At 68.4% G+C, this 112,315-nt stretch carries 102 protein-coding genes (2 of these 102 cut by a window edge); 43 read left to right on the plus strand and 59 right to left on the minus strand.

The genetic code is table 11. From position 1 onward, the window contains the following. Positions 1 to 1,734, plus strand: the 3' end of a protein-coding gene (locus tag GBZ48_RS09885) for a DUF3971 domain-containing protein (RefSeq protein WP_174470880.1). The gene continues 2,013 nt to the left of window position 1, outside the view; only the last 1,734 of its 3,747 coding nucleotides appear in the window; the start codon falls outside the window, past its left edge; the stop codon is at positions 1,732 to 1,734. Between the two features lie 48 nt (positions 1,735 to 1,782). On the opposite strand, the gene tyrS is transcribed toward GBZ48_RS09885, so the two are convergent. Further along, on the minus strand, positions 1,783 to 3,051 hold the full coding sequence (tyrS, locus tag GBZ48_RS09890) for a tyrosine--tRNA ligase (protein ID WP_174470881.1): 1,269 nt from the start codon (positions 3,049 to 3,051) through the stop codon (positions 1,783 to 1,785). Between the two features lie 388 nt (positions 3,052 to 3,439). On the opposite strand from tyrS, the gene bfr (GBZ48_RS09895) reads away from it, so the two are divergent. Then, positions 3,440 to 3,922, plus strand: coding sequence for a bacterioferritin (gene bfr / locus GBZ48_RS09895; protein WP_174470882.1), 483 nt, complete (start codon positions 3,440 to 3,442; stop codon positions 3,920 to 3,922). A gap of 14 nt (positions 3,923 to 3,936) precedes the next feature. Beyond that, the gene (gene bfr / locus GBZ48_RS09900; protein ID WP_174470883.1) at positions 3,937 to 4,416 is read left to right on the plus strand and encodes a bacterioferritin; all 480 of its coding nucleotides are present in this window, start codon (positions 3,937 to 3,939) and stop codon (positions 4,414 to 4,416) included. A 50-nt stretch (positions 4,417 to 4,466) separates the two neighbouring features. On the opposite strand, the gene parA is transcribed toward bfr (GBZ48_RS09900), so the two are convergent. Continuing rightward, entirely contained in the window at positions 4,467 to 5,111 is a 645-nt protein-coding gene (gene parA, locus GBZ48_RS09905) for a ParA family partition ATPase (RefSeq protein ID WP_174470884.1), read from the minus strand. Positions 5,112 to 5,225: 114 nt separating this feature from the next. Between parA and GBZ48_RS09910 the strand changes: the two genes are divergently transcribed. Beyond that, complete coding sequence (locus GBZ48_RS09910; RefSeq protein ID WP_174470885.1) at positions 5,226 to 6,221, plus strand: L-threonylcarbamoyladenylate synthase; 996 nt, start codon at positions 5,226 to 5,228, stop codon at positions 6,219 to 6,221. Here GBZ48_RS09910 and gcvA read toward each other — a convergent pair. Then, complete coding sequence (gene gcvA / locus GBZ48_RS09915; protein ID WP_174470886.1) at positions 6,181 to 7,131, minus strand: transcriptional regulator GcvA; 951 nt, start codon at positions 7,129 to 7,131, stop codon at positions 6,181 to 6,183. The two genes, GBZ48_RS09910 and gcvA, sit on opposite strands and share 41 nt — an antisense overlap. Before the next feature lie 298 nt (positions 7,132 to 7,429). Between gcvA and GBZ48_RS09920 the strand changes: the two genes are divergently transcribed. The 4 genes from GBZ48_RS09920 (at position 7,430) to GBZ48_RS09935 (ending at position 12,119) form a co-directional block, all read left to right on the plus strand. Beyond that, a complete protein-coding gene (locus tag GBZ48_RS09920) occupies positions 7,430 to 8,374 on the plus strand; it encodes a DMT family transporter (RefSeq protein ID WP_174470887.1) in 945 nt (314 codons plus the stop codon). 68 nt (positions 8,375 to 8,442) lie between these two features. Beyond that, positions 8,443 to 9,858 (plus strand): FAD-binding oxidoreductase, encoded by a 1,416-nt coding sequence (locus tag GBZ48_RS09925; protein ID WP_174470888.1) that lies wholly within the window; start codon positions 8,443 to 8,445, stop codon positions 9,856 to 9,858. A gap of 167 nt (positions 9,859 to 10,025) precedes the next feature. Beyond that, positions 10,026 to 11,432 (plus strand): 3-isopropylmalate dehydratase large subunit, encoded by a 1,407-nt coding sequence (leuC, locus tag GBZ48_RS09930; protein WP_174470889.1) that lies wholly within the window; start codon positions 10,026 to 10,028, stop codon positions 11,430 to 11,432. Between the two features lie 132 nt (positions 11,433 to 11,564). Beyond that, positions 11,565 to 12,119 (plus strand): NADPH-dependent FMN reductase, encoded by a 555-nt coding sequence (locus tag GBZ48_RS09935; RefSeq protein WP_174470890.1) that lies wholly within the window; start codon positions 11,565 to 11,567, stop codon positions 12,117 to 12,119. Positions 12,120 to 12,141: 22 nt separating this feature from the next. Here GBZ48_RS09935 and GBZ48_RS09940 read toward each other — a convergent pair whose 3' ends face one another. Together GBZ48_RS09940 and GBZ48_RS09945 are read right to left on the minus strand one after the other, a co-directional pair. Then, entirely contained in the window at positions 12,142 to 13,452 is a 1,311-nt protein-coding gene (locus tag GBZ48_RS09940; protein ID WP_343049515.1) for a branched-chain amino acid ABC transporter permease, read from the minus strand. A gap of 86 nt (positions 13,453 to 13,538) precedes the next feature. Further along, the gene (locus GBZ48_RS09945; protein ID WP_174470891.1) at positions 13,539 to 14,558 is read right to left on the minus strand and encodes an aspartate-semialdehyde dehydrogenase; all 1,020 of its coding nucleotides are present in this window, start codon (positions 14,556 to 14,558) and stop codon (positions 13,539 to 13,541) included. A 213-nt stretch (positions 14,559 to 14,771) separates the two neighbouring features. Here GBZ48_RS09945 and GBZ48_RS09950 point away from each other — a divergent pair, with 213 nt between their 5' ends. Next, entirely contained in the window at positions 14,772 to 16,382 is a 1,611-nt protein-coding gene (locus GBZ48_RS09950; RefSeq protein WP_174470892.1) for an ABC transporter substrate-binding protein, read from the plus strand. A gap of 45 nt (positions 16,383 to 16,427) precedes the next feature. Here GBZ48_RS09950 and GBZ48_RS09955 read toward each other — a convergent pair whose 3' ends face one another. Further along, positions 16,428 to 17,033, minus strand: coding sequence for a cysteine hydrolase family protein (locus GBZ48_RS09955; protein ID WP_174470893.1), 606 nt, complete (start codon positions 17,031 to 17,033; stop codon positions 16,428 to 16,430). A gap of 85 nt (positions 17,034 to 17,118) precedes the next feature. On the opposite strand from GBZ48_RS09955, the gene GBZ48_RS09960 reads away from it, so the two are divergent. Beyond that, complete coding sequence (locus GBZ48_RS09960; RefSeq protein WP_174470894.1) at positions 17,119 to 18,003, plus strand: LysR family transcriptional regulator; 885 nt, start codon at positions 17,119 to 17,121, stop codon at positions 18,001 to 18,003. Further along, positions 18,000 to 19,040, plus strand: a complete 1,041-nt coding sequence (locus GBZ48_RS09965; protein WP_246307110.1) for an alpha/beta hydrolase — start codon at positions 18,000 to 18,002, stop codon at positions 19,038 to 19,040. The genes GBZ48_RS09960 and GBZ48_RS09965 overlap by 4 nt, the downstream gene beginning before the upstream one ends. A 6-nt stretch (positions 19,041 to 19,046) precedes the next feature. Here the strand turns inward: GBZ48_RS09965 and truA are convergent, their stop codons facing one another. The 3 genes from truA to def are packed head-to-tail and all read right to left on the minus strand — an operon-like array spanning position 19,047 to position 21,297. Then, on the minus strand, positions 19,047 to 19,784 hold the full coding sequence (gene truA / locus GBZ48_RS09970) for a tRNA pseudouridine(38-40) synthase TruA (RefSeq protein WP_174470895.1): 738 nt from the start codon (positions 19,782 to 19,784) through the stop codon (positions 19,047 to 19,049). Positions 19,785 to 19,789: 5 nt separating this feature from the next. Then, the gene (fmt, locus tag GBZ48_RS09975; RefSeq protein WP_174470896.1) at positions 19,790 to 20,737 is read right to left on the minus strand and encodes a methionyl-tRNA formyltransferase; all 948 of its coding nucleotides are present in this window, start codon (positions 20,735 to 20,737) and stop codon (positions 19,790 to 19,792) included. 47 nt (positions 20,738 to 20,784) lie between these two features. Further along, a complete protein-coding gene (gene def / locus GBZ48_RS09980; protein ID WP_174470897.1) occupies positions 20,785 to 21,297 on the minus strand; it encodes a peptide deformylase in 513 nt (170 codons plus the stop codon). Between the two features lie 141 nt (positions 21,298 to 21,438). Here def and cobS point away from each other — a divergent pair, with 141 nt between their 5' ends. Genes cobS through GBZ48_RS09995 form a run of 3 tightly spaced genes read left to right on the plus strand, consistent with a single transcriptional unit; the run spans position 21,439 to position 23,499 of the window. Then, positions 21,439 to 22,275: an adenosylcobinamide-GDP ribazoletransferase gene (gene cobS / locus GBZ48_RS09985; RefSeq protein ID WP_174470898.1), complete on the plus strand. Its 837-nt coding sequence runs from the start codon at positions 21,439 to 21,441 to the stop codon at positions 22,273 to 22,275. After that, entirely contained in the window at positions 22,272 to 22,916 is a 645-nt protein-coding gene (locus tag GBZ48_RS09990) for a histidine phosphatase family protein (RefSeq protein ID WP_174470899.1), read from the plus strand. The genes cobS and GBZ48_RS09990 overlap by 4 nt, the downstream gene beginning before the upstream one ends. 52 nt (positions 22,917 to 22,968) lie before the next feature. Beyond that, the gene (locus GBZ48_RS09995; RefSeq protein ID WP_109047958.1) at positions 22,969 to 23,499 is read left to right on the plus strand and encodes a pyridoxamine 5'-phosphate oxidase family protein; all 531 of its coding nucleotides are present in this window, start codon (positions 22,969 to 22,971) and stop codon (positions 23,497 to 23,499) included. A gap of 137 nt (positions 23,500 to 23,636) precedes the next feature. Here GBZ48_RS09995 and GBZ48_RS10000 read toward each other — a convergent pair whose 3' ends face one another. The 3 genes from GBZ48_RS10000 to mtgA all read right to left on the minus strand — a co-directional run bounded on the left by GBZ48_RS10000 (position 23,637) and on the right by mtgA (position 26,584). Next, positions 23,637 to 25,007 carry a DEAD/DEAH box helicase gene (locus GBZ48_RS10000; RefSeq protein WP_174470900.1) on the minus strand — a complete coding sequence of 457 codons (1,371 nt, stop codon included), beginning with the start codon at positions 25,005 to 25,007 and terminating at the stop codon, positions 23,637 to 23,639. A gap of 293 nt (positions 25,008 to 25,300) precedes the next feature. Beyond that, complete coding sequence (locus GBZ48_RS10005) at positions 25,301 to 25,825, minus strand: flagellar basal body-associated FliL family protein (protein ID WP_174470901.1); 525 nt, start codon at positions 25,823 to 25,825, stop codon at positions 25,301 to 25,303. Between the two features lie 84 nt (positions 25,826 to 25,909). Further along, positions 25,910 to 26,584 carry a monofunctional biosynthetic peptidoglycan transglycosylase gene (gene mtgA / locus GBZ48_RS10010; RefSeq protein WP_174470902.1) on the minus strand — a complete coding sequence of 225 codons (675 nt, stop codon included), beginning with the start codon at positions 26,582 to 26,584 and terminating at the stop codon, positions 25,910 to 25,912. Between the two features lie 112 nt (positions 26,585 to 26,696). Between mtgA and GBZ48_RS10015 the strand changes: the two genes are divergently transcribed. Next, the gene (locus tag GBZ48_RS10015; protein ID WP_174470903.1) at positions 26,697 to 29,462 is read left to right on the plus strand and encodes an ATP-dependent DNA helicase; all 2,766 of its coding nucleotides are present in this window, start codon (positions 26,697 to 26,699) and stop codon (positions 29,460 to 29,462) included. Between the two features lie 40 nt (positions 29,463 to 29,502). Here the strand turns inward: GBZ48_RS10015 and GBZ48_RS10020 are convergent, their stop codons facing one another. Beyond that, positions 29,503 to 31,194, minus strand: a complete 1,692-nt coding sequence (locus GBZ48_RS10020) for a methyl-accepting chemotaxis protein (protein ID WP_174470904.1) — start codon at positions 31,192 to 31,194, stop codon at positions 29,503 to 29,505. Positions 31,195 to 31,398: 204 nt separating this feature from the next. Further along, entirely contained in the window at positions 31,399 to 32,346 is a 948-nt protein-coding gene (locus GBZ48_RS10025; protein WP_174470905.1) for an AEC family transporter, read from the minus strand. 140 nt (positions 32,347 to 32,486) lie between these two features. On the opposite strand from GBZ48_RS10025, the gene GBZ48_RS10030 reads away from it, so the two are divergent. The 4 genes from GBZ48_RS10030 (at position 32,487) to GBZ48_RS10045 (ending at position 36,271) form a co-directional block, all read left to right on the plus strand. Further along, a complete protein-coding gene (locus tag GBZ48_RS10030) occupies positions 32,487 to 32,912 on the plus strand; it encodes a tellurite resistance TerB family protein (RefSeq protein ID WP_174470906.1) in 426 nt (141 codons plus the stop codon). Between the two features lie 29 nt (positions 32,913 to 32,941). Next, positions 32,942 to 33,829 carry an NAD(P)-dependent oxidoreductase gene (locus GBZ48_RS10035; protein ID WP_174470907.1) on the plus strand — a complete coding sequence of 296 codons (888 nt, stop codon included), beginning with the start codon at positions 32,942 to 32,944 and terminating at the stop codon, positions 33,827 to 33,829. 222 nt (positions 33,830 to 34,051) lie between these two features. After that, positions 34,052 to 35,653, plus strand: coding sequence for a citramalate synthase (cimA, locus tag GBZ48_RS10040; protein ID WP_174470908.1), 1,602 nt, complete (start codon positions 34,052 to 34,054; stop codon positions 35,651 to 35,653). 150 nt (positions 35,654 to 35,803) lie between these two features. Continuing rightward, complete coding sequence (locus GBZ48_RS10045) at positions 35,804 to 36,271, plus strand: preQ0 transporter (protein ID WP_174470909.1); 468 nt, start codon at positions 35,804 to 35,806, stop codon at positions 36,269 to 36,271. Positions 36,272 to 36,362: 91 nt separating this feature from the next. On the opposite strand, the gene GBZ48_RS10050 is transcribed toward GBZ48_RS10045, so the two are convergent. From GBZ48_RS10050 to GBZ48_RS10075, 6 genes are all read right to left on the minus strand, one after another. After that, complete coding sequence (locus GBZ48_RS10050) at positions 36,363 to 37,037, minus strand: ChrR family anti-sigma-E factor (protein WP_174470910.1); 675 nt, start codon at positions 37,035 to 37,037, stop codon at positions 36,363 to 36,365. Between the two features lie 10 nt (positions 37,038 to 37,047). Beyond that, entirely contained in the window at positions 37,048 to 37,623 is a 576-nt protein-coding gene (locus tag GBZ48_RS10055) for a sigma-70 family RNA polymerase sigma factor (protein WP_174470911.1), read from the minus strand. A gap of 250 nt (positions 37,624 to 37,873) precedes the next feature. Then, a complete protein-coding gene (locus GBZ48_RS10060; RefSeq protein ID WP_174470912.1) occupies positions 37,874 to 39,874 on the minus strand; it encodes a molybdopterin biosynthesis protein in 2,001 nt (666 codons plus the stop codon). A 24-nt stretch (positions 39,875 to 39,898) separates the two neighbouring features. Further along, a complete protein-coding gene (locus GBZ48_RS10065; RefSeq protein WP_343049516.1) occupies positions 39,899 to 41,071 on the minus strand; it encodes a molybdopterin-binding protein in 1,173 nt (390 codons plus the stop codon). Continuing rightward, entirely contained in the window at positions 41,068 to 41,985 is a 918-nt protein-coding gene (locus GBZ48_RS10070) for a diguanylate cyclase (protein ID WP_174470913.1), read from the minus strand. The genes GBZ48_RS10065 and GBZ48_RS10070 overlap by 4 nt, the downstream gene beginning before the upstream one ends. A gap of 8 nt (positions 41,986 to 41,993) precedes the next feature. Beyond that, positions 41,994 to 45,821, minus strand: a complete 3,828-nt coding sequence (locus GBZ48_RS10075) for a response regulator (RefSeq protein ID WP_174470914.1) — start codon at positions 45,819 to 45,821, stop codon at positions 41,994 to 41,996. Positions 45,822 to 46,110: 289 nt separating this feature from the next. On the opposite strand from GBZ48_RS10075, the gene GBZ48_RS10080 reads away from it, so the two are divergent. Continuing rightward, complete coding sequence (locus GBZ48_RS10080) at positions 46,111 to 47,514, plus strand: PQQ-dependent sugar dehydrogenase (RefSeq protein ID WP_174470915.1); 1,404 nt, start codon at positions 46,111 to 46,113, stop codon at positions 47,512 to 47,514. Between the two features lie 4 nt (positions 47,515 to 47,518). On the opposite strand, the gene cowN is transcribed toward GBZ48_RS10080, so the two are convergent. Further along, the gene (gene cowN, locus GBZ48_RS10085) at positions 47,519 to 47,815 is read right to left on the minus strand and encodes a N(2)-fixation sustaining protein CowN (protein ID WP_174470916.1); all 297 of its coding nucleotides are present in this window, start codon (positions 47,813 to 47,815) and stop codon (positions 47,519 to 47,521) included. 235 nt (positions 47,816 to 48,050) lie between these two features. Here cowN and GBZ48_RS10090 point away from each other — a divergent pair, with 235 nt between their 5' ends. Continuing rightward, complete coding sequence (locus GBZ48_RS10090; RefSeq protein WP_174470917.1) at positions 48,051 to 49,535, plus strand: tetratricopeptide repeat protein; 1,485 nt, start codon at positions 48,051 to 48,053, stop codon at positions 49,533 to 49,535. Here the strand turns inward: GBZ48_RS10090 and GBZ48_RS10095 are convergent. The 5 genes from GBZ48_RS10095 to GBZ48_RS10115 all read right to left on the minus strand — a co-directional run bounded on the left by GBZ48_RS10095 (position 49,524) and on the right by GBZ48_RS10115 (position 53,662). Further along, complete coding sequence (locus GBZ48_RS10095; RefSeq protein ID WP_174470918.1) at positions 49,524 to 50,255, minus strand: LytTR family DNA-binding domain-containing protein; 732 nt, start codon at positions 50,253 to 50,255, stop codon at positions 49,524 to 49,526. The genes GBZ48_RS10090 and GBZ48_RS10095 overlap by 12 nt on opposite strands. Before the next feature lie 28 nt (positions 50,256 to 50,283). Next, complete coding sequence (locus GBZ48_RS10100; RefSeq protein ID WP_109047974.1) at positions 50,284 to 51,060, minus strand: RNA methyltransferase; 777 nt, start codon at positions 51,058 to 51,060, stop codon at positions 50,284 to 50,286. 51 nt (positions 51,061 to 51,111) lie between these two features. Beyond that, positions 51,112 to 52,242 (minus strand): UDP-3-O-(3-hydroxymyristoyl)glucosamine N-acyltransferase, encoded by a 1,131-nt coding sequence (gene lpxD / locus GBZ48_RS10105; RefSeq protein WP_174470919.1) that lies wholly within the window; start codon positions 52,240 to 52,242, stop codon positions 51,112 to 51,114. Positions 52,243 to 52,336: 94 nt separating this feature from the next. Continuing rightward, positions 52,337 to 52,816 (minus strand): cupin domain-containing protein, encoded by a 480-nt coding sequence (locus GBZ48_RS10110; protein ID WP_174470920.1) that lies wholly within the window; start codon positions 52,814 to 52,816, stop codon positions 52,337 to 52,339. Between the two features lie 114 nt (positions 52,817 to 52,930). Then, the gene (locus GBZ48_RS10115) at positions 52,931 to 53,662 is read right to left on the minus strand and encodes an OmpA family protein (RefSeq protein ID WP_174470921.1); all 732 of its coding nucleotides are present in this window, start codon (positions 53,660 to 53,662) and stop codon (positions 52,931 to 52,933) included. Positions 53,663 to 53,715: 53 nt separating this feature from the next. Between GBZ48_RS10115 and GBZ48_RS10120 the strand changes: the two genes are divergently transcribed. The 3 genes from GBZ48_RS10120 (at position 53,716) to GBZ48_RS10130 (ending at position 55,952) form a co-directional block, all read left to right on the plus strand. After that, on the plus strand, positions 53,716 to 54,753 hold the full coding sequence (locus GBZ48_RS10120; protein WP_174470922.1) for a DctP family TRAP transporter solute-binding subunit: 1,038 nt from the start codon (positions 53,716 to 53,718) through the stop codon (positions 54,751 to 54,753). 168 nt (positions 54,754 to 54,921) lie between these two features. Continuing rightward, entirely contained in the window at positions 54,922 to 55,461 is a 540-nt protein-coding gene (locus GBZ48_RS10125) for a hypothetical protein (RefSeq protein WP_174470923.1), read from the plus strand. Beyond that, positions 55,458 to 55,952 (plus strand): hypothetical protein, encoded by a 495-nt coding sequence (locus GBZ48_RS10130; protein WP_174470924.1) that lies wholly within the window; start codon positions 55,458 to 55,460, stop codon positions 55,950 to 55,952. Before GBZ48_RS10125 ends, GBZ48_RS10130 begins: the two co-directional genes overlap by 4 nt. Positions 55,953 to 56,041: 89 nt before the next feature. Here GBZ48_RS10130 and acs read toward each other — a convergent pair whose 3' ends face one another. After that, positions 56,042 to 57,982 (minus strand): acetate--CoA ligase, encoded by a 1,941-nt coding sequence (acs, locus tag GBZ48_RS10135; RefSeq protein ID WP_174470925.1) that lies wholly within the window; start codon positions 57,980 to 57,982, stop codon positions 56,042 to 56,044. A gap of 414 nt (positions 57,983 to 58,396) precedes the next feature. Here acs and GBZ48_RS10140 point away from each other — a divergent pair, with 414 nt between their 5' ends. Beyond that, complete coding sequence (locus GBZ48_RS10140) at positions 58,397 to 58,621, plus strand: hypothetical protein (protein ID WP_174470926.1); 225 nt, start codon at positions 58,397 to 58,399, stop codon at positions 58,619 to 58,621. 44 nt (positions 58,622 to 58,665) lie between these two features. On the opposite strand, the gene GBZ48_RS10145 is transcribed toward GBZ48_RS10140, so the two are convergent. The 4 genes from GBZ48_RS10145 to GBZ48_RS10160 all read right to left on the minus strand — a co-directional run bounded on the left by GBZ48_RS10145 (position 58,666) and on the right by GBZ48_RS10160 (position 60,791). Beyond that, complete coding sequence (locus GBZ48_RS10145; protein WP_174470927.1) at positions 58,666 to 59,085, minus strand: EVE domain-containing protein; 420 nt, start codon at positions 59,083 to 59,085, stop codon at positions 58,666 to 58,668. Positions 59,086 to 59,102: 17 nt separating this feature from the next. After that, positions 59,103 to 59,387, minus strand: a complete 285-nt coding sequence (locus GBZ48_RS10150) for a YciI family protein (RefSeq protein WP_174470928.1) — start codon at positions 59,385 to 59,387, stop codon at positions 59,103 to 59,105. A gap of 133 nt (positions 59,388 to 59,520) precedes the next feature. After that, positions 59,521 to 60,150, minus strand: a complete 630-nt coding sequence (locus tag GBZ48_RS10155) for a 3'-5' exonuclease (protein WP_174470929.1) — start codon at positions 60,148 to 60,150, stop codon at positions 59,521 to 59,523. A gap of 38 nt (positions 60,151 to 60,188) precedes the next feature. Continuing rightward, positions 60,189 to 60,791 (minus strand): NUDIX domain-containing protein, encoded by a 603-nt coding sequence (locus GBZ48_RS10160; protein WP_174470930.1) that lies wholly within the window; start codon positions 60,789 to 60,791, stop codon positions 60,189 to 60,191. A 262-nt stretch (positions 60,792 to 61,053) separates the two neighbouring features. Here GBZ48_RS10160 and GBZ48_RS10165 point away from each other — a divergent pair, with 262 nt between their 5' ends. Further along, the gene (locus GBZ48_RS10165; protein ID WP_343049517.1) at positions 61,054 to 62,097 is read left to right on the plus strand and encodes a class I SAM-dependent methyltransferase; all 1,044 of its coding nucleotides are present in this window, start codon (positions 61,054 to 61,056) and stop codon (positions 62,095 to 62,097) included. 48 nt (positions 62,098 to 62,145) lie between these two features. On the opposite strand, the gene lepB is transcribed toward GBZ48_RS10165, so the two are convergent. After that, the gene (gene lepB / locus GBZ48_RS10170) at positions 62,146 to 62,883 is read right to left on the minus strand and encodes a signal peptidase I (RefSeq protein WP_174470932.1); all 738 of its coding nucleotides are present in this window, start codon (positions 62,881 to 62,883) and stop codon (positions 62,146 to 62,148) included. 382 nt (positions 62,884 to 63,265) lie between these two features. Here lepB and acnA point away from each other — a divergent pair, with 382 nt between their 5' ends. After that, positions 63,266 to 65,956 carry an aconitate hydratase AcnA gene (acnA, locus tag GBZ48_RS10175; protein WP_174470933.1) on the plus strand — a complete coding sequence of 897 codons (2,691 nt, stop codon included), beginning with the start codon at positions 63,266 to 63,268 and terminating at the stop codon, positions 65,954 to 65,956. Positions 65,957 to 66,040: 84 nt separating this feature from the next. Here acnA and GBZ48_RS10180 read toward each other — a convergent pair whose 3' ends face one another. Further along, positions 66,041 to 69,154 (minus strand): PAS domain-containing protein, encoded by a 3,114-nt coding sequence (locus GBZ48_RS10180; protein ID WP_174470934.1) that lies wholly within the window; start codon positions 69,152 to 69,154, stop codon positions 66,041 to 66,043. A 363-nt stretch (positions 69,155 to 69,517) separates the two neighbouring features. Between GBZ48_RS10180 and GBZ48_RS10185 the strand changes: the two genes are divergently transcribed. Both GBZ48_RS10185 and GBZ48_RS10190 read left to right on the plus strand, forming a co-directional pair. Further along, positions 69,518 to 70,561 carry an amidoligase family protein gene (locus tag GBZ48_RS10185; protein ID WP_174470935.1) on the plus strand — a complete coding sequence of 348 codons (1,044 nt, stop codon included), beginning with the start codon at positions 69,518 to 69,520 and terminating at the stop codon, positions 70,559 to 70,561. Positions 70,562 to 70,572: 11 nt separating this feature from the next. Continuing rightward, positions 70,573 to 71,316, plus strand: coding sequence for a gamma-glutamyl-gamma-aminobutyrate hydrolase family protein (locus GBZ48_RS10190; protein ID WP_174470936.1), 744 nt, complete (start codon positions 70,573 to 70,575; stop codon positions 71,314 to 71,316). A gap of 174 nt (positions 71,317 to 71,490) precedes the next feature. Here the strand turns inward: GBZ48_RS10190 and GBZ48_RS10195 are convergent, their stop codons facing one another. After that, positions 71,491 to 71,898 carry a hypothetical protein gene (locus tag GBZ48_RS10195; RefSeq protein ID WP_174470937.1) on the minus strand — a complete coding sequence of 136 codons (408 nt, stop codon included), beginning with the start codon at positions 71,896 to 71,898 and terminating at the stop codon, positions 71,491 to 71,493. 424 nt (positions 71,899 to 72,322) lie between these two features. On the opposite strand from GBZ48_RS10195, the gene GBZ48_RS10200 reads away from it, so the two are divergent. After that, positions 72,323 to 73,882 carry a phospholipase D-like domain-containing protein gene (locus tag GBZ48_RS10200; RefSeq protein ID WP_343049518.1) on the plus strand — a complete coding sequence of 520 codons (1,560 nt, stop codon included), beginning with the start codon at positions 72,323 to 72,325 and terminating at the stop codon, positions 73,880 to 73,882. Positions 73,883 to 73,970: 88 nt separating this feature from the next. Here the strand turns inward: GBZ48_RS10200 and GBZ48_RS10205 are convergent, their stop codons facing one another. The 3 genes from GBZ48_RS10205 to GBZ48_RS10215 all read right to left on the minus strand — a co-directional run bounded on the left by GBZ48_RS10205 (position 73,971) and on the right by GBZ48_RS10215 (position 76,148). Continuing rightward, positions 73,971 to 74,756 carry an OmpA family protein gene (locus GBZ48_RS10205; RefSeq protein ID WP_174470938.1) on the minus strand — a complete coding sequence of 262 codons (786 nt, stop codon included), beginning with the start codon at positions 74,754 to 74,756 and terminating at the stop codon, positions 73,971 to 73,973. Beyond that, positions 74,753 to 75,346 carry a DUF4398 domain-containing protein gene (locus GBZ48_RS10210; protein WP_174470939.1) on the minus strand — a complete coding sequence of 198 codons (594 nt, stop codon included), beginning with the start codon at positions 75,344 to 75,346 and terminating at the stop codon, positions 74,753 to 74,755. The genes GBZ48_RS10205 and GBZ48_RS10210 overlap by 4 nt, the downstream gene beginning before the upstream one ends. 163 nt (positions 75,347 to 75,509) lie before the next feature. Next, on the minus strand, positions 75,510 to 76,148 hold the full coding sequence (locus GBZ48_RS10215; RefSeq protein WP_174470940.1) for a DedA family protein: 639 nt from the start codon (positions 76,146 to 76,148) through the stop codon (positions 75,510 to 75,512). 147 nt (positions 76,149 to 76,295) lie between these two features. On the opposite strand from GBZ48_RS10215, the gene GBZ48_RS10220 reads away from it, so the two are divergent. The 3 genes from GBZ48_RS10220 to GBZ48_RS10230 all read left to right on the plus strand — a co-directional run bounded on the left by GBZ48_RS10220 (position 76,296) and on the right by GBZ48_RS10230 (position 77,855). Further along, complete coding sequence (locus GBZ48_RS10220) at positions 76,296 to 76,967, plus strand: NnrU family protein (RefSeq protein WP_174470941.1); 672 nt, start codon at positions 76,296 to 76,298, stop codon at positions 76,965 to 76,967. Between the two features lie 126 nt (positions 76,968 to 77,093). Beyond that, entirely contained in the window at positions 77,094 to 77,528 is a 435-nt protein-coding gene (locus GBZ48_RS10225; RefSeq protein WP_174470942.1) for a CBS domain-containing protein, read from the plus strand. 60 nt (positions 77,529 to 77,588) lie between these two features. After that, entirely contained in the window at positions 77,589 to 77,855 is a 267-nt protein-coding gene (locus GBZ48_RS10230; protein ID WP_174470943.1) for a DUF2934 domain-containing protein, read from the plus strand. Positions 77,856 to 77,882: 27 nt separating this feature from the next. On the opposite strand, the gene GBZ48_RS10235 is transcribed toward GBZ48_RS10230, so the two are convergent. From GBZ48_RS10235 to GBZ48_RS10245, 3 genes are all read right to left on the minus strand, one after another. Further along, on the minus strand, positions 77,883 to 78,650 hold the full coding sequence (locus GBZ48_RS10235) for a cold-shock protein (RefSeq protein ID WP_174470944.1): 768 nt from the start codon (positions 78,648 to 78,650) through the stop codon (positions 77,883 to 77,885). Between the two features lie 173 nt (positions 78,651 to 78,823). Then, on the minus strand, positions 78,824 to 79,009 hold the full coding sequence (locus tag GBZ48_RS10240; protein ID WP_174470945.1) for a hypothetical protein: 186 nt from the start codon (positions 79,007 to 79,009) through the stop codon (positions 78,824 to 78,826). 40 nt (positions 79,010 to 79,049) lie between these two features. Continuing rightward, positions 79,050 to 79,634 carry a hypothetical protein gene (locus tag GBZ48_RS10245; protein WP_174470946.1) on the minus strand — a complete coding sequence of 195 codons (585 nt, stop codon included), beginning with the start codon at positions 79,632 to 79,634 and terminating at the stop codon, positions 79,050 to 79,052. Positions 79,635 to 79,867: 233 nt separating this feature from the next. Between GBZ48_RS10245 and GBZ48_RS10250 the strand changes: the two genes are divergently transcribed. Continuing rightward, positions 79,868 to 80,791: a solute carrier family 35 transporter gene (locus GBZ48_RS10250; protein ID WP_174470947.1), complete on the plus strand. Its 924-nt coding sequence runs from the start codon at positions 79,868 to 79,870 to the stop codon at positions 80,789 to 80,791. Between the two features lie 111 nt (positions 80,792 to 80,902). Here the strand turns inward: GBZ48_RS10250 and GBZ48_RS10255 are convergent, their stop codons facing one another. The 7 genes from GBZ48_RS10255 to GBZ48_RS10285 form a co-directional block, all read right to left on the minus strand. Next, positions 80,903 to 83,467, minus strand: a complete 2,565-nt coding sequence (locus GBZ48_RS10255; RefSeq protein WP_174470948.1) for an ATP-binding protein — start codon at positions 83,465 to 83,467, stop codon at positions 80,903 to 80,905. Positions 83,468 to 83,626: 159 nt separating this feature from the next. Next, entirely contained in the window at positions 83,627 to 84,277 is a 651-nt protein-coding gene (gene maiA / locus GBZ48_RS10260; protein ID WP_174470949.1) for a maleylacetoacetate isomerase, read from the minus strand. Between the two features lie 51 nt (positions 84,278 to 84,328). After that, positions 84,329 to 85,033 carry an ABC transporter ATP-binding protein gene (locus GBZ48_RS10265; RefSeq protein ID WP_109048004.1) on the minus strand — a complete coding sequence of 235 codons (705 nt, stop codon included), beginning with the start codon at positions 85,031 to 85,033 and terminating at the stop codon, positions 84,329 to 84,331. A 13-nt stretch (positions 85,034 to 85,046) separates the two neighbouring features. Beyond that, positions 85,047 to 85,871 carry an ABC transporter ATP-binding protein gene (locus tag GBZ48_RS10270; RefSeq protein WP_174470950.1) on the minus strand — a complete coding sequence of 275 codons (825 nt, stop codon included), beginning with the start codon at positions 85,869 to 85,871 and terminating at the stop codon, positions 85,047 to 85,049. Further along, positions 85,868 to 86,815 (minus strand): branched-chain amino acid ABC transporter permease, encoded by a 948-nt coding sequence (locus tag GBZ48_RS10275; protein WP_174470951.1) that lies wholly within the window; start codon positions 86,813 to 86,815, stop codon positions 85,868 to 85,870. Before GBZ48_RS10275 ends, GBZ48_RS10270 begins: the two co-directional genes overlap by 4 nt. Before the next feature lie 13 nt (positions 86,816 to 86,828). Then, positions 86,829 to 87,704: a branched-chain amino acid ABC transporter permease gene (locus tag GBZ48_RS10280; RefSeq protein ID WP_109048007.1), complete on the minus strand. Its 876-nt coding sequence runs from the start codon at positions 87,702 to 87,704 to the stop codon at positions 86,829 to 86,831. 252 nt (positions 87,705 to 87,956) lie between these two features. Continuing rightward, positions 87,957 to 89,114, minus strand: a complete 1,158-nt coding sequence (locus GBZ48_RS10285) for an ABC transporter substrate-binding protein (RefSeq protein WP_174470952.1) — start codon at positions 89,112 to 89,114, stop codon at positions 87,957 to 87,959. A gap of 443 nt (positions 89,115 to 89,557) precedes the next feature. Between GBZ48_RS10285 and paaX the strand changes: the two genes are divergently transcribed. The 4 genes from paaX to GBZ48_RS10305 all read left to right on the plus strand — a co-directional run bounded on the left by paaX (position 89,558) and on the right by GBZ48_RS10305 (position 93,573). Then, entirely contained in the window at positions 89,558 to 90,502 is a 945-nt protein-coding gene (paaX, locus tag GBZ48_RS10290) for a phenylacetic acid degradation operon negative regulatory protein PaaX (protein ID WP_109048008.1), read from the plus strand. Between the two features lie 131 nt (positions 90,503 to 90,633). Then, the gene (locus GBZ48_RS10295; RefSeq protein ID WP_174470953.1) at positions 90,634 to 91,119 is read left to right on the plus strand and encodes a BLUF domain-containing protein; all 486 of its coding nucleotides are present in this window, start codon (positions 90,634 to 90,636) and stop codon (positions 91,117 to 91,119) included. 252 nt (positions 91,120 to 91,371) lie between these two features. Then, complete coding sequence (locus tag GBZ48_RS10300; protein ID WP_174470954.1) at positions 91,372 to 92,400, plus strand: hypothetical protein; 1,029 nt, start codon at positions 91,372 to 91,374, stop codon at positions 92,398 to 92,400. 120 nt (positions 92,401 to 92,520) lie between these two features. Further along, positions 92,521 to 93,573, plus strand: coding sequence for a 2Fe-2S iron-sulfur cluster-binding protein (locus GBZ48_RS10305; protein WP_174470955.1), 1,053 nt, complete (start codon positions 92,521 to 92,523; stop codon positions 93,571 to 93,573). A gap of 15 nt (positions 93,574 to 93,588) precedes the next feature. Here the strand turns inward: GBZ48_RS10305 and GBZ48_RS10310 are convergent, their stop codons facing one another. The 3 genes from GBZ48_RS10310 to GBZ48_RS10320 form a co-directional block, all read right to left on the minus strand. Continuing rightward, complete coding sequence (locus tag GBZ48_RS10310) at positions 93,589 to 95,673, minus strand: methyl-accepting chemotaxis protein (RefSeq protein WP_174470956.1); 2,085 nt, start codon at positions 95,671 to 95,673, stop codon at positions 93,589 to 93,591. Positions 95,674 to 95,967: 294 nt separating this feature from the next. Next, positions 95,968 to 96,984, minus strand: a complete 1,017-nt coding sequence (locus tag GBZ48_RS10315) for a fumarylacetoacetate hydrolase family protein (RefSeq protein ID WP_174470957.1) — start codon at positions 96,982 to 96,984, stop codon at positions 95,968 to 95,970. Positions 96,985 to 97,033: 49 nt separating this feature from the next. Next, a complete protein-coding gene (locus tag GBZ48_RS10320; protein WP_174470958.1) occupies positions 97,034 to 98,158 on the minus strand; it encodes a homogentisate 1,2-dioxygenase in 1,125 nt (374 codons plus the stop codon). Positions 98,159 to 98,316: 158 nt separating this feature from the next. On the opposite strand from GBZ48_RS10320, the gene GBZ48_RS10325 reads away from it, so the two are divergent. Beyond that, the gene (locus GBZ48_RS10325) at positions 98,317 to 98,862 is read left to right on the plus strand and encodes a MarR family winged helix-turn-helix transcriptional regulator (protein WP_174470959.1); all 546 of its coding nucleotides are present in this window, start codon (positions 98,317 to 98,319) and stop codon (positions 98,860 to 98,862) included. A gap of 9 nt (positions 98,863 to 98,871) precedes the next feature. Here the strand turns inward: GBZ48_RS10325 and GBZ48_RS10330 are convergent, their stop codons facing one another. Next, on the minus strand, positions 98,872 to 99,510 hold the full coding sequence (locus GBZ48_RS10330) for an acyltransferase (protein WP_174470960.1): 639 nt from the start codon (positions 99,508 to 99,510) through the stop codon (positions 98,872 to 98,874). 258 nt (positions 99,511 to 99,768) lie between these two features. On the opposite strand from GBZ48_RS10330, the gene GBZ48_RS10335 reads away from it, so the two are divergent. The 3 genes from GBZ48_RS10335 (at position 99,769) to GBZ48_RS10345 (ending at position 103,185) form a co-directional block, all read left to right on the plus strand. After that, positions 99,769 to 101,436 (plus strand): FAD-dependent oxidoreductase, encoded by a 1,668-nt coding sequence (locus tag GBZ48_RS10335; protein ID WP_174470961.1) that lies wholly within the window; start codon positions 99,769 to 99,771, stop codon positions 101,434 to 101,436. 27 nt (positions 101,437 to 101,463) lie between these two features. Further along, positions 101,464 to 101,661, plus strand: coding sequence for a DUF2783 domain-containing protein (locus GBZ48_RS10340; RefSeq protein ID WP_098739082.1), 198 nt, complete (start codon positions 101,464 to 101,466; stop codon positions 101,659 to 101,661). A 117-nt stretch (positions 101,662 to 101,778) separates the two neighbouring features. Next, positions 101,779 to 103,185 carry a CocE/NonD family hydrolase gene (locus GBZ48_RS10345; protein WP_246307111.1) on the plus strand — a complete coding sequence of 469 codons (1,407 nt, stop codon included), beginning with the start codon at positions 101,779 to 101,781 and terminating at the stop codon, positions 103,183 to 103,185. Between the two features lie 77 nt (positions 103,186 to 103,262). Here GBZ48_RS10345 and infC read toward each other — a convergent pair whose 3' ends face one another. From infC to GBZ48_RS10370, 5 genes are all read right to left on the minus strand, one after another. After that, positions 103,263 to 103,790: a translation initiation factor IF-3 gene (gene infC / locus GBZ48_RS10350; RefSeq protein WP_042696225.1), complete on the minus strand. Its 528-nt coding sequence runs from the start codon at positions 103,788 to 103,790 to the stop codon at positions 103,263 to 103,265. A gap of 84 nt (positions 103,791 to 103,874) precedes the next feature. After that, positions 103,875 to 105,839, minus strand: coding sequence for a threonine--tRNA ligase (gene thrS, locus GBZ48_RS10355; protein WP_174470962.1), 1,965 nt, complete (start codon positions 105,837 to 105,839; stop codon positions 103,875 to 103,877). Positions 105,840 to 106,015: 176 nt separating this feature from the next. Further along, positions 106,016 to 107,278 (minus strand): EAL domain-containing protein, encoded by a 1,263-nt coding sequence (locus tag GBZ48_RS10360; protein ID WP_343049519.1) that lies wholly within the window; start codon positions 107,276 to 107,278, stop codon positions 106,016 to 106,018. A gap of 128 nt (positions 107,279 to 107,406) precedes the next feature. Further along, positions 107,407 to 108,480: a quinone-dependent dihydroorotate dehydrogenase gene (locus GBZ48_RS10365; protein WP_174470963.1), complete on the minus strand. Its 1,074-nt coding sequence runs from the start codon at positions 108,478 to 108,480 to the stop codon at positions 107,407 to 107,409. Next, on the minus strand, positions 108,477 to 108,851 hold the full coding sequence (locus tag GBZ48_RS10370; RefSeq protein ID WP_174470964.1) for a DUF952 domain-containing protein: 375 nt from the start codon (positions 108,849 to 108,851) through the stop codon (positions 108,477 to 108,479). The genes GBZ48_RS10365 and GBZ48_RS10370 overlap by 4 nt, the downstream gene beginning before the upstream one ends. Positions 108,852 to 109,194: 343 nt before the next feature. Between GBZ48_RS10370 and GBZ48_RS10375 the strand changes: the two genes are divergently transcribed. Further along, the gene (locus GBZ48_RS10375; RefSeq protein ID WP_109048021.1) at positions 109,195 to 109,413 is read left to right on the plus strand and encodes a hypothetical protein; all 219 of its coding nucleotides are present in this window, start codon (positions 109,195 to 109,197) and stop codon (positions 109,411 to 109,413) included. Between the two features lie 14 nt (positions 109,414 to 109,427). On the opposite strand, the gene GBZ48_RS10380 is transcribed toward GBZ48_RS10375, so the two are convergent. The 3 genes in view from GBZ48_RS10380 to GBZ48_RS10390 are tightly spaced (at most 34 nt apart) and all read right to left on the minus strand, a layout consistent with a single transcriptional unit that may run on beyond the window. Continuing rightward, positions 109,428 to 109,748, minus strand: coding sequence for a hypothetical protein (locus GBZ48_RS10380; protein WP_174470965.1), 321 nt, complete (start codon positions 109,746 to 109,748; stop codon positions 109,428 to 109,430). 34 nt (positions 109,749 to 109,782) lie between these two features. Beyond that, positions 109,783 to 111,309 carry a phage terminase large subunit gene (gene terL, locus GBZ48_RS10385; protein WP_174470966.1) on the minus strand — a complete coding sequence of 509 codons (1,527 nt, stop codon included), beginning with the start codon at positions 111,307 to 111,309 and terminating at the stop codon, positions 109,783 to 109,785. Continuing rightward, on the minus strand, positions 111,306 to 112,315 hold the final stretch of the coding sequence (locus GBZ48_RS10390; RefSeq protein WP_174470967.1) for a glycosyl hydrolase family 28-related protein. It continues 1,021 nt past the right edge of the window; 1,010 of the gene's 2,031 nt are visible here — the last part of the coding sequence; its start codon lies off the right edge, out of view; the stop codon is at positions 111,306 to 111,308. Before GBZ48_RS10390 ends, terL begins: the two co-directional genes overlap by 4 nt.

Below are 112,315 nucleotides of genomic sequence, written 5' to 3' on the forward strand. Positions count from 1 at the left end.
CGCTCGATCCTGACCCTGATCGACATGCCGCCGCTGGGCTATCCCACCAAGCTGGAGATGGATCCGGCGCGCACCCAGGGCACGGCCGAGGCGAAGCTGCATTTCGCCTTCCCGCTGCTGGCCGACCTGAAGGTGGAGCAGCTCGACCTCGACGTGACCGGCAAGCTGCGCAAGGTGGGGGTGGAGAAGGTGGCGGCCGGGATGAACGCCACCGACGGCGAGCTGTCACTAGCGCTCGACCTGAAGGCGATGCAGATCAAGGGCACCACCAAGCTGGACGGCATCCCGGTCGCCATCGACTGGAACGAATCCTTCGACAGTGCGGCCAAAGGCCCGCGCACCCGCATCGCGGTAAAGGGGGAGGCCACCGCCGACGACCTGCGCGCCCATGGCATCGACCTGGAAGACCGGGTGCAGGGTCCCTTCGGCGCCGACATCCTGTTCACGGTGGACCGCAAGCACAAGCTTCTGCTGACCGGCACCCTGAACCTGGAAAAGACCCGGCTGTCCATCGAGGAACTCGGCTGGGCCAAGCCCCCCGGCAAGCCCGGCACCGGCAAGCTGACGCTGGAGTTCGACAAGGACCGCCCGACCCGCATCAGTAACCTGACCGTCGACGCCGGCGGGTTGAAGGCCGTCACCAATCTGGAGCTGGCCGACGGCGGCAAGCGGGTGGCGCGGGTGCAGACCCCCAGCTTCAAGCTGGGCCAGACCGACCTGCGCGCCGACCTGACCGTGCTGCCCCCGCTGAAGCCCGGCGGGCCAGCTGGAGGCCCATCTTCCGGCGGCTATGCCGGGACCATCACCGGCGCCAGCCTGGACGCCCGCGGCCTGACCGGCAAGACGCCGTCCGGCGAGGGCGCGGTTACGCCGCCGCCCAAGAAGCCGCCGTCACCCACCGACGACGGCCGCAAGACCCCGCTGGACATCGCCATCAAGTTCGACTCGGTGGTGTTCGGCGACGGCCGGCGGCTGCGGCAGGTCGCGGGATCCATGAAACGGGACGCCAGCGCCTGGACTCTGCTGGACCTCACCGGCCGCAGCGAAGGCGGCGGGGTGTCGCTGAAATGGCGGCCGGGTCCGCAGGGTGTCTACGACCTCGCGATCAACGCCGAGGATCTGGGGTCGGCCCTGCAGGCGATGGATCTGAACGACCGCATGCGCGGCGGACGGCTGACCCTGACCGGCCGGTCGGCCGAACCGCGGGCCGATGCCGCCATCGTCGGCAAGGCGGAGATCCGCGACTACACCCTGATCGACGTGCCGGCCCTGGCGCGCATCCTGAACGCCATCTCGCCGTCCGGCTTCGCCGAGCTGCTGGGCGGCGGCAAGGGCGTCAATTTCGGCCGCATGTCGGCGGATTTCCGCAAGGAGGGCCGCCTGCTGACCCTGAAGGACCTGCGCACCTCCGGCTCGGCGCTCGGCCTGACGCTGGAGGGCCAGATCGATCTGGAGACGGAAACCGCCAACCTGCAGGGCACCATCGTCCCGGTCTATGGCCTGAACCGCCTGATCGGCCAGATCCCGCTGCTGGGCGACGTGCTGAGCGGCGGCGAGGGCCAGGGCATCTTCTCCGCCACCTGGCATGTCCAGGGCCCTCTGTCCGACCCGGACGTGTCGGTCAACCCGCTGGCGGTGCTGGCGCCGGGCTTCCTGCGCAACCTGTTCTTCCTGGGCGGCGACGGCACGCCGACGCCGGACACCAGACCGCCGCCGGAAGCGCATACACGGTGAAGGGGAGGAGCGCCGGCAACCCGGCGGCCCTCCTCCCCTGCAAAGCCTTCAGCCCACCTTCACCAGCGCGTGGCGCTTCTTGCCGGCGCTGAGCTTCACCACGCCGTCGCCGTTCAGGTCGGCAGCGGTCGCCTTCACCGTCTCGTCGGCAATCGGCCCGTCGTTCAGCTTGGCCCCGCCGCCCTTGATCAGGCGGCGCGCCTCGCCCTTCGACGCAGCCAGCCCGGCCGCCACAAGCAGGTCCACCACCGGCAGGCCGGCTTCCAGATCGGCGCGGGCGACTTCGATGCTGGGCAGCCCCTCGGCCGCGGCACCTTCCTCGAAGGCGCGGCGCGCGGTCTCGGCGGCCTCGAGTGCGGCCTCCTCGCCATGGGCAAGCTTCGTCACCTCGTTGGCGAGGATCTTCTTGGCTTCGTTGATCTCGGCGCCCTGCAGGCTCTCCAGCCGGGCGACCTCGTCCAGCGGCAGTTCGGTGTAGAGGCGCAGGAAGCGGCCGACGTCGGCATCTTCGGTGTTGCGCCAGTACTGCCAGAAATCATAGCTGCTGAGCTTGTCCGCGGTCAGCCACACCGCACCGGCCGCCGTCTTGCCCATCTTGGCGCCCGACGAGGTGGTCAGCAGCGGCGTGGTCAGGCCGAACAGGTCGGCGCCGTCGGTGCGGCGGCCAAGTTCGACGCCGTTGACGATGTTACCCCACTGGTCCGAACCGCCCATCTGCAAGGTGCAGTCGTAGCGGCGCTTCAGCTCCACGAAATCGTAGGCTTGCAGGATCATGTAGTTGAATTCGAGGAAGGTCAGCGGCTGCTCGCGGTCCAGCCGCAGCTTGACCGACTCGAAGCTCATCATCCGGTTGATGGTGAAATGGCGGCCGATGTCGCGCAGCAGCGGGATGTATTTCAGCTCGTCCAGCCAGTCGGCGTTGTTCGCCATCACCGCGTCGGTCGGACCGTCCCCGAAGGTCAGGTAGCGTCCGAAGATGCGCTTGATGCCCGCCATGTTGTTGGCGATGACCTCGTCGGTCAGCAGCTGGCGCGCCTCGTCCTTGCCCGACGGATCGCCGATCTTGGTGGTGCCGCCGCCCATCAGGACGATCGGCTTGTGACCGGTCTTCTGCAACCAGCGCAGCATCATGATCGGCAGCAGGCTGCCGACATGCAGGCTGTCGGCGGTGCAGTCGAAGCCGATATAGGCGACGATCGGCCCCTTCGTCGCACGCTCGTCCAGCGTGGCGAAGTCGGTGCACTGGTGGATGAACCCGCGATCCTGAAGGGTGCGCAGGAACTCCGAGACGGGAGCCGAGGGGGTGGTCGTCGTCATGGCCGCAATCCGGCTGTCGTTGGAATGAAGGGCGGAGAAATCCCGCGGTCTGTTAGCACGGAACGGCCCCTGCCTCAATGCGGCGGCCCCGATTGCCGCAGTTGGAACCGGCATGCCGGCCGGCCTGTTCTCCCGCCCAAGCATCGCTGCACCGCCGCAAGTCAAAGCCGGCAGTACGGGCCGGGAATTCGGCGGAAATCCTCCCTTATCGCAATTGACATTGATTCGCAAAACAGGAGTCCGGCCCTGACTGTATTTTGGGCAGGCCGCATCGCCCCAATTGATAGTGACTATCAACTACATCATTGTTTCAAATGGAGATTTTTATTGTGCGAGTCCTTCGGCTGTGCCAAGGTGCGACAAATCGTCTATTTCGGAGTATCGCATCATGCAAGGCGATCAAGGGGTCCTGGACCGTTTGAACAAGCTGCTTACCGGTGAGCTGAGCGCGGCCGACCAGTATCTGTCCCATGCCCGCACCATGGAGGACATGGGCCTCAAGGCGCTGAGCGAGCGCATTTCGCACGAGCGGGTGGAAGAGCTGGAGCATGCCGACAAGCTGATCCGCCGCATCCTGTTCCTGGAAGGCACGCCCGACGTCGCCAGCCGCGACCCGATTCACATCGGCAAGACCGTGCCGGAGATGATGCGCAACGACCTGACCCTCGAATATGAGGTGGTGGCCGCGCTCAAGGAGGCAATCGCCTATTGCGAGCAGGTGAAGGATTACGACACCCGACGCATTCTGCTGGAACTGCTGGTCGACACCGAAGAAGACCATGCCCACTGGCTGGAACAGCAGCTCGGCCTGATCGACATGCTCGGCCTGCAGAATTACCTGCAGTCGGCCATGGGCGGCTTCCCCACCTGAGCGGAGGACGGATCATGAAGGGCAACAGCGACGTCATCGTCCAGCTTCAGATCGTCCTGAAGGACCAGCTGACGCAGATCAACCAGTATTTCCTGCACGCCCGCATGCTTAAGAACTGGGGCGTCAGGGCACTGGGCAAGTGGGAGTATCACGCCTCCATCGAAGTGATGAAGAGCGCGGACGAGATCATCGAACGGATCCTGTTCATCGAGGCAATCCCCAACCTCCAGGATCTCGGCAAGCTGCGCATCGGCGAGGATGTGCCGGAGATCCTGTCCAGCGACCTCGCCGCCGAGCGCGAGGCCCGTGACCGCATCGCCCACGCCATCGCCGTGTGCGAGGAGAAGGCCGATTACGTGTCGCGCGACGAGCTGTCCGAACTGCTGGAAGAGTCGGAAGAGCGCATCGATTATCTGGAAACCCAGCTGAGCCTGATCGACGACATCGGTCTGCCCAACTACATCCAGTCGGCGATGGGCGAGTTCAAGGACTGAGGTTGAGCGGGGGCGGACTCTGCGAAGAGCGCCCCCTCAAACCCGCTCTCTCAAACCCGCTGCAGAATCTCTTCCGCCAGCGCCTGCATTTCGGCCGCCGCCTGGGTCTTGCGTGCGGCCTCCGTCACCGATAGCCCGGTCATCAGCGTGCCGGCATAGGCGGTGCGGTTGCCGACCTGCGCCGTCGCCAACTCCACCGCCGGCGGCGCGACCAGTTCATGCACCTTGCCGACCAGTTCGTCGGCGATGCGGGCGCGCGGCGGCACCCGGTTCAGAACCAGCAGCAGCCGGCGCTTCTCCTGCGCCGCCAGATCGATGGTTGGATGCACCGCCCACAGATCCATCGGGCTCGGCTGCACCGGGGCCACCACCAGCGTGGCGGCACGGACGGCGATGCGCGCTTCGGTCTGGGCGTGGGGCGGGCTGTCGATCACCACGATGTCGTGGGCGCGGGCCAGCTTCTCCACCTCGGCCTGGGTGCGCCAGCCGGTGATCTGCACATGGGTGAAACCGGGCTGGCCGCCGGTGGCCTCCGACCGCACGGCATGCCAGCGGGTCAGGCTACCCTGCGGGTCGATGTCCACGGTGGCGACCTTGTGGCCGAGCTGCGCCCAGGCGATGGCGAGGTGGGCCGCCAGCGTGGTCTTGCCGGCGCCGCCTTTCTGCTGCGCCACGGTGAAGACCTTGCCCGTCATGCCCGCACCCATCATGTTGTGTTGGTTGATTGCGCACTCCCCTCATAACCTTGGGCATGGCACCGGTGCAACCGCGCGAATTGACACCGCTGCTGCACGGGCTAGAAAGACGCCGTGACCGACCATTCCGCACCCGATACCGGTGAGAAGCGCCCGGCGCTGATCCCGGCCACCCCCGCCGGCATCGCCCGCGCGGCCGACCTGTTGCGCGCCGGCCGTCTGGTCGCCTTCCCGACCGAGACGGTCTATGGGCTGGGGGCCGACGCCACCGACGACCGCGCCGTTGCCGCGATCTTCGCCGCCAAGGGCCGGCCGCAGTTCAATCCGCTGATCGTCCATGTCCCCGATCTGGTCGCCGCCCACTCCTGGGGCCTGTTCGACGACCGCGCCCACGATCTGGCGACGCAGTTCTGGCCCGGCCCGCTGACCATGGTCGTGCCGCGCCCGGCCAACTCCGCCCTGTCGCTGCTGGTCAGCGCCGGGCTGGACAGCATCGCCATCCGCGTGCCCAACCATCCGGTGGCGCAGGCGATCCTGCGCGCCGCCGGCAAGCCGATTGCTGCCCCCAGCGCCAACCGCTCCGGCGCCGTCAGCCCGACCACGCCGCATCATGTGCTGGAAAGCCTGGGCGACCGGGTCGATGCCATCGTCACCGGCGGCAAATGCATGGTGGGGCTGGAGTCCACCGTCATCGACCTGACCGGTCCCGACGCGGCGCTTCTGCGCCCCGGCGCCGTGCTGCCCGACGAGATGGAGCGGCTGATCGGCCCGGTCCGCCTGTCGGCCGGCGATCCGACGGCGCCGAAATCGCCCGGCCAGTTGGAAAGCCACTATGCCCCCAACGCCGCGGTGCGCCTGAACGCGTCGTCGGCGGAAGAGGACGAGGCGTTCCTGACCTTCGGCCCCGACCGCTTCGTCTTCGGCGGCACCACGCGGCTGAACCTGAGCCTGGAAGGCGACCTCAACGAGGCCGCGGCCAACCTGTTCTCGCACCTGCGCAGCCTTGACCAGAGCGGCGCCCGCCGCATTGCGATCATGCCGATCCCCGACGTGGGTTTGGGTCTGGCGATCAACGACCGCCTGCGCCGGGCGGCGGCACCGCGGGGATAAGGGCGCTGCCGGCCTCTGCCCTGATCCAGCGGAGAAAGGCGGCCACCGCCGGCTTTTCCTCCGCCCCGCCAGGATAGACGAGGTGATAGGCGAGGCCGTTCGACAGGCGCTGGTCGAACAGGACGACAAGCCGCCCCGCTGCGAGATCGTCGGCGGCAAAACGGTCCCGGACCAGCGCTATACCCAATCCGGCCCTGGCAGCCTCCATCACCCCGTTGCCATCGGCGAAAACCGGCCCGCGATCGGCGCCCGCATCCGGCACGCCGGCGGCTCGGAACCAGAGCGCCCAATCCCCGCGGTGCTCGTCATGCAGAAGCCGGTGAGCCGCTGGCCCCCCTGCCGGATCGGCTGCCAGATCGGCCGGATGCCGAACCGGCGGTGCGGTGCGCAGATAGTCGGGGCTGCACACCGGAACCAGCTCGTCGTCGATCAACCGCTCGGCACATAGGCCTTCGTAGGCGCCCAACCCGTGACGCACGGCGACGTCGACACGGTCCTGAGCGAAATCGACAAGCCGGTTGGTGACCCCGATCCGTACATCGATCCCGGGCGCGGCCGCCTCGAACCGCGGCAGACGCGGAACCAGCCATTGAACGGCAAAGGCCGGGGTGCAGGACAGCGTCAGTTCCGGCCTGCGAAGCCCTGCCGTGAGTTCGGCGGTCGCGTCGCGAATCAGGCGGAAGGCGGTGCGGATGGCCGCATGATAGGCCGCCCCCTCGGCGGTCAAGGCGAGGCTGCGCGGCTTGCGTTCGAACAGCCGCAAGCCGAGCGCCGTTTCCAACTCTTTGACCTGGAGGCTGACCGCGCCGGGCGTGACGTTCAGCTCCCGCGCGGCAAGCGTCATACTGAGGTGACGCGCGGTCGCTTCGAAGGCGCGCAGGCCCGCAAGCGGGGGCAAGGAAAGCGTCATGATTTAGAAAATCTCAACTGCATGCGGAAAAAGGCTCGTTTGCACAATATTGGGGCTGGAGGCTAATTTTAGCTCAGCTCGATTGAGCAGGAAAGGCCGCCCAACGGCGGGGCGCGTGAGTCAAGCCCGATCATGGCACGGGCGCCTGAAACATCCGTTTCGACGGCGATGGCAATTCCACCGCAAGAAACGGATCGCGACCGGCCGACACCGCCGTGCAGGATGCCGGAACCCGGCATGTCCAGCCCCTGACACAGATACAAGCGAACACTCATAAGCCATCAATGGAGGCTGCCCGATGACTGCACCGAGCCACAAGCCGATGGACCTGACCGACTGGGGCCTTCTGATCGCGCTTTCGATCCTGTGGGGCGGCTCCTTCTTCTTCGTCGGCATCGCCGTGCGGGAATTGCCGCCGCTCACCATCGTTGCAATGCGGGTCGCGCTGGCGGCCCTGGCACTCGGCGGGCTGTTGCGGATCCTGGGACTGCCGATGCCGCGGGACCGCCGGACATGGGTCGCCTTCTTCGGCATGGGGGCATTGAACAACCTGCTTCCCTTCTGCCTGATCGTCTGGGGACAGACACAGATCGCCAGCGGCGTCGCTTCGGTCCTCAATGCCACCACCCCGCTGTTCGGCGTACTGGTTGCGCATGTCCTGACCAGAGATGAGAAGATGACCGGCAACCGGCTGGCCGGGGTGCTCATCGGCTTCGCCGGCGTGGCGGTCATGATCGGTCCGACGGCACTGGCCGGGCTGGGGAACGGGCTGCTGCCGCAGCTTGCGGTGCTGGGTGCCGCCCTGTCCTATTCCTTCGCCGGCATCTTCGGCCGCCGGTTCAAGGGCATGGGGGTGTCGCCTCTGGTCACCGCGACAGGGCAGGTCACCGCCTCCACCCTGATGCTGGTGCCGGTGGCCCTCCTGCTTGATCGTCCCTGGACCCTGCCGATGCCCAGTGCGACCGCCTGGGGCGCCGTCATGGGCATCGCCTTGCTGTCCACCGCTCTGGCCTACGTCATCTTCTTCCGCGTCCTGGCATCGGCAGGCGCAACCAACCTGATGCTGGTCACGTTCCTGATCCCGGTCAGTGCCATCCTGCTGGGCGGCCTGTTTCTCGGCGAACGGCTGGCGGTCAGGCATGGGGTCGGGATGGCACTGATCGCCGGCGGCCTCGCCGCCATCGATGGAAGGTTGTTCGCACGGCTGGGACAACACAGATCCGCATCGGCCGCCAAGGGATAGAAAATGGTCGGCGAAGACGTTAGAAGGGATCGATTGCAAGCCCTTTAACCTGCTTCGGACGCCTTGCCATGACCGTCGCCGCCGCCCTCGACCAGATCCGCGCCATCGTCGGCCCGTCCGGCATCCTCACCGACGCCGCCGACATGGCCCCCTACCTTGCGGAGTGGCGCGGGCGCTTCAAGGGCAACAGCCCGGCGGTGGTCCGCCCGGCCAACACCGCCGAGGTGGCGGCGGTCGTGAAGATCTGCGCCGAGGCCGGCATTCCCATCGTGCCCCAGGGCGGCAACACCAGCCTCGTCGGCGGTTCGATCCCCTATGAGGAAGGGCGCGAGATCGTTCTCAGCCTGTCGCGCCTGAACCGCATCCGCGACATCGACACGCTGAACTACACCATGACGGTCGAAGCCGGCGTGGTGCTGACCAGCATACAGGAGGCCGCGGCCGACGCCGACCGCCTGTTCCCGCTCAGCCTGGGGGCGGAGGGCACCGCGCAGATCGGCGGGCTGATCTCCACCAATGCCGGCGGCATCAACGTCCTGCGCTACGGCAACACCCGCGACCTCGTGCTGGGTCTTGAGGTGGTGCTGGCCGACGGCCGCGTCTGGGACGGCATGCGCCGCCTGCGCAAGAACAACACCGGCTACGACCTGAAGAACCTGTTCATCGGCGCCGAGGGCACGCTGGGCATCGTCACCGCCGCGGTGCTGAAGCTGTTCCCGCGCCCGCGCCAGTCGATCACCGCCTTCGTCGCCGTGCCAAGCCCGGCCGCCGCCATCGAGCTGCTGGCCCGCCTGCGTGCCGCCTCCGGCGACGCCGTGTCGGCCTTCGAACTGATGTCGCGCCGCTGCCTGGACTTCGCCCTCCGCCACGTCGCCGGCACCATCGACCCGCTGTCGGAGCCGTCGCCCTGGTATGTCCTGACCGAGCTGACTGCCGGCACCCAATCCGACGCCTTCCAGGAAACGGTGGAAACCGCGCTGGGCGAGGCGTTCGAGGCCGAACTGGCGACCGACGCCACGCTGGCCCAGTCGGACGCCCAGGCCAAGCAGCTGTGGTTCATCCGCGAGGCCATCGTCGAGGCGCAGAAGTTCGAGGGCGGCTCGATCAAGAACGACGTGTCGATCCCGGTGTCCCGCGTCGCCGAGTTCATCGAACTGGCGGAGGCGGCGGTGGCGGTGGCCTGCCCCGGCATCCGTCCGACCCCCTTCGGCCATGTCGGCGACGGCAACATCCACTTCAACCTCAGCCAGCCCGAAGGCGCCGACACCAAGGCCTATCTCGACCGCTGGGACGAGATCTGCCATGTCGTCAACGAGGTGATCTTCAAACTCGACGGCTCGATCTCCGCCGAGCATGGCGTCGGCCGCTTCAAGAAGGACGAGATGCCGGCGATCAAGGGCCCGGTGGAGTTCGACATGCTGCGCGCCATCAAGGCGACGCTCGACCCCAATGGTCTGCTGAACCCCGGCAAGATGCTGCCCTGAGCACCCTCTCACCGTCCGCCCCTCAACGGCCTCCAGTGTCATAATATTGCGGGGGACAGGCTTGCGACGACAGACGTAGCGCAATGCTTGTCCCCGGCACGACACAAGGCTATGGTGCGGCCTCCGTTTCTTCTGCGCCTGTCGTACCGCGAGAGAGAGTTTTTCCGATGTCCAAGCCGCGCACTCTGTTCGACAAGATCTGGGACAGCCACGTCGTGCATCGCCAGGACGACGGCACCTGCATCCTCTATATCGACCGCCATCTGGTCCATGAAGTGACCAGCCCGCAGGCGTTCGAAGGACTGCGCGTCGCCGGCCGCAAGGTGCGGCGTCCGGAAGCCACTCTCGCCGTACCCGACCACAACGTCCCCACCACCGACCGCTCCAAGGGCATCACCGAGGAGGAGAGCCGGATCCAGGTCGAGACGCTGGACAAGAACGCCCGCGACTTCGGCGTCCGCTACTTCCCGATGGACGACGTCCGCCAGGGCATCGTCCACATCGTCGGTCCGGAACAGGGCTTCACCCTGCCCGGCGCCACCATCGTCTGCGGCGACAGCCACACCGCCACGCACGGTGCCTTCGGCGCCCTGGCCTTCGGCATCGGCACGTCGGAGGTCGAGCATGTGCTGGCGACCCAGACCCTGCTGCAGAAGCCGGCCAAGAACATGCTGATCCGCGTGGACGGCAAGGTGAACCCGGGCGTCACCGCCAAGGACATCGTGCTGGCCATCATCGGCAGGATCGGCACCGCCGGCGGCACAGGCTACGTCATCGAGTTCGCGGGCGAAGCCATCCGCGACCTCTCGATGGAAGGCCGCATGACCGTCTGCAACATGGCTATCGAGGGCGGCGCCCGCGCCGGCCTGATCGCCCCGGACGAGAAGACCTTCGAGTATGTGCAGGGCCGCGCTCTGGCGCCGAAGGCCGGCGCCTTCGAGCAGGCCGTCCAGTACTGGAAGACGCTGCCGTCGGACGAGGGTGCGGTCTATGACGCCACCGTCGTGCTGAACGCCGCCGACATCGCGCCGCAGGTCACCTGGGGCACCAGCCCGGAAGACGTGCTGCCGATCACCGCGACCGTGCCGAACCCGGCCGACATCGCCGACGAGGGCAAGCGCGCCGCCGTCGAGCGCTCGCTGGCCTACATGGGCCTGACCCCCGGCCAGCCGCTGTCGAGCGTCAAGGTCGACACCGTGTTCATCGGCTCCTGCACCAACGGCCGCATCGAAGACCTGCGCGCCGCCGCCGACCTCGCCAAGGGCCGCAAGGTCGCCGAGGGTGTCCGCGCCCTGGTGGTTCCCGGTTCGGGCCTGGTCAAGGAGCAGGCCGAGGAAGAGGGTCTGGACAAGATCTTCACCGAGGCCGGCTTCGAGTGGCGCGAGCCGGGCTGCTCCATGTGCCTGGCGATGAACGCCGACCGTCTGGCTCCGGGTGAGCGCAGCGCCTCGACTTCGAACCGCAACTTCGAAGGCCGTCAGGGCCGCGGCGGCCGCACCCACCTTGTCAGCCCGGCGATGGCCGTGGCGGCGGCGGTAACCGGCCATCTGGCCGACGTGCGCGATCTGGCCTGAACAGGTTCGGTCTTCCGGACCGGATACTGTCGTGACGCGGGCGGGAGTGTAACCACTCCCGCCCGTTTTTCGTTCGGTCCCGACCCATCATCGAGACGGTGTATCGGGACGATCAAGGGAAAAGGGTCGATCATGCGGGTGCTCGCAATCTCCGGCAGCCTGCGTGCCGCTTCCACCAACAGCGCATTGCTGCGGGCGGCCGCAGCAGCAGCACCGGATGGCGTGACCGTCACGGTCTTTACCGGGCTGGACGGACGCGGTGTCGGCAGCCTTCCGCTGTTCAACCCGGATGAGGACGGCGACCCGCCCCCGCCGGCAGTGAAGGACCTTCGCGATTCGCTGGTCGCGGCGGATGCGGTGGTGATTGCCTGCCCGGAATATGCCCATGGCGTGCCCGGAGCCTTGAAGAACGCCTTGGATTGGGTGGTGGCGAGCAGCGAGATGGTGGACAAGCCGGTTGCGCTGATGCATGCCTCGCCGCGTTCGACCTACGCACGCGAGGCATTGACGGAGATTCTGACGGTCATTTCAGCCCGATTGATCGATGATGCCAGCATTACCATCCCTCTGATGGGAAAAACGCCGGAGGACGCGGCGGCAACTCTTGCACGGGCCGAGAGCGTTGCGGCATTGCGGAACGCCCTGACCGCCATTGAAACCGCTGTGACTGCCAGCGCGGCGCGATAAGGTTCATCCCTTTCGGAGCCGCTCAATCGCCCCTGCCCCTTGCCTGCCCCATCAGTCCCTGCGGCCGATAGATCAGGAACAGCGTCAGCAGCCCGAACGCCACGATGTCCTTGTAGGCCAGCGCGAAGTAAGCCGACCAGAAGGTCTCGACCAGCCCCAGCAGGGCACCGCCGAGCATCGCCCCCGGCACCGAGCCGATGCCGCCGACCACCGCGGCGGCCAGCGCCTTGAAGCCGATCAGGTAGCCGGTGAAGAAGTTCACCCCGCCGTAATAGAGCGCGATCACCGCCCCCGCCGCCGCGGCCAGCCCGCCGCCGATGGCGAAGGTCGCCGCCACCGTGCGGTTGACATCCACCCCGACCAACTCCGCCGCCGCAATGTCGTCGGTGCAGGCACGATGCGCCCGGCCGAAGGCGGTGCGCTGCATGATTCCCCAAAGCGCCGCGTAAAGCCCGCCGGTCAGCACCAGGATCGCCAGCTGCGCGGTCAGTGCGGTGACGGTGAAGGCACCGTCGCTCATCAGGTCGTAACGACCGGTCAGCACTGGTGCCGGCCACCAGTCGCGCGCGCCATGCAGCAGCCGCACCCCCTCCTGATAGGCGATGGACAGTCCGACCGCGACGATCAGCGGCGTGTGGCTGCGCACCCCGCGCAGGCGGCGGAAAACCAGCCGGTCCATTGTCCAGCCCTGCACCGCGGTGAAGCCGATCACCAGCACCAGCACGCCGAGCAGCGCCGGCGGCCATGTCGCCCAGCCCGCTATGCCCAACCCGGCCGCCGCCATCGCCGTCACCATGGCGCCGACCATGGTCAGTTCCCCCATCGCCAGATTGATCTGGCCGAGGATGGCATAGACCAGCGTGTAGCCGAGCGCGAGCAGCCCATAGACGCAGGCGACCGTGGCGGCGTTGATGATCTGCTGGGCCAGGAAGAGAGCGGGCGTCCAGCGCGTCGACTGCGGCCTTTCAGTCTCGACCACGCCGCCGATGGCATCGCGCGGCGGCCTGATGCGCAGCCATTGCTGAAGCATGGCGAAGCGGATTTCGGTCAGCCAGCCGCTGCGGTCGGTCGCCACCGCCACCAGGGTGCGACGCCCCTCCTCCATCGACGTGCCGGCGAAACGGCAGGCGATCCAATGGGACTGGCTGCCGCTGCGGTAATCGACACGCAGCACCCGCTTGTCTTCGGTATAGCTGCGGGTGGACAGGTCGGTGACGCGGCCGGGTTCGAAGGCCGGGATCAGCTTCCGGCACAGCACATCCTGGTCGGCATCGACGCCGCACCCGGTGAGCATCAGCAGGACAAGGCACAACAGCGGCAGGATGCGGAGCACGGAACCGCCCGGTGAGGTGGGACGGTTCAGCCTACCGACAATTTGAAAGGGTGGGAAGCGCCGGCAATGTGCCCCCACCCGTCCCTTCACTCCACCATGTAATCGCGCACCAGCAGCTCGGCGATCTGCACGGCGTTCAGCGCGGCGCCCTTGCGCAGATTGTCAGCGACGCACCAGAAGGACAGGCCGTTCTCGACTGTGATGTCCTCGCGAATGCGGCTGACAAAGACCGGGTTGTCGCCGGCGATCTCCACCGGGGTGACATAGCCGTCGCCGGTCTGCTGGTCGACCACCGAGATACCGGGGGCGGCGCGCAGGACGGTGCGGGCCTCCTCCGCGCTGATCGGCTCCTCCGTCTCGATGTTGATCGACAGGGCATGGCCGATGAAGGTCGGCACGCGGACGCAGGTGGCGGCGACCTTGATCTTCGGATCGAGGATCTTCTTGGTCTCCACCGTCATCTTCCACTCTTCCCTGGTGGAGCCGTCCTCCATGAAGGCGTCGATGTGGGGGATGACGTTGAAGGCGATCTGCTTGGGGAAGACGCTCTTGGCGACGGGATCGTTGACGAAGATGGCGCGGGTCTGGGTGAACAGCTCGTCCATCGCCTCCTTGCCGGCGCCCGACACCGACTGGTAGGTCGACACCACGACGCGGCGGATCTTGAAGCGGTCGTGCAAGGGCTTCAGCGCCACCGCCATCTGGATGGTGGAGCAGTTGGGATTGGCGATGATGCCGCGCTTGCGATAGCCGACCAGCGCCTCCGGATTCACCTCCGGCACCACCAGCGGCACGTCGGGATCCATACGGAACTGCGAGGTGTTGTCGATCACCATGGCCCCGGCGGCGGCGGCGCGCGGCACGTGGACGGCCGACACCTTGGCGCCGGGCGACGACAGCACGATGTCCACGCCATGGAAGTCGAACTTGTTGAGATCCTGGACCTTGAGGATCTCGTCCTCGCCATAGGACACCTCCTGGCCGATCGATTTTTCGGAGGCCAGGGCGATGACCTTGTCGGCCGGGAACTTCCGCTCGGCCAGCGTTTGCAGGATCTCGCGCCCGACATTGCCGGTGGCGCCGATGACCGCGACGGTATAGCCCATGACGGTGGTTTCCTTCTGCCGAATGTCCGCAAAGACAAGAATGGTGCCGGGGGGCGATAGGAGCTAGGCGCTTTCCCCACGAATTGCAACCCATCCGGCGGGAAACCTGCCCTCCGGCCGGCCCCATCAGCCGAGTTGACATGCCATGGAAGGCGGCGGGAAGATTCCATCCCTCAACAGTGCCCCGAACGGGCCTCCAGGGAGACTTCACGGATGACCAGCTTCAAGCGCGGCCTCATTGCACAGACTGTTCTTGGCGCCGCCGCTCTCGCCCTCGCCGGTTTAGCCGCCCCCGCCCTCGCCGACACGCCGAAAGACGCGCTGGTGATGGCATGGCAGTTCGACGACATCGTCAGCCTCGACCCCGGCGAGATCTTCGAGCTGTCGGGTGCGGAATACAGCGCCCAGGTCTATGACCGTCTGATCCATTTCGACGTCAACGACGTCAGCAAGATCGAGGGAGAGGCCGCCGAAAGCTGGACCGTGTCGCCCGACGGCAAGACCTTCACCTTCAAGATCCGCGATGGCATCGCCTTCCATTCCGGCAACCCGATGACGGCCGAGGATGTGGCGTGGTCCTTCTCCCGCGCGGTGAAGATGAACAAGGGTCCGGCCTTCATCCTGACCCAGTTCGGCCTGACGCCCGAGAATGTCGACCGGATGGTGCGCGCCACCGATCCGAAGACGCTGGTCTTCACCACCGACAAGGTCTATGCGCCGACCTTCGTGCTCTATTGCCTGACCGCCGACGTCGCCTCCATCGTCGATTCCAAGCTGGTGAAGGGCAAGGAGAAGGACGGCGATTTCGGCGCCGGCTGGCTGAAGACCAACTCCGCCGGCTCCGGCCCCTTCATCCTGAAGCAGTGGAAGGCGAGCGAGCTGCTGACCTTCGACGCCAACCCGAAATACTGGCGCGGTGCGCCGAAGCTGAAGCGTGTGCTGATCCGCCACATCCCGGAACCGGCGACCCAGCGCCTGCTGCTGGAGAAGGGCGACGTCGACGTCGCGCGCAACCTGAAGCCGGAACAGTTCGAGCCGCTGAAGTCGAGCGACGCCATCCGTCTGGTCCAGGCGCCGAAGGGCACGCTGTGGTATCTCAGCCTGAACCAGAAGAACGCCACCCTGGCGAAGCCCGAGGTGCGTGAGGCCTTCAAGTATCTGGTCGACTATGACGGCATGGCCGGAACCATCATGAACGGCATCGGCGCCGTCCATCAGGCCTTCCTGCCCAAGGGCTTCCTCGGGGCCGTCAACGACAACCCCTACAAGTACGATCCGGCCAAGGCGAAGGAGCTGCTGGCGAAGGCCGGCTATCCCGACGGCTTCACCGTCAGCATGGACGTCCGCAACACCAACCCGACCCAGGACATGGCCCAGGCGATCCAGGCCAGCGCCGCCAAGGCCGGCATCAAGATCGAGATCATCCCCGGCGACGGCAAGCAGGTGCTGACCAAGTACCGCGCCCGCAATCACGAACTGATGATCCAGCAGTGGGGTGCGGACTATCAGGACCCGAACTCCAACGCCGACACCTTCGCCTCCAACCCGGACAACAGCGACAACGCCAAGTCCAAGCCGCTCGCCTGGCGCAACGCCTGGGACATTCCGGAACTGACCAAGAAGACCGCCGCCGCCATCGAGGAGCGCGACGGCGCCAAGCGCGCCCAGATGTACGAGGAGCTCCAGCGCTCGGTTCTCGCCGACTCGCCCTTCGTCATCATGTTCCAGCAGACCGAGATGGTCGCCGAGCGCAAGAGCGTCAACGGTCTGGTCTGGGGCCCGAGCTTCGACACCAACTACTACTGGAAGGCCGAGAAGAAGTAAGGATGCGGGGGGCTCGTCGCCCCCCTCTCCCTTGCGTCTATGGGCTCACCCCCAGGCGCCCGCATCCTCGACCACCACGGCGAGGCTGTCGGACAGGCCGCTCAGCACGCCGCGCTGGATGTCGGCCGCCGGCACCACGCCGCCCTTGCCGTCGGGCAGGTCGCGGGTGGCGGTGGCCGATGCCACGACCGTCACCCGCCAGCCATGGTCCACCGCCGACCGCGCCGTGCTGCTGACGCAGTTGTGGGTCATGAAGCCGGCGACGATCATCTCCGTCCGCCCGCTGTCACGTGCCACCGTCTGCAACTCCGTCCCGGCGAAGGCGTTGGCGAGCTTCTTGACGATCACCGGTTCCCCATCGCGCGGGGCGACGGCCGGGACGATTTCCGCCAGCGGCCCGGTGGGGTCGAACACCGGGGCGCCCGCCGCGGTGTGGTGGACGATGTGGATCACAGGCACGCCGTTGGCACGGGCAAGCGCCAGCAGTTCCGCGGCCCGCTCCACCGCCGCATCGACGCCCGACAGCCGCAGCGCGCCGTCAGTGTATTCACGCTGAAGGTCGATCAGCACCAGCACCGCCTTGTCCAGGGGAGCAGGGGTGGCCGGCGCGCCGACGATCTGGCGCAGTGTCCGGGCAGGAAGAGTCGTCATCGGGAGATGCTCCGTGGTCGCTGGAAATCGATGACGGCGATGCTGCCCCGTTCACCTATGCACCGCCATACGCTATGCTTGCACGATGGCTGTTCAGAAATTCACAGGCCCGCTCGATTGGGACGATTTGCGCGTCTTCCTGGAACTGGCACGCGCCGGCAGCCTGTCGGCGGCGGCACGCAGCCTGCGGCTGAGCCACGCCACGGTCGGGCGCCGGCTGGCCGCGCTGGAGGCAACGCTCGGCCGCAGCCTGATGGAGCGCCGGCCCGACGGCTATGTCGTGACCGAAGACGGTGAAAGCGTCCGCGCCCTGGCCGAGGCGATGGACGAGCGGGCACAGGCGATCCGCCGCCGCGAAGGCGACGCGGCGGGGCTGACCGGCACCGTGCGGCTGACCATGACCCAGGCACTGGCCGACATTTTCCTGATCCCCCGGCTGGGAGCGCTGCGGGCGGCCAACCCCGCCCTGGACCTGGAAATCATCGTCGACAACCGCACCCTCAGCCTCGCCCGGCGGGAGGCCGATCTGGCGGTCCGGCTGGCCCGGCCGCAGCGCGGCGATCTGGTCGGGCGACGGCTGGCGACGCTGGGCTATGGGCTTTACGCGGCGCCGGACGCGCCCGACACGCTGATCGCCTATGACGAGTCGATGGCGGAATTGCCGGAGGCTTTGTGGCTGGACCGCCATGGCGGCGGCCGGCGCGTCGCCTTCCGCTCCAACAGCGTGCAGGGTCAGCTTGCGGCGGCGGTCGCCGGCTTTGGCACTGCCTTCCTGCCCTGCATGCTGGCCGATGGCGTGCCGGGGCTGGTGCGGCAGCCACTGCCCGGTCCGCCGCCCTGCTCACCATTAACCCGCGAGGTCTGGCTGCTGGTCCACCGCGACCGCCGCGAGGTGCCGCGGGTGCGCACGGTGATCGAGCATCTGGTGACCGTCTTCACGGCGGAGCGGGAACGGTTGGAGGGCTGTTGACGACGTTCTGCAACCAGCGTCACCTTCCCGCAGTCGTCACTGCAACGGGTCCGTCCAGAATGTCACTCCGTTCCCTGTGTCTGGTTGCCCTTGCAATGGCGGCGGCACTCCCCGTCCCGTTCCCCGCCCAAGCACAATCCCGCCCCAATGACGAACTTTTCTCCAACGCGGTGGTCGCCAGCGGAAAAACCATCACCCGCGACCAATGCGCCGCGCTGGAGGCGCGGGAAACCGCCAGTTGGGTGGAGGTGGGCGGTCGGGGCGAATGCCTGCGCTATTACGCGGCCGGCCTGAAGCCGGGCACCAATCCGGTCGTCGCGGCCTGGATGCATGGCGACATCATGGGTACGAGGCCGGAGCAGATCGGCCATCAGGAAGGGTTGAGTGTCGCCGGCATGATCAAACAGGAGCGGGCTTTGTCGGAGCGCTTTGGCGTGCCCTTCATTTTCCTGGCCCGCCCGGGAGCCTATGGCAGCTCCGGCAAATTCTGGACGATGCGCCATACCCCACGCGAAGCCGCGCTGATGAACGCTCATCTCGATCTGCTCAAGAAACGCTACGGGATCGGGGCATGGTCGCTCGGCGGCAGCAGTGCGGGCGGCACTTTGACGGCCGAATTCCTGGCCCGCCGCATCGACCTGACCTGCGCGGTCATCTCGTCGGGAGCCTCCGCTTATGAAGCCTATCTCAAGGCCCATGACGCCAAGGCCCGGCTGGCGAGGCCGGAGACATGGTTCGACCCCTACCGCTCGCTCGACCGGATTCCCAAGGACCCTGCCCGCCGCATCTTCGTCATCGGCGACCCCAGGGAAACGAACGTCCTGTTTCGGACCCAGCGTCTTTACTTCGACGGTCTGTTGGCAGGCGGACACAATGCCCGGCTGGTCGCGCTGGAACGGGCCCGGCCGCCCCGCTTCCACAGTCTGGTGGATTTCGGCGAAACCGCAACCGGCCTCTGCGCGCAGGGGATGGATACGGACAGGCTGCTGAAGACGCTCCACGCCATGCCCGAACAGACGGAGCGAATCAGCAACTGAGCCGGGTCAGTAACGCGCCGCCATGAAATAGAGCCCGTCCGGTGGACAGGTCGGCCCGGCCTTGGCCCGGTCGCGGGCGTCCAGTGCGCGGCGGACGTCGTCCACCGTCCATTTGCCGGCACCGACCAACTCCAGCGTGCCGACCATGTTGCGGACCTGATGGTGCAGGAACGAGCGCGCGGCGGCATGGACGCGGATCTCTTCGCCCTGCCGCTCCACGGCCAGCCGGTCCAACGTCTTCACCGGCGACTTGGCCTGACACAGCGCGGCGCGGAAGCTGGAGAAGTCATGCTGGCCGACCAGCACCTGTGCCGCTTCATGCATTGTCTCGGCGTTCAGCGGACGGGTGACGTGCCAGGCCCGGCCGGCATCGAGCGCCAGCGGGGCCCGGCGGTTGACGATGCGGTAGACATAGGCGCGGCCGGTCGAGGTCAGGCGGGCATGGAAATCTTCCGTCACCGCTTCCACCTCCAGCACCGCGATGGGGGCCGGCTTCAGGTGGAAGTTCAGGGCGTCGCGCAGCTTCAGGCCGGTGAAGGGCTTTTCCAGATCGAAATGGCAGACCTGCCCCAGCGCATGCACACCGGCATCGGTGCGTCCGGAGCCATGGGCCCGTACCACCTCGCCCGACAGGCGTTGCACCGCCTCCTCCAGGCTCTGCTGGACCGAGGGGCCGTTGTCCTGGCGCTGCCAGCCGACGAAGGGGCGGCCGTCATACTCGACGGTCAGTTTCCAGCGCTGCACGATGGTCAATCCGCGACGGGTTCGGGAGCGGAGACCGGCTGCCCGACCGCCAGCGCGAAGCCGCGCAGGAAAGCCGCACCATCCACCGGCGCCTTGCCCGGACGCTGGACCCTGGTCAGCCGTACGGCCCCGTCGGCGCAGGCGACCGTCAGCCGGTCGTCCAGCAGGGTGCCGGGCACGCCCTTGCCTGCCGCAGGCTCGGCGGCGAGCACCTTGATCCGCTCACCGTTCGCGGCGTCGAACCAGCAACCGGGCCAGGGGGTCAGGGCGCGAACCTGCCGCTCGACATAGGTGGCGGGCTGGCTCCAGTCGAGCCGGCCATCCTCGCGCGTCAGCTTGGCGGCGTAGGTGACGCCGTCTTCCGGCTGCGGTACGGCGGCCAGCGTGCCGGCGGCCAGCCCGTCCAGCGCCGGGGCGATCATGCGGGCGCCAAGTGCAGCCAGCTCGTCATGCAGGCTGCTGGCGGTGGTGGCGGGGGTGATCGCCACCGCTTCCCGAGACAGCATGGCGCCGGTGTCGAGCCCGATGTCCATCTGCATGATGGTGATCCCGGTTTCGGCATCGCCGGCCAGGATGGAACGCTGGATCGGCGCCGCCCCGCGCCAGCGCGGCAGCAGCGAGCCATGGACGTTGACACAACCCAGCCGCGGCGCGTCGAGGATCGGCTGCGGCAGGATCAGGCCATAGGCGGCGACCACGGCGGCATCGGCCTTGAGATCGGCGAACTCGGCCTGGGCCTCGGCATTGCGCAGGCTCTTGGGCGTGCGCACGGGAATGCCGTGCTCCTCGGCGAAGCGGTGAACGGGCGATTTCTGCACCTGCTGGCCGCGGCCGGCCGGGCGTGGCGGCTGGCTGTAGGCGCAGACGACCTGATGCCCCGCCTCGATCAGCGCGGCAAGGCTGTGCACGGCGAAATCCGGCGTGCCCATGAAGACGAGACGGAGCGGGATCATCGGATGTTTATCGCCGATCTATGTTGCGGCTGGTCTTTTGCGGCGGATCAGGCCGTCGCCTTCTGCATCTTCTGGACCTTCTTCAGCAGGATGTTCCGCTTCAGCATCGACAGATAGTCGACGAACAGAACGCCGTTCAGATGGTCGATCTCATGCTGGATGCAGGTGGCGAGCATCCCGTCGGCCTCGATCTCCTGCGGCTGGTTCTTTTCATCCAGATAGCGGACGCGGATGCGCACGGGCCGGGTGACGTCGGCGTACTGTTCCGGCACCGACAGGCAGCCTTCCTCGCACACCGCCTTCTCGTCCGACGACCAGACGATTTCCGGATTGGCGAGGCGGATCGGGTTCGGCGGCTCGCCCTTCTCATGGACGTCGACGACGATGACACGGTCGAGCACACCGACCTGCGGAGCGGCCAGACCGATGCCGCTGGCGTCGTACATGGTCTCCACCATGTCGTCCATCAGCTTGACGACGCGCGCATCCACTTCAGCGACGGGTTGCGCCTTGCGCTTCAGGATCGGATGCGGGGCGACGAGGATCGGAAGACGGGCCATGGGTGCTCGATGCTGGTAAGGGAAAGTTCAAACGGACAAAGTAGGCGGACCGAGCGTTTCGGTCAAGGAATCGAACCTATGCGAACGATGCAGAACCGCCTGCCGTGCGGGGTTGCGCCGGACGCCGGTTGGGCGTAGTCGATGCCGATCATGCCGGACGCCACCACCGCCCCATCCCCGCCGCCGCGCTGGACACAGGACGCCGCCCTGGCGCTGGTGTTCCTGACCCGGCTGCCCCTTCCCCCCATCGGCCCGCTCAATGGCCTGCTCAGCGGCCCCTTGGCCGAGGGCGCGTCGGCGCGGGCGATGGGCTGGTTTCCGCCAGTCGGCGCGCTGATCGGGCTGGCGGGCGGGGCGGTGTATGCCGCCGCCACCGCCCTGCACCTGCCGCCGCTGGCCGGTGCGCTGCTGGCCCTGGCGACGACAGTCCGGCTGACCGGCGGGCTGCACGAGGACGGGGCGGCCGACGTGGCCGACGGCTTCGGCGGTGGGCGCGATCCGGTGCGCAAGCTGGAGATCATGCGCGACAGCCGCGTCGGCAGCTATGGCGTGCTGGCCCTGGTCTTCTCGGTCGGTATCCGCGCCGCGGCCCTGGCCGCCCTGCCGGTGCCGGCGGCGGTCGCGGCTCTGGCGGCGGCCGGCGCCTTGTCGCGCTGCGGGCTGGCGGCGATGGCGCGCGTTTTGCCGGCGGCGCGGCGCGACGGGCTGGCGGCAGCGCAAGGCCGGCCGGCGATGGCGACGGTGCTGCTGGCCCTCCTCCTCGGCATCGCAATCGCCGCGATGGCGCTCGGCGGGCTGGCCCTTCCCGCGCTGGCCGCCTCGCTCCTGGCGGTGGCAGCGGTGGCGGCGCTTGCCCGGCGGCAGATCGGCGGGCACACCGGCGACGTTTTCGGCGCGGCGCAGCAGGCGGCGGAGGCCGCGGTGCTGCTGACCCTGTCGGCCCTCATTGGAGCAGCGGCCATCGGAGCAGCGGCATGACCGCCTTGAGCCTCACCCCCCTGACCGTCACCCGCTGGTGGCTGATCCGCCATGCGCCGGTCCGCAACCCGGACAACGTCATCTGCGGGTCGAGCGACCGCGAGGCCGACACCGGCAACCGCGCCGCGGCCACCGCGCTCGCGGCCGGCCTCCCCGCCGACGCCCTGTGGCTGACCAGCCCGCTGCGCCGCAGCCGCCAGACCGCACAGGCTCTGTGGAGCCGCAACCCCCGCCTTGCCGGCACCGCCGTGGTGGAGCCGGCGCTGGCCGAGCAGGATTTCGGCGATTGGGAGGGCATCAGCCACGACGCCGCGGCCCGGCGCGATGCCGAAGCGGCGGCGCGCTTCTGGGGCGACCCGGCCCGTCATGCCCCACCGGGCGGCGAGAGCTTCGCCACGGTGATGGACCGCACCGCGGGCGCGCTGCTGCGGCTGACCGACCTCCATGCCGGACGCGATCTGGTTGCGGTGATCCATGCCGGCACCATCCGCGGTGCGCTGGCACTGGCACTGGATCTGACGCCGGAGGCGGCTCTCAGGCTGCGGATCGACCCATGGTCGCTGACCCGGATCGACCACCACCACGCCGGGACGGGCTCCTGGTCTGTCGGGGGAGTGAATCAGCAGGTCGGAACTTTCTGACCGCGGCGGGCGTTCCCCAGTCTCAGTTGGGCTACCGAACGAGAGGCAGACCATGGTCCATAGCACCACCGCCGGCCACGGCCACAGCCCCGACCAGGGCGACGTCAAGAAGCTCTGGGAGATGATGAAGGGCGTCCAGGTCGCGATGATGACCACGCTGGACGACAACGGCCGGATGAACTCCCGTCCGATGGCGACGCTGTCCCATGCGGGGTTCGAAGACGGCACCCTGTGGTTCTTCACCCGCGCCCATTCCGAGAAGGTGGACGAGATCGACCGCCACTGGCGCGTCAACCTCGCCTATGCCAACCCCGACAAGCAGGATTACGTGTCCGCCTCCGGCGTCGCCGAAGTCGTGCGCGACCGCGACAAGATCCGCTTTCTGTGGCGCGACATCATGACCACCTGGTTCCCCCAGGGTCCGGACGATCCCGAGGTGGCGCTGCTGAAGGTGTCGGTCGATCAGGCCGAATATTGGGACAGCCCGTCGAGCACCATGGTCTACGCCTACGGCTATGTGAAGGCGAAGCTGACCGGCCAGTCGCCGGACCCGGGCGACCACGCCAAGATCGCGTTCCAGTAACCGCGTTTTGGTGAAAGCCGGCTGGAGATGCCGGCCTGACATGAAAAAAGCCCTCCCTGCGGACCGCAAGGCCAGCAGGGAGGGCTTTTTCATTCAACGATCCTTAAGCGGGGCTCAAGAAGCGCAGTAGACGCTGCTCACCAGCTCTTCGCACGGGCCGCCGGCTTGCCGTTGCCGTGGGCTTCACGACGGGCATGACCATGGTCCGGGCGGGCGTCGCCGCGATGGTTGTCATTGCGGGCATAGTCCGGACGCGGGCCGCGCGGGGCGTGCGGGCCCTTGGACTCGCCGTTGCGGTGCCACGGCTTGCCGGCGCCGCCACCCGGACGGCCGCTGCGACCGGCCGGACGGCCGGCGCCGCCGGTGGTGAAGGGACGCGTCGGCTCCAGGCCGGGCACCACATGCACCTCGAGCGTCGCCTTCGTGTAGCGCTCGATGCGGACCAGCGTCTCGCGGTCGGCGCGGGCGGCGAAGGAGATCGCAACGCCCGAGGCGCCGGCGCGGCCGGTGCGACCGATGCGGTGGACATAGTCCTCCGCCGAGCGCGGCAGGTCGAAGTTGATGACGTGGGTGATGTCGCGCACGTCGATGCCGCGGGCGGCGACGTCGGTGGCGACCAGCAGGCGGACCTGGCCGGTGCGCAGACGCTGGAGCGTGCGGTTGCGCTTGGTCTGGTCCATGTCGCCGTGCAGGGCGGCGGCGGCATGGCCGGCGGCGCTCAGCTCCTCGGCCAGCGTGTCGGCATCACGCTTGGTCGCAGCGAAGATGATCGCCTTGCCGACCTCTTCCTGGGCGGCGAAATGCTGCAGCAGACGGCGCTTGTGGTCGAGATCGTCGGCATGGTGTAGACGCTGCTCGACGTTGATCGCGGTCGCCTGGCTCTCGACGGCCACACGCTCCGGATTGCGCAGCAGGTTGCCGGCCAGCTGCGCCATGCGGCGGTCCAGCGTGGCGGTGAACAGCATGGTCTGGCGCGTCGGCGGGCAGCACTTGGCGATGGTCTCGACATCGTCGAGGAAGCCCATGTCCAGCATGCGGTCGGCCTCGTCGAGGATCAGCACCTCGACCTCGTCCAGCGCGATGCGGCGGCGGGCGACATGGTCCAGCAGGCGGCCCGGGGTGCAGACGAGAACGTCGACCGGACGCGACAGCAGGCGCAGCTGTTCGCGGTAGGGCATGCCGCCGACCACGTCCACGATGTTCAGCTTCATGAACTTCGCGTACTTGCGGGCGGCGTCGGTGACCTGCTTGGCCAGTTCGCGGGTCGGGGCCAGAACCAGCACGCGCGGGGTGGCGGCGCCGTTCAGCGGCAGCTCGGCGGTGCGGGTCAGCGCCGGCAGCATGAAGGCGGCGGTCTTGCCGGTGCCGGTCTCGGCAGTGGCGAGGATGTCGCGGCCCTGGAGCGCCGGCGGAATGGCGGCGAGCTGGACCGGGGTCGGGGTGGTGTATTCGAACGCCTCGAGGGCCTTCAGGACGAGCGGGTGCAGGCCGAGTTCGGAAAACGTCAAGTCGTAACAACCTTCTCAAAGCAACACGGCACGGCCCCGCGCGCCCCGATGGCGGGCGTGGGACATACCGGCGGACTCGCCGGGAGGAGGTCGATAGAGGGAGAGGCGTCTATCCGATGCAGCGGCCAGAGCGTCCCTAGAACCCTGGGACGTTTGTCCCCTAGGGGACTGCCGTTGCGCAATCACAGCGCGTCTCGCTCAAGAGACGCGCGAGCCTCCAGCGATCAAGACGCCCTAGATAGTCTATTGCGCCGCACAAAACAAGGCTCATCGCAGAACGAGCCCCGCGTGCCTTACTTGACGACCATGCGTTCGATGTAGATGTCGCGGAACAGGCCGGTGCCCGCCTCGCGGTTCACGGACTCCCTGATGCGCGCCTTCAGGAGGTCGGCGGAGCCCGGTCCGGTCAGGGTTTCGCTGTCGATCCGGCTGAGGGTCTGGAACAGCCGGTCGGCGATGCGGTCCTGATAGCGCAGGATGCGGTCGGGCTCTACCGTCGGCGCCAGCACCAGGGACACCTGCATTTCCACCGCCCGCACGCTGCCCAGCGGCACCTCGATGGCAGGCAGCCGCGCCAATTGCGGCTTCGGCCCCATCCGCGCCTCGATCCGCCGCTGTTCAAGGATGCGGTCCAACGCGATGCCGCCGCCATAGGCCAGCCCCGCCAGCGTGAACAGGGCGATCAGGACGACGATCAGCAGACGGGTGGGGTTTCCCGGCTCCGGCTGAGTTTCATGGTGCGGCGCCCGCTCGTCCCGCAACGGGTCGGGAGGCGGGGTAGAGAACAGGTTTCCTTGCAGTGTGCGGTGCGTGGCCATGATCGGCCTCCTGCGGGCCGGGCGGGAGCAGTGTGGAGCGTAGCGCGTCGGGTGTTAAGATTCGGTGGAGGGGCGCGCCCTGTCTCACCGCACGCACTCGGCCAGCCCGTCCCGCCGCACCACCGCCATCCGCCGCTCGATCACCCCGGCGCGGCGGGCGACATAGGCGCTGGGCCGGGTGGGCGACCAGTTGCGCGGGCTGGGCAGCACCACCGCCAGCAGCGCCGCCTCGCGCCGGGTCAGCGCTGCGGCGGATTTGTTGAAGTGGTGCCGCGCCGCGGCCTCGGCGCCATAGACGCCGTCATCCCACTCCACGATGTTCAGATAGACCTCCAGGATGCGGCGCTTGCTCCACAGGCTTTCGATCAGCAGGGTGAACCACGCCTCCGCCCCCTTGCGGATCCAGCTGCGGTCGGGCCAGAGGAAGGCATTCTTGGCGGTCTGCTGGCTGATCGTGCTGCCGCCGCGCAGCCGCCGGCCCTCCTCGTTCTCCTCGAAAGCGCCCTCGATGGCCGCCCAGTCGAAGCCGCCATGGCCGCAGAAGCCGGTGTCCTCCGAGGCGATCACCGCCTCGACCAGGGCGGGGGAGATGCGCTCCAGCGGTTCCCAGTCGCGCGACAGGCCGGAGCCGCCCAGCGCCCGGATCAGCATCAGCGGCGTCGCCGGCGGCGGCACGACCCGGTAGAGCGCCGCCCACAGGATGGTGAAGGCCATCAGCCCCGCGATCCCGATCAGCGCCCAGCGCAGCAGTTTCCGCATACAGCCCCGTCTCCGCTCGGCTCCTTCGGACTTCCCTCAATGGGGGTGAAGCGGTGCGCCGTCAACATGCGGCGCTCGCTTTGCGGCACGCCACCGCCATATAGTGCCGCCGATGGACCTGACCGCCGATCCCACCCCGCTCCACAGCCTCGACGACGCGCCCGCCATGGTGGCGGGCGCGCGCCGTGTCGTGTCGCTGACCCTCGACGGCGAGGTCGAAGAGCTGTCGCTGGCCGCCGCCGCGGCGAAGGTGCGCCGCCAGCCGCCCCTGGTCTGCCATGCCCGCGCCTTCGCCCGCCGGCTGGGGATCGACGCCTTCCCGGCCTTCGACGTGCTGGAGCTGTTCGCCTTCGTCCACCCGGCCCGCTTTTGCGTCCCCACCCCGCGCGGCATCGCCGAGGCGCTCGACCTGCCCACGCCTGAGGGTCACGAGGCGGAAGCGCTGGCCCTCCAGCGTGCCGTGCGCCGGCTGCTGGGCGACCTCGGGGCAGCCGGACGGGAGGAATCCTCCGACCCCGTCGCATTCGCCTGGGAGATGGGACGTGCCGGCTGGCCTTGGGCGCCGTCGGTACTGGCGGCGCTCGGCAAACCCGACGGGCCGGAGAAGGGTGCTGCCCGGTCAGGTCTGCGCGTCTGGACCCGCATCAAGGAGTGGGAGGAAGGCGCACCGCCGCCGCCGCCCGCCCAGAACCCGGTCGATCCGGACGAGGCGCGCCGCCGCCTCGCCGCCATGCTGTCGGCCAACGTGCTGGGCAAGATTGCCGAGCCGCGGCCGCAGCAGGCTGACTATTCCAGCGCGGTGTCCGCCGCCTTCGCCCCGCGCCAGCTTCCCGACACGCCGAATGTCGTGCTGGCGGAGGCCGGGACCGGCGTCGGCAAGACGCTGGGCTATCTGGCGCCGGCCACGGTCTGGGCGGAGAAGAATGGCGGGACGGTGTGGATCTCCACCTATACCCGCAATCTCCAGCACCAGATCGACGCCGAGCTCGACCGGCTCTATGCCGACCCGGCGACCAAGGCGCGCAAGGTGGTGCTGCGCAAGGGACGCGAGAACTACCTGTGCCTGCTGAACCTCGAAGACGCGGTGCGCGCCATGCCGTTTCAGCCGCACAACGCCATCGGCGTCGGGCTGATGGCGCGCTGGGCGGCGGCGACGCGCGACGGCGACATGACCGGCGGCGACTTCCCCGGCTGGCTGGTCGACATCGCCGGGCGCGGGCCGACCATGGGGCTGGCCGACCGCCGCGGCGAGTGCATCTATTCCGCCTGCGACCACTACGCCCGCTGCTACATCGAGAAGAGCGTGCGCCGCGCCCGCCGGGCCGACATCGTCATCGCCAACCACGCGCTGGTGATGGTGCAGGCGGCTCTCGGCGGCGGCGAGGAACCGACGCTGCCCAGCCGCTATGTCTTCGACGAGGGGCACCATGTCTTCGATGCCGCCGACAGCGCCTTCGCCGGCCATCTGACCTGCCGGGAGACGCAGGAGCTGCGCCGCTGGCTGCTGGGTGCCGAGGAGACCGGCCGCAGCCGCGCCCGCGGCCTGAAGCGCCGGTTGGAGGACATCGTTGCCGGCGACGAGGAGGCTCTGCGCCATCTCGACGACATCCTGATCGGCGCCCGCGTCCTGCCCGCCGACGGCTGGTCGGCGCGTCTGGCCGCCGACAACCCGCAGGGGCCGACCGAGCGCTTCCTGCTGCTGGCCCGCCAGCAGGTCTATGCCCGCACCGCCGGCCAGGGCGGCCCCTACAGCCTGGAGGCCGACAGGGCCTATCCGGTGGACGGCCTGCTGGAAGCGGCGGCGGAACTGGAGCAGTCCCTGGTCCGCCTGTCCGAACCGGTGGAGGCGCTGGCCCGCCGGCTGGCCCAGCGGCTGGAGGACGAGAGCGCCGAGCTCGACTCCGACCAGCGCCGCCGCATCGATGCGCTGTCGCGCAGCCTGCACCGCCGCGGCACCCTGACGGTCGAGGGGTGGCGCGCCATGCTGCGCACCCTGCCGACTGAGACGCCGTCGCACTTCGTCGACTGGTTCGCGGTGGAGCGGATCGACGGCCGCGACGTCGATGTCGGGCTGTACCGCCACTGGGTCGACCCGACGGTGCCCTTCGCCGAGGCACTGGCCGGCCCCGCCCATGGGCTGGTGGTGACCAGCGCCACGCTGACCGACGGCACCGGCGACATCGGCCAGGACTGGCGCGCGGCGGAGGACCGTTGCGGCGCCAGCCACCTGCCGGCCCCGGCGATCCGCGCCCAGGTCCCTTCCCCCTTCGACTACCCGAACCGCACCCGTGTCTTCGTCGTCAACGACGTGCGCAAGGACGATCTGGGACAGGTCTCGGCGGCATACAAATCGCTGTTCCTGGCGGCGGGTGGCGGCGGTCTCGGCCTGTTCACCGCGATCAGCCGGCTGCGCGCCGTGCGCGACCGCATCGCCGAACCGCTGGATCAGGCGAACATTCCGCTTTATGCCCAGCATGTCGATCCGCTGGACGTGTCGACCCTGATCGACATCTTCCGCAACGAGGAGCACGCCTGCCTGCTCGGCACCGACGCGGTGCGCGACGGGGTGGACGTGCCGGGGCGCAGCCTGCGTCTGATTGTCTTCGACCGCGTGCCCTGGCCCCGCCCCGACATTCTGCACCGTGCCCGCCGCGAGGCCTTCGGCCGCCGCCGCTACGAGGACATGATCACGCGGTTGCGCCTGAAGCAGGCCTTCGGCCGGCTGGTCCGCCGCGCCGACGACACCGGGGTCTTCGTCCTGCTCGACCCGATGATGCCGAGCCGGCTTGGCGGCGCCTTCCCCGAAGGCGTGGAGATGCGGCGGGTCGGGCTGAAGCAGGCGGTCGAGGAGACGGCGGAGTTCCTGCGGGGGTGGTGAGGGGCGGTCTACCCCTCGCCACCTCCCGCTCCGTGGCCTGTCAGGCGGCGCGCAGCTCGCTGAGGAAGCTGTCCATCGCCTGCTTCAGCATCGCAGCCTGCCGGGCGAGATCGTCCGACGCATGCTTGACGTTGTTGGTGGCAGCCCCCGTCTCGTTCTCCGCCTGCTGAATTCCCAGGACGTTGCGCGAAACCTCGGTCGTGCCGACCGCGGCCTGCTGGGCGTTGCGGCTGATTTCGGACGTGGCGCCGCTCTGCTGGTTCACCGATTGCGCCATGTCGGCCGTGGAATTGCTGATCTCCTCCACCTGACCGATGATGCTGCGCATGGCGCCGACCGTCCGGCCCGAGGCCGCCTTGACCGCGCCGATCTGGTTGGTGATCTGCTCGGTCATCGCGTGGGTCTGGTTGGCAAGGTTCTTCACCTCGCTGGCGACGACGGCAAAGCCTTTGCCGGCCTCCCCGGCGCGGGCCGCTTCGATGGTCGCGTTCAACGCCAGCAGATTGGTCTGGCTGGCCACCGCATTGATCGAAGCCACGATCTGATCGACCTGATCGATGGAGGCGGACAGCAGATCGAGCTGGCGCTGGGCTTCCCCAGCCCCCTCGGCCGCAAGGCGGGAGCGGTCGGCGGCACGCCCCACGCGGTCGGACAGCTCGCCGATCGAGGCGGATAGTTCCTCCGACGCGGCGGCGACCGTCTGGACATTGGCGCTCGCCTGCTCCGACGCGGCGGCGACGGCGGTGCACTGGGCGCCGACCTCTTCGACGGCGGCGGCCAGCTGCGACGAGGTGGCCTGCAACTCGGTTGCGGAACTGCCGACCGCATCGACGATGGAGCCGACCCGCTCCTCGAAGGACCGGGCCATGTCCAGCGTTCCCCGGCGTTTTTCCGCTGCCGCCTGGGCCTCGGCGTCCTTGGCGTCCTGTTCCAGCTGGCGCGTGCGGATCATGCTCTCCTTGAACACCTCCACCGTCCGCGCCATTTCGCCGACCTCGTCACCACGGCCGGCCCCAACCACCTCCGTCGTGGTGTCGCCGGTCGCCAGACGCACCATCGCCGCGTTCAGTGCGGCGACCGGACGGCGAATACCATAGACGACCAGCAGCACGGACCCGATGGCACCGATGACAAGCAGCGCGATCGCAATCGACAGGGAGTTGAACACCGTCTGGTTGGTCTTGTCGGTCAGATCGTCGGACGAACGGTACACTCCGGCCGACACCTCATCCGACAGCTTTGCCGCCATGTTGAAGGCCTCCACCACCTGCGGGCGTCCTTCCTTTCCATAGATGGCGGCAGCCCCGGCGTGATCGCCCTTCTCCTTCGCCGCGAAAAGCTTGGGCAACGACGACTTCACCATTGCCGTCAGTTCCGCGATCCGCGCCACCTTGTCCTTGTGCTCGGGCCTGACCAGACGGTTCATCACCGTGCTCGATTCGGCAATGGCCGCCTGGATGTCGTCCATCGCCTTGACCAGCGCGGGAAGTCCGGAGGGGTCCTGAAGCAACAGCACGTTGTTGGCCTGACGGCCGAGGTTGGCGAGGTCGCCGCGCATGCGTTCCAGCTTCAGCGAAAACGTGACGTCTCCATCGATCAGCCTGCTGTAGCGATCATCGATCTCACCGATCCGGTTGCTCATGTAGATCGACAGCCCGAGCGTGATCAGGCTGAGAATCGCCACCACTGCATAGATTTTCGTACCGATCCGGAGATTTTCGATAAGTTTCACAGCGACACCTCAGCTGATCCCTGAAAAGAGCGGTTTCCCTGCCGACTTCGGCCGACAGGGCAAAAGCAATTCCAGACTCACCTAAGTGCACGCGGTAAAGAATACCTTAAAGAATCGGCCGGAAAATGTTCGAAAGATAAATGAACCAAGCCACAAACAACAATCTCAATAAGATTACATCGCCGACTCAAGTCCAGAAACCAGTCATTGCCCTGGCGCATATACCGCCAGCAGCGCCGACAGCGTCACCACGCTCAGCACCGTCGACACCAGGATGGCCGAGGAGGTGCGCTCCACATAGGTCTGGTACTGGCTCGCCACCACGAAAGTCAGAGCCCCGGTCGGCAATGCAGCCAGGATCACCGCGCTGCCGGTCCAGAACGGGTCCATCGGGAACAGCGTCTGTGTCAGCACCCAGGCCAGCGCCGGGTGGACCAGCAGCTTCAGGGCACTGATCCAGCCCGCCTCCGCCAGCCCGGCGGTCAGGCGTTGCGAGGCCAGGAACAGGCCGATGGCGAACAGCGCGCAGGGGCCGGCGGGGGAGCCCATCAACTCGCAGAATGTCGCAATCGGCTTCGGCACCGCCACGCCGGGCAGCAGTGCCGACCAGGCGAGGCCGGCGGCGGTGGACAGGATCAGCGGGTTCTTCGCCAGCGCCCGGCCGACATCGCGCAGAGCCTTGCCCAGCCCGCTGCCCTGGCTGTTGGCGAACTCCATCCAGATCACGGCGATGCCGACCATGATGGCGCTCATGATGACGGTCGCCAGGATGGTGGGGGCGAGACGGTCCGGCCCGAAGGCGGCCAGGAACAGCGGAATGCCCATGTAGCCGGTGTTGGAGAAGGCCGAGTTCAGCCCCTGCATGCACTGGATCTGCGTGCGCTCGCGGTAGACGAGGCGGCCGATCACCGCGCCCAGCGCATAGACCAGCAGCATCGACCCCAGGAAGGCGCCGATGAACGGACCGTTGAAGATCTCCGGGATCGACCGCCGCGCCGTGCCCAGGAACAGCACCGGCGGCAGCGCCATCCAATAGACGAACTTGTTCAGCGCCTCCGACGAGGCGGCGCCGAGCAGCTTCGACTTCCCGGACAGGAAGCCGGCCAGGATGATAGCGAATACGGGAAATGCGACATTGAGGACGACGTTCATGGTGCGCGACAATAGGCAACGCCAACCGTCGCGTCGAGCGGCCGACCCCTCCACTCCCGGCATGGCACCCTTGACGGCGCGGAAGCGGCGTTCGAGATTGCCGACCTTACACGCGACCACTCCCCAAGGGAGACCGCCCCATGAGAAAGCCGACCGATTCCATGATCGACCACCACAGCGCACTCATCTATGTCATGGTCCTGGTGTCCGCCTGCGACGGCGACATGACCGACCTTGAACTGGAAGCCATCGGCGAGAATGTGCGCCACCTGCCGATCTTCAAGGACTACAGCGGCGATCAGGTGATGGCCGCCACCCGCGAATGCACCGCCATGCTGAGCGACAGCGACGGGCTCGACACCGTGCTAACCATCATCGAGCAGGCGCTGCCGTCCAAGCTGCGCGAGACCGCCTATGCGGTGGCCTGCGACATCGCCGCCGCCGATCCCAAGGCATCGCAGGAGGAACTGCGCATGCTGGAGCTGATCCGCCACCGGCTGGGGGTCGACCGGCTGTGCGCCGCCGCCATCGAGCGGGGCGCCCGTGCCCGCCACATGCGCCTGTGACCGTATCCACGTATAGTGAAAGCCTCGACATGACCGAAGAAACCATCCGCCCCGATCTCGCCGGCCAGCGCGTCGGCGTCATCGGGCTTGGCCTGATGGGCAAGCCGATGGCCCGTGCGCTCGCCCGTGCCGGCGCGGAGCTGGTGGTGACCAGCCGCAGCCCCGGCCCGGTCGCCGAGCTGGCGGCGGAGGGGATGATCGCCGCCACCGGCCCGGCCGCCGTCGCCGGACAGGCGGGGATCGTCATCCTGATGCTGACCGACACCACGGCGGTGGAGACGGTGGCCGAGGCGTTGCTGCCGGGCTTGCGTCCCGGCCATCTGGTGATCGACATGGGCACCACCGCCGTCGCCGCCACCCGCGCGCTGGCCCAGCGCGTCGCCACCGCCGGGGCGGAGTGGCTCGACGCGCCGGTTTCCGGCGGGACCGTGGCGGCCGAGGGCGCCATCCTCACCATCATGGCCGGCGGGTCCGAGGCTGCCTTCGCCCGCGCCCTGCCGGTGTTGCAGGCGATGGGCCGCCGCATCACCCATGTCGGGGACAGCGGCGCCGGCCAGATCGCCAAGTCGGCCAATCAGGTCATCGTTGCCTTGACCATCGGCGCGGTGGCTGAGGCGCTGGCGCTAGCCAGGGCGGCCGGCGCCGATCCGGCCAAGGTGCGCGACGCCATCCGCGGCGGCTTCGCCGAATCCCGCATCCTCGACCTGCATGGCGGCCGCATGGTCAGCGGCGACTTCACTCCCGGCGGCCGCGTCACCACCCAGGTCAAGGATCTGAAGCAGGCCGAGGAATTGGCGCAGCAGTCCGGCATCGACCTGCCGACGCTCGGCCTGTCGCTGGAGCTGTTCGAGATGCTGGTGGACCAGGGCGACGGCGCGCTGGACCATTCTGCGCTCTACCGCCTATTCGCCCGCTGATCCCGGCGGGTGGCCGGGGGTGGAGCGCACCGCTCCGCCCTCCGGTCGACATCCTCCGGCTTATTATTCTCTCCGTTGCGGCAAAGCCCCGCTTTCCGCAAGTTTCTTCTCAAAACGGTTGAGGATAAGCGCCGCATCGTCCATTCTCCCGGCTTTCCGCAGGGTGGCAAAGCACTGCCGGCCCCTTTGTCTTAACAGGGCATCTTCACAGGTCAGGCGGCGATGACGGGCGAGCGCATCTATCTGTACGACACCACGCTCCGCGATGGGGCGCAGACCCAGGATGTCGATTTCTCGGTCGCCGACAAGATCGCGATTGCCAAGGATCTCGACCGGCTGGGCATCGACTATGTCGAGGGCGGCTGGCCGGGCGCCAACCCGACCGACGACCAGTTCTTCGCCGAGGCGCCGGAGCTGACGCGCGCCACCTTCACCGCCTTCGGCATGACCCGCCGCCCCGGCCGCAGCGCCGCCAACGACCCGCAGCTGACGGCGCTGGCCCAGTCGCGCGCCAAAGCGGTCTGCATGGTCGGCAAGAGCTGGGACTTCCATGTCGACGTCGCGCTGAACATCCCGCGCGAGGAAAACCTCGACCTCATCCGCGACAGCATCGCAGCCCTGCACGCCGCCAAGGGCGAGGCGCTGTTCGACGCGGAGCATTTCTTCGACGGCTACAAGCGCAACCCGGCCTATGCCGTGTCCTGCATCAGGGCGGCCTTCGAGGCCGGCGCGCGCTGGATCGTGCTGTGCGACACCAATGGCGGCACGCTGCCGCACGAGGTCGACGCCATCGTCCGCGAGGTGGTGGAGACGCATGGCATCCCCGGCGACCGGCTCGGTATCCATTGCCACAACGACACCGAGAACGCGGTCGCCAACTCGCTGGCGGCGGTGCGGGCCGGCGCGCGGATGATCCAGGGCACCATCAACGGGCTGGGCGAGCGCTGCGGCAACGCCAACCTCGTCTCGCTGATCCCGACGCTGATGCTGAAGATGGGCTACGAGACCGGCATCCGGCGCGAGGATCTGCCGCTGCTGACCCAGCTGAGCCGCGCCTTCGACGACCGGCTGAACCGCGCGCCCAACCGCCACGCCCCTTATGTCGGCGCCAGCGCCTTCGCCCACAAGGGCGGGCTGCATGTCTCGGCGGTGGAGAAGGATCCGTCCTCCTACGAGCATGTGGCGCCCGAGGCCATCGGCAACCGCCGCCAGATCGTCATGTCGGATCAGGCCGGCCGCTCCAACCTGATCGTGCGGTTGCGCGACATCGGCATGGCGGTGGATGCGAAGGACGACCGCCTTGCCGGCCTGCTCGACCTGGTGAAGCAGCGCGACAGCGACGGCTACGCCTACGACACGGCGGAGGCCAGCTTCGAGCTGCTGGTCCGGCGCGAGCTGGGCGAGGTGCCGCGCTTCTTCGAACTGCTGCGCTTCCACGTCACCGACGAGCGCCGCTACAACGCGGTCGGCAAGCTTGTGGTGGAGTCGGAAGCGGTTGTGCGCGTGCGGGTCGGCGATGCCGTGCGGATGGAGGTTGCCGACGGCAACGGTCCGGTGCATGCGCTGGACGTCGCCATGCGCAAGGCGCTGGAGCCCGCCTATCCGGCGCTCGCCAGGGTCAGCCTGTCCGACTACCGGGTGCGAATCCTGGCCGCCAAGGAGGGCACCGGCGCCATGCCGCGCGTCCTGATCCGCAGCGCCCGCACCGACGGCAGCGAATGGTCGACGCTGGGCGTGTCCACCAACATCATCGAAGCCTCGATGGAGGCGCTGGTGGACAGCTACACCTACGCCCTGATGAAGGACGACGCGAAGCCGGTGTAAGGACCGGCGGTGCAAGGGCCACGCGGCACCTTCCCAGCATGGCGATGTTCTGTTAGCTAGAGCGGTTTCGGGGCGCTCGCATTCACGCGGGGCCGGCTCCGGTCATCAGCGCCCGTATTGCCGCGGGTCCGCTCTCGGAGGATCATCGCCATGCTCTGGCTCGCCGCCTATATCGGCAGCATTCTTGCCATCAACTTCGCCTTCAGCCTGTTTCCGCACCTGGATCTGGTCTGGTCCTGCTGGGCCGGCCTGATCTTCATCCTGCGCGACATGGTGCAGGTGCGCTTCGGTCACTGGGCGCTCGCCGCCATGCTGACCGGCACCGTGCTGTCCTATCTTCTGACCGACCCCTTCGTCGCCACCGCCAGCGTCGTCGCCTTCGCCGTGTCGGAGTTGATCGACTGGGCGGTCTTCACCGTCACCCGCCGCCCGCTGCGCGACCGGCTGTGGATCAGCGCCGCCCTGTCGGTGCCGGTCGACACCGCCATCTTCTTCGGCATGCTCGACGTCTGGGACCCCGCTGTCTGGGCTGCCAGCTTCGCGTCGAAGCTGCTGGGCGTCTCGGTGGTCTGGCTGCTGATGCGCGCCCGCGACGGGCGTGTGCCGGTCGCCGCATAAGGCTGCGCGGCGTAAGGCTGTCTCGAATGCCCTCTCCCAACCCTTGCCAAACGGGAAAGGGTTAGGGAGAAGGCTTTGCAGCCCGCATTCCTCAAAACCGCTTCACGAACCGGTTGAACAGCCGCCCCAGCGGTCCGGTCATCCGCAGCCCGCCGATGGTGGTGGCGAGGCACAGGCAACCTTCCGGGTCCGACACCGGGCGGTGGATCAGCGACGGGTCGCCGACGGCGATGTCGCCGGGCAGGAAGGCACCGAACTCGTCGGAGAAGCCACCCTCCAGCACCACGGTCAGTTCGATGCCGCCATGGGTGTGCATCGGCACGCCGACGCCGCCCTTCATGCGGATCAGCTTGGTGGTCCCATCCGGGCCGGACAGCAGCTCCATGCTGCGCATGCCCGGCTGCAGGAACCGCCAGCCGCCCTCCCCCAGCCGTCCCTCGCGGTCGAGCCGTCCGCGCAGGTAGCTGCGCAGGGGTTCCGGATAATGCGACTGCTGCGCCGACGGCTTGACGGCCGGGCGGCATGGCGCCGGCCGCTCATGGTCCAGGCGGGCCATCATCGCTTCCAGGCAGCCGTCGGACAGAGGTTCCGGTTCCAGATCGTCCAGCAGGGCGCCGCCGACCGCCTCCATCTCCGCCACGGCGTGGCGGCAGGCGGGACAGAAGGCCATGTGGGTGGCGACGGCCAGCGACGCGCCCTCGCACAGGGCGCCGCCGGCATAGTCGATCAGCAGGGTGTCGCCGGGGTGGTGGCTCGGCCGGTTCATCGGAAATGCCTCATCCGACATCCTTCAGCGACCGGCGCAGGCGTTCCATCGCCAGACGCAGGCGCGATTTGACGGTGCCGAGCGGGATGCCGTGCTCCGCGGAAATGACGCTGTGCGGCTTGTCCTCGAAATAAGCCATGCGCAGAAGCTCAGCCTGTTCCGGCGGCAAATCCTTCAGCGCGGCGCGCAGGCGCCCACTGCTCTCCTTCGCCTCGATCCGGCGGTCGGCGGCCTCATCGGGTTCGGGCACCAGGGCGGGATCGTCGGGGTCGATCTCCGGCCGCTGTTCGCGCCGCAACACATCGATTCGCTTGTTGCGGGCGATGGTGAACACCCAAGTGCCGGCCGAGGCATGGATCGGATCGTAGGTTTCGGCACGACGCCAGACCAACAGCATGACCTCCTGAACAAGCTCTTCCGCCGCGCCGGAATCGCATCCCAACCGGCGCAGATAGGTTTTCAGCCGTGGCGCAAAGTGGCCGAACAGAACCCCGAATGCTTGGCGGTCCTGCTCGCGCCCGACGGCGACGAGCAGGTCTTCCAGGCTGGGGGCCATGTCGGCCGCGGGGGTGTGCTGGTCCTGCATGGTCCCATTCAAGGGGAACATCGGCGTCCGCACAAGCCGGGGATGGCACCCATTCCCGGAATTCGCGGCAGCCGCCCCGTTTTCAAGACCTCTGCGTCAATCCTGCATCCCGCGGGCTTTCACGCCGGGCTGTATGTCGCATCGTGACCTTCGGTACGCAACCGTCCGGCCGCTGGATCACGAAAAAACCCGGCCTGCGGCATTTTGTTCGGTTTAGCCGGATGATTGGGCCAAACCTTATCTCCAGACCCTATCTGATGAACCCCATGGCGCGCAGGGCGTCGGCAACCTCCAGCATCTCCAGCGCCTCGACGAAGCGGCGGACGGCCGGGCGGTCGCGACGGGCGGCGGGGATGATGAAATCGTAATGCTCCTCCTGCAGCGGCAGGAAGCCCAGCCCATAGAGGTTCGCCGCGGTTTCGATGGCGACGCCCCAGTCGGCACGGTTCTGCTCCACCGCGACGGCGACGGCGTTGTGCGATTTGGCCTGCGTCCAGTAGCCGGTCGGCCGCGCCGGCCCCAGCAGCCGGTCGGTCAAGATGCGGGTGCCGCTGCCGGCATTGCGGTTGATCAGGATGCAGTCGGCCAGACCGGCGACCGCGGCCACCGCCTCCTGCGCCGTCCGCCCCTCGAACCGCGGATCGCCGCGGCGGAAGACGATGCCCTGCATGCGGCGGTAGCCGGTGACAAGGTCGAGACCCGGTGCCAGGAACGGCCTGTTGTAGGCGCCGGTGGCGGGGTCCATCAGATGGACGGGGGCGATATCGCACTCCCCGCGCCGCGCCGCCGCCAGCCCGCCCATCGAGCCGACATTCAGCGCCTTGACCGTCATCCCCCCACCGATCAGGCGGCCGAGCACGGCGTTCAGGCCAATGCACTGGCTGCCAACCACGATCAGGTCGGCGGGAGTCAGCGAACGGCCGAGCAGTTGGACCGACATCTTTGTGCCGGCCTCCACCGCTTCGGCCTGGGCGTCGATGGCGAGGAAGCCGTCGGCATGGCTGAAGGCGGTGACCGCCCCCGACCCCTTCGACAGCGGATAAGCCGCCAGCTCGTCCCCACCTGCGCCCCCATTGGCGCCCCCACCGGCGATATGGACCAGCGAGACCATGACATATTCGGTGCGCCCACGCTCCGACCCCAGCCGCACCGGCAGGGTGGCCGGCACCTCCTCCGCCAGTGTCGGCGGCTGGCCGGCCAGGGCACGGATCACCGGGGCGATGAAGCTGTGGAAGGTGAACATGGCCGAGGTCGGAAAGCCCGGCAGGATCACCACCGGCTTGCCGCCTGTCACCGCGAGGCACAGCGGCTTGCCCGGCTTCAGCGCGACGCCATGGGCGACGATGCCGGGGTCCGACAGCTGCGCCACGATGCGGTGGGAACGGTCGCCTGCCCCCTTCGACGTGCCGCCCGACAGCAGCAACGCGTCGCACTCCAGCCCCCGGGCGACCAGCCTTTCCAGCGCCTCGTCCTCGTCCGGGGCGATGCCCAGCGGCACCGGCTCCCCGCCCAGTTCGGCGACGGCCGCGGCCAGAATGGCGCCGTTGCTGTCATAGACCGCTCCGGTGCGGATCGGCTGGCCCGGCGCCACGATCTCGTCGCCGGTCGACAGGATGGCGACGCGCGGCCGGCGCACCACCGCGACCTCGCCGAGCCCGATGGCGGCGAGCACGCCGATCTCACGGGAGGTCAGCAACTGGCCCTTGCGCAGAACCACTTCGCCCCGGCCGATGTCGGAGCCGGCGGCGGCGACGAAGGCGCCGGGGGTGGCCGGGCGGGTCAGGGTGACGAACAGGCCGTCGGGCCGCTCCACCGCCTCGGTCGTCTCCACCATCACCACGGCGTCGGCGCCGCGGGGCAGCATGCCGCCGGTGGCGATCACCGTCGCGGTGCCGGGCTCCACCGTCAGTTCGGGGGCATGGCCGGCGGCCAGCACCTCGTCGTTCAGGCGCAGGGCGACCGGGCGGTCCTCGGCAGCACCCACCGTGTCGGCGGCGCGCACCGCGAAGCCGTCGACCACCGAGCGGTCGAAACCGGGGACATCCACATCGGCCGTCACATCGGCGGACAGCACGCGCCCCAGGGCGGCCGACAGCGGCACCCGCTCCTCCCCCCGTGGCGACAGGTCGAGATGACGGTGGAAGCGGGCGCGCGCCTCCTCACCGCTGACCACCTCCAGGAACTGGTCCTGGCGGGCGGCCTGGGCGACGAAACGGCGGATGTCCTCGCGGCTGCGGTCGGAACTGTGCACGCGGCAAACCCTTGCAGGATAAGATCAGTCGAACCTGTACATGGTGACGGGAACGCCGTCCGGCACGCCTTCGCTGTCCGCGCCGATCAGGACGAAACCGTCGGCCCGCGCCGCCGCCGCCAGTCCCGGCCAGCCGGGCGAGGCCACCGGCTCGATCCTGCCGTCCCTGTCCAGCCGGACCCGGTGCAGGTCGAGGCAACCGATTTCCGACACCAGCTTGCGCGCCGTCACCGCCCGGACCGTCGCATGGGGCAGATCGGCCGGCAAGCCGGCGGCGCGCCGCACCGCGCGGCCGGCCAGCAGTTCGTAAGCCGCCAGCGCCGCCATCGGCTCCCCCGGCAGCAGCAGCACGGGCACGGCGCCGGCGACGCCCAGCCCAGCGCTGCCGCCCGGCCGCATGGCGATGCCGTGCAGGTCGATGCTGCCGGCGCAGGCCAGGGCGGGCGCCGCCACATCGTCGGGGCCGGTGCCGGTTCGGCCGGCCGACAGGATCAGGTCGGCGCCCGGCCGGGCGAAGGCTTCAGCCAGGGCGTCCGGATCGGCCGCCACGACCTCGACCGCCTCGCCCCCCCCGCCGTCGCGCCCGACCAGCGCCGCCAGCATGGCCGCGACCTGCTCCGGCGCGCCGGCCTTGGGACCGCCGGCAATCAGAATCCGCACCCGCGGCGCCGGCAGGACCGATACGGTGTCATGCCCCGCGGCGGCGAGCAGGCCGAGATCGCCGGGGCGCAGGCGCCGCCCGGCCGGCAGCAGCGCGTTTCCGGCGGCGGTCCAGGCGCCCTGCCGCTCCACCCCGCTGCCGGGCGCCACCGCGTCGATGGCCTCGATGAAGGGACCGACGGCCTGCGCCGCCTCATAGGGGATCACCGCGTCGCAGCCTGCCGGAAGAGGATCGCCTGCGCTCACCGCAACCGCTGCTGTCAAGGGCACCGGGTTGTAGGAGCCGGCGCCGAGCGTGTCGGCCGCCGCGACGGCATAGCCGTTCACCGCCGCACGGTCGGCCGGGGGCCAGTCTCCCTGCGCAGCGACGGCGTCGGCCAGCCGCAGCCCGCCGCAGTCCGACACGGGCAGGACCCTTGCGGCAGGCGCAGCAACCCGGCGGTCGATCCAGTCCCAGCCATCGGCCAGCGGCGCACGGCGCGGGAAACCGCGGCCGCGGACATCGTAAAAGGATGTGTTAGGCAGCGGCGCCGTCACAACGCCGGCACCGTGGCGTCCTGCACGCGGTTGCGGCCGGTGCGCTTGGCGCGGTAGAGCAGCTGGTCGGCCATCTCCGCCAACTGTTCGGGGCTGCCGTCGGCCGACGGGATCACGGTGGCGACCCCCAGGCTGATTGTGACATGGGGGATGACCGGCGACTGCGCATGCGGGATGCGGCATTCGGCGACGCCGGTCCGGAAACCTTCCGCCACGCGGACGGCGCCGGGACCGTCGGTCTCCGGCAACAGGCAGACGAATTCCTCGCCGCCATAGCGGGCGACGAGGTCGCTCGGGCGCTTTGCCCGGTCCGACAGCAATTCGGCCACCACGCGCAGGCATTCGTCGCCGGCCTGATGGCCATAATGGTCGTTGTAGGCCTTGAAATGATCGACATCGAGGATGATGAGCGACAGCGGCAGGTTCGACCGGGCACAGCGCCGCCATTCGCGCGCCATCGTATCGTCGAAGCGGCGGCGGTTGGCGATGCCGGTCAGCCCGTCAAGGAAGGAAAGGCTGCGCAACAGGTCGGTCTGCCGTTTCAGCAGCAGATGGTTGCGCACCCGCGCCTTCACGATGGGCGGGCTGATCGGCTTGGTGATGAAATCGATGGCCCCCACCTCAAGCCCGCGGGTCTCGTCCTCCACCTCGCTCTTGGCGGAGATGAAGATGACGGGGATGTCGTGGATGGCGGGATCGGCCTTGATGCGCCGGCACACCTCAAACCCGTCCATCCCCGGCATCATGATGTCCAGCAGGACGAGATCCGGCATCCGCGCCTGGACCAGATCCAACGCCTTCTCGCCGTCGGTGGCGAAATAGATGTCGTAATCATCCTTCAGGATGCGGCTCAGCACATGGACGTTGGACGGAATATCGTCCACCACCAGGATTTTCGGGCGGAGGTCGGCCATGGGCGCGTTCAGACCGTCGCTAACGGGAGGCCGAGGTCTCGCGCGATCCGCCGCACGATCCCAAGCGCCTTGGTGAAGTCCAGACCGTCGATGGCGGTGGAAAGCCCCTTCATCGTCGAAGGCTCGACCCAGTCCGTCAGCAACGGCGCCAGCATAGCGAACTCCTCCGCCGCTGCGAAGTTACTCTCTTGCAACAAAGTTGCGAATTGGGGCAGGCGGTTCCCCAGCTGCGCGCGGCTCTCCGCCGACCGGCCTGGCATTGCCGGCCCTTCTGCCGGCCCCGTCTTTCCGCCGGGCGCCACACGCAGCCGCTGCGCGCTTTCCAGCACGAGCGCCAGTTCGCTGCGCAGCACCGGCACCTGGGCCGCAGCCGCAATGGCATCGTCTCTGTAGGCGGCGATCTGCAACGCGTCGGCGGCGACAGACAGGCGGCGCGCACCGAGGTTGCCGGCGACGCTTTTCAGTTCATGCGCGATGGACTTGGCGGTGGCCAGATCGTTGCCGTTCACCGCCGCGGCGATCCGTTCGGCGATGTTGCCATAGCCATCGGCGAACTGGCCGATGAAGCGGCGGAACAGGTCGGTGTCCCCGCCCAGCCGGTTGAGCGCATCGGCAAGGTCGATGCCCGGCAATCCATCGGGCAAATCGGCCAGCGGTCCGGCGGGACGGCCAACCGGCATCGGCGGAGCCGGGAGGCGCGTCAGCATGGCGTCGCCGTGCAGCGGGACGGGGCCGGCATCGCAGGGCGCGCAGGGCCGCACCGCCACCAGCGGCGGCCCGATCCAGCGGGCCAGCGTGGCGAACAGCTGCGGCAGGTCGAGCGGCTTCGGAACATGGGCGTCCATTCCGTTGTCGAGGCAGCGTTGCCGGTCTTCCGGCAAGGCGCTCGCCGTCATGGCGATGATCGGCATCTGCTGCCCGCCCGGCAGCGCGCGGATCGCGGCGGTCGCGGCGAAGCCGTCCATATCCGGCATATGCACGTCCAGCAGCACGGCGTCGAACGGCTGGCCGGCCGCGCGCACGCACTCCAACGCCTCCCGCCCCGTCGATGCCGTGGTGACCGACGCGCCGGCGCGCTCCAGGATCTCGAACGCCACCTGCCGGCTGATGTCGTTGTCGTCGGCCAGCAGCAGCCGGCGGCCATGCAGCGCCCGGCTGGCGTCCCAGGGCGGCCCGCTCAGCCCGCTGCCGCCGGACGGCGCCGGAACCGGAGATGCCAGGAGGGGCGCGCCATGCCCGGTTTGGGCATAGGCGACGGTCACGGCGTCGAGCAGGGTAGAGGCGGTGACCGGCTTCACCAGGAATCCGGAAATCCCAGCCTCCTCGAAGCGGGCGCCCAGCCGCTCGCGGCCATAGCCGCTGATGACGATGATCATCGGGGTGCCGGCATGGACATCGGCGCGGATACGGCGCGCCGCCTCGATGCCGTCCATCCCCGGCATCTTCCAGTCCATCAGCACCATGTCATAGGCATGCCCTGCCGCGGCGGCACGTTCCAGTTCGGCGATGGCGCTCTGGCCGTCGCAACAGGCGGTGACGGTCCAGCCGAAGGCGGTGGCGATGGCGCCCAGCACCTCGCGCGCGGTGGGGTTGTCGTCGACCACCAGCACCGTCAGGTCGCGCGGCACCGGGCGCGGGTGGGAGTCGAGCCGACCGGCCGCGGCCCCGCCGGGATGGCGGTCGAACTCCGCCTGGAAGCGGAAGACGCTGCCCTTGCCCGGCACGCTCTCCACATCCATCGCACCCTTCATCAGCCGGACGAGCCGGGCGCAGATCGCCAGCCCCAGCCCGGTGCCGCCGAACCGCCGGGTGGTGGAGCTGTCGCCCTGGCTGAATGCCTGGAAAAGCCGGTCACGCTGTTCCGGCGCGATGCCGATGCCGGTGTCGCGCACGGCGAAATCCAGCACCGCGCGCTCATCGCCCAGCGACCGCACCCCGACCGACACCACGACCTCTCCCGCCTCGGTGAACTTGATGGCGTTGCCGGCGAGGTTGATCAATACCTGCTGGAGCCGCAGCGGATCGCCGATCAAATCCAGCGGCACGTCCGGCGCAACGGAGAACAGGACGTCGATGTCCTTCTCCTGCGCGGCCGATCCGACGATCACCGCCAGCGTCTGCAACAGGTCGTCCAAACGGAAATCGACCCGCTCCAGCTCAAGCTTGCCGGCCTCCACCTTCGAGAAGTCGAGGATGTCGTTCAGGATGCCCAGCAGCGACTGCGCCGACACCCGCACCTTCTGCACGTAATCGGCCTGCCGGCCGTTCAGCGCGGTCTGCTGCAAAAGGTGGATCAGCCCGAGGATTGCGTTCATCGGCGTGCGGATCTCGTGGCTCATGTTGGCCAGGAACTCGCTCTTGGAACGGCTCGCCGCCTCCGCCGCCAGCCGGGCGCGCTGCATCGCCGCCTCCGCCCTCTTGCGCTCGGCGATCTCGTGGAAGACCACCACGGCACCCTCGACCTTGCCTTCGGCCAGCATCGGGGAAGCCGTATATTCTACCAGGAAGGGCTTTCCCGCCTTGCTCCAATAGGTGTCCTCCAGCCCGCGCCGGCTCTCCCCGCTCAGCAGCACCTCGGTCACCGGGCATTCCAGGGCCGGGAAGTGGCTGCCGTCGGCACGGAGGGAATGGATCAGCGCATGCAGGTTGCCGCCTAGCAGCTCCTCGTTGGAATAGCCCGTCAGCGCCGAGGTGGCGGGGTTGGCGAAGGTGATCATCCCGTCGCGGTCGATGCCGCAGATGCTGTCGGACGCCGAATGCAGGATCAGGTTCAAGCGGCGGTTGGCGCTGGCGAATGCCTCGTTGGCGGTTTCCAGCTCGCTCTTCTTGGTGTCCAGCTCGGCATTGGTGTCGGCCAGCATGCGGCGGCCGGCCACCTCGCGCTCCAGGCTGCGCAGCGCGGTATAGGCCAGACCGGCGCAGGCCAGCACCGCCAGCCCGACCAGGATGCTGCCCCGGAGCGTACGCTCCCGCCAGGGAGCCAGTTCCGTCCGCTCCGACAGGGCGACGAAGACGATCAGCGGCAGGGTCGGCACCCGCTGATAGGCAAGGATCCGCTTGCCGCTCCCGCCAGGTCCGTCGATCTGGAACACTTCGGTCGCCGCCTCCGCCGCATGGCGCAGCACCGTGGGCCCTTCCGGCCCGTCCAGCGGCTCGGTCGTGGGGAATCTCAGCACCGGCTTGCCGTCGGTGCGATAGAGTGCGATGGCCGAACCGGCACCGAGTTCGAGCCCCTCGTACAGCATCCGGTAATAGTCGAGCTCGATGTTGGTGTGGATGACGCTCAGCAGAGCGCCGTCCTGCCGCACCGCCCGGCTGACCGTGAAGAACTGCGCGCCGGTCAGCCGCCCGGTGATCCGCTCGCCGATGTGGAAATCCGCGCCGTCACGATGGGCGCGGAAGTAAAGCCGGTCGGCGATGTTGCCGGCCGGCGCCGGGAACTGTCGGCTGGTCAGCACATTGTCGCCGGTCGGGCCATGCACCCACAGCGCCGCGATCTCCGGCAGGCCGTCCACCATGTCGCGGACGGTGATCCAGGCGTCGCGGTTGGTGTCCAGGCCGGGCATGCCGTGATACCGGATCAGATCCTGCACGCGGCCGATGGCAAGGTCGGCGGTCGCAACCGTCCGCCGGACATGCTCCTGCAGCAGGCGGGCGGTGGACTGGGCCTGTTCCCGGCTGTTGCGCAGCGTCTCTTCCCGGTCGGCCCAGACGACATAGCCCCAGAAGCCGGCGCCGAGCAGCGCGATCAGCGCGAAGGCCGCGGCCAGCAGCAGACGGGTGCGCGTGGGGGAAAGCGTGAGTGCCGCAGCGTCGATCGGGTGTCTGTCCATCATTGCAGAGTTGTCGCCGCACCGCCGCCGGCAACCGGCGCCACCCGCCGGTCCTTCCGCCTACATCGGTCGGAGTATGGTCTGGCGCCGGCTGCGTCCGCAAGCAACTTGATGGGCGCAAGGGTGACGTTCGCGACACCCGGCGCTTGCGGGGGACCCCTCCGGTACAGCCCCCCTTGCACCGCCTGTGTTCGTACAACGGCTGGGGCATCGTCCCCATATTCACGTCCGATATTTGTCATGCCGGCCCTGCCCCCTTCGCCCTCGCCTCCGCCGTGAAAGCGCCCGTCCGATGGCCGACCGCCGCCCCCCGCCGCCCAAGCCTTTCCTGCTCGCCACTCTGCTGGCTTTGGCCGCCGGCCCGGCCCTGCTCCAGTCGCTCCTGGTCCAATCGGCCCTGGCGCAATCGGCCCTGACCGGCCCGGTGCGGTCGGATCCGATGCAGACGGTCGGCGCCGAGGTGCATGTACGGATCGAAACCCTGCCGAAGCCCTATGCCACGCCCGCGGTCGCCAACGAGGCGGAACTGGTGCCGCGTCCCGGCGAACAGCCCCTGCGCGCCCCGCGCGGCTTCACCGTCACCCTCTTCCGCGACCATGTGGAGAATGCCCGCAACCTGCTGGTCCTGCCCAACGGCGACGTGCTGGTGGCCCAGCAGCGGCCGGGCACCCTGACCCTGCTGCGCGATGCCGACGGCGACGGCCGGGCGGAGATGGCCCAGGTCTGGGCCGACGGCTTCGACCATCCCTTCGGCCTCGCCTTCCATGACGGGGCGGTGCTGGTCGGCGATCTGGCCGGGGTGTGGCGGCTGCCCTGGACCGCCGGGACGACCCAGGCGGGGGAACGGCAGCGGCTGACACCGGAGGGCGCCTTCGGCAAGCGCGGCGGCCATGCCACGCGCTCCGTCGCGGTGGCGCCGGACGGGCGGCATTTCTATGTCGGCATCGGATCGGAGGGAAACATCGGGGTGGAGCCGGAACCGCGCGCCACCATCCAGGAATTCCGCATCGACGGCAGCGGCCAGCGCACCTACGCCGCCGGCCTGCGCAACGCGGTCGGCCTTGCCTTCAAACCCGGCACCGGCGACCTCTATGCCGTGGTCAACGAGCGCGACGGGCTGGGCGACCAGCTGGTTCCCGATTTCCTGACGGCGGTGAAGCCGGGGGGCTTCTATGGCTGGCCCTATTCCTACATCGGCAACAACCCGCAGCCCGACCTTGCCGGGCGGCGGCCCGATCTGGTGAAGGCAGCGCTGGTGCCGGGGCTGCTGTTCCAGGCCCATTCGGCTCCGATCGGGCTGGTCTTCGGCGATGCCACGCATTTCCCGGAGCGTTACCGCATGGGCGCCTTCGTGTCGCTGCACGGGTCGTGGAACCGCTCGCGTCCGACCGGCTACGCCATCGCCTTCGTGCCCTTCGACACCGCGCCCTTCGACAAGAGCCGGCCGACCGGCACCTACGAGACCTTCGTCACCGGCTTCCGCGTCACCCCGGCCGCAGGGACCGCAACGGGGAGTGCCGCGGAGGGCGACGAGACCCCGAAGGTCTGGGGCCGGCCGAGCGGGCTGGCGGTGACCGCCGACGGCGCTCTGCTGATCGCCGAGGACGCCTCCGGCACGGTCTGGCGCGTCGCCTACGCCGCGGCGGACAAGGAGGCCGAGAGGGAACCGGCAGCCAGGACGGCTCCCAGGCCCTGACGGGTCAGCAGCACTCGTCCTCCAGCTGACGCAGCATCGCCAGCCCGTCCTCGTCGTCATGCTCCTCGAACAGGTCGGCGATGTAATAGATGTTGGCGCACAGCAGGCACAGCCCGTCGGCCTGCCGTTTCAGCGGATCCTCGGCCACCGCCAGCTTGGCGCGGAACCGCTCCCAGAAGGCGTTGGTCTTGGCGGGGTCGTCGATGTGCATGTAAAGGCGGTCGATGATGCGGTGGCTGTTGCCCTCGCAGTCGATCCCCTTGAACGAGACATAGCGGTCGGGCGCGTCGATGCTGTCCACGGAAGCGGGCTCCTCATTCTGGTTGGCAGGGGCCGGTTGGCAGGGATGGGGAAGATTGGCCCGATGCTTCCCCGCCGGCACGCCTGTGATCAAGCGGCCCTGCACCAGCGGCATCCGGCCTGCGCGAATGGCGGGATCGCTGCATGAACGGAACCGTCGCCGAGGCTTGACCACGGTCCGGTCCACGGACCACTCTCGCGCCACGAATGCAACCGGCGGACGATCGGGGCGGGATATGGCGGTTCATGACTTAGCGGCGGCGGCCGGGCTTTTCCGCGAGGGACGCCGGCAGGAGGCCTACGAAGCCTGCATCGCACTTCTCGGCCGGGAGCCGGAGACGGGAGACGCCTGGCAGCTCTCCGCAATCGTCCGCTTCCAGCAGGGGGGCGACGGCGCGGCGGATGCGGTCGCGCGCCAAAGCCGCGCCTGCGCCTGCGACCCGGCCCGCGCCGAATATGCCGCCAACCTCGCCGCCATGATGAAGGCCCGCGGCGACGCCGACGCCGCGATGGTCTGGCTGCGCCGCACAGCCTTGTTGACGCTGGGCGATCCCATGCCCTGGCGCCGACTGACCGCCGCCCGTCAGCAGGCCGGCGACCGGGCGGGCGCCGTCGATGCCCTCCGCGAAGCCGCCGCCCGGCATCCGCTGCGCTCCGACCTCCATACCGACCTCGGCGCGCTGGCCTTGCAGCAGGAGGACGGAGCCACGGCTGTGCGGGCCTTCCGCAACGCCCTCGCCCTCGCTCCGGGCGATGCCGCCGCCCTGCGCAATGCCGGTGTCGCGGCCCTGCGCCATGGCCCGGCGGAGGCGGCGGTGGGCTGGCTGTCCCGGCTGCTGGCGGTCGAGCCGGACCATGAGGACGGCTTCTGCGATCTGGCCCTGGCTCTGCACCACCGGCAGATGGCAAGCGGCGGAGCCCGGTGGCGGCTTCATGACCGGCGGCGCTTCCCACCCGCTCCCGGCGGGCTGCGCGTGTATTACCGGCTGAGCGACCGCGGAAATCCCAAGGAGAAGATCGCCGGCCCCTTCGCCTGTCTGGCCAATTTCCTCGACGTCTTTCGTCCGGCCGCCGACGAGCTGCGGGTGATCGCCGACAATTGCCGGGACGATACGGTGGAGCGGGTAGAGGCGATGCTGGCCCAGGCCGGCTGCCTCCACCCCGGTGTAGTCCAGCGCACGGCGCTGGGCCATCACGGCTCCTTCCTGCATGCCAAGGCGCTGGCTCTGGCCGACCTGTCCGACCGCCAGCATGACCGTGACGCCATCGTCTATTTCCTGGAGGACGACTATCTGCATCTGCCGGGCGCGCGCGCCCTGCTGGCGGAGGGGCTGCAGATCGCCGATTACGTGACGCTGTACGACCATGCCGACAAATACGCCGACCCCGCTGCCACCGGCCTGCATGGGGTGATCGCGGCCGGCGGCGAGGATACCTGCGTGCTGCGCCGGCCGCTCAGCCATTGGAAATTCACCGCCAGCACCACCATGACCTGGGCCTGCCGGCTGTCGACGCTGCGCGAGGACAGCGCCGTCTGGGACCGCTTCCGCATCGAACGGCGGTCCATCGACTATTGCCTGCACTACACGCTGGGAGCGGCCGGCCGCTTCCTGGCCTGCCCGCTGCCGGGCCACGCCACCCATGGCGAAGCGAACTGGGCCTCGCCCGGTCGCGACTGGCCGGCGCTGGCGCGGCAAATGGAGCAGCGGCTACAGCGCTAGGCGTTTCTTCAGCGCCTCGGCCCGGTTGCGGCTGACCGGCACGCGGGGGGCGCCGGGGGCGGCCATGACGAAGGCGGCGCGGCCGTCCTGCCGCTCCACCGCACGGGCATGGCGCAGGTTGACGATGTAGCCGCGATGGGTGCGCACGAAGGACCGGGCGTCGAGCCGCGCCTCCAGTTCCGACAGGGGAAGGCCGCAGAAGAAGGCTCCGTCGGCGGTGTGGACGGTGGTGTAATGGCCGTCGGCCTGGAGATAGACCGCATCGGCCGGATCGAGCAGCACGATCCCCTGCCCCTTCTCCACCGGCAGCTTGACCAGCGGTTCAGGCACCTGCGATGCGGAGAGCTGCGGTGGCGGGGTTTGCGCATCGGCGGCGGTTGGCCGCGCTGCCTCCATCAGCATCAGGGCGGTGACCGCGCTCCCCTCCCCCGCCGCGGTGGCGGGCGCCAGTGCGGTCGCCTTCACCACCAGCACCCGGCCGGGAAGCGCCACCATCATCGAACAGGCCGAGGCCGGGGCGGCGGGATCGGTGGCGGTGGCCATCAGCAGTTCCACCTTGGCGCGGTGGGAGGGCGGGTGCAGGTCGTGCAGATAGGCGCCGACCAGCCCGGCCGCGCGGTCGCCCAGCAGCCGCACTGCCGCCGGATTCAGGGCCAGCACCCGCCGCGCGCTGTCCAGCAGCACCAGCCCGACATCCATGTTCTGCAACGCATAGTCCATGGACGCCCACTATAGCGGTGCTTGCGGCTTAACTCCCGCCTTTCCGCTTGTCGCCCTCGACCAGGGCGGTGACGACGCCGTGGAGGGTACGCACCTCCTGCTCGGTCATCTCCATCCGCTCGAAGGCGTTGCGCAGGGTGCGGATCATCGAGGGGCGTTTCGCCTCGCTGGTGAAGAAGCCGGTGCGGTCCAGCGACGCCTCCAGCCGCTCGAAGAAGTTCACCCGCTCCGCCATCGTCGCCGGGCGGGTCTGGCCGGTGTGCAGGAAGCGGTCGGGCGTGCGGTCGCCGGCCTGGAACCACTCGTAGCCGATCAGCAGCACCGCCTGGGCCAGGTTGAGCGAGGAGAAGGCCGGGTTCAGCGGCACCGTCACCAGCGTCTGGGCAAGGGTCAGGTCGTCGTTGAACAGCCCGGTGCGTTCCGGCCCGAACATCACCCCGACCTTCTGGCCGGCGGCATAGCGCTCCCGCATCTCGCCGGCCGCGACGCGCGGGGTGACGAAGCGCTGGATCATGTCGCGGGTGCGCACCGTGGTGGCGAAGACCGACTCCAGATCGGCGACCGCCTCGGCCGTCGTCTCGAAGATCTTCGCGTTGTCGATGACGAGGTCGGCCCCCGACGCCGCGGCATTCGCCTTCGGGTTCGGCCAGCCGTCCCGCGGCTTGACGAGGCGGAGGTCGGTCAGCCCGCAATTCAGCATCGCACGCGCGCAGGCGCCGATGTTCTCGCCGAGCTGCGGCTGCACCAGGATGACGGCCGGGCCGCCAAGGATCGATTCACGGGTGGGGTTCTGGCCGGAGGTCATGGGAACGATTGTGGTTGAACGATGAAGGGCGAAGACGGCGGGATCGCCGGTCTATTCCTGCTGCTCCGCCGGCTCCGCCTCGGCCGTCACCGGGCCGCCGTCGATGGCGGTCAGGCGCTTCTTCAGGTCGGAGACGTCGGCGAACAGGCGCTTCAGGCGGGCGAGGCCCTTGTATTGTTCGAAGGCGCGGGCGCGCGGCACGGCGGGATAGCCCATCCACACCGACTTCGGCGGGATATTCATGCCGACACCGGAATTGGCCGCGACCACCGCGTCGCTGCCGATCTTGATGTGGTCAGCGACGCCGACCTTGCCGGCCAGAACCACGCGGTCGCCGATCACCGTGCTGCCGGCGATACCGACATGGCCGCACAGCATGCAGTTGGTGCCGACCTGGACGTTGTGGCCGATCTGGACGAGGTTGTCGATCTTGGTGCCGTTGCCGATGCGGGTGGCCGTCACCGTGCCGCGGTCGATGGTGGCGCCGGCGCCGACCTCGACATCGTCGCCCAGCACGACCGTGCCGATGGAATTCACCCGGCGGATCAGCACGTTGGTGCCGACGACGCGGCCGGTGGTCTTGGCGGATTCGACGCTGCCCGGCTCCGGCGTGACGAAGCTGAAGCCGTCATTGCCGATGGCGGCGTTGGGATGGACGATGCAGCGTGCACCCATCTCCACCCGTTCGCCGATGCGGGCGCCGGGATGCAGCAGGCTGCCCTCGCCGATCACCGCATCGGCCCCGACCGTGACATGCGGCAGGATGACCACTCCGGCGCCGATGCGGGCGCGCGGGCCGACATAGGCGAAGGGGGCGATGGAGGCATCGGGCGCCACCATGGCGTCGGGCGCCACATAGGCCTGCGGCGACACCCCCGGCTCGGCATGGACCGGACGTTCGAAGATGTCGAGCATCCCCGCCATGGCGTAGCGCGGGCGCTTCACCACGATGCGGCCCTTGATGCCCTCCGGCACCTCGACCCCTTCGGCGACGACAGCAGCGACCGCCTTGCTGCCGGGCAGCAGGGCCAGCAGATCCTTGTCCATCGCCAGCGCCAGATCCTCCGGCCCTTCCGCTTCCGACGGATGGACGGCGCGGCGGATCGTGAGGGAGCCGTCGCCTTCGACCGCGGCGCCCAGCGCTTCGGCGATCTCGGTGAGGGTACGGGGGGCCTGGATCATGATGGGACGCACCGGTGTCAGTGTCTTGCACGGGGGCCGTCCGGGCAGACGGCGCGGCGGACCCTAACACGGGCGTCCGGCGGATGGCGAGGTGTCAGAACGCGGTACCGGGCTGCGCATTCGCCGCCGGCCCGCCCTTGGCGCCCCCATTCTCCTTATCGGGCCGCAGCCAGCCCTTCACCCGCGCCTTCATCCGCCGCAGCAGCGGCTGGCGCGCCTGGACCGCATAGTATTTGCGCACCGTCTCCAGGATCTCCCAGGTGCCGGTGAAGCCCATCGGCAGCACCAGCGCGTCGCCGGCCTTGTATTCCCGCGGGGTTCCGCCCTCCGGCGTGATGATCACCCGGCCCGACAGCAGGACGCAGAACTCGTGATAGGGCCAGTCCTTCATCGCGACGAGGCCCGGCGTGCACTGCCACACCCCCGACCGGAAGCGGCTGTAGTCGCCCTCGAAGATGTTGCGGTGAATCTCCAGCGGCTGGCCGGACAGGATGGCGCCGAAGACCGCCGGCTTGCCGACCTCGTCGTCGGCGATGCGGTGGCTGTCGATGGAAACGGGGGTGTGATCCGGCATCGGCTCTCCCGGTCGGGGGTTGGAGGGAGGCGCGCGGCAACGGCCGATAGGCCCGTCGGCGCCCCTGCGCAACACCCCATCCCGCCGAAGGTTCCTGGCGGATCCGAAAAAACTTCAGCCCCCCAGATTGACGATCTCCACCCGCCGGTTGGCCGCCGCCTTCGGCTGGTCGGGCAACAGCAGTTCCCGCGCGCCCATGCCGGACGCCTCCAGCCGGTCGGCGTGGATGCGGTGGCGAGACACCAGATACTCCACCGCCGCCGCCGCCCGCCGCTTGGACAAAGCGAGGTTGGCCGCGTCGCCGCCGACGGCGTCGGTGTGGCCGACGATGCGGAAGCGGGTGGTGCCGGCCGTTCCCATCACCGCCGCCACCTTGTCCAGGATCTCCCGCGATTCCGGCCGGATGACGGCGGAGTTGAAGTCGAACTCCACCCGGAAGGCGGCGCGCAGTTCCGGCGCCTGCATGGCGGTCGGTCCGGGCAGCGGCGGTACCGTCACCGGTCCCGGCCGTTGGCCCGGTGGGGCGACGGAAGGCATGGCCGGCGGCGGAGCGGCCGGCCGCTGCATCGCCACCGGCGGGCAGTTGGGTCCGGTGGTGCCGAGGAGTGCCGCCTGGATTTCGCACTCGCTGGGGTTCGGCCCCATCGGGGTCGCCGGGCCGGGCAGTCCCTGGGCAAGGCCCGCGACGGGCAACGTCACCCAGACGCAAGCGCCGAGCGCCAGGACCAGCCGTTTGGCCGCATTGCGGCTGCGCCGCCTGACCGTAATGCGGCTGCGCCGCATGGCCGCATTGTTCGGACCGCGGACGGTCGCTTCAAATTGCGCGTGGAACAGTCCTGCGTGCATCTGTACGATCCCGGTCCGTATCTTTCGTATAGGGCGCTTGGGAGGAAACAAGCATGAAATCGCTGAAGGCTCTGCTCGCCGGCATCGCGCTGGCCGCTCTGACGGTTCCGGCTCTGGTTGCCGGTGCGGCGAACGCTGCCGACTACAAGGCGGAGTACAAGCTTTCGACCGTTCTGGGCAAGCCCTTCCCCTGGGGTGTCGGCGGCGACCGCTGGGCCGAACTGGTCAAGGAGAAGACCGGCGGCCGCATCAACATCAAGATGTATCCCGGCACCTCGCTGGTGAACGGCGACCAGACCAAGGAGTTCACCGCGCTCCGCCAAGGCACCATCGACATGGCGGTCGGCTCCACCATCAACTGGTCGCCGCAGATAAAGGAACTGAACCTCTTCTCCCTTCCCTTCCTGATGCCCGACCACAAGGCGCTGGATGCCCTGACCCAGGGCGAGGTCGGCAAGAAGCTGTTCGATCTGCTCGCCACCAAGGACGTGATGCCGCTGGCCTGGGGCGAGAACGGCTTCCGCGAGATCTCCAACTCCAAGCACCCGATCCGTACGCCGGCAGACCTGAAGGGGCTGAAGATCCGCGTCGTCGGCTCGCCGCTCTACCTCGACACCTTTACGGCCCTCGGCGCCAACCCGACGCAGATGAGCTGGGCCGACGCGCAGCCGGCCCTGTCGACCGGCGCCGTCGACGGGCAGGAGAACCCGCTGGCGATCTTCGTCGCCGCCAAGCTCGCCACGCTGGGCCAGAAGAACCTGACCCTGTGGGGCTACGTCGCCGATCCGCTGATCTTCGTGGTCAACAAGGAGGTTTGGGCCAGCTGGTCGAAGGAGGATCAGGAGGCCGTGCGCGCCGCCGCCGTCCAGGCCGCGGCCGAAGAGGTCGCGATCTCCCGCAAGGGCATCACCGCCGAGGACGACAGCCTGCTGAAGGAAATCACCGCCCAGGGCGTCGAAGTCGTGCGCCTGACGCCGGACCAGCAGAAGGCCTTCCAGACCGCCACCCAGCCGGTCTTCGACAAGTGGGCCAAGCAGATCGGCCCCGATCTGGTGAAGGCGGCCCAGGCCGCCATCGGCGAGCGGAAATAAGCTTTGGTTCGCTTGGCTGACGGATGCGGCGCCCTGCAGGGCGCCGCTTTTTACGCTCGGATTTTTTAAGCCCTTGAGGCACTTGCTTGTGATGCGTGCCCAGGCGGATTGCGCTACAACTCCCTTGGCAACTCCCTTAGTGCCGAATGGTTTGCGGAGCGGGCGCGTATGACGTCGGAAATGCTGCTGGCGCTGTTCAGCATCGGCGCGACCCTGCTGTTTCTGGTCATCCGCCGCGGGCTGATCCTGCGGACGGATCGGGAAATCCGCCGCTGCGGCGCAGCCCTGACCGCCGAACGCGACGCGCTGGAACTCCAGGCCAACGAGCTGGAGGCCATGCAGGCCGAAATCGAGGCGACGAAGGCAAGACTGGTGGAGCTGTCGACTGACAAGCTGGTCCTCAACCGCCGCAGCGGCAAGCGCACCGCCGCCGCGCGCCGCTTCATCCACGAGATCGGCCGGCATGAGCCGGGGCGCAACCATTTCACCTTCCGCTTGGCGATGGCTCCGGGCTTCACTGCCCGGCCCGATGCCAAGGCGGTGGTCCACCCCGCCATCTGGCGCTTCGGGAACGAGGCGCAGGTCTGGGCCTCCGACTTCGCCGCCGCCCAGATGCTGACCCGCAACATCTTCCACGAGGGCGTGGGCGTTACCGTCTCCAGCGAGGATGCGGACGAAGACGCTGTTGCCGGAGCCTCCGCACCATGAGCCCCGTCTGGCTTCTGGGAGCCGTCACCAGCCTGGTGATCGGCGTGCTGGCCGAGCGCATCCTCGGCATCCGCGCCCGCCGCCAGTCGGAGAAGCTGACCGCACTGAAGGAGCGGCTGGACGTCTACGCCAACTACGCCAAGCTCGCCTCGGTCCGCCGGGTGGAGGCGGAGGAAACCCTGGCCGGCCTGCGCCGCGAGGCGGCGGAGGTCGAGGGCGAGATCCTGTCGCTGCAGTCGGCCGTCACCGACGACGACGCCCTGACACCGATGGAGTTCTATTGCGTCGACCGCGTCGCCCGGTCCAGCGGCCCGCTGTGGTATGTCGCGGTGGAGGCGCTGGACGCCACCGCCCCCTGGACCGGCATCCGCACCTACGCCATCGCCGCGGAAAGCGCGGAAGACGCCCGTAAGCGGATCGTCGAGCGTCACCCCTCCCCCACCGCCTTCACCATCTCCCCCGCCGCCCCGCTGATGCTGCCGGAGCGTTGAGGATGGTCGTGCCGTTGGGGTAAGGATCTGACACGGCAAAGAAAAAAGGGGCGCCCCACCGGAGCGCCCCTTTTGCATGAAACACACCGTCAGGCGTTGTTCATGCGGTTATCGATCAGGTCGGTCACCACGCCCGGATCGGCGAGCGTCGAGGTGTCGCCCAGGCTGTCATGCTCGTTCGCGGCGATCTTCCGCAGGATGCGGCGCATGATCTTGCCGGAGCGAGTCTTCGGCAAGCCGGGAGCCCACTGGATCAGGTCGGGCGAGGCGATCGGACCGATCTCCTTGCGGACCCAGGCGACCAGTTCCTTGCGCAGTTCCTCGGTCGGCGTCTCGCCGGCGTTCAGCGTGACGTAGGCGTAGATGCCCTGGCCCTTCAGGTCGTGCGGATAGCCGACGACCGCGGCCTCGGCGACCTTCGGGTGGGCGACCAGCGCGCTCTCGACCTCGGCGGTGCCCATGCGGTGGCCGGACACGTTGATGACGTCGTCGACGCGGCCGGTGATCCAGTAATAGCCGTCGGCATCGCGGCGGCAGCCGTCACCGGTGAAGTACTTGCCGGCGAAGGTCGAGAAGTAGGTCTGGATGAAGCGCTCGTGGTCGCCGTAGACCGTGCGCATCATGCCGGGCCAGGCATCGGCGATGCAGAGGTTGCCCTCGGTCTCGCCTTCCAGAATCTGGCCTTCGTTGTCGACGACGACCGGCTGGACGCCGAAGAAGGGCTTGGTCGCGGAGCCCGGCTTCTGGCCGATGGCGCCGACCAGCGGGCTGATCAGGATGCCGCCGGTCTCCGTCTGCCACCAGGTGTCGACGATCGGGCAGCGGGCGTCGCCGACCACATTATAGTACCACAGCCACGCTTCCGGATTGATCGGCTCGCCGACCGAACCCAGCACCCGCAAGCTTGCGCGCGAGGTCTTCTTCACCGGGCCTTCGCCTTCGCGCATCAGCGAGCGGATGGCGGTCGGGGCGGTGTAGAAGATGTTGACCTTGTGCTTGTCGATCACCTGCCAGAAGCGCGAGACGTCCGGGTAGGTCGGGATGCCTTCGAACATCAGCGTGGTGGCGCCGTTGGCGAGCGGGCCATAGACGATGTAGCTGTGGCCGGTGACCCAGCCCACGTCGGCCGTGCACCAGTAGACCTCGCCGTCCTTGTAGTCGAAGACATACTGGTGGGTCATCGACGCATAGACGAGATAGCCGCCGGTGGTGTGCAGCACGCCCTTCGGCTTGCCGGTCGAGCCGGAGGTGTAGAGGATGAACAGCGGATCCTCGGCGTTCATCTCTTCCGGCGGGCAGTCGGCGGAGACGCTCTCCATCTCCTCGTGGTACCAGAGGTCGCGGCCCTCGGTCCAGGCGACGGTGCCGCCGGTGTGCTTGACCACCAGCACATGCTTGACCGTCGGCGCGCCGGCCACCGCCTTGTCGGCGTTGGCCTTCAGCGGCACCTTGCGGCCGCCGCGCAGACCCTCGTCGGAGGTGATGACGAAATGGCTGTCGCAGTCGACGATGCGGTCCTTCAGGCTGTCGGGCGAGAAGCCGCCGAAGACGATGGAGTGGATGGCGCCGATGCGGGTGCAGGCCAGCATCGCATAGGCGGCCTCCGGGATCATCGGCAGATAGATGGTGACGCGGTCGCCCTTCTTGACGCCGTTCTTCTTCAGCACGTTGGCGAGGCGGCAGACCTTCTCGTGCAGTTCCTTGTAGGTGATGGCCTTGGAAACGCCGGGGTCGTCGCCTTCGAACAGGATCGCGGTCTGGTCGCCGCGGGTCGCCAGATGGCGGTCGATGCAGTTGGCCGACACGTTCAGCGTGCCGTCGTAGAACCAGCGGATATGGACGTCGTCGTTGAAGTTGACGTCCTTCACCTTGCTGTAGGGCTGGATCCAGTCGAGCCGCTTGCCCTGCTCGCCCCAAAACGCCTCGGGGTCCTTGACCGACTGCTCGTACATGCGGGCGTAGGCTTCCGCATTCACGTGGGCGGCGGCCGCGATCTCGGGCTTCACCGGAAAGAAGCTGTTGTCGGTCATGAGTGCGATTCCCCCGTGGTGCTTCCGAATTGGCCGGAAGATGATTGGAGGGCGGCGGGCCGCCGCCCGGAATTGAGCGGCATTATCCACACAAGTTGCGGGACGAACAAGCAAATCGGCCCCCGCAGGCCCCCCGACCAAAGGAGGATTGTGTCGCTGATTTTGCAGCGCGAGACTGTTTCTTCTCCAAGCATACCGAGGCATGCCAATGCGTCTGTGACCGCGCCGCCAACCGGGTTGGAAGGGCAGCGGTCCGGCTCCGCGACCATCCGCCGCGCCGCGGTGCAGCATGCGGGGCAGCGTGCGGGGATGTCCGTCCTGTAACGGACGATCCCTTGCTTAACCCGACCTTAACCCGCCGGCAGCTATAGAGTTGCTGCATTACGGTAACGATCAGCGGCGGCAAGGATCGCGATGCCCAGCACCACGAACGCGGACGATCTTCCGAAAGCCGGCGACCGCAGCGACCGTCTCGCCGGAATGGCCGACCGCACCAGCCTGATGGCCATCGACGCCACGCTGCGCACGCTCGGCGGCCCCCTCGGCGCCGTCTCGGCCGCCGGCATGGCGGACATCGCCCGCCGCATGCTGCAGGCGACCAACGACTTCCACGCGGCAATGCAGGAAGCGGCGGAGTAGGGTTTTCAGTGAAGAGCGGGGCCGCTTTCGCCCCGCTCGGCCCCTCAGGCCGGCACGCCGACTCCCGCCAGATCGCACACCCGCGCCCACTCCCCGTCGGTGACCGGGCAGACCGACAGCCGCGACTGACGCACCAGCGCCATCGACTGAAGTTGCGGATCGGCCTTGATCTGCTTCAGCGTGACGGGAGTCTTCACCGGCATCACCGGGGCCACGTCGACCATGCCGAAGCGGCCGGACTCGTCGCTGGGATCCGGGTAATAGGTGCGGACGATCTCGACGATGCCGACGATCTCCAGCCCTTCGTTGGAGTGATAGAAGAAGGCGCGGTCGCCCACCTCCATCGCTTTCAGATTGTTGGACGCCTGGTAATTGCGCACCCCGTCCCAATGGGTCCGGCCATCGGCGACCATGCGGTCCCAGGAATATTTGAACGGCTCGGATTTCACCAGCCAGTAGGCCATCGCCAGCGCTCTCCCGCTCAGGCCTTGGGGTAGACGCGGCGCCAGGGCCGGATCGTCACGCTGTCGAACAGGCCGGCCTTGGCATAGGGGTCGCCGTCGGCGAAGGCCTGCGCGTCGGCGGCATCGGCGCACTCGACGATCAGCAGGCTGCCGACCATGCCGCTCTGGTCGTCCGACAGCAGCGGGCCGGCGGCGAAGATGCGGGCGGCATTGGCTTCCAGATAGGCCAGATGCTCGGTACGGTTGGCGGCGCGGACATCGGCGGCACCCGCCTTGTCGACGCAATGGAACATGAACAGCATGCGGTTCGCTCCTTCACACGGTGGAGCGGGAGCCTAGATCGGATCGCGAAAAATCGGAATCGATTTGAAGCGCAAAGCCGATCGCAAAAATTTGAACGCAGGGAACGATGATGGGAAGGCGTCGGCTGACGCGTCAGGCCACCACGCGCGGGCGGCGCGGCGACGCCTTGCCGCCCTTGCAGGGGGAATTGCCGCCGGGGGAGATGCAGCCCAGTCGAATGCCGGTGCGCTCGACCTCGCCGAAGCCGCCCAGCCCCATCTCCAGCGCCGCGGCCAGAGCGATGCGGCCGCAGGCCTCGGCGTCGCTGCCGGCATGATGGTGGTGGAGCGCGATCCCCAGGAAATCGGCCAGATGGTTCAGCCGGTGTCCGGTCAGGGCCGGCCAGGCCCGGCGCGCCATCATGACGGTGCAAAGATAGTCGCAGGCCGGCAGGTCCAAGCCATAGTCGGTCAGGGTATGGCGCAGCACGCTGACGTCGAAGGCGGCGTTGTGGGCCAGGATCAGCCGGCCCTGCACCCGCTCCCGCAAGGCCGCCCACACCTCCGGGAATTCGGGCGCGTCGGCCACGTCCTCTTCCCGGATGCCGTGGATGGCACTGTTGAAGGGGTTGAAACGCGGCTCGCGCGGGCGGATCAGATGCTCTTCCGTCCCGGTCACGCGGCCGTTCTCGATCCAGGCGACGCCGATGGAGCAGGCGCTGGTGCGGGTCTCGTTGGCGGTCTCGAAATCGATGGCGACGGCGTGGCCGGAAATGACGGTCATGGGGGTCCGAATTGGTGGCGGATCGAATGGCTGACAGGTCAGGCGCGGAGACTGCGGGCGAGATCCTCGGGCAGCGCGCCTTCCGCCGCCAGCACCCGCAGCTTCAGCAGGCTGGCCACCGCCATGGCGTCGGTGATGGCACCGGACAACACCATGTCGATCACCTCGGCGAAGGGCACGCGGCGCACCGCCAGCACCTCGGTCTCGTCGGGCGCGGACTCGCCCTGCTCCATATCCCAGGCGACGAAGGTGTGGGCCACCTCGTCGGTGATGCAGTTGGACAGGTGCAGCGTCATCAGCGGCATCCAGCGCCGCGCCGTCAGGCCGGTTTCCTCGCGCAGCTCGCGTGCGGCGGATTCCTGCGGTTCGACGCCCTTGCGCCCGCCGCCCTCGGGAATTTCCCAGCTGTATTGCTTCAAGGGGAAGCGGTACTGGCCGACCAGGGTCACCGTGCCGTCGGCATGGACCGGCACCACGCCGGTGGCAAGACTGCGGGGATGGACGACGCCGTAGATGCCCGGAGAGCCCTTCGGGGTCAGAACCTTGTGTTCGACCACCTCCATCCAGGCATTCTCGTATTTCGTCGTGCTGGTCAGCACGGTCCAGGGATTGCCGGTGGACTCACCGGTTTCGATCGGCACGCGAAGCCCCCTTCGTCGGTTGCGACGGGAGTATAGGGAGGCGTCCCGGCTGCCGCAATGCCCGCACAGAGCGGGCGGACAGACAAAAACCGGTAAAATTTTCCGACAATTGGCGAAAACGAAGTCGAAATCGTTAAATAATGGTTTCTTGACAGACAAATCAGGCCAACCTACTTCTAAATCACGGCGCCGAATGTCGTGACTATACCCAAAAGTGGTAGGTTGGTGATCCGCCGCTTGACCTGGAAAGGGCAGATGCGTGGTGCCGCAGATCAGTCCGCAGGATTTGGAGCGGTGGCGTAACCCCGACTGGCGCATCCGTTTGGCTGCGTGGTGGGAAGGTTACGACCTGTCCCGCCTGCCCCGCATTTCGAACCGGGCCGACCCACGCGCTCCGGCGGGCCGTCGGCAGCCCGGCCCGGTCGATGCGGTCGGCAGCGCCACATCTCCAGCGCCGTCGGGTGCAAGCGTGCCGCCGGCCCCGCCCACCGACAACCCGGAACTGGACCGGCTGGCGTTGATGCAACTCGACCGTCACGGCGAACCGGTCTGGTCGCCGGCGCGCAGCGAGGGGGCGCAGCTTCTGTGGGGTCAGGACATGACCGGGCCGGAGGAGGCGGCGTGGATGGTCGATTCCGTCCGATCCTTCGGGCTGAACCCGGCCAAGAGCGTGCTGGACCTGTCGGCCGGCCTGGGCGGCACCGCCCGCGCGCTGGTGCAAAGCTGCGACACCTGGGTAACCGGGCTGGAGCCGTCGCCGCTGCTGGCGAAGCTGGCGATGGACCGGTCGAAGGCGCTGGACCTGTCGAAGAAGGCACCCATCGCCCATTACGACCCGGAGCATTTCAACCAGGCCGGCAGCTTCGACCTCGTGATGGCCGACCGCATCCTCCACCGCGTGCGCGACAAGGACCTGTTCCTCGACCGGCTCGGCGACTGCGTGAAACCCAGGGGCGGTATCGCCCTGTACGACTATGTGATCGACGGCACCCCCGGCTCCTGGGACAGCTGGAACGGCTGGCGGGAGGAGGAGCCGATGGAGGTCTATCCCTGGACCGCCACCCGCATGGCCGACGAACTGACCCAGCGCAACCTCGACCTCCGCATTTCGGAGGATCTGACCCAGCTGCACCGCCGCCACATCATCGACCGCGTGCGCAAGCTGGCCGACACGTTGGCTGCCGCCGTGCCGCCGGCTCCGGTGCTGGCCGCGCTGAAGCGCGAACTGGCGCTGTGGTGGGCACGGTTGCGGGTGCTGGGCAGCGGCCTGCGCTTCGTCCGTTATGTGGCGATGAAACCCACCTGACGAAGCCCGCCCGACAGGATGGTATGAGGGTCGCCGCAGGGTAGCGGATCAGCGGATCAGCCCGATGCGGTCGAGCCGCAGGGCCGCCGGCCAGCGGGTCGGTTCGTCCAGCGCGGTCGGATCGACGGAGAAATGCCGCAGGTCGGCTCGGCCGACGAGGTTTTCGGCAGGAACGAACCCGACGCCGCCGGCCGTTGCCGCAACCCGGCTGTCCAGCGAATTGCTGCGGTTGTCACCCAACATGAAGTAATGGCCATCCGGCACCCGAAGCGACGGGGTATCGTCCAGGCCGTCGCGCCCGGCCACATGCAGGACCCGGTGCGTCGGACCACCCGGCAGATGCTCCACATATTGCGGGATGGTCCGGCGGGCCCCGTCGGCTCCCGTCTCGACGAAATCCTCCAGGCGCTCCAGCACCGCCGGCTGGCCGTTCACATGCAGAATGCCGTCCCGCATCTGCACCACGTCACCCGGCAGCCCGACGAGCCGCTTCACATAGACCTGCTCCGGGTCGCGCGGCAGACGGAAGACGACGATGTCACCACGCTCCGGCGCATGGCCCAGCACCCGCCCGGCGATGGGAAGCGCGTCGAGCGGGAAGGAATAGCGGCTGTATCCGTAGGGGAACTTGCTGGCGAACAGGAAATCGCCGACTTCCAGCGTCGGCTCCATCGATCCCGACGGGACGTGGAAGGGCTGCGCCACCACCGAGCGGGCTCCCAGCGCCACCAGCCCCGCAACCGTGACCGTACGGACCATCTCCCAAAGACCGCCTTTTTCCGCCATCCCCCGCCTCCGCGCCAGAGCCCACCGGCGGCAGGTTAATCGGACCAGCCCCTCGCTGAAAGCCATATGCAATTCCGGACGGCATAAAACTTTGTAATGTATGGACCACCGCACCGTAATCGTTTCCAGTATCCAGGCGCATGCCAAGTCCTGCCCATTGGATTGGACTTTGTCCTCGTCTTGCAACGGGGGTCATCCGGCGCGTTGATAGACCGGCCTCGCGCCCTACATCTTGGCTGTATGGCCCGTCCTGTCCGGCGGCCTTCCAGTCCATCCGACGAAAAGCATCTTCCCCAGGCATCCGCTCCGGTGCCCGCCCGAACCAAAAGCCACGATCCGGACTGCCGGGTCCAAAAGCCACAGAAGCCAAGGAGTCTTTCCCGTGACCACCTTCACCGGTCAAGATTCGCTCAAGACCCGCCGCTCGCTCAACGCGGGTGGCAAGAGCTACGACTATTTCAGCCTGAAGGCCGCCGAGGAGGCGGGTCTCGGCGATCTGTCGCGGCTGCCATTCTCGATGAAGGTGCTGCTGGAAAACCTGCTGCGGTTCGAGGATGGGCGCACCGTCTCCGTCGACGACGTGAAGGCGGTGGCCCAATGGCTGGTCGACAAGCGGTCCGACCGTGAAATCGCCTATCGCCCGGCCCGCGTGCTGATGCAGGACTTCACCGGCGTGCCGGCGGTCTGCGATCTGGCGGCGATGCGGGAAGCGATGGCGTCGCTGGGCGGCGACCCGACGAAGATCAACCCGCTGGTGCCGGTCGATCTGGTCATCGATCATTCGGTGATGGTCGATTATTTCGGTGGTGCCGACGCCTTCCAGAAGAACGTCGATCTGGAGTTCGAGCGCAACCTGGAACGCTACGCCTTCCTGCGCTGGGGCCAGAAGGCTTTCGACAATTTCCGCGTGGTGCCGCCGGGCACCGGCATCTGCCATCAGGTCAACACCGAGTATCTCGCGCAGGTGGTGTGGACCGACGGCGACCCGTCGGGCAAGCCGGTGGCCTATCCCGACACGCTGGTCGGCACCGATAGCCACACCACCATGGTCAACGGCCTGTCGGTGCTGGGCTGGGGCGTCGGCGGCATCGAGGCGGAGGCCGCGATGCTGGGCCAGCCGATCTCCATGCTGATCCCGGAGGTCGTCGGCTTCAAGCTGACCGGCCGGCTGAAGGAGGGCACCACCGCCACCGATCTGGTGCTGACCGTCACCCAGATGCTGCGCAAGAAGGGCGTGGTCGGCAAGTTCGTCGAATTTTTCGGGCCGGGGCTGGACAGCATGACGCTGCCCGACCGCGCCACCATCGGCAACATGGCGCCGGAATATGGTGCTACCTGCGGCATCTTCCCCATCGACGCCGAGACCATCCGCTACCTGGCCTTCACCGGCCGCGACCCCGACCGCGTGGCGCTGGTCGAGGCCTATGCCAAAGCCCAGGGCATGTGGCGCGAGCCGAACAGCCCCGACCCGGTCTTCACCGACGTGCTGGAACTGGACATGGGCACGGTGGAGCCGTCGCTGGCCGGTCCGAAGCGCCCGCAGGACCGCGTGCCGCTGTCGGCGGTGGCGCAGGGCTTCGCCAAGGACATGACCGAGGCCTACAAGGCCGACGATCCCAAGAAGGCGGTTCCGGTGAAGGGCACCGACTACAGCCTGGAACAGGGTGCTGTCGTCATCGCCGCCATCACGTCGTGCACCAACACCTCCAACCCGGCGGTGCTGATCGCCGCCGGCCTCTTGGCCAAGAAGGCGGTGGAAAAAGGACTGACGCAGAAGCCGTGGGTCAAGACCTCGCTGGCGCCGGGCTCCCAGGTGGTCACCGACTATCTGGCCAAGGCCGGGTTGCAGCCCTACCTCGACCGCATCGGCTTCAACATCGTCGGCTACGGCTGCACCACCTGCATCGGCAATTCCGGCCCGCTGCCCGACGCCATCGCCGCGGCGGTGGAGGAAGGCAACCTCGTGGTCGGCGCGGTGCTGTCGGGCAACCGCAACTTCGAGGGCCGCGTCAACCCGCATACCCGCGCCAACTATCTGGCCTCGCCGCCGCTGTGCGTCGCCTATGCGCTGGCCGGCAACCTGAACATCGACCTGACCACCGACCCCCTCGGCACCGGCAGCGACGGCCAGCCGGTCTATCTGAAGGACGTCTGGCCGAGCAACCGCGAGGTGCAGGATGCCATCGACGCCTCGCTGACCGCCGAGATGTTCCGCAGCCGCTACTCCGACGTGTTCAAGGGTCCGGAACAGTGGCAGGCCATCGCCACGGCGGAGGGACAGACCTACCAGTGGCAGGACGGCTCCACCTATGTGAAGCTGCCGCCCTTCTTCACCGGCCTGACCAAGACGCCGGACCCGGTGTCGGACGTGCGCGGCGCGCGGGCATTGGCGGTGCTGGGCGATTCCATCACCACCGACCACATCTCCCCCGCCGGCTCGATCAAGAGGACCAGCCCGGCCGGCGAGTATCTGCTGAGCTATCAGGTCCGTCCGCAGGACTTCAACAGCTACGGCGCCCGCCGCGGCAACCATGAAGTCATGATGCGCGGCACCTTCGCCAACATCCGCATCCGCAACGAGCTGATCCCCGGCGTCGAAGGCGGCGAGACCAAGCATTATCCGTCGGGCGAACGGCTGCCGATCTACACCGCCGCCATGCGCTACGCCGACGAAGGCGTGCCGCTGGTGGTGGTCGCCGGCAAGGAATACGGCACCGGGTCCAGCCGCGACTGGGCGGCGAAGGGCACCCGCCTGCTCGGCATCCGCGCGGTGATCGCCGAGAGCTTCGAGCGCATCCACCGCTCCAACCTCGTCGGGATGGGCATCCTGCCCTTGCAGTTCAAGGATGGCACCACCCGCGCCGACCTGAAGCTGGACGGGTCGGAGCAGTTCGACATCGCCGGCATCGAGCAGGATCTGCGCCCGCGCAAGGACGTCACCCTGACCCTGACCCGCGCCGACGGCACGGTGGAGACCTACCCACTGCTGCTGCGCATCGATACGCTGGACGAGGTGGAGTATTACCGGAACGGCGGCGTGCTGAACTTCGTGCTGCGCAATCTGGCGAAGTAAGGCTGCCAAGATACAGATAAGAAAAGGGCCGCTTCCCGGTAGGGAGCGGCCCTTTTTCCTGTCGGTGCAACCGAAGCCGGCGCCTCACGCCGCCCCGGCGCTCGCCATCATGCGGCGGAGATCATTGGGGAAGACCGGCTTGTGCAGGATGCGGAAGCCGCGGCGCTCGGCCTCCTCCTGGCGTTCGGAACTGGTGTCGCCGGTCAGGATGATGCCGGGAACCGACTGGCCCAGCATGGTCTGAACGGCGCACACCGCCTCCGGACCGGTGCGGCCCTGCTGGAGCTGGTAGTCGGCCAGAACGATCTGCGGACAGCGGCCGTCGGCGCGCAGCCGCTCCAGCGCCTGATCGCCCGACTTGGCGGTCAGCACGTCATAGCCCCAGCCTTCCAGGATCGCCTTGAGGCCGAGCAGGATGATCGCCTCGTCGTCGATCACCAGCACCATGCCCTTGGCGGACCCAGACCCGGACCCGGTCGCGACCGCAGCCCCGGCCGCAGGCGGCGCGGCAATCGTCTTGGTCGTTCCGACCGCGCTCCGCCCGCCGCTGAAAGCGTTGGCGATGGCACTGATCGCCTGCCCCCGGTCATTCGCGGCGGCATCGTTGGCGACGGACCGGCGCGCGAGCGTCGCGGCGGCGGCGGCAGTGCCGCTGGCCGGACGCGGGTTGCCCAGGATCACCCGCGGCAGTTCGACCGCGAAGACCGACCCCTTGCCCTCCCACGAGCGCACCGTCACCGGATGGCCGAGCAGCCGCGACAGCCGCTTGACGATGGCCAGCCCCAGGCCGAGGCCGCGTTCGCTGCGCTCGCCCAGCTGGGTGAACTCCTCGAAGATGTCCTCCAGCCGGTCGGCGGGGATGCCGGCGCCGGTGTCCCACACCTCCACCCGCATGCCGGACGGCGTCCGGCGGCAACCCAGCAGCACCTTGCCCCTGGTGGTGTAGCGCAGCGCGTTTTCCACGAGGTTGCGCAGGATGCGTTCCAGATGAGCCGGATCGGTGCGGACCCAGGCGCGGGTCGGCACGGCGCGCAGTTCCAGCCCCTTCTGGGCGGCGCGCGGGCCGTATTCCGCGACCAGCCGGCCGAGCATCTGGTTCAGCCGCACCTCGACCGGCGTGGCGACGATCTTGCCAGACTCCAGCCGGGACATGTCCAGGAGACCGTCCAGCAGGCTCTTCAGCGTGTCCAGCCCCTGGCGGATGTTGTCGAGGATCGGCAGCGCCGCATGGCCCTGCAACCGGTCGCTCAGCGCCGCGGTGAAGAGATAGAGCGACTGCACCGGCTGGCGGAGATCGTGACTGGCGGCAGCGAGGAACTTGGACTTGCCGTCGTTGGCCTGATCGGCCTCCTCCCGCGCACGGCGCAACTCGGCCTCGGCATTCTTGCGGTCGGTAACCTCGACGGCGGCGCAGGTGACGCCCTCCACGCGGCCGGAAGGGTCGTGCAGCGGATCGACGGTCAGGTCGAAGAAGCGGTCCTCTCCCTGGCAGCGGATGCGCACCTCTTCCCGCGCGCCGACGCCGCTCTCCATCACCCGGCGCTTCAGCGCCATCATGCCGTCGGCATCCTCGCGCTGGCTGCACAGGTCGGCGTCGGTACGGCCGATCAGCGCGTCGGGAGAGAAACCGAGCCATTCCGAATGCGCCCAGTTGTAGCGCAGGTCGCGGTCCTGGTTGAGCACCACCACGCCGGAATTGCGCAGGCCGGTGCGCACGCGCTCCTCGGCGACGCGCAGCGCCTCCTCGGTGCGCTTGCGTTCGGTGATGTCGATGCCGGTGGCGATCAGGTGGGTGACATGGCCGTCGGCATCGACCATCGGTGTCAGGTTGACGTCGACCGTCATCTCCCGCGGCGCGGTGTCCCGCCCGGTGGCGACGCGCAGCCCGGCGTCGAAGCGGGAGGACCGGCCGCCGGCACCCAGCGCCAGCGCCTGCCGCAGCCGCTCCCGCCCGGCCTCGTCGAAGGACAGCCAGCAGATCTCGTCGAAGGGGCGGCCGACGATGCGGGCGGGCGGCAACCCGGCGGCATCGGCGGCGGCGCGGTTGACCTGGGCCACCGCCCCGTCCGGCGTCAGCACGCCGACATAGGCCGGCAGCGCGTCCAGCACGGCGCGGATGTGGCTTTCGGACTGGCGCAGCGCCGCTTCGCGCGCTTCCAGACGTTCGGCCATCATGTCGAAGGCGTAGCCGAGCTGACCGATCTCCGACGAGCGGTCGGACAGCTTGACCCGTGTGGCGGTCTTGCCCTCGCTCCAGTCGCGGGCGGCGGAAACCAGCGCATCGACCGGGCGGCGGATGAACAGGGTGCCGCCGATCCAGGCGGCGGCGGCGGCGACCAGGAAGCCGGACAGCGTCATCAGCAACCCGTCCCGGGTGGCGCGGTCGACCGCGCCCATGGCGGCGCCACGGTCGACGCCGACGCTGATGAACAGGTCGCGGATGCCGGCGGACGGCGGGGAGAAGGCGAGGATGCGCGACACGCCGTCCAGTCCGGGCAGCATGGTCACGCCGGCTTCCCGTTCCGACAGAAGCCCCAGATAGCTGTCCGGCAGCCGTTCGCCGGCCCGGCCCTGGGTGCCCGGCAGCTTCACCAGTATGGTGCCGGAGCGGTCGGCGACGGTCAGGGTGGTGTTGTCCGGCATCGGACGGGAGGCGAAGAGGGCGGTCAGCCGCGGCACGTCGAGCGACAGGGCGACCACGCCGGCCCGCCGGCCGTTGCTGTCCGAATAGGGAGCGGCGACCGGCAGTTCACCGCCGTCGGCGCCGGAATGGGTGATCGTCCATTCGCCGACGGCGAAGCGGCCCTGCGTCATCGCCCGGCGGAAATGCGGCTGGACGCTCAGAGAGGCACCGATGCGCGACGGATCGGCGCTGCACAGGATGCGCCCCTCGGTATCGGTGATCGACAGGGTGCGGTAGTCGGCGGAACGGGTCGCCAGCCGCTCCAGATAGCTCTGGCAGTTGTCGATCTCGCCCCGGCGCAGGAAGCGCGCTTCGGTCACCGCGGTGACCATCAGGCGGGCGCTGTCGATGAGACGGAAATGCTCGCTTTCGACCTGCCGGAGAAGCCGTTCGGCCTGGAGCGTCACCTCGCCTTCGCGCTCCGCCCGCTGTTCGAGCACGCTGTAGATCTGGATGCCGATCGCCGGCAGGACCGCGAGCAGGACCAGAATGAAGAGGCGTGCCAGAAGGGTCATGGCGTAGACGATGCTCCTCCGCAAAGCCGACCGGATGGAGCGATGGATGCGCCACCCTGCGGCAGGCCTATCGCTAACGCACTTATGGTTAAGCGCCGGTTAATTTAGAAAAGAATGAGCCTGATCAGAGGGGAGAACCCGATCGAAGGGCTGTTATCCTCTCCCAATTTGCCGCCAACTGCAGAGCATTTACATCAAAAACCAAAACATACCACCATCGAGTGGTTACGGTCGAAAGGGATATGTCCCGCAGCCTGCTTGAATTCGCGTCGTTGCAGTGTTCAAGAACTTCCTATGCAACTGGAATTCTGATGCAGCTCCATCGATGGAACAGGCTGCGGGGTGGGCTGTTGAAGCCTTGCAATGACCACACCCTTCCTCCTCCCCCCGCTCCGCACCACGTCCCAGGGCACGCCGCGCCGCGTGGGGGTGGAACTTGAATTCGCCGATCTTGACGCGCCGTCGGCCGCCGCCTGCGTGCACCGGCTGTTCGGCGGCAGCGTCACCGTCGAGAACCCGCACCGATGTCTGGTGACGGAGACGCGGCTCGGCGACTTCACGGTCGAACTCGACATGCGCTCCGCCCACAAGGGCAAGGGGGGTGCGGCGATCCTCGACCCGCTGCGGCCGCTGTGGGGCAACATCGGCAGTCTGGTGATGCCCTTCGAGATTGCCGCCCCGCCGGTGACGGTGGAGCAGATGCCGGAGTTGGAGGAGATGGTCGCCCGCCTGCGCGCGCTGGGCGCCGCCGGGACGGAGGCCAGCCCGCTGTTCGCCTTCGGCCTGCATTTCAATCCGGAGGTGGCCCGGACCGATGGCGATTACCTGCTGGACATGTTGAAGGCCTTCCTGCTGCTGGCCCCCTGGCTGCGGCGGGAAATCCGGGTCGACGTCACCCGGCGCCTGTCCGGCTTCATCGCCGCCTTCCCGACGCCCTATGCCGCCAAGGTCGTCGATCCCGCCTATCGTCCCGACCTGGGCGGGCTGATCGATGATTATCTGGCCGACAACCCCACCCGCAACCGCGAGCTGGACCTGTTCCCGCTGTTCGCCCATCTCGACCGCGACCGTCTGGCCGCGGCGATGGAGGATCCGCATGTCCGCCCGCGCCCGACCTTCCATTACCGGCTGCCGAACGCGCGGCTGAGCGACCCCAACTGGTCGCTCGCCGCCGACTGGAACCGCTGGGTGGCGGTGGAGCGGCTGGCCGCCGACCGCGCCCTGCTGGACGGCCTCGGCACCGAGTACCGCCGGGCAGCCGAGGCACAGCAGCTCGAGGGCTGGGCCGAGCGCATCGACGCCGTGCTGGCCGCCAATCCGGGCATTCAAGGCCCCGAGGCGGACGCTGGAGCAGACTCGACCGGACAGGTCGATGGGATCGACGGCCCCGCCCGTCAGGCCGGCTGAGGGGGTTTTCCATGGCAGCCATCGTCGGCAGGTCCCGGCCGCTGGTCGGCATCACCGCCTCGATCCATGGCAGCCGCATCGCCGCCATGGCCAACCGGCTTGCCCTGTGGCGGGCCGGAGCATCGTCGGTCCGCATCACCGCCGAGTCACCCTTCCCCATCGACCGGCTGGACGCGCTGGTCGTCGGCGGCGGCGACGACATCGACGCGTCGCTCTACGGCGAATCCGCCCGCCCGCACATCCGCATCGATCCCGAACGCGACCGGCTGGAGATGCTGGCGCTGGACTGCGCCGCCAAGATCGGACTGCCGGTGTTGGGCATCTGCCGCGGCTCTCAGATGATCAACGTCCACCGCGGCGGCTCGCTGCATGTCGACATCCATGAGGTGTACGAGGAAGCCCCGCACATGCGCACCGTGCTGCCGCGCAAGCGCATCCGGATCGAGCCGGACAGCAGACTCTACCGCATCCTCGGCATCGCCGAATGCCGCGTGAACGCCCTGCATCATCAGTCGGTTGACCGGGTCGGCGAGGGCTTGCGCGTCGTCGCCCGCGAACGCGCCGGCGTCGTCCAGGGCATCGAGGCGCCGAACGAGCCCTTCATGATCGGCGTGCAGTGGCATCCGGAATATCTGGTCGCCGACAGCAGGCAGCAGGCCCTGTTCCGCCGTCTGGTCGCCACCGCCGCCGGCACCGCACCGCTGGACGATTTCATGGAAATTCCGTCCCGCCGGTCGGTCCGCGCATCCGGCTGATGCCCGCAATCCCAGACTGATCTTCGACTAAAACTGATCTTCACAGGCTGATCCTGTCGGCGCAGCAGCCCCCGGATGCATATCCGACTGCGACGGATCGCGGCACCGAAAACGACACGGGCGCCGCCGGAGGGATGGCTCCGGGGCGCCCGCGCTGTTGCCGCAGGAAAGATGTTACTGGCTGCCGCCGTTGTCCGGGCCGCAGTTCGGGGTGCCCGGCGGGCAGTGGGTGCCGGTGGCGGTCTGGTTGTCGCGCGGAACGTTGCTGCCGGTGTTGTTGCCCATGCCCGAGGGGGCGGTGGTCACACCCGGCACCGGCGAGGTCGAGGAGCCCGACAGGGTGCCGGTGGTGCCGGTCGAACCCGAGCCGCCGGTCGTGGAACCAGCCGACGGCGAAGTGGTGGCGCCCGGCGGGGTATGGACGATGCCGTCCGGTCCGACGTTGGTGGTGCTGCTCGGGGCGGTTTGGTATGCGCCGCTGCCCTTGAGAGCGCCGGGGTTGGCTTGCTGAGCGGTCTGGGCCATGGCCGGAGCGGCCATCAGGAGAACTGCCGAAACAGTACCGATCATCAGGTTACGCATCCTCGAACTCCTTCATGGTGGCAACGCCTCGCATTTGGGCGTCTTTGGAACGGGACGGACGCCGTGTTTGGAGCCGCAATCGGCGTCCGGCCAGGGCGTCTTTGTCTTTCATGGGTTTAGAACAGGGCAATCGGGGCATGATCTCGGTCGGTCCACGCTCTTTTTTTGAAAAACGCCGGCAAAAGAGGGGCAAAAACGCGTCCGGCGGGTTCCTTCGGCGAGCCACCGACGCACAGCCGGCGAGGCGGGAACAACAGGCGCGCCATAGGGTTCAAGCCGCGAGGCGGATGGTCCGCGCAAATCTCCCGACGCGTTTTCGAAAAGGGTTCAAGCCGTGCCCGACGCCTCCCAGGATGCCGCCCATCATTCCGGAATGACCCCGACGACACGCGATCCTTCCAGTACCGTCGGAACCTCAGACCCAGTGCTCCGTCCCGGTCTGACCTGCTGGCGGACCGAGCGTGCCGGGCGGGTGGCGGTGCTGGTCGACGGCGCCGATTACTTCGTCGCCGCCCGCGCCGCCATGGAACAGGCGAAGCGGTCGATCATGCTGGTCGGCTGGGACATCGATCCGCGCATGCGCCTGGATCCCGAGAGCCACGAGACGCTGGGCCGCTTCCTCGCCCGGCTGATGCGGTCGCGGCCCGGGCTGCATGTGCGGGCGCTGAAATGGGACATGCCATTTCCCATCGCGCTCGACCATCCGCATGAGCCGCTGGAGCGGCTGGACCGCAGCACCGGCCACCGGCTGAACGCCAGGCTCGACGGGGAACTGCCGGTCGGCGCCGCCCAGCACCAGAAGCTGCTGGTGATCGACGATGCCCTGGCCTTCTGCGGCGGTATAGACTTCTCCTTCGACCGCTGGGACACGTCGGAGCATCGTGACGACGACCCGCACCGCCGCTGCCCGAACGGCGAGCCCTATGGCCCGCGCCATGACGTGATGATGATGGTCGACGGCGATGCCGCCCGTGCCCTGTCGGAACTGGCGAGGGAGCGCTGGCGCTGCGCCACTGGGGAGGTGCTGGAGCCCTGCCCGCCGCCCGACATCGACCAAGCCGACCAGGATCCCTGGCCGGACTGCCCGCTGCCCGACTGTGCCAGCCCGATCCTGACCGACGCACGGATCGGCATTTCCCGCACCGTGCCGGAAATCGATGAGCGGTCGGCGATCCGCGAGAGCGAGGCGCTGACCTTCGCCGCCATCGCCGCGGCCGAGCGCACCATCTATCTGGAAAACCAGTATTTCGCCTCCGCCCGCGTCGCCGAGGCGCTGGCTCGACGGCTGGCCGAGCCCGACGGGCCGGAGGTGGTGCTGGTGGTGTCGATGGAAAGCCCGAGCTGGTTCGACCGCATGGCGATGGACACGCCGCGCTCGGTGGCCTTGCGCTGCCTGCGCGAAGCCGACCGCTATGGCCGGCTGCGCGCCCTGACCCCGGTGACGGAGGGCGGCGGGCCGGTGATCGTCCATTCCAAGGTGGTGGCGGTGGACGGCCGGTTGCTGCGCATCGGCTCGTCCAACCTGAACAACCGCTCGATGGGCTACGACAGCGAGTGCGACCTGACCATTGAGGCACCGCGGGAGGACGGGCCGGAACGAACCTGCGCGGAGGCCGCCATCATAAGCGTGCGCAACCGTCTGCTGGCCGAGCATATGGGCATCGACCGGACCCGGCTGGAGGCGGAGATCCAGGCGGCCGGCTCCGTCGTCGCCGCCATCGACCGGCTCTGCCCGCAGTCCGGCCGCCGGCTGGCCGAACTGCCCGCCAGCGATCCCAGCCTGACCGAACAGGCCTTCGCCGCCCTGCGCATCGCCGACCCCGACGACCCGAGCGAGGCCTGGGCACCGTGGAAACGTCTGCCGCCCCCGCCGCGCTCCGCCCTACGCGCCGCTGCCGCCGCTCTGCTGACGGTCGGGCTGGCCGCCGGGGTCTGGGGCGTGGTCCGGAGCGGACGCGAAAAAGCCCGCTCCGCACGCGACTGACCGTCACGACTGACCGTCACGCAAGGAGCGGGCCCGCTTTCCGAAATCCCCTCTCCCGCGGCGGAAGAGGGGATTTCCATGTCTGGACTTATCGCGTTTCCGCGACGCGGCCGTCGTCGGAGATGACGATCTCGACGCGGCGGTTCTGCTGGCGGCCGGCGTCGGTGTTGTTGGCGGCGACGGGCTGCGCCTCGCCCATGCCCTGGGTGACGATGCGCGCCGGCGAGACGCCGCGCATGGTCAGGGCGTCGCGGACGGAATTGGCGCGGGCCTCCGACAGGCGCAGGTTGGTGGTGTCGCTGCCGGTGCTGTCGGTGTGGCCCTCGATCCGGATGGTGCGGCCGGGCTGGGATTGCAGGAACTGGGCGAGCCGGTCGATGCGCTCATAGGCGCCGGGGGTCAGCTCCGCCCGGCCGGTGGCGAACAGGATGTCGCCCAGCGTCATGACCAGACCGCGCTCCGTCCGCTGCGCCTGGAGGTCGCGCAGCTGCTGCTCCAGCTCGGTGTTGCGGGCCTGGAGACGGTAGGTGTCGGCATTGGCGACCACGGTCTGGGCGCCCTTCACCCCGGCCGTTTCCTGGGCGATCTGCACCCGGCGGCTGACGATGTAGGCCTGGTGATCGACCTCGGCGGCATCGGCGCCCTGGTCGCGCATCGCCTCGGCGCGGCGCAAGGCCGTCTCGGCGTCGCGCAGCTGGAGCGGGGCGTTGCCGGCGACCTGCGGGTTCGCGGCGGCAAGGCTGTAATCCTGCCGCGCCTGGGTCAGGGCGGCGCTGTCGGTGGGCTGGGTGGCGCAACCGGCCAGCCCGAGGCCGAGACCCGCGAGGACGAGGCCCGAGAGAACGGGGATTCTGCGGGAAGCGAACGCGGTCATTGACGCACCTCCGGATAGCTGTAGCCCCAGCTGTTGCCGCCGCTGGTCCCGACGCCCGAGCCATTCAGTGTGCCGAGCGAACCGGCCGGCGCCGGCGGAACGGCGGACGGAGCCGGATAGCTGGAACCGCTCATCCCGGAACCGCCATAACCCGACCCGCCGGACGGCGTGCCACCCAGCGTCGACCCGCTGTAAACCGGCGCCACGTTAGGCGCGGCGGCCGAACGCGGGCTGTTGGGGACCGCGGACTTGGCCACCGCGGTGGCGGCCTGCTGGGTCACCGCGCGCTGCGAGGTCACCGTCGCCAGTTCGGCATCGACGCGGGCCTCCTCGGCGAGACGGCGGGCGCGGGTGCGCTCGTCGGCGCGCATCGCCTTGTCGGCGGAGGCCAGCTTGTCGCGGGCGCTCTGCAACGCCACCGGGGCGTATTGCAGGGCGTTGGCGCGCTCGGCCTCCTGCACCGCCTGGGACGCGGCGCCGAGCTGGGCGGTGGGCGGCGGCACGTCGGAGGCGCAGGCGGCCATGCCGAGCGCCGCCGACAACACGGCGGCGGCTCGCCACCGGTTCGTCATTGCGGATTTGCGGGTCATCTGGTCGGTTCCTTTCGGATCGGGCTTCACGCCGGAAACCGGGGGCGGGCCAAGGTCGTGTCCCCCTCAAGCCATGTCCCTTCGGCCGTGTCCTTTCGGCCATGGCCTTTCGGGACGTCTCGCGCCTCAAACGCGCCAGCCGGGGCGAAGGTTCCGCGCCGATTCAGCCGCCGCTGCGCGAAATTCCTTCACGCTCAGCCCGGCGGTTGTCGCGCCGGTGGCGGACCAGCCGCAGCACATAGGCGGCGAGCAGAACGATGAACAGCACCAGCGCCCCCGGCACCATCCAGTCGGCGATCCAGGGAAAGCCGACCCGCACCAGATAGCCGGTGCCGGCCAGCACCAGCGACCACAGCGCCGCCCCGGCGGCGGCATAGAGCAGGAACACCGCCATCGGCAGCCCGCAGGCCCCAGCGGGAACCGAGATCAGCGTGCGCAGCCCCGGCAGCGGCTGGCACAGCAGAACGGCGACGCCACCGCGCCGGGCGAACCATTCGGTGGCACGGTGGACCTGTTCGGGCTTCACCGTCAGCCAATGGCCGTGGCGGCGGAGGAAGGCTTCGAACCGCTCGCGCCCCATCCAATGGGCCGGCAGGTACCACACCAGCTCCCCAACCGCGGACCCCGCCCCGGCGGCCAGCGCCACCAGCAGCAGGTTGAACTCTCCCGTCGCAGCCCCCATGCCGGCCAGCGGGATCACCGTCTCCGCCGGCACCGGCGGCAGCACGCGGGCCAGGATCAGCATCAGGAAGATGCCGAGATAGCCGAACTGCTGCACGATCTGGATGATCCACTCGGTCATTGGGTCCACGGGGGTCGGGGAGAAGAAAGCACTCTCCAATGAACCGTGCGGACCTTGCCGGCGTTCCCCGATTTTCCATCCCCCCTGACCCCAATCTTGACCCCAATCAAGGCAGAGGCTGTTCGTACACGGTTCAGTGTCTCCATCATGACCGCATCCCTCGCCCTCGCCGCCGCTCTGCTGTTCCTCAGCCATGCCCTGCCGTCCTGGCCGGGGGTGCGGCCCGCCCTGATCGCCCGGCTCGGCCGCGGCGGCTTCGTGACGATCCATTCCGTCGGCTCGCTGCTGACGCTGGCCCTGTTCGTGCTGGCCTACCGCGCCGCCGACGGCGGGGATGTGGTGTTCACGCCCTTCGACTGGGCCGCCCCGCTGGTGGCGGCGGTGATGCCCGTCGTCTTCCTGCTGCTGGTCGCCCGCGTCACCACCCGCTTCGGCAGCCAGGGCGCGCCGAACCCGCCCCGCGGCATCTACCGCCTGACCCGCGCGCCGGGCAGCCTGGCGCTGCTGCTATGGGCATGCGCACACCTGAACGCCACCGGCGACGGGCGCCGGGTGCTGCTGTTCGGCACCATGGCGGCCATCGCCCTGTTCGCGCTGGTGAAGAACGAGATCGTGCTGCGCCGCAGCCCCGCCGGCCGCGCCTACCGGGACGAGACCTCGCTGCTGCCGTTGACCGGGCCGCAGGGCTGGCGCGGAGCGTTGCGCGGACTGGCGGAGATGGGACCGGCAAGACTGATCGGCGGACTTGCCGCTTATGGGGGGATGCTGATGCTGCACCCCCTGCTCTTCGGGGTGGATCCACTCTACTGGGTAGGTTGAGCGGGACGGCGGACCAGTGCATCTGTTGAGGATGGGACGGGAGTACCGCATCCCCTACCCAGCCTGACCGCCGCCCCTGTGCCTCTTGCCATTGCTCCCCCCGCCATTGCTTCAGGAAGCCCCCGCATGAAAATCCGCGAGATCATGACCCGCGACGTGCAGACGGTACGGCCCGACGACAGCATCCGCCGGGCCGCGCAATTGATGGACCAGTTGAACGTCGGCATCCTGCCCGTCTGCGAAGGGCGGGATCTGGTCGGCGTCGTCACCGACCGCGATATCACCATCCGGGCGATCTCCGCCGGAAAGCAGCCCGACCGCTGCAAGGTGTCGGAGGTGATGACCGCCAATCCCCGCTATTGCTACGAGGACGACCCGGTCGGCAGCGTGACCCAGTTGATGGCCGGCCAGCAGATCCGGCGGGTGCCGGTGGTGGACCGCAACGACCGGCTGACCGGCATCGTCTCGCTGGGCGACCTTGCCACCGACGCCAAGAACGACCGTGCGGTCCAGGACACGCTGGAACGGATCTCCTCCCCCTCCGAGCCGGACCGCAGCTGATCGGAACAACTGATCCGGGCCGGCTCGACCGGCCTCCCTCGACAACAGGAACCGACCATCATGGAACACACATCGGGTCCAGACGACCCACGGGTCCGTGACCGGGCCTACCGGCTTTGGGAAGAGGAAGGGCGGCCCGACGACCGCCATCTCGACCATTGGGCGCAGGCCGCCCGCGAGATCGAGGAGGAGGACCGCCGCAATGCCGGCGGCCCCCGCGTCAACAGCCCGGACGCCGGGCTGGCCGTTCCCGATGACGCCGCCGCCCGCAACCAGCGGGAAGCGGCGGCGCATCTGGGCCAGTCCTCGGTTCCGTCGGACAGCTGACGGCCGGCTATGAAACGGTGGACGCGGTCACTCGATCTTGAGGCTGACCGCTTCCATCCCCTTTTCGCCCTGGCGGACGGTCATGCGCACGCGCTGCCCGTCATCCAGCCCGCGCAGACCGGCGCTCTCCAGCGCACGGGCCGGAATGAAGACGTCGCGCCCGCCGTCGTCGGGCTGCGCGAAGCCATAGCCCTTGCCGCCGTTGAACCACTTCACCGTGGCGCCCATCTCGCTGGTCGGGCCGCTGGCCTGCTGCGGCCGGCGGGGGCCACCACGATCCTGGAAGCCGCGGTCCTGGCCCCGGTCCTGGAAGCCCCGATCCTGGTTGCGGCTCTGGAAGCCGCCCCGGTCGCCACCGCGGTCGCCGAAGCCGCGGTCGCCGAAGCCGCGGTCGCGCGGACCGCCGGCATCGCGGCGCGCACCGAAGCCGCGATCTCCGCCCCGATCCCCACCCCGATCATTGAAACCCCGATCACCACGGTCCCCGAAGCTGCGCTCGCGCCCCTGCGGACGGGCCGGCGTGGCGGTGGAGAGGTCGACGGAGTGCAGGACGCTGACCTGCTGGCCCTTGCGGTCCTCGACGAGGTCGACGACCACGGTGGCGCCGTCCGGCAGGGTGGTGTGGCCGGCGGGCACGACGAGCGAGGCCGGCAGCAGGGCGTCCTTGCCGCTGTCGCCGACCTTGACGAAGCCGTAGCCACGTTCGGGGTTGAACCATTTCACGGTGGCCGTCACCTGGGTGGCGACGACGTTGGGCTGGCGATAGACGTGGCTGCGGGGCGGCTGATTGTGCATGGGAAACCCGAACTCCGGCAAACAGAAGCGGCGCCCTTGCCGGTCCATCTCATGGACCGGTGGACGCCAACCCCTGACACATCGCCCGTCCGCGCGCTCTTGGCAAGTCGGGACCGCTCCGAATAAGCAGGACAGGCCGTTAAATCACACCCGTGGGGCCCGATGGACGGGCCTCAACCCATCAGGCGGTCCATCAGGCGGTCCGGCGCCGGGGGCGGCTCGCGCGGCGGAACCGGGATCGGGCCCGGCGGTTCTCCCAGCGGCGGACGCGCCGGATCGCCCGGCACCGGCATCGAGTCATCCGGCACCGACGGTTCGCGCGGCGGCGAGGGCGGAAAGGGTCCAAGTTCGAAGATCATGCGCGGTTCCTCGAAATCATTGATAAGGCAATTGACGTCGTCAGCCGCCATGGCCGCCTGGGGCGGTCCGCGACAGGCGCCGGGCATCGTTCAGGCTGGTCATGCAGCGGGCCTCGTCGCCGTCGCGGGCGGCGCTGCGGGCGGCGGTGACCAGCGATTCCACCTGGGCGTTCCGCGCCGCCTGCCCCATCAGCCCATCGCCGCCACCGGAACCACCCGGACCGCTGTCAGGCGGCGTCCGCGAATTGGCCTGGGGACTGATGGAGGGAGCGGTCGGCATGTTGCTGCCGATGGCCGGCGGTTCGACCACCGACCGGTCGCCGACGGCGGGAGGCGCCACCATGCCGCCGGACTGGGCGAGGCGGTCGCTGCCGCTGCCGGACCCCGTTTCGTCGCGCGGGGTGGAGCCCGACAGGCCGGGCGTGCCGGTACCGCCACCAGGACCGGGGACGGCGACCGGCGGCGGTTCGGTCGACAGGCCGAGATCGGCGGCGAACTGATCCACCATCGCGCCGCAACTCGCCTGGACCGCGGCATCCGTCTGGGCCGCCGCCCCCTGGGCGGAGAAGAGTCCGGCCGCCATGACGAGGACGACGGGGCCGAACCTTGTGAAATTTGTCCGCATCGGTCGCGTGCTCCTCGGGTTGGCCCCTTGGGTTGGCCATGTCCATCCGGTCATTCCCATGGCGATCTCGCTCAGGGGCGTGTTCCGATTGAATCAACGGTCTTGGGCCGGGCACGGTTCCGGCAGACCGGTCGAAGATCTGCCCGGCCATGCATCTTGCTCATTTCGCAGGCAGAGGGCATCGGTTGTAGAGTGCCTGTCCCTCTCCTCAACCAACGGTCCGCATTTCCATCATGATCGCCAACATGGCCGCGCTGGGCGCGGCGCTGTGCTGGGCCGCGGGCGGCCTGATCGCCATCGGACCGGTGCGGGTGCTCGGCTCCATCGCCTTCAACCGCGTGCGCCTGACCATCGTCGCCGCGGCCCTGCTGGTCGCCACCACCCTGCTGGGCGGCTGGCAGACGCTGGACACCGGAGCCGCGCTGACGCTGGCTCTGTCGGGATTGCTGGGGATCGTGGTGGGGGACATGGCGCTGTTCTGGTCGCTCAGCCGGCTGGGACCGCGTCGCAATGTGGTGATCTATGCCGCCAACGCGCCGCTGACCGCCCTGCTGGCCTATGCCCTGCTGGGGGAGGCGCTGGGGCCGTGGACCGTTCTGGGCGTTGCGCTGGTCACGCTGGGGGTGATGCTGGCGGTGGCCCTGCGCTCCGGCTCCACTCACAGCTGGGAGGCGATCCAGGGCAATTTGCTGGCCGGCGTTTCGGTCTGTCTGCTGGCGGCGGTCGGTCAGGCCGCCGGCTCGATCATCGCCAAGCCGGTGATGGCGGCGGGCGCCGATCCGATCGCATCAGCCGCGGTCCGGGTCACCACGGCGGCGCTGATGTTCACGACGATCGGCGTGCTGTCGGCGGTTCGCGGCGGGGCGGCGGGGGCAGGTGCCGGCGGGCTTGGCGGGCTGCTGGTCCCCCGCGGGCTGACGCCGAAGCTGATGCTGCAGATCGCCGGCAACGGGCTGCTCGGCGTCGGGCTGGGGATGACGCTGCTGCTGGTCGGGCTCGCCCACGGCAATGCCGGGGTGGTCGCCACCCTGTCGGCGCTCAGCCCGGTCCTGATCCTGCCGATGATGTGGCTGCTGACCGGCCAGCGCCCGTCGCTGGGCGCCTGGGCCGGCGCCGCGGTCGCGGTGGCCGGCGTCGCCCTGATCGTCAACCGCTAGAGTGCGATCGGTTCAAGCTGACTCGCTTGACGCGTGAATCGCACGAGAAACCAAAAGCATAGAGTCTGTCCGATACCTCAATGAGCATCGGACAAACTCTAGGAAGGTGGCTCAGGGGGCCGTCTCCACCGCCGCGCCCAGGGTGGGCAGCGCCGCCTGAAGTGCGGCGGAGGCGCGGTTGACGGCGTCGCGCAGATCGGCTTTCAGCACCGGCTCGTCCGGCCATTGCTGCTCGCAGGCATGCTGAAGCTTGCGGGCGGTGCGCGACAGTTCCAATAGGCCGACATTACCGGCCAGCGACACCATGGCATGGGCGTCGGCTGCGGCGGCCTTCGACGAGTCCGCCTCGCTGATGCGGTCGGCGCGCAGGGCCAGCTCGGCCAGGGTGCCGGCGATGAAGCGGGGCAGCACGTCCGCGCCCAGCGTTTCTGCCAGCGTGTCCAGCGTGGCGCGGTTCAGCACCGGCGCGCTGTCTGACACCGTCGCCACCCCGGCCAGCACCGTCGCCTCTTCCACGGCATCCCCCTCCGGCAGCATCCCATCCGTCCCGGCGTCGAGCCAGCGGTCGACCGCGGACAGCAGCGTGTCGCGCTCGATCGGCTTGGTCACATGGTCGTTCATGCCGACATCCAGGCAAAGCTGGAGCTGATCGGTCAGCGCGTTGGCGGTCAGCGCGATGATGGGCACGGCGCCGCGCCGCCCGCCAAGCTGACGGATCGCCGCAGTCGCCTGCAGGCCGTCCATCCGCGGCATCTGCATGTCCATCAGGACGAGGTCGAACTCGCCCCGGCGCATCGCCTCCACCGCCAGGATGCCGTCCTCCGCTACCTCGACCGTGTGGCCGGCCTTGCAGAGGATGGAGGATGTCACGATCTGGTTCATCGGCACGTCTTCGGCCAGCAGGATGCGGGCGCTGCGGGTGGGTGCCGCATCTTTGCGCTCGACAGCGGACAGCCCCGGCGCCGTGGCGACCGGCAGCGGCAGCTCGAACCAGAAGGTGCTGCCCACCCCCGGGCTGCTCTGCACGCCGATATGCCCGCCCATCAGCTCCGACAACTGCTTGGAGATGATGAGGCCGAGCCCGGTGCCGCCATAGCGCCGGGTGGTGGAACGGTCGCCTTGGCTGAAACGCTGGAACAGGTTGGCCTGATCGGTCGCCGGGATGCCGGGGCCGGTGTCGCTGACCGAAAGCCGCACATGCGCCGCCGGAACCGCCTCTCCCTCGCCGCCCCCCTGGCCCGACAGCAGCCCGGCCGACACCAGCACCGAGCCGCGTTCGGTGAACTTCACCGCGTTGCCGACGAGGTTCAGCAGGATCTGGCGGATGCGCGCCTCATCGCCGCGGACATAGCGCGGAACGGTGCCGCCCAGCGACAGTTGCAGCAGCAGCCCCTTCTGCGAGGCGGCATTGCTCATCAGGTCGCGGCAGTCGCGCAGCAGCCGGTGCAGATCGAAGGCGCGCTCCTCCAATTCCAGCTTGCCGGCCTCGATCTTCGAATAATCCAGGATGTCGCCGATGATCGCCAGCAGCCCGCGCCCGGCTTCGCGCTGGAGCGACACATACTGGCGCTGTTCCGCCGTCAGCTCGGTGCCGAGCAGCAGGTCGGCGAAGCCGATGACGCCGTTCAGCGGCGTGCGGATCTCATGGCTCATCGACGCCAGGAATTCCGACTTCACGCGGTTGGCCGCCTCCGCCTCGGCGCGGGCGGCGGACAGTTCCTCCTCGTAGCGCTTGCGCTCGGTCACGTCGCGGACCACGCCGACCACCACGAAGCCGCCGTCGGACCCCACCGTCGGCCGCATGCTGGATTCGACCCATAGGTAATGGCCGTCGCGGTGGCGCAGCCGGTGGGTGAAGGTGACGGGGGGCGACCCCGTCTGCATCCCGGCGAAGGCCATCGCCGCGCTCTCCAGATCGTCCGGGTGCAGCAGGTTGGCCGGGGCGGAGCCGACGATCTCAGCAGGGTCGTGGCCCAGAATGTCGCGCACCGACGGCGACAGGTAGCGCACCGCCCCGTCGGCTTTCATTTCCAGGATCATGTCGGTGGCGTTGTCGGCCAGCAGGCGGTACCGCGCCTCGCTCTCGCCCAACCGGCGTTCGGCGTCGTGCTGGCGCTGCTCGCGCAGCAGCAGGCCGCCCAGGAACAGGGTGCCGAGCGGGATGATGGCCAACAGCGCCGGCGCCGTGCGCTGCCCCACCTGCAAGGCAAGCTCCCATGTGGGCAGCAGCAGCAGGGTCGATGTCGACACCAGCGTCAGCAGCAGCCCGAAGCCCAGCAGCGGACCGACGCCCATCGCCATCCCGCGCCGCTTCGACCACATCGTGAAACCGACGCCGGTCAGGAAGGAGAGCAGCGCGTTGGCAACGCCGGCCTCCATCCCCACCCCGCCCAAATAGATGCGGTATCCCGCGACCGTAACGGCGGTGATGGCGGAGGAGAGCGGACCGCCGAACAGCGCGCTCAGCCCGACCAGCGGAGCCCGCGCGTCGATGAAGATGCCCGGCCCGATATGGATGGGGTGGATCATCGAGAAGATGGCGGTCAGCGCCATCACCGCGCCGAAAACGATCTGGCGGGTGTACAGGCTCCAGCCGCCGGAGCGGCGGATCAGAAATGTGTAGGCAAGAACGACGAAAGCGCTCGCCGCGATGTTCTCGGCAAGATCGTACGCCATCGAAGAGAAGTTGCCCAACATCGCCCGGCCGCCGTCCCTACCCAATTTCCCGTACCTCTATACCACGGAAGGATGTCGCGAAACCGCTAACACCAACGGGAGATGTGTGATCTGGCGGGGACAATGGTCGGGCTTGCGATGCCGGCAGGCGGCAACGTTTCAGGCCTCGGCGTCGGGCTGCCGCTCCGGAACGGCGGCGGCGAAGGCCGGCAGGCTGCGGCAGGCTGCGTCGATGCGCAGCAGCGTGGGATAGCCGTCCAGCGGGCAGTCCAGGCGGCGGGCGTTCGCCATCTGCGGCACCAGCAGGATGTCGGCCAGACCGGGCTCGTCGCCATGGCAGAAGCGGCCGGTGCGCGGATCGCCGGCCAGTTGCGCCTCCAGCGCGGTCAGGCCGACGGCGATCCAGTGCCGGTACCAGCCGTCGACCTCCTCCTGGCTGTGGCCCATGGTCTTCAGGTGGTTCAGCACCCGCAGATTGTTCAACGGATGAAGGTCGCAGGCCACCGCCAGCGCCAGCGCCCGCACCCGCGCTCGGCCCAGCGGATCGGCCGGCAGCAGCGCCGGGGCGGGATGCGTCTCGTCCAGATACTCGATGATGGCGAGCGACTGGGTCAGCACATGGTGACCATCCGGCCCGTCCACCTCCAGCGCCGGCACCAGATGTTCCGGGTTTAGGTCGGAATAAGGCGGCTTGGCCTGCTCGCCCTTGCGCAGATGGACGAAGGCCTGGTCCGGCGTCAGGCCCTTCAGGTTCAGGGCGATGCGCACGCGGTAGGCGGCGGAGGAACGGAAGTAGGTGTGGTGTTTCAAGGGGCGTGTGTCCGTTGAAGTGTCGCGGCGATGATCGGATTTGAGACCTTATCACAGCCCCAGATAGGCCTGCCGCACCCGCTCGTTGCTCAGCAGGGCGGCACCGCTGTCGCTCAGCACGATCTCGCCGGTCTCGATCACATAGCCGCGGTCGGCGATGGCAAGTGCTGCGTGAGCGTTCTGCTCGACCAGCAGGATGGTCGTGCCCTCTCGCTTCAGCCGCTGCACGGCGTCGAAGATTTCCGCCACCAGCAGTGGCGCCAGCCCCATGCTGGGCTCGTCGAGCAGAAGCAGGCGCGGCTTCGCCATCAGGGCGCGGCCAAGGGCGACGATCTGCTGCTGGCCGCCCGACAGGGTGCCGGCGGGCTGGTCGCGCTTGACCTTCAGCACCGGGAACATCTCGTAGAGCCGGTCGATGTCGTCGTCCGGCTTGCCGCTGCCCCGGCGGTAGGCGCCGAGGCGGAGATTGTCCTCTACGCTCTGCGGTCCGAACAGTTGCCGTCCCTCCGGCACCTGCACCACCCCTTCGGCGACGCGGCGCGACGCCTTCATCCGGGTGATGTCGCAGCCGTCGAAGGTGATGCGCCCGCTGCTGGCGGGGTGGACGCCCGACAGGGTGCGCAGCAGCGTCGTCTTGCCGGCCCCGTTGGCGCCGACCAGCGCCACCAACTCGCCCTCCCGCACGGTCAGGCTGGCCGATTTCAGCGCGTGGATGCGGCCGTAATGGCTGTTGAGTCCCTCGATCTCCAGAAGCATGGGGTCTCTCTCCTTACGGTGCCGCGCCGAGATAGGCGGCGATGACGTCCGGGTTGGCCGCCACCTCCTGAGGCGTGCCTTCGGCCAGCATGCGGCCCTGGTTCAGCGCGGTGATCCGGTGCGAGATGCCCATCACCATCTTCATGTCGTGTTCCACCAGGACGATGGTCACGCCGCTGGCCGCGACCGTCTTGATCACCTCGTCGATCTCGCGGCTTTCGGTGGCGTTCAGGCCGGCCGCCGGCTCGTCCAGCAGAAGCAGCTTCGGCTCCGACGCCAGCGCGCGGGCGATCTCCAGACGCTTCAGCGCGCCGTAGGGCATGGAGGCGGCGTCGGCGTCGACGTATTTCCCCAGCCCGACATCGGCCATCAGCTGCGCCGCCCGGTCCTTCGCCTCGCGGTCCTTGCGCACCAGCGAGGGCACGCGGAACAGCGCCGGCAGCAGCCGGGTGTTCAGGTGCAGGTGCCGCCCCACCATGACGTTCTCCAGCGCCGTCATGTTGAAGAAGATCTGCAGGTTCTGGAAGGTGCGCGACATGCCGCGGGCCGCCAGCCTGTAGGGCGCCATGCCCGACACGTCGGCCCCGTCGAACAGCACCCGGCCGCCCGACGGCTTGTAGACGCCGGTCACCAGATTGAACAAAGTGGTCTTGCCCGCCCCGTTCGGCCCGATGATCGAATGGATGTCGCCGGCCGCGATGGCGAAGCTGAGGTCGCCGATGGCGAGCACGCCGCCGAATTCGCGGCTGAGATGCTCCACTTTCAGGATCGGCGGGCCGACGCGGCGCGCCTGGGCCGTGATGTCGGGAGAGAGATCTGTGGTCGCCAGCATCTTCATGCCCGCCTCCGCGCCGGAAGCAGCGCCGCCAGGGTGGGAAGCAGCCCCTTCGGCATGAACACCATCGTCGCCATCAGGATGCCGCCCAGCACGATCTGCTGGTAGTCCTGGAAGATCGTCAGCGCCTGCGGCAGCAGCGTCAGCACCACCGCACCCACGACGGCGCCGAAGGTCGAGGCCATGCCGCCGAACACCACCATTGTCACCAGTTCGATGGACTTGAAGAAGTCGGCCTTGGCCGGGGTGATCAGGCCGGCGTAATGGGCGAACAGGCTGCCGGCCACGCTGGCGAACACCGCCGACAGCACGAAGACCATCACCTTGAAGCGCGCGGTGTCGACGCCGACCACCTCGGCCGCCACCTCCGACCCGTGGACGGCGCGCAAGGCCCGGCCCATCGGGCTGTCGATCAGGTTCAGCGACAGCCAGACCACGCCGACCAGCAGCACGCCGACCACCCAGTACCAGACCTTCTCGCCATACAGCTCGACGCCGAAGATCTTGAACGGCTCCACCATCATGCCGTCGGGGCCGCCGGTCAGACCGCTTTCGGTGCGCAGCACGATGGACACGATGATGCCGATGCCGAGCGTCGCCATGGCGAGATAATGGCCCTTCAGCCGCAGGATCGGCTTGGCGACCAGGAAGGCCAGCAGCCCGACGAAGACGGCACCGGCCAGCAGCGCCACAATCGGCGGCCAGCCGTAAGTGCCGACCAGCACGCCGGACGCGTAGGCGCCGATGCCGAAGAAGCCGGCATGGCCCAGGCTGATCTGCCCGGCATAACCGATCAGCAAATTCAGCCCGACGCAGACCACGGCGTTGAAGCCGGCCAGGATGGCGATGTCGAGATAGAAGTTGTTGGGCAGGAAGGCCGGCAGGACCGCGATCACAGCGCCCAGCGCCAGAAGCCCGGTCAGCCGCCCGTGAAGGAGTGCGTTCATCGGGGTTAAATCCTTACACCCGTTCGGTGCCGCGCTTGCCGAACAGCCCGTTCGGCATGAAGAGAAGGACGGCCAGGATGATGACGAAGGCCACCGCATCCTTGTAGGCCGAGGAGATGTAGCCGGCGCCCAGCGCCTCGGCGATGCCGACGATCAGCCCGCCGGCAACGGCGCCCGGCCCGTGGCCGAGCCCGCCCAGCACGGCGGCGGTGAAGCCCTTCAGCCCCAGCATGATGCCCATCTCGGTGTAGGAGAAGGTGATGGGGGCCACCACCGCCCCGCCGACCGCACCCAGCGCCGCCGACAGCGCGAATGAGGCCAGCACCACCCGCTTCACGTCGATGCCGACCAGCTGTGCGGCCAAGCGGTTGTGCGAGGTGGCGAGGATCGCCTTGCCGGTCAGCGTCCTGGCGAAGAACAGGCCGATGGCGACGATCAGCACGCCCGCGGTGCCCACCACCCAGAGCGACTGCGGTTGCATCGAGGCGCCCATGATCTGGATCGGCGTCTCGCCCGAGAAGGCGTCCAACCGCTTGAAATCCTTGCCCCAGACCAGCTCGGCGACGCCGCGCAGGAAGATCGAGGCGCCGATGGTGATGATGATGAGCGTGACGGTGGAGGCGTTGCGGGCGCGTTCGACCGCGAATTTCGCCACCAGCACGCCGACCAGCATGGCGCCGCCGCAGCCGATCATGATCGCCAGCGGCAGCGGCACGCCCGACGCGGTCAGGGTGGCCGACGCCATGCCGCCGATCATGATGAACTCGCCCTGGGCGAAGTTGATGACGTGGCTGGCGTTGTAGATGATCGAGAAGCCGAGCCCCGCCAGCGCATAGATCGCGCCGATGGTCAGCCCCGACAGCAGATATTGCAGCAGTTCCGCGAACATCGTTGGGTTCCTGACGTTCCTCTCCCGCGCACATCTCCCCCTCTCCCCCCTGGGAGAGAGTCGGGGTGAGGGGGATGTGTGGGGTGGATTGAACGGGGAGCTTCGGCGTCGCTTGTCGAAAAAAGCCACGCTGTGCATCCCCCTCACCCTAACCCTCTCCCCGCTTTCAGCGAACCAAAGGTCCGCCTGTCGCGTCAGCGCAAACGAAGTTTGTGCGTGAGCAGGGGGGAGAGGGGATCCGGGCTGCGCTCGTCACTTCACCAGCGACCAGTCGCCTTGGCGGACCTCCACCATGTGGAAGGCGTCCAGCGTCAGGCCCATGTGGTCCTTGGCGCTCATGGTCACGGTGCCGCCGGTGCCGACATACCCTTTGGTCTGCTCGATGGCGTCGCGCAGCTTGGCCTTGTCGGTGCCACCGGCACGCTTCACCGCGTCCAGCGCGATCATCAACCCGTCATAGGCGTGGCCAGCGAAGGTCGACACCTCGGTGCTGAAGCTGTCCTCGTAGACCTTGGTGAATTCGGTCACGACCTTCTTCTGCGGGTCGCTGTCGGCCAGCTGTGCCGCGACGACCAGACCGGCGGCCGGCAGGCGCACACCCTCGGCGGCACCGCCGGCCAGACGGATGTATTCCTTCGACGCGACACCGTGCGACTGGTAGAGCGGCAGCGAGATGCCGAGCTGGCGGTAGTTCTTGGTCACCACCGCCGGCCCCTGGCCCAGACCGAACACCAGCACCGCCTGCGCTGCGGCGTTGTTCTTGACCTTGGTCAGCTGTGCGGTGACGTCGGTGTCCTTGGCGCCGTAGGTCTCGTCGGCGACCAGCTCGATCCCGCGCTCCTTGGCGACGGCGATGGTCTGCTCGCGGCCCGACTTGCCGAAGCCGCTGTCCTCCGACAACAGCGCCAGCTTGGTCAGCCCGCGCTTCTTCATGTCCTCCATCACCTTTTCCGCCGCCATGCGATCGGTGTGGGGGGTCTTGAACACCCACTTCTTCACCGGCTCGACGATCACCACGGCGCCGGCCAGCGAGATGAAGGGCACGCCGGCGCGCTCCACCAGCGGCACCGCCGCCATGGTCGCCGCGGTCGTGGTGCCGCCGACGATCACGTCGACGCCGTCGCTTTCGATCAGCCGCTTGGTGAAGGAGGCCGCCTTGTCCGCCGCACCGCCATCGTCATAGACGGTCAGCTGCACCGGCCGGCCGCCGACGCCGCCCGCCTGGTTGATGCGGTCGGCATACAGCTCCAGCACCTTCTTCTCCGGATCGCCGAGGAAGGAGGCCGGACCGGTGGCCGAGACGATGGCGCCGACCTTGATCGGATCCGCGGCCTGGGCCGCGCCCGGCATCAGCCCGGACAGCGCCGTCATGGCGGTGAAGGCAATTGTGGCAAGCAGGCGATTGCGCATGATGTCCTCCCTGATGCTGTCCCGCTTGTCGCCGGACCGGACGGCGGCCCGATCCCGGCGCTGCAGAACGATTTGTCCCACATAATGTTTCAAACGAAATGGTTTCGAAAGAAAAAATTCGGTCGGTGCAACCACAATCGAATTGCGGATGTTGCCGCCTGCCTCCCCTTTCCTTTGCGATCCCTCCAGCTTGGCGCCGGGAAACCGTCATTTCGTTTTATGACACAAATTTACCTTGAGATGCCAACCTAGTGTATCACATTAATGATTGTCAAACGGAAAGTCCAGGGCACCTCCTATCGGCGGCGAACCTGCTTTCCGCCTCCCGGCCCGCGCTGTCGTGGCACTGGCCCAACCGGCCCCGGGTTTCGTATACAACTCCGTCGCACAGCCCCGCTTCGACACACGATCCAAAGCCGCATCGATAAGGACGCCCCCTCCGCATGGCCCGCCCGCGCCGCCCCGAAGACCTCGCCGCCCAGTTGACCGAGACCATCGCGCCGCGGGCGAAGTCGCTGATCATCACCGTCTATGGCGACGCGGTTCTGCCGCATGGCGGATCGCTGTGGCTGGGCAGCCTGATCGAGCTGATGGGCCTGTTCGGCATGAGCGAGCGGATCGTCCGCACCTCGGTCTTCCGGCTGTGCAAGGATGACTGGCTGACCAACACCCAGATCGGCCGGCGCAGCTTCTACCGCGTCACCGAGAGCGGGAAGGAACGCTTCGCGGCGGCCGAACGGCGGATTTACGCGCCGTTGGCCCGCGAATGGGACCGCGGCTGGGACCTGCTGATGGTGCCGCCCAACGCGCTGGATGCCGAGACGCGCGACGCGCTGCGTCGGGAGTTGACCTGGCAGGGCTTCGGCGCCGCATCGGCCACCGTCTACGCCCATCCCAACTGCGACGAGGCGGCGATGCACCGTTCGCTGGCGGAGCTGGGCGTGGCCGACAGGATCGTCCACATGAAGGCCAGCCTGGACCGGGCGGAGGGGTTCGGGGCGCTGCGCGATCTGGTGCGCGGCTGCTGGGACATCGATCAGCTCGAACACGACTATGCCGCGTTTCTGGATCACTTCCGTCCGGTCTGGGCGGCGGTCGATGCCGCGGAGGCGCCCGATCCGGCCGCCTGCTTCGTCCTGCGCACGCTGATGATCCATGATTTCCGCCGCATCCTGCTGCGCGACCCGATGCTGCCGCCCGACCTGCTGCCGGCGGACTGGCCGGGACAGGAATCGCGGATGCTGACGCGCAACCTCTACCGCCGCCTCGCCGGCCCGTCGGAAGCCTTCCTGATGCAGGCGGCGACCACCGCCAACGGCCCGCTGCCCGACGCCCAGCCCGCCTTCCACGGCCGGTTCGGCGGGCTGGAGACCATTGCCGCCGGCTAATATAAGCATTCCCGGATCGGACAGTTTCCGCGTCCTGGGAGCAGTCACACCAAAACACCACACGTCAGGCCCAGAAAAAGACGATACAGTCGACGATCGTTCCCAATCGACCGAAGGCTGGAAAGCTGTCGATGCTGACCATCGTCTACCGCAGCGAGGCCATCGACCGGCTTCCCTACAGTGCGCTTGCCGACATCTGTCTGTTCAGCGCCCGCAAGAACTCTGAACGGGGCCTCACCGGCTTCCTGGTAGAGTTCAGGGGCATCTTCCTCCAGGTTCTGGAAGGCGAAGCGGAGGCGGTGGACCAACTGTTTGCCCGCATCGTCGACGACCCGCGCCATCGCGACGTGACGCTGCTGCTGCGGGAGACCTCGGGCGGGGCCCCCGAATTCGGCTTCTGGGCGATGAATTTCGGCCCGCTCGACACGCCGACCTTCTGGCAGGCGATCTTCGGCACTCCGATGCGGAGCGAGGAATTCCGGCAACGGTCGCACGGAGTCGGCTTCGCGCGCGATGTGCTGAGCCGCGCCTACATGCACGCCTGCATCGTCGCCGATGTCGACCCCGCCGCCCGCGACATGGTGCGCGGCAACATTCCCGTCCTCGTCAGGTCCTGAACACGGCCCTGCCCGCCGGTCATCCCGATACCTACCCTGAGTTTTTCGTTGGCTGAACGAACGAATTGATCTGGATCAATTCGTCTCTTTTCCGCACTTATGTTTTCAAATCAATAAATTACCTTGGCATCGCTCCCGATTTAAAGCGATACACATCTCGTTGATAGTGGAGTTTTTTTGTGTCATATAAAGACCACAGGGCGCCGATGGAAATGTGAGCGCCCGCGGAATGTTCCCGGAGGAAACGCCCCCATGTCCAAGGACTACGCCCCCATCGCCAACACGATGGAGCTGCCCCCCGCCACGCCGCAGCCGAACGTCTACCCGTTGTCCTGGGTGTCGCAGACCAAGAAGCTGGAAGAGGTCTATGCCGCTGCCCAGCGCGAAAACTGGGACCCGGCCAAGCTGCCCTGGGACAGCTTCGACGTGTCGCGCTACAGCTGGGAGGAGCGGGAGGCCATCGCCTATTGGTGGACCATCCTGTCGGTGTTCGATGCCTCCGCCCCGCCGGTCTTCGCCCATGCCCTGATCAAGACCTACGAGGTGCATGAGGAGGATCCGGTCCGCCGCTGCTTCTTCTCGGTCACCCGCGACGAACAGAACCATGAGCAGATGTGCGGCCTCGCCATCACCAAGCTTCTTGAGGCCACCAGCCCGCTGACCTACGAGCCCAGGACCGATCTCGGTCGCCGGCTGCAGAAAAACGCACACTGGCTGTACTACAACGGCGGCCGCTATTGGGACGGCTACAAGAAGGCGGTTCCGAAATACTCGCTGGCCGTTCTGTTCAGCTCCTTCCTGATGGGCGAGATCGCGGCGGCGACCATCTTCCACCAGATGGCGGCCGGTTGCAGCGAGCCGGTGTTCAAGGAGGCCTTCCGCAACATCGGCCGCGACGAGGGCCGCCACATGGCGATCTGCATGTCGGTGATGGAGCGCGACTATCCCCATCTGGCGGTGGAGGACCGGTCGATCATCACCAAGCAGATCCGCGCCGGCTACCTGTTCCTGTCCGCCGTCCTGTTCGAACCGCCGCCCCAGTTCTGGGACCTGCCCGACGACTTCATCGCCACCCAGCGCGAGGCCGAGGCCATCGCCCGCAACGCCGGCTTCCACATCCCGGATTACGAGGCGAAGAAGGAGAACTGGCGCAACGCCATGCTGAACCTGAAGGGCGTGCTGGACCGCTACAACATCCCGTTCCCCGCCATCCCCGAGGTCGGCATCACCGGCGAGGAAGTCCGGGACGTCGACATGGATGAGATCATCCCGGTGTTCTGAGCAGGCCTGCCTGAACTCTCCCACTCCCCTCCCTGCCCTTTTTCGAGCGTCAGGGAGGGGGCATCGCGCGCCCACGTCTTCAATTCCGCCCATCTCCAATCCCGCCCAAGGATCCCGCCGGTGAGCCGCATCCGCCTCCACCCCTCGGGCCGCACGGTCGAGTGCCGTGACGGCGAGACCGTCCTGTCAGCGCTGGAACAGGCCGGCTACGCCCTGCCCAACAACTGCCGCGCCGGCGCCTGCGGCGAATGCAAGGTCAAGGTCCTCAGCGGCCAGTTCGACCAGGGCATGGTCCTGGACATGGCGCTGTCCCAGCCCGAGCGGAAGGACGGCTATGGCCTGATGTGCATGGCCAAGCCGATCTCCGACGAACTGGTGATCGAATACGGCACCGCCGACGCCCAGCCCAAGCTGTTCCCGCCGCGCGAAAACGTGCTGTTCATCGTCACCGACCGCATCCCGCGCACGCGGCGTATCGTGGAACTGCGCCTGCGCCCGCTGGGCCAGCCGCTGCGCTACTGGCCGGGCCAGTATGTGATGCTGGGCGATGCCGCCGCCGGGGCGCCGCCGCGCTGCTATTCCATCGCCAACGCGCCCCGTCCGGACGGCGAGATCGTGCTGCAGGTCACCCGCGTCGACGGCGGCCCGACCAGTGGCTGGATCCACGACACGCTGACGGTCGGCAGCATGGTCAAGCTGTCCGGCCCCTACGGCACCTTCATCGGCGACCCGTCGGTGGACAGCCCGGTGCTGTGCATGGCCGCCGGCTCCGGCCTCGCCCCCATCCTGGCGTTGACCGACGCGGCGCTGCGCCGTGGCTACCGCCCGCCGGTGACGTTGCTGTTCTCCGCCTGCACGCGGGCCGACGTGTATGAGCTGGGTCTGCTCAGCTACTGGCAGGCCAAATACCGCAACTTCAAGGTCAAGGTGACCCTGACGCGGGAGGAGGCCGCCGGCCATCTGACGGGCCGCATCCCGGCCATCCTGCCCGGCCTGTTCCCCGACCTGTCCGGTCACGCCATCTTCACCGCCGGCAGCCCCGCCTTCGTCGAGTCCTGTGTCGCCGCCGCCCGCGCGCTGGGCGCCAGGGACGACCAGCTCCACAGCGAAGGCTATGTCTCGCAGCACATCCCGGAGACACTGCCGGCCGACCGGCTGATGGCGGTGGGATAACGGGAAACAGGCACCTCAGGCCCTGCGGACGCCGGCGATGAAGCCGTCGATCTCGCGGGTCAGGTCCTTCGACTGGCCGGCGAGCGCGGCGGCGGCGGCGAGCAGCTGGTCGGCGGCCGCACCGGTTTCCCCGGCGCCCGCCCGGATGTTGCCCATGCCGCCGCTGACCTCCTGCGCCCCGTCGGCCGCCCGGATCACGCTGCGGGCGATCTCCTGGGTCGCCGCCGCCTGCTGATCCACCGCCGCGGCGATCCCCGACGCGATGCGGCTGACCTGGGCGATGGTCTCGTTGATGCCATGGACGGCGGTCACCGCCTCCTGCGTCGCATCGCGGATGCCTTTGATCTGGGCGACGATGTCTTCGGTCGCCTTGGCGGTCTGGTTGGCGAGGCCCTTGACCTCCGACGCCACGACGGCGAAGCCCTTGCCGGCTTCACCGGCGCGCGCCGCCTCGATGGTCGCGTTCAGCGCCAGCAGGTTGGTCTGGCCGGCAATGGAGTTGATCAGTTCCACCACGGCACCGATCCGTTCGGCGCTCTCCGCCAGAACGGTGACCGCCTCGTCGGCCCGCTTCACGTCGGAGACCGCGGCATCGGCGATGCGGGCGGAGTCCGCCACCTGCCGGCCGATGTCCTGGACCGAGGCGGACAGTTCCTCCGTCGCCGCGGCGGCGGTCTGCACGCTGTCGGCGGCGGCGCTGGCGGAAGCGGCCACCTGCTCCGACCGGCCGAGACTCTGGTCGGCGATGCCGGTCAGGGCGCGGGCGGTCGATTCGAGCTGCTGGGCGGACGAGGCCAGCGCCCCGGTCAGGCCGCCGACGCGGACCTCGAAGCTCTTCTGCAAATCGGCCAGGGCCGCGACGCGGGCCTCCTTGGCGTGCCAGTCGGCCTGCTGCTGCCGGTCGAGTTCCTTTGCCCGGACCAGCCCCTCCTTGAACACCTCGACGGCGCGGGCCATGCCGCCGGCCTCGTCGTCGCGGTCGGCACCCAGCACCGTCACCGCCAGATCGCCGGCCGCCAGCCGGTCCATGGCGACGGTGACGGCGCTGACCGGCCGGGCGATGCCGTCGCCGACCTTCCAGGCCACCACGCATCCCAGCGCGACGCAGCCCAGGCTGACCAGCACGATCAGGACGGCGAGCCGGTTCGCATCGGCCATCACGCTGGATTGCGGCGCCGCCACCATGAAGGACCAAGCCCCCTCCGCGCCGGAGAAGCGAACCGGCGCCAGCCGCAGGTAATGCGGCGCCCCGGCAAGCGTGACGAGGCCGTCGAAGGCGCGGCCCTCGGCGACGGCGCGGCGGGCGGCCTCCGGCAGGTCGTCGGCGGTCTTCGACAGCCTGCCGACGTCGGGATGGGCGACATAGAGGCCGGAGCCGGTCAGCACCGCTGCGAACCCGTCGCCATAGGGCTTCACCGAGCGGGCGAGGTCGGTCAGGCCGCTCAGCGCCATGTCGACCCCAGTGACGCCGATCACCCGCCCCTCACCTGCCGTCCCGTCGATCACTGGCGCCGCGGCGCTGGTCATCAGCCGCTTGGTGAAGTCGTCGAGATAGGGCTCGGTCAGGACCGGCTTTCGAGCGGCGGCGGCCGACTTGTAATATTCCTTTTCCTGCACGTCGGAGAAGGGATAGCCCTCGCTGTCGTCGGCATGGACCCCCTTGTCCCCCGGCAGCCACAGCAGGCTCATCCGGCCGGTCTTGGGCAGGCCGAGAATCTCGGTCGACCGGTCATGGTCGGCGAACGCCGCATCCCGGCCGTCGAACCCGTCGTCGGCCATATCCACCCACACCCCGGCATAGAGCGGGTTGGCTTCGGCAACACGGCGCAGGTAGCGGTTCACCGTTTCGCGCCGCGGGCTTCCGGTGGACCGTTCGACCTCCACGAGGGCTGCGGCGGCACGGGCGGCGTCGAGTGCGGCGGACAGGTCGGCGGCGACCCGCGCCCCATGACGGTCCGCCATCTCGGCCGCCAGGGTCTGGGCGGCCTTGTGCCCGGCATCGCGCGACAGGGTGAGCGACACCGCAGTCAACGCGGCGGCGCCCGCCGCCAGAACCGCCGCCACGCCGATGATGATCTTCGTCCTGAACCGAGCCTTCATGCCGCACACCTGTTTCCGGTCCGCCAGATGTTCCGGAATGAACGGTGGGCGGCGCCAAATAGGGGTAAGGGGCGGCACCTTATAATCGATAATGGTCGGAAGGCACGTCAATTTTCATGATTTGTCGCCCAGCGGCTCAACCTTGGAATGGATTCCGGACCGCAGGCTGTGTCACGCAGTCAAGCCAAGGGAGTTGTTGCAACTGCGAAAAGGAGCATCGGCAGGGTGAAAAAGCCCCGCCGGTGCACTGTCCACAACCAGCAATCAATGGGCCATCGGCGCGGATGGCGTCCCTTACGGCCCTTCGTACCGCACCACCTGCTGGTCGATGGCGCCAAACACGCTGGCGCCGGCGGCGTCGAACAGCTCGATCCGCACCCGGTCGCCGAAGCGCATGAAGGGAGTCTTCGGCGCACCGTGCTCAATGGTTTCGATCATCCGAAGCTCGGCAAGGCAGGAATAGCCGACACCGCCTGCATCGACCGGCTTGCCGGGACCGCCGTTCAGCTTGTTCGACACCGTGCCCGAACCGACGATGCTGCCGGCCACCAGATGGCGGGTCTTGGCGGCATGCGCGATCAGCGTCGGAAAGTCGAAGGTCATGTCGACGCCGGCATCCGGCTTGCCGAAAGGCTCGCCGTTCAGCGTCGTCACCAGCGGGCGGTGCAGCTTGGCGCCGTCCCAGGACTCGCCCAGCTCGTCCGGCGTCACCGCGACGGGGGAGAAGCTGGAGGCCGGCTTGGACTGGAAGAAGCCGAAGCCCTTGCCAAGCTCCGCCGGGATCAGGTTGCGCAAGGACACGTCGTTGACCAGCATCAGCAGCCTGATCTGCCCGCGCGCCGCCTCAGCCGAAACGCCCATCGGCACGTCGCCGGTGATGACGGCGATCTCCGCCTCGAAATCGATGCCCCAGGCTTCGGTCGCCGCCGGGATTGGGTCGGTCGGCGCCAGGAAGCTGTCGGAACAGCCCTGATACATCAGCGGGTCGGTCCAGAAGCTGGGCGGCATCTCCGCCCCCCGCGCCTTGCGGACCAGTTCCACATGGTTGACGTAGGCCGACCCGTCCGCCCACTGGTAGGCGCGCGGCAGCGGCGAGGCCGCCAGCGCCGGATCGAACGGTCGGCCGGAGGACGGATCGGCGTTCAGCGCGCGATAGGCCTCCTCCAGCTTCGGCGCCAGCGCCGTCCAGTCGTCCAGCGCCGTCTGCAATGTGCGGGCGATCTCCGGCACCGGAGTGGCGCGGGTCAGGTCGCGCGACACCACGACCAGGGTGCCGTCGCGCCCGCCCGCCTTCAAACTTGCCAGCTTCATTCGTCTCTTCCCTTCCTGTAGAATCAGCGTCCGGCAGCCTTATGGCCGCTCATTTCGCCTTCCAGCTGTCGGCGTAGCCGCCCCATTCGACGCCGTCCATCGCCTGATAGACGTCGAGCGGATCGCGGGTGTCGATCATCACCGCGACCTCGTCGGTCTCCTTGCGCTCGAACTTCTGCGCCACCTCGTAGGCCTTCGGGTGCGGCCCGTGCGGGAAGCCCGAGGGGTGATAGGTGACCATGCCGGGATGGATGTTGTCGCGCGAGAAGAACTGGCCGCGGTGATAGAACAGCACCTCGTCGAAATCCTCGTTCGAGTGATAGTAGGGCAGCTTCAGCGCCTCCGGGTCCGACTCGATGGGCCGCGGCACGAAGGTGCAGACGATGAAGCGCCCCGCGATCCAGGTGCTGTGCGCCGAGGGCGGCAGATGGTAGCGGTGGCTCATCAGCGGCCGGATGTCGCGCCAGTTCAGCCGCACCGGGGCGAGATCGCCATGCCAGCCCACCGCGTCCAGCGGGTTGAACGGATAGGTCATGGCGCAGAGCTGCCCGCGCTTCTTCACCCGGACCAGGGTTTCGCGCTCGTGCTTCTGCGCCTGGAAGGCGTCGTCCAGCGCCGGTACGTCCAGCACCGCCGGATCGAAGATGGCGTGGGTGCCGACCAGCCCCTTGTGCGGCAGCTTGTAGGCGTCGTTGGTGGCCTCCACCATCAGCACCATCACCGCCTCGTCCGTCTCCAGCCGCCAGCAGGTGTTGCGCGGCAGCACGACATAGTCGCCCTCGCGTACCTCGAGATGGCCGTAGTCGCAGAACAGCTGGCCGCCGCCCTGGTGGAAGAACAGCAGGTCGTCGCCGTCGGCATTGCGGACCAGATGCTCCATCCTGCCCTTGAAGCGCCACAGCCGCACCTGGGTCGCCCCGTTGCCCATCAGGGCCGGCGCCTCCAGCGGGCAGCCGGGCATGTGGTCGACATGGTTCAGGTCGAAGGCGCGCGGGCGCAACGGCCCGTCGAAGCTGGTCCAGCCGGTCGGCGGGTGGGCATGGTGCATCTGGGTCGCCGGGCCGAAGAAGCCCTCGCGCCCCATCTCGCGCTCGTAGGTGCCGGCGGGAAGCCGGACATGGGCCTGACGCGACGCGGTGCCCTCGACCTTCGGAAACGAAATCCAGTTCTTCATGGCGCTTCCCCACTCAATGCCGCCGGGCGTTTCCGCATCGGGCGCCGGCAAGCCTGTTCCGTTGCCGCCATTTTAGTTTCGTTTGAAACTGTTGCAAGAGCCAAATTACAGCGCAGGATGGGGCACCCGCGACCCTCCCTACAGACGATGCGCCGCCGATGCCGCCTGCCCGCCGTTCCCGCACCGCCTCCCCCAGTTCCGCATCCGGCCAGACGGATTTGCCGGCGCTGCATCTGACGCGCTTCCTGCCCTACCGGCTGTCGGTGCTGGCCAACACGGTCAGCCACACGCTGGCCAAGCTGTACGAGAAGCGGTTCGGCATCACCATTCCGGAATGGCGGATCATCGCCGTGCTGGGCGGCGGCGAGACGATGAGTGCAGGGGAGATCGCGCAGCGCACGGCGATGGACAAGGTGCAGGTCAGCCGCGCCATCAGCCGCATGCTGGATTCGGCGCTGATCCTGCGCGAATCGGGCGACACCGACCGGCGCAAGGCCCTGCTGACCCTGACGCCCAAGGCGCTGGCGATCTATGCGGAGATCGTGCCGATGGCGCTGACCTACGAGGAAGAGGTCACCGACGCCCTGTCGATCGACGAGCGGGCGCAGCTCGACACGCTGCTGTCCAAGCTCCAGGCCCGCGCCGACCAGCTCGCCGCCCGCCCGGCGCCGGCCGGCGCGCAGGCTGAGCCGGCCGGCGAGTAAGGACGCCGCTCAGGCCCCCTTCACCTTGTGCAGCGGCTGGCTGGTGCCGGCATCGACGCGGCCTCGGCCGGGCTCCTCCGCCTCCAAGGGCGCACAGGCGACCATGGTGGCGCGCGAGCGGCGGGCGAGGCGCTGGTATTCCTCCGTCCCCTCCGACTTCCAGGCGACCTCGTCGGGACGCAGTTCGCGCATCACCTTGGCCGGCAAGCCGGCCACCAGCGTGCGCGGCGGCACGACAAAGCCGGCCTTGACGAAGGCCATGGCGGCGACGATGGAGTCCTCGCCGATCTCCGCCCCGTCCATCACCACCACATTCATGCCCACCAATGCGTTGCGGCGGACGATGCAGCCGTGCAGCACCGCGCCATGGCCGACATGGCCGTCCTCCTCGACGATGGCGTCATGGCCGGGGAAGGCGTGGATCGTGCAGTTGTCCTGAACGTTGCTGCCCCGCTGCAGCACGATCCGGCCGAAATCGCCGCGCAGGCTGGCGCAGGGACCGACATAGCAGCCGGGTCCGACGACCACATCGCCGATCAGCACGGCGGAGGGATGGACGAAGGCGGTCGGGTCGATGACGGGGATCACGCCGTCGATGGCATAGACGGTCGGGCGCGGCAAGGTCGGGAAGGCGGTCGGGGCGGTCATGGGCGGGCGTTCCTCGGTGTCGCTGTTCGGCTGTCCTGTTCGGCTGTCTGCGGCCGATCTTTTGCCGCAAGGCTACACCGCCGCAGGCTGTACGCGATACTGATTTTCCGGCATAGTGAACACACCTGTATCGCTTCACCGACTGCCTTGCCGGGAGCAATGCTGGGGCTTGATTGGTATCAAATGAAACTGTATCGTTGGCAACAATAACAATCCGCCAACGCGTCCTGTCATGGTTTCCGGGGGAGGAAACGCCCAATGCACGCGACCTTCAGCTATCCGAAATACAGTTTCACACCGTCGGAGGAACAGCGCACCGGTAATGTCCGGCGCCATCCGGTGGTGATCGTCGGCGCCGGCCCGGTCGGGCTGACCGCGGCGCTCGACTTCGCGCGCAAGGGCGTGCCGGTGGTGGTGCTGGATGCCGAGGACACCGTTAGCGTCGGCAGCCGCGCCGTCTGCTATGCCAAGCGCGCGCTGGAGGTGTGGGACCGGCTGGGCGTCGGCCAGCGCATGATCGACAAGGGTGTCGTGTGGAAGATCGGCAAGGTCTTCAACGGCGACCGCATGGTCTACCAGTTCGACCTGCTGCCGGAGCCGGACCACAAGATCCCCGCCTTCATCAACCTCCAGCAATATTACCTGGAGGATTTCCTGGTCGCACAAGCCCGCAAGAGCGACCTGATCGACCTGCGCTGGCTCTCCCGCGTCATCTCCGCCAGGCAGGAGGCCGACCATGTCGTGCTTCAGGTGGAGACGCCCGACGGCGTCCACGCGGTCGAGGCCGGCTGGGTCATCGCCTGCGACGGCGCCAAGTCGTCGGTGCGCAAGATGCTGGGGCTGGAGTTCCAGGGCGAGGTGTTCAAGGACCGCTTCCTGATCGCCGATGTGGTGATGAAGGCCGACTTCCCGGCGGAGCGCTGGTTCTGGTTCGACCCGCCCTTCCACCGCAAGCAGTCGGCCCTGCTGCACATGCAGCCCGACAATGTCTGGCGCCTGGATTTCCAGCTTGGCTGGGATGCCGACCCGGAGGAGGAGAAGAAACCGGAGCGGGTCATCCCGCGCGTCCAGGCGATGCTGGGCGCCGACACGCCGTTCGAGCTGGAATGGGTGTCGGTCTACACCTTCCAGTGCCGCCGGCTGGAGCAATTCCGCCACGGCCGCATCCTGTTCGCCGGCGACAGCGCCCATCAGGTCTCGCCCTTCGGCGCCCGCGGCGCCAACAGCGGCGTGCCCGACGCCGACAATCTGGTATGGAAGCTGGCGCTGGTGCTTGACGGCAAGGCGCCGGAGTCGCTGCTGGACAGCTACAGCGACGAACGGGTGGCGGCGGCGAAGGAGAATATCCTGAACTCGACCCGCTCCACCGACTTCATCACGCCGAAGAGCGAGATGAGCCGCGTCTTCCGCGACGCCGTGCTGGAACTGGCGGTCGACCAGCCCTTCGCCCGCTCGCTGGTCAATTCCGGCCGCCTGTCGACCCCCACCACCTACACCGACAGTCGGCTGAACACGCCGGACAGCGACAGCTTCGCCGGAAAGATGGTGCCGGGCGCCCCCGCCACCGACGCGCCGGTGGAGCGTGACGGCCTGTCCGGCTGGCTGATGGAGGCGCTGGACGGCCGCTTCACCGTGCTCTACGCCGCATGTGACGGGCCGGTCCCGGCAGAGGTGGCGGAGGCGCTGGACGGTCTTGCCGCCGGGCCGCTGCCGCTGGTCTGGCACGCGGTGACCGACCGCCGCCGCGGCATCGCCGGGGAGCTGGTGGACAGCGCCGGCCGGCTGCGCGAGCGCTATGACCTGATCCCCGGCAGCGTCTATCTGATCCGCCCCGACCAGCACATCGCCGCCCGCTGGCGCCGTTTCGACGGCGCGGCGCTGTCCGCCGCGCTGGACCGCGCGGTCGGCCACACGGTCGGCTGCTGATTCCCCCATATTTCCGGAGCCCTTCCCATGGCCAAACTGATGACCGAGCAGCGCTTCGCCAGCCCGGACGACGTCTACCAGCTGTTGATCGACAGCCACCGCGATCTGACCCCCGACCAGAGCACCCGCCTGAACGCCAAGCTGATCCTGCTGCTCGCAAACCACATCGGCGACGCGGAGGTTCTGGCCGAGGCGCTGCGCGTGGCGCGGCAGGGGATGGAGTAGAGGGAAAGGTCAGGGAAGGGGCAGTCGTCAGCCGCCCCTTCCCTCCCCGCTGACGCCAAGTCCAAGATGGCGTACAAAGGCGCAAGAGCCCTTCCCTTGCGGAGACTGCGCCAGCCCATGATTCCCGCCATGACCCTGCGCCGCCTGTTCGCCCTGCTCTTCCTGCTGCTGTGCTGCGGCCCCGCCCTGGCCGAAGGTCTGACGCAGACGGCGCTGCCGATCCCGGCGCGCTTCCCCGACGGTACTTCCGCCACACTGGAAGCGATGCTGCTGCGGCCGGACGGGCCCGGCCCCTACCCCATCGCCATCCTCAGCCACGGCACACCGCGCGACGCGGCGGAGCGGGCGCAAATGACGCCGTTGCGCTACCTGCCGGAAGCACGCGAGTTCGCGCGGCGCGGCTGGGCCGTGGTGGCGGTGATGCGGCGCGGCTATGGCGGGTCGGACGGCCCATACAGCGAAACGACCGGCTCCTGCAACAACCCGGACTATCTGCGCTCCGCCCGCCAGAGCGCCGAGGATCTGCGGCAAACCATCCGCTATGTGGCGGAGCAGCCCTTCGCCGACCCCAGCCGCATCCTGGCGGTGGGCGTGTCGGCCGGCGGGCTCGCCAGCATCGCGCTCAGCGCCGATCCGCCGCCGGGACTGAAGGCGGTCATCAGCTTCGCCGGCGGCCGCGGTTCCGTTGCCGACAATCAGGTCTGCCAGGAGGACCGGCTGGTCGGCGCCTTCGGCACGATGGGCCGCACGTCGCGCGTTCCCACCCTGTGGATCTACGCCGAGAACGATCTGTTCTTCGGCCCCGACCTCGCCCGGCGCCTGTGGGAAGCCTTCACCCAGGCGGGCGGGCGGGCGGAATTCGTCGCCGCACCGCCGAATGGCAAGGACGGGCATTTCTTCTTCAGCGCCGCCATCCCGCAATGGACGCCGATGGTCGACGGCTTCCTGACGAAGACCGGGCTGGCTCCACGCGGCACGCCGATCATGGTCTCGCTGCCGGCCCTCCCGCCGCCGCCGGAACTGTCGGCCGCCAACCGGGGCAAGTTCCCCGCCTATGTCGAAGCCGGCGGCAATAAGGCCTTCGCCGTCTCGCCCGACGGCGCCTTCGGCTGGAAGTCCGGCCTGCGCAGCCTGGACGAGGCGCAGAAGGGTGCCTTGGAAAACTGCATGTCGCACACCCAGAAGGGCTGCCGCATCGCCTATCTCAACGACCGGCCGGCCGGCGGCGGTGCCGCCGACATGGCGGCTGCTCCGCCGATGGCTGTCGCGCCGGACGGGCCGCGCGGCGCGCGCGTCAGGCTGGAGCCGCCGCCGGAACTGTCCGCCGCCGGACGCGAGAAGTTCGATGCCTATGTTTCTGCGGCCGGACGCAAGGCCTTCGCCGTGTCGCAGGACGGCGCCTTCGGCTGGAAGTCCGGCATGCCGAGCGAGGACGCCGCCCGCCGCGCCGCGCTCGACAACTGCGCCAAATTCACCCGCCACACCTGCTATGTTGTCATCGTCGACGACCGGCCGCTGCGCTGAGGCGACTCCCTCGTCACCGCAAATGAAAAGGCCCGTCCGGCATCCCGGACGGGCCTTTTTCACAACGTCACCACGGGTCAGCGCGGAGCCAGCACCATGACCATCTGGCGGCCTTCGAGCTTCGGCATCTGCTCGACCTTCGCCAGCGCCTCCAGCTCGTCGCGGACGCGGACCAGCACATTCATACCCAGATCCTGGTGGGCCATTTCACGGCCGCGGAAGCGCAGGGTCACTTTGACCTTGTCACCTTCCTCAAGGAAACGGCGCGCCGAGCGCATCTTCACGTCATAGTCGTTGTCATCGATGTTCGGCCGGAGCTTGATTTCCTTGACCTCGATGATCTTCTGCTTCTTGCGGGCCTCGTTCGCCTTCTTCTGCGCCTCGTACTTGAACTTGCCATAGTCGAGGATTTTGCAGACGGGCGGTTCCGCCTGGGGAGCGATCTCGACCAGATCGAGACCGGCATCCTCGGCGGCCAGCAGAGCATCGCGCAACGACACCACCCCGATCATCTCGCCATCTGCACCGACGAGACGAACGGAACGAGCCGAGATCTCCCGGTTCACCCGCGGGCCATCGCGGGTCGGGGCGGCTTCGGACGGGATCCTGGCTATGGACGCTTCTCCATGGTCTGAAACCACGTGGAGGCCGGCCGTCCAGAGGAGCGGCCGGCGGCGTCACGCGGTCTGTTAAAACGGCGAATCGGTCACGGTCTCGCCGGCAGGCGATTTCGCTTCCTCAATCAGTTTAGCAACCGCGGCATCGAGGGCAAGAATTTCCTGATCCTTGCCGCCCAGCACGCGGAGCGCGACTGTCCGTTCTTCCGCTTCACGCTTTCCGACAACCAGCATGAGGGGGACCTTCTGCAGGCTGTGCTCGCGGACCTTGAGGTTGATCTTCTCGTTGCGGGTGTCGAGTTCGACGCGCAGGCCCTTGCGCTTCAACAGCTTGGCCACTTCCTCGGCATAGCCGTCGGCCTCGCTGGTGATGGTGGCGACGGTCACCTGGACCGGCGACAGCCACAGCGGGAACTTGCCGGCGTAATGCTCGATCAGCATGCCGATGAAGCGCTCCATCGACCCCAGGATCGCGCGGTGCAGCATGATCGGACGATGGCGGGCACCATCCTCGCCGATGTAGCTGGCATCGAGTCGTTCCGGCAGGTTCGGGTCGTACTGCAAGGTGCCGCACTGCCAGGTCCGGCCGATGGCGTCGGTCAGGTGGAACTCCACCTTCGGGCCGTAGAAGGCACCCTCTCCGGGCAGCTCCTCATACTCCAGCCCGGCGTCGCGCAGAGCCTGGGCCAGCGCGCCTTCGGCACGGTCCCACAGCTCGTCGGCGCCGGTGCGGACGTCCGGACGCAAAGCCAGCTTCACCGAGATCTTGTCGAAGCCCAGATCCTTGTAGACGCCGAGCTGCAGCTTGAAATACTCGGCCGCCTCGCTCTGCACCTGATCCTCGGTGCAGAAGATGTGGGCGTCGTCCTGGGTGAAGGCGCGCACGCGCATGATGCCGTGCAGCGCGCCCGACGGCTCGTTGCGGTGGCAGGCGCCGAACTCCGCCATGCGGATCGGCAGGTCGCGGTAGGAGCGCAGGCCATGGCGGAAGATCTGGACATGGCCGGGGCAGTTCATCGGCTTGATGCCCAGCAGCTTCTCGCCACCATCGGCCTCCACCTTGAACATGTTGTCGCCATACATGTCCCAGTGGCCCGACGCCTTGAACAGCGAGCTGTCGATCAGCTGCGGCGTCTTCACCTCGACATAGCCGGCCGACTTCAGCTTGGTGCGGATGTAGTTTTCCAGCGTCTGGTAGAGCGTCCAGCCCTTCGGATGCCAGAAGACCGAGCCGACCGCCTCTTCCTGGACATGGAACAGGTCGAGTTCCTTGCCCAGCTTGCGGTGGTCGCGCTTCTCCGCTTCCTCGATCTGGTGCAGGTAGGCCTTCAGCTCCTTCTCGTCGCGCCAGGCGGTGCCGTAGATGCGCTGGAGCATCGGGTTGCGGCTGTCGCCACGCCAGTATGCGCCGGCCACCTTCATCAGCTTGAAGCCCTGGCCGACCTTGCCCGTGGTCATGGCGTGGGGGCCGCGGCACAGATCCAGCCAGTCGCCCTGGCGGTAGATCGACACCGGCTCGCCCTGCGGGATCGCCTCGATCAGCTCGGCCTTGTAATGCTCGCCGAGCTTCTTGAAGTAGGCGACCGCCTCGTCGCGGTCCCAGACCTCGCGGACGATCGGGATATCGGCCCCGACGATCTCGCGCATCTTCGCCTCGATCTTCTCCAGATCCTCGGGCGTGAACGGCTCGTCGCGCGCGAAGTCATAGTAGAAGCCGGTGGCGATCGACGGGCCGATGGTGACCTGCGTGCCGGGATAGAGCTTCTGCACCGCATCTGCCAGCACATGGGCGGCGTCGTGGCGGATGACCTCGAGAGCGTCGCCGTGGTTGCGCGTGACGATCTCGATCTTGGCGTTGGTAGTGACGGTGGTGGTGAGGTCCTTCACCGTGCCGTCGACCTTGACGGCAAGCGCATCTTTGGCCAGGCGCGAACCGATGGACTGGGCAATCTCGAGCCCCGTCACCGGCCGGTCGAACTCCCGCACGCTGCCGTCGGGCAGCGTGATGGCGATGTTGGACGTCACCGAAGTCACCATTTACTAGTGTTGGTCTCACCCGCATCGGGTGCCCGGACTTGGCCGGGAACGCGAAATTTCCATCGCCGCGTGGGGGAATGTCAAGCGCGGCTGCGGAAATCAAGGCTGTCGAAAGGCCAACGCTGCATTGCCGCCACAACTCGGCATTGGTCCGATGCGGACAATTCCGTCCACCGTCACTCCGGCTTCCGGCTCAGCCGCGGTTCGCCGAACAGATAGCCCTGGCCGAAGTCGAAGCCGGTGTCGAGCACCTCGACCAGCTGGTTCTCCGTCTCGATCTTCTCGACGATCAGGTCGATGCCTTCGGCGGCGCAGCGGTGGCGCAGCTCGCGGATGCGCCCGGCGTTGGCGGGATCCAGCACCAGCGCACGGTCCAGCTTGATGCAGCGGAACTCATGGCGCAGCAGCCGGTCCAGGTCGATGGCGAGGTTGGTCACCTGGTCCATAGAGAAGCGGAAGCCCAGACGCGCCAGCTGCGACAGGATGCCCATCGTCACTGCCCCGCCCGCGCTCACGGCGTGCTGGCTCAGCTCGAACACCAGCTTGGGCACCAGGGCGTGGTTCTGCGCCATCATGTTCAGGAACTGGCGCATGAACTCCGCATCGGCCAGCGTCGCGGCGGAGATGTTGGCGAAGAAGCCGATGGCGTGCTGGCGTCGTTCCGTCTCGCGGATCAGCTGGACGCAACGCACCAGCTGCAAATTGTCGATGGTGGCGATCAGCCCTTCGCGCTCGGCGATGTCGAGATAGCGGTCAGGCATGATCTGCTGCCCGTCGGCGGCGCGCACGCGCGAAAACACTTCATAGAAGCGATGCTTGCGCTGGGGCAGGCTGACGATGGGCTGGAGATAGACGTCGATGCGGTCGGCCTTCAGCGCGTCGCGCACCGCCTCCAGCACCGCCGCGTCGTCCATCGGTGGCGCGGCGGGAACGGCGGCGGCAGAGGGCGGTGCGGAGGGCGTGGAACGGCGCTCCCCACTGGCGGAGGGCGGACGGGGAGCGCGCCGCTCGGTCAGGCGGGCGACCAGCGACTGCAGAAGCTTCACCTCCTGCATCACCGCGTCGTACCGCACCCCGCCGTCGGGCTGGGCGCCGGGATCGGCCGCGAGCCGCCGCTCCAGCAGTTGGGCCAGTTCCTCCACCCGGTCGTTCAGGCGGGCGATGCGGCGGGCGGCCTTGCGCTCGCGCTCCAGCCGCGTCACCGCCTCATGGACCAGCGCACCGGCCAGAACCACCAGCGCGCCCACCAGCCACGCCACCAGCGGGTCGGCCTCCGGACGCAGCGCCCACAGTGCCGCACCGGCCGAACCGCCGGCGATCAGATAGGCCAGCGCATAGACGAGGTGCGTCAGCAGGGTCATGGCGGGAACCAGGGTGATGGGCGCCGCCGTGGTCGGGATGGCGGTGCCGGGGCGGAAATCGGCGGTCAGGGCCTTCACGGGTTCGCAGCCTCCGGCAGGAGCATGATGCGGACCTTGCGGGCGTTCCAACCGTGGGACCCACTGTCGGGACGCCCGCTTGACGATCCGTTAATGCTACGCCGCCGCCGGCCCCACCCTGCGCAGGATCAGCGGTGATCGGCCCCCACCGCCTCGGCCACCGACTGGAAACCGTCGCGGCGCAACAGCTCCGCCAGTTCGCGGCGGATGCGGTGGACCGCCGCCGGCCCGGCATAGACCATCGCCGAATAGAGCTGCACCAGCGAGGCGCCGGCGCGGATCTTGGCATAGGCATCCTCGCCGGTCGCGACACCGCCGACACCGACGATCGGCAGCTTGCCACCGGTCAGCGCATAGATCTCGCGCAGGACGGAGGTGGAGGCTTCGAACAGCGGACGGCCGGACAGGCCGCCGGCCTCGCTGCGCATCGCCGCCGGAATGCTGTCGGGCCGGGCAATGGTGGTGTTGGAGACGATCAGCCCGTCGATGCCGGACTCCAGCGCCACCGCGGCGATGTCGCTCTTGTCCTCCACCGTCAGATCGGGGGCGATCTTCAGCAGCAGCGGCGGATTGCGGGTCAGGCCGCAGGACGCCCGCGCCTCCAGCACCCGCTCCAACAGGGCACGCAGCGGGTCGCGGCCCTGAAGCGCACGCAGGCCCGGTGTGTTGGGGGAAGAGACATTGACGACCAGATAGTCGGCCAGCGGCGCCAGCCGGCGCACGCCGATCACATAGTCGTCGGCGGCATCCACCGTGTCCTTGTTCTTGCCCAGGTTGGCGCCGACGATGCCGGGCGCGCGCCTGGCCGACGCGCGGCGGCGCTCCAGCCGCTGGGCGAAGGCCTCCAGCCCCTCGTTGTTGAAGCCCATGCGGTTGATCACCGCGCGCTGCTCCACCAGCCGGAACAGGCGGGGGCGTGGATTGCCGGGCTGGGGCCGCGGGGTGACGCTGCCGGGTTCGACGAAGCCGAAGCCCAGATTCAGCATGGCGTCGACCACCTCGGCATTCTTGTCGAAGCCGGCGGCCAGCCCGACCGGGTTGGCGAAGTCCAGCCCCCACACGCGAGTGTGCTGCGCCGGCTCGTCCCTGCCGCGGGCCGGCGGGACCAGCCCGGACTTCAGCGCCTTGATGGTCAGGCCATGCGCGGTCTCAGGGTCGAAGCGGAACAGCAGCGGCCCGGCAAGCGGATAGAGGTCGATCACGGAACGAGGTCCTGAAGGGTGAAGGGAAAGCCGGTCGGGAAGACATGGCGCCCGTCCGGTCCCAGCGGCAGCGGATCGACCCGCAGCGCGGCGTCCACCGGCAGCGGCCCGTAGAGGTGCGGGAACAGCTGGCCGCCGCGCGACGGCTCCCAGCGCAGGGCATCGCCCAGCCGGTCGGCGTCCACCGTCAGCAGCAGCAGGCCATCCTGGCCGGCGCGGTGCTTGGCCGCACTCTCCACCACCTGTGCGGCGGTCGAGAAATGGATGAAGCCGTCCTGGACGTCCTGGGACGAGCCGGGGTAGCGGCCGGCCGGGCGGGCGGCGTCCCACTCGTCCGCGCGGCACATGTGGTGAATGATTCGGTCGGTCATGACGGTCGGACACTAACGCAATGCATGCCCAGCGGCCAGAGACCTCGAAGCCGCAGCTTGGCCGTAACGGGCCGCAGCCCGCGGATCGCGACCGGCGGCACAACGCAAGATCGACTCCCCGATTGCAATTCCGCACGCTTCGCGCGTTGCATTTTGCAAAGCACACTCGAAACTATTCGGCATTTTGCGGGTATTTTTGAAATTCGGCGGCGGCATTCGCCACCGGATTATGGGAATTGCCTGCTCACCCCCCTTGAATCGCCCGGGATTCCTGGATTTGGGCCGCCTCAGGCGGTTGGCACTGCTTTTGCTGTGACAGAAGCAAGTCAACGGAGGACCCGCCATGAACGCCATCTCCATGAGCCTGCTGAAGAAGACCTCGTCCTGCGAAACGGATCTGGGCGCGTCGGTCACCGCCATGGGCGCGCTGTGCGAGCCGGGTCAGACCGCGGTCCCGCTGAAGCCGAGCGCCACCATGCTGGCGGCGGGTGCGCGGGCCGGCGGCGTGTCGGTCGAAATCGCCTGGAAGATCTACCAGGCGATGATCCACCACGCCGACTGACCCGGCTTTTCCAGTCAGCGCCGTCCGCCTTCGAACGGCATGAAGCCCGAATCGAGCTTGGTCTCTATCCGCAGCAGATGGTCGGTCAGACGCTGCTCGACGTCCTTGAGCGTCGCGAAGGAGACATAGGTCTTCGCGACCTCCAGCTTGTATGCGGCAAGGCTCTCGCGCACCTGCGCCTGGGCCTCCTCCGCCCGGTCGCGCAGATCGTCCAGCGCGCTGTCCGCATCCTTGCGCACCCGCGCGATCAGCCAGAACAGCCCGCCCATCGCCGGCAATTCGACGGCGGTGATCCACCAGGCGAGATCCAGGCCTGCGGTCAGGGACTCATGCATCGGGGTCTCCCGTTCGTGTTGATGTGGAAACGATTCAAAGCTCCCAGTCCGCCGGAGCCACCACGGCACCCGCACCGCGCCAGTCGGGGCGGCGTTCGGGTGCCGTGGTGCTGCGGTCGAAGCGGCAAGGTTCGGCGCCCAGGCAGCCGGCCACCGCGTCCAGCCCGTCGTCGGGCCCGCGATAGCGGCCGTCCGGGCGCCAGTCACGCATTTCGCGGATCAGCGGCGTTTGCCAGACCTGCCGGTGGGCCAGCAGGCGGCGGTCGGCCAGCAGGGCGTCGAAGGCCTTGATGATGCGCGCCGCCTTGGGCGTGCGGCTGTTCTGCTCGACCACCCCTGCGGCCAGCCGGTCGTCGCGCAGCCGCTTGCGCAGCAGTCCGGGCAGGAAACGGCCGAGACCGTTGATCTCGATATGGACCGCCGGCAGATGGTTGTCGGCCAGGAAGCGGGAGACCTGCATGCATTGCTGGTCGGCCTCCGTCTCCTCCGCCCTGGGATCGACGGACAGATACAGCACCCGGTGCAGGTAGAAGCGCTCGTTCTCCCCGGCGAAGACGGCGGCGACCACGCTGCCGTCACCGCCTTTGGACCTGCCGTCCCCCTCCCCCGCCGGCCGGGCGAAAGCCGGATCCCACCAGCAGGTGGCGGAGACCAGCTTCACCCCGTCCAGCGTCAGCACCGCGCGCCCCAGCGCCTCGCGATACTCCAGCTCCGCGTCGTAGCGGCCGAGCTTTTCGACATTCAGCACCCCGTCGGTGACGCTGACCGGGCGCAGCAGCATCTGGCTGGTGAACTTGTTGGGACCGGTCGATTTGCGGATGCGGGCGACATGCGCCTCGCCGAAGCGCTCCTTCCAGGTATAGCTGCGGTTGCCCTCGGCATCCTCCGTGTAAACGGGCAGGACCAGCCGCTCGAACCCGTCCAGGAAAGGCGGACTGCCGTCGTCGCTCTCCCCGGCATAGAGGCTGTCCTGCGCATGCGGCGTGCCGACATAGAGCTGCGTTCCGCCCGGCACCAGCACATACTCCAGTTCCGACAGACGTTCGCGCAGGGCCGCGCGCTTCACCGCGGTGTCGGCGTTGCGCGGCACCTCCACGTCGTCGCAGATCACCACGTCGGCGCGGCTGCCGGTGATGTTGCCGCCGATGCCGGCCGCTGCCATCGACGGGTCGCGCAGTTCCATCGGCCGCACCACGGTGAAGCGGTCGGCCGCCCACTGGTCCCGCTCTTTCGCCGAAGGCTTCAGGTGGCTGCAATCGGGATGGCGTTCCAGGATGCGCTTGACGTTGCGCACCATCTTCATCGCCAGCTTCAGGTCGGCGGCCAGCACCAGCAGCCGCCGGTTGGGATCGCGCAGCAGCAGCCAGGCCGCGAACAGCCCGACCAGCGTCGATTTGCCGGAGCCGCGGAAGGCCATCAGCAGCATGCGCCGGTTCTGTCCGGCCATATGATCCTCCAGCCAGCCGGCCATCCGCGCATGGTGGGCGGGGGTCTTCAGCTCCACCATGGCGTTCCAGCCCTGGACGAAGGCGCGAAACCCGTCGTCGTGCTTCTCCTTCATGGATTCCGCCCCAGGATGTGCCAGCCGGCACCGTTCGACATCGTCGTCACCGCATGGCCCTGCGCGGACAGCGCGATGGCCTCACTGTCCGGCCCGCCGCCGCCGGCCTGGGTGACGGTGACGCGGTTGCCGCCGGTGTCGGACTTCTTGATGGTGACCGTGCGGCCGACCGCATGCGGGGCCGAGGGCGCCGGCAGGCGCACCTCCACCGCCCCGTTCCAGGCGCTGACCAGATAGAGCTGCTGGTTCAGGTCCGGTTCGAACAGGCCGGGAGCCTCATGATAACGGGCGTTGGCGGGAGGGTTGTTGCCACCGACGATCCACCAGCCGGCCCCGTTCGACACCAGCGTCACGAAGTCGTAGCGGTTGCCCAGCGACAGCACCCGCCCGTCGGGCCCCGGCCCGCCGGTCTCGGTCACCGTCAGAGGGTTGGTCGACGCATCCGTGCGCTTGATCGTCACCGCATGGCCGTTGACATCCTCGGCCTTGGGGAGCCGCAACTCCACCGCCCCGGCATAGGCGCTGGCCAGATAGACCGAACTGGTCAGGTCCAGCGCCACCACGCCACCCCCGGCCGGCTCGACATATTCGGTGTCGTAGCGCAGCGCCTCCACCACCAGTTCGGTGATGCGGCTGCGCTGAAGCCGGTTCTTCTCCGGATAGCCGGCATTGACCGCTGTATAGCGCCCGCCGGACCGGTCGAGGATCGCCGGACCGGCTGCGGCGGAGAACAGGTTGACGACCGCCGTCTCCACCGACCCGGCGTCCAGCTGCAGGTTCGGCAGGGCGCCCAGCGATTCGGCGTAGAAATTCACGATCAGCGTCTTGTCGGTGACCGCGCCGACACGGAAGCAGGCTTCCGCCTCGGGCCACAGGTTGGCCTCGCAGTCGAAGAAGGCGTTGTTGAAGCGCCCCTGCTCGACGAAGAAGCCGCAGCCACTCATCGGCGCCGACAGCGAATAGACCCGCACGGCCTGGAAGCGGTTGGCGTTCGGCGTGTCGCCCG

This window comes from Azospirillum melinis (genome assembly GCF_013340935.1).
GTDB classification, from domain to species: Bacteria; Pseudomonadota; Alphaproteobacteria; order Azospirillales; family Azospirillaceae; genus Azospirillum; species Azospirillum melinis.

Bases quoted from the DNA above. Each gene is read 5' to 3' on its own strand.
- tyrS (WP_174470881.1), bottom strand. From the start codon at position 3,051: ATGACGACGACCACCCCCTCGGCTCCCGTCTCGGAGTTCCTGCGCACC.
- bfr (WP_174470882.1), top strand. From the start codon at position 3,440: ATGCAAGGCGATCAAGGGGTCCTGGACCGTTTGAACAAGCTGCTTACC.
- bfr (WP_174470883.1), top strand. From the start codon at position 3,937: ATGAAGGGCAACAGCGACGTCATCGTCCAGCTTCAGATCGTCCTGAAG.
- parA (WP_174470884.1), bottom strand. From the start codon at position 5,111: ATGACGGGCAAGGTCTTCACCGTGGCGCAGCAGAAAGGCGGCGCCGGC.
- gcvA (WP_174470886.1), bottom strand. From the start codon at position 7,131: ATGACGCTTTCCTTGCCCCCGCTTGCGGGCCTGCGCGCCTTCGAAGCG.
- GBZ48_RS09920 (WP_174470887.1), top strand. From the start codon at position 7,430: ATGACTGCACCGAGCCACAAGCCGATGGACCTGACCGACTGGGGCCTT.
- GBZ48_RS09925 (WP_174470888.1), top strand. From the start codon at position 8,443: ATGACCGTCGCCGCCGCCCTCGACCAGATCCGCGCCATCGTCGGCCCG.
- leuC (WP_174470889.1), top strand. From the start codon at position 10,026: ATGTCCAAGCCGCGCACTCTGTTCGACAAGATCTGGGACAGCCACGTC.
- GBZ48_RS09935 (WP_174470890.1), top strand. From the start codon at position 11,565: ATGCGGGTGCTCGCAATCTCCGGCAGCCTGCGTGCCGCTTCCACCAAC.
- GBZ48_RS09945 (WP_174470891.1), bottom strand. From the start codon at position 14,558: ATGGGCTATACCGTCGCGGTCATCGGCGCCACCGGCAATGTCGGGCGC.
- GBZ48_RS09950 (WP_174470892.1), top strand. From the start codon at position 14,772: ATGACCAGCTTCAAGCGCGGCCTCATTGCACAGACTGTTCTTGGCGCC.
- GBZ48_RS09955 (WP_174470893.1), bottom strand. From the start codon at position 17,033: ATGACGACTCTTCCTGCCCGGACACTGCGCCAGATCGTCGGCGCGCCG.
- GBZ48_RS09960 (WP_174470894.1), top strand. From the start codon at position 17,119: ATGGCTGTTCAGAAATTCACAGGCCCGCTCGATTGGGACGATTTGCGC.
- fmt (WP_174470896.1), bottom strand. From the start codon at position 20,737: ATGATCCCGCTCCGTCTCGTCTTCATGGGCACGCCGGATTTCGCCGTG.
- def (WP_174470897.1), bottom strand. From the start codon at position 21,297: ATGGCCCGTCTTCCGATCCTCGTCGCCCCGCATCCGATCCTGAAGCGC.
- cobS (WP_174470898.1), top strand. From the start codon at position 21,439: ATGCCGATCATGCCGGACGCCACCACCGCCCCATCCCCGCCGCCGCGC.
- GBZ48_RS09990 (WP_174470899.1), top strand. From the start codon at position 22,272: ATGACCGCCTTGAGCCTCACCCCCCTGACCGTCACCCGCTGGTGGCTG.
- GBZ48_RS09995 (WP_109047958.1), top strand. From the start codon at position 22,969: ATGGTCCATAGCACCACCGCCGGCCACGGCCACAGCCCCGACCAGGGC.
- GBZ48_RS10005 (WP_174470901.1), bottom strand. From the start codon at position 25,825: ATGGCCACGCACCGCACACTGCAAGGAAACCTGTTCTCTACCCCGCCT.
- mtgA (WP_174470902.1), bottom strand. From the start codon at position 26,584: ATGCGGAAACTGCTGCGCTGGGCGCTGATCGGGATCGCGGGGCTGATG.
- GBZ48_RS10015 (WP_174470903.1), top strand. From the start codon at position 26,697: ATGGACCTGACCGCCGATCCCACCCCGCTCCACAGCCTCGACGACGCG.
- GBZ48_RS10025 (WP_174470905.1), bottom strand. From the start codon at position 32,346: ATGAACGTCGTCCTCAATGTCGCATTTCCCGTATTCGCTATCATCCTG.
- GBZ48_RS10030 (WP_174470906.1), top strand. From the start codon at position 32,487: ATGAGAAAGCCGACCGATTCCATGATCGACCACCACAGCGCACTCATC.
- GBZ48_RS10035 (WP_174470907.1), top strand. From the start codon at position 32,942: ATGACCGAAGAAACCATCCGCCCCGATCTCGCCGGCCAGCGCGTCGGC.
- cimA (WP_174470908.1), top strand. From the start codon at position 34,052: ATGACGGGCGAGCGCATCTATCTGTACGACACCACGCTCCGCGATGGG.
- GBZ48_RS10045 (WP_174470909.1), top strand. From the start codon at position 35,804: ATGCTCTGGCTCGCCGCCTATATCGGCAGCATTCTTGCCATCAACTTC.
- GBZ48_RS10050 (WP_174470910.1), bottom strand. From the start codon at position 37,037: ATGAACCGGCCGAGCCACCACCCCGGCGACACCCTGCTGATCGACTAT.
- GBZ48_RS10055 (WP_174470911.1), bottom strand. From the start codon at position 37,623: ATGCAGGACCAGCACACCCCCGCGGCCGACATGGCCCCCAGCCTGGAA.
- GBZ48_RS10070 (WP_174470913.1), bottom strand. From the start codon at position 41,985: ATGGCCGACCTCCGCCCGAAAATCCTGGTGGTGGACGATATTCCGTCC.
- GBZ48_RS10075 (WP_174470914.1), bottom strand. From the start codon at position 45,821: ATGATGGACAGACACCCGATCGACGCTGCGGCACTCACGCTTTCCCCC.
- GBZ48_RS10080 (WP_174470915.1), top strand. From the start codon at position 46,111: ATGGCCGACCGCCGCCCCCCGCCGCCCAAGCCTTTCCTGCTCGCCACT.
- GBZ48_RS10090 (WP_174470917.1), top strand. From the start codon at position 48,051: ATGGCGGTTCATGACTTAGCGGCGGCGGCCGGGCTTTTCCGCGAGGGA.
- GBZ48_RS10095 (WP_174470918.1), bottom strand. From the start codon at position 50,255: ATGGACTATGCGTTGCAGAACATGGATGTCGGGCTGGTGCTGCTGGAC.
- GBZ48_RS10100 (WP_109047974.1), bottom strand. From the start codon at position 51,060: ATGACCTCCGGCCAGAACCCCACCCGTGAATCGATCCTTGGCGGCCCG.
- lpxD (WP_174470919.1), bottom strand. From the start codon at position 52,242: ATGATCCAGGCCCCCCGTACCCTCACCGAGATCGCCGAAGCGCTGGGC.
- GBZ48_RS10110 (WP_174470920.1), bottom strand. From the start codon at position 52,816: ATGCCGGATCACACCCCCGTTTCCATCGACAGCCACCGCATCGCCGAC.
- GBZ48_RS10115 (WP_174470921.1), bottom strand. From the start codon at position 53,662: ATGCACGCAGGACTGTTCCACGCGCAATTTGAAGCGACCGTCCGCGGT.
- GBZ48_RS10120 (WP_174470922.1), top strand. From the start codon at position 53,716: ATGAAATCGCTGAAGGCTCTGCTCGCCGGCATCGCGCTGGCCGCTCTG.
- GBZ48_RS10125 (WP_174470923.1), top strand. From the start codon at position 54,922: ATGACGTCGGAAATGCTGCTGGCGCTGTTCAGCATCGGCGCGACCCTG.
- GBZ48_RS10130 (WP_174470924.1), top strand. From the start codon at position 55,458: ATGAGCCCCGTCTGGCTTCTGGGAGCCGTCACCAGCCTGGTGATCGGC.
- acs (WP_174470925.1), bottom strand. From the start codon at position 57,982: ATGACCGACAACAGCTTCTTTCCGGTGAAGCCCGAGATCGCGGCCGCC.
- GBZ48_RS10140 (WP_174470926.1), top strand. From the start codon at position 58,397: ATGCCCAGCACCACGAACGCGGACGATCTTCCGAAAGCCGGCGACCGC.
- GBZ48_RS10145 (WP_174470927.1), bottom strand. From the start codon at position 59,085: ATGGCCTACTGGCTGGTGAAATCCGAGCCGTTCAAATATTCCTGGGAC.
- GBZ48_RS10150 (WP_174470928.1), bottom strand. From the start codon at position 59,387: ATGCTGTTCATGTTCCATTGCGTCGACAAGGCGGGTGCCGCCGATGTC.
- GBZ48_RS10155 (WP_174470929.1), bottom strand. From the start codon at position 60,150: ATGACCGTCATTTCCGGCCACGCCGTCGCCATCGATTTCGAGACCGCC.
- lepB (WP_174470932.1), bottom strand. From the start codon at position 62,883: ATGGCGGAAAAAGGCGGTCTTTGGGAGATGGTCCGTACGGTCACGGTT.
- GBZ48_RS10180 (WP_174470934.1), bottom strand. From the start codon at position 69,154: ATGACCCTTCTGGCACGCCTCTTCATTCTGGTCCTGCTCGCGGTCCTG.
- GBZ48_RS10185 (WP_174470935.1), top strand. From the start codon at position 69,518: ATGACCACACCCTTCCTCCTCCCCCCGCTCCGCACCACGTCCCAGGGC.
- GBZ48_RS10190 (WP_174470936.1), top strand. From the start codon at position 70,573: ATGGCAGCCATCGTCGGCAGGTCCCGGCCGCTGGTCGGCATCACCGCC.
- GBZ48_RS10195 (WP_174470937.1), bottom strand. From the start codon at position 71,898: ATGCGTAACCTGATGATCGGTACTGTTTCGGCAGTTCTCCTGATGGCC.
- GBZ48_RS10205 (WP_174470938.1), bottom strand. From the start codon at position 74,756: ATGACCGCGTTCGCTTCCCGCAGAATCCCCGTTCTCTCGGGCCTCGTC.
- GBZ48_RS10210 (WP_174470939.1), bottom strand. From the start codon at position 75,346: ATGACCCGCAAATCCGCAATGACGAACCGGTGGCGAGCCGCCGCCGTG.
- GBZ48_RS10215 (WP_174470940.1), bottom strand. From the start codon at position 76,148: ATGACCGAGTGGATCATCCAGATCGTGCAGCAGTTCGGCTATCTCGGC.
- GBZ48_RS10220 (WP_174470941.1), top strand. From the start codon at position 76,296: ATGACCGCATCCCTCGCCCTCGCCGCCGCTCTGCTGTTCCTCAGCCAT.
- GBZ48_RS10225 (WP_174470942.1), top strand. From the start codon at position 77,094: ATGAAAATCCGCGAGATCATGACCCGCGACGTGCAGACGGTACGGCCC.
- GBZ48_RS10230 (WP_174470943.1), top strand. From the start codon at position 77,589: ATGGAACACACATCGGGTCCAGACGACCCACGGGTCCGTGACCGGGCC.
- GBZ48_RS10235 (WP_174470944.1), bottom strand. From the start codon at position 78,650: ATGCACAATCAGCCGCCCCGCAGCCACGTCTATCGCCAGCCCAACGTC.
- GBZ48_RS10240 (WP_174470945.1), bottom strand. From the start codon at position 79,009: ATGATCTTCGAACTTGGACCCTTTCCGCCCTCGCCGCCGCGCGAACCG.
- GBZ48_RS10245 (WP_174470946.1), bottom strand. From the start codon at position 79,634: ATGCGGACAAATTTCACAAGGTTCGGCCCCGTCGTCCTCGTCATGGCG.
- GBZ48_RS10250 (WP_174470947.1), top strand. From the start codon at position 79,868: ATGATCGCCAACATGGCCGCGCTGGGCGCGGCGCTGTGCTGGGCCGCG.
- GBZ48_RS10255 (WP_174470948.1), bottom strand. From the start codon at position 83,467: ATGGCGTACGATCTTGCCGAGAACATCGCGGCGAGCGCTTTCGTCGTT.
- GBZ48_RS10265 (WP_109048004.1), bottom strand. From the start codon at position 85,033: ATGCTTCTGGAGATCGAGGGACTCAACAGCCATTACGGCCGCATCCAC.
- GBZ48_RS10270 (WP_174470950.1), bottom strand. From the start codon at position 85,871: ATGAAGATGCTGGCGACCACAGATCTCTCTCCCGACATCACGGCCCAG.
- GBZ48_RS10275 (WP_174470951.1), bottom strand. From the start codon at position 86,815: ATGAACGCACTCCTTCACGGGCGGCTGACCGGGCTTCTGGCGCTGGGC.
- GBZ48_RS10280 (WP_109048007.1), bottom strand. From the start codon at position 87,704: ATGTTCGCGGAACTGCTGCAATATCTGCTGTCGGGGCTGACCATCGGC.
- GBZ48_RS10285 (WP_174470952.1), bottom strand. From the start codon at position 89,114: ATGCGCAATCGCCTGCTTGCCACAATTGCCTTCACCGCCATGACGGCG.
- paaX (WP_109048008.1), top strand. From the start codon at position 89,558: ATGGCCCGCCCGCGCCGCCCCGAAGACCTCGCCGCCCAGTTGACCGAG.
- GBZ48_RS10295 (WP_174470953.1), top strand. From the start codon at position 90,634: ATGCTGACCATCGTCTACCGCAGCGAGGCCATCGACCGGCTTCCCTAC.
- GBZ48_RS10300 (WP_174470954.1), top strand. From the start codon at position 91,372: ATGTCCAAGGACTACGCCCCCATCGCCAACACGATGGAGCTGCCCCCC.
- GBZ48_RS10310 (WP_174470956.1), bottom strand. From the start codon at position 95,673: ATGAAGGCTCGGTTCAGGACGAAGATCATCATCGGCGTGGCGGCGGTT.
- GBZ48_RS10315 (WP_174470957.1), bottom strand. From the start codon at position 96,984: ATGAAGCTGGCAAGTTTGAAGGCGGGCGGGCGCGACGGCACCCTGGTC.
- GBZ48_RS10320 (WP_174470958.1), bottom strand. From the start codon at position 98,158: ATGAAGAACTGGATTTCGTTTCCGAAGGTCGAGGGCACCGCGTCGCGT.
- GBZ48_RS10325 (WP_174470959.1), top strand. From the start codon at position 98,317: ATGCCGCCTGCCCGCCGTTCCCGCACCGCCTCCCCCAGTTCCGCATCC.
- GBZ48_RS10330 (WP_174470960.1), bottom strand. From the start codon at position 99,510: ATGACCGCCCCGACCGCCTTCCCGACCTTGCCGCGCCCGACCGTCTAT.
- GBZ48_RS10335 (WP_174470961.1), top strand. From the start codon at position 99,769: ATGCACGCGACCTTCAGCTATCCGAAATACAGTTTCACACCGTCGGAG.
- GBZ48_RS10340 (WP_098739082.1), top strand. From the start codon at position 101,464: ATGGCCAAACTGATGACCGAGCAGCGCTTCGCCAGCCCGGACGACGTC.
- GBZ48_RS10345 (WP_246307111.1), top strand. From the start codon at position 101,779: ATGATTCCCGCCATGACCCTGCGCCGCCTGTTCGCCCTGCTCTTCCTG.
- thrS (WP_174470962.1), bottom strand. From the start codon at position 105,839: ATGGTGACTTCGGTGACGTCCAACATCGCCATCACGCTGCCCGACGGC.
- GBZ48_RS10370 (WP_174470964.1), bottom strand. From the start codon at position 108,851: ATGACCGACCGAATCATTCACCACATGTGCCGCGCGGACGAGTGGGAC.
- GBZ48_RS10375 (WP_109048021.1), top strand. From the start codon at position 109,195: ATGAACGCCATCTCCATGAGCCTGCTGAAGAAGACCTCGTCCTGCGAA.
- GBZ48_RS10380 (WP_174470965.1), bottom strand. From the start codon at position 109,748: ATGCATGAGTCCCTGACCGCAGGCCTGGATCTCGCCTGGTGGATCACC.
- terL (WP_174470966.1), bottom strand. From the start codon at position 111,309: ATGAAGGAGAAGCACGACGACGGGTTTCGCGCCTTCGTCCAGGGCTGG.